We start from the raw sequence: 102,252 nt of genomic DNA on the forward strand, positions 1-102,252 counted from the left end.
GTGATCTATGTTCCTACCCGATCGGAAGTCTCTGGTAATACTACTAAAGTTCATTTCTCACGTAGGGGTAATAGCGTTTATGCTGTTGTCCATAGATCTCCTGTTTCTTTTAATGATATGACCAAACATTGGGCTCGTACTGAAGTATCTACATTAGCGGCGAAATTTATTGTAGAGGGAACGTCGGCTGGTAAATTCGAACCTGGTAAAAATATTACTCGAGCGGATTTCGCGGAGTTTATAGCTCGTGGGCTGGGATTGACGGGTAATCGAGCTGCTGCAAATAAATATGGGGACGTGGGGACTAGAGGAGTTAATACCGCTTATATCGGAGCGGTCAGCCTAGCGGGAATCGTTGAAGGCGGTACAGACGGGAAGTTTCGTCCGAATGCGCCGGTTACCCGCGAGGAGATGGCAACGATGTTGGTCCGGGCGATGAAGTATGCGGGAGTGAGTACGACGGCTTCTAGCACTGCTCTTAACGGATTTAAGGATCGCAATAAAATCGGCAGTTGGGCGAAGGATGGGATGGCCATCTGCGTAACCGCAGGATTCATTAAAGGCTCGCCAACCCAGCAAATCAACCCGCAGAGTAACGCAACACGCGCAGAAGCGGCCATTATGGTCAAACGATTCTTAGAATATGTGGATTTCCTATGAACCATACCGAACTGATTGAACAAGGTTTGGAGTGGATAGGAACAAGCTTGCAGTACCCCTTCGATCCGGATTTACCGGTGCTGTTCGTTGGCAGCAAGATGTTCGCATTACTCGGCAGAACAGGCCCGCATGAGAGCGTGAATCTGAAGGCGGATCCGGAAGAGGTGTGGCTGTTGCGTCAGCAATATCCCGAATCCGTGCTTCCGGGGTACCATATGAATAAGAAGCACTGGAATACGGTCGTGCTTGACGGTAAGGTGCCGGACAGCGAGGTGTTGGTTATGCTGGAGCAATCCTACCAACTCGTATGGAGCAAGTTGACTAAGCAGGAGCGAGTGGGGTTAAAGTAACTTAGTTAGACGATAAGGCGGCGCGCTTTGCCGCCTTTTTATTTTGTGACAACGAACCTATCAAAAAGTTTTCATTTTCGTATATTAATTTTTCATGACATTCTCTCATTTGGTGTAACTTTTCGGCGATAAAAGAGTCTATTAGAATAGGTACATTTGGGAGCTGCGACGCTTCCGCCAAATTCTAATAGACTTACAGGAGAACTATAATGCCAGCACAAACTTCCTACTCTACTCGTAACAAGCCCGTATCGGGTACCGCGAAACCTGTCGTAACCTCTTTCCTAACCCGCAAAGCAAGCCCATTTCGACATAAGCCGTATCGCATTATTTTACCGCTTCTTGCGGGAGTATTGGTATTTACTGCACCTTTGAACGTAGGGGGGTTCAGTCCTGTAGCGCACGCCGCTACCACCAAAGCCGTAGTTACATACAAACTCGTCAAGCAATCCGAGTCCATCGTGACTTCGGGCGCACGTCAAATCAACTACGCATGGGTGCCGTCTGACACGACTAAGCCTACGGAAATGCTTCATATCCTGCAAATCGATCTCAAGAATCCGTACATTCAGTTAAATGCGATGAGCGGTCAGAAGGGCAGCGTGACGACCGGGCAATCCGTTGGGGCGATGGTCAAGGAAACGGGTGCGGTCGCAGGCATTAACGGAGATGTATTCGGAACGAGCAATGAAGGTGCCCCGTTGGGAGCGCAAATTAATTCTGGACAACTTTTCGTTAGCACGGCGCAATTGAAAGGGATGTATGCCTTCGCAGTCACCGCGGACCGACAGCCCATCATCGATGAATTCAGCTTCACAGGTAGTGTGACCGCAGCCGACGGAGTAACAAGCTTTACGCTAACCGGCTTGAATAAATCGGCATATCGGACCGAGCCTAACAGCGGGTTTAGCCATGTTGATGCTCTATATATGTACACGAGCGCATGGACAGCTCCCGAACGGCCGATGGCCAGCAGCTCGACTCCTACCGAAGCGTTAGTCGTAGATGGCATAGTTACTGAGATTTCGGCAGGCAGCGCTATAAAGACTGCAATCCCCGCTAACGGTTATATCCTGCGTGGACATAAAACGGCTGCCGACTTCATCACCAACAGTCTGAAGGTCGGGGATACGATCAACGCGAGTTACTCGCTCCAATCTCTGAAAACAGGCCAAACGTACGATCCGTCATCGTTCCAAATGATGGTGAGCGGGCACACGCTTCTGCTGGACAACGGGGTTGCTGTTCCTTTTACCAGGGATATTAATGGCGTAAGCGGAAGCGCGGATCGTGCCCGAACGGCGGTCGGATACTCTAAGGATGGAGGAACCGCATATCTCCTTACCGTTGAAGAAAACGGCGGGCGTAATGGAGTAACGCTTAAAGAACTGCAACAGATGCTGGTCGAGATTGGCGTGTGGAAAGCGGTAAATCTCGATGGGGGCGGCTCGACGACAATGATTTCCCGTCCATTGGGCGAATTCCAGACGGTGCTTGCTCACCCGACATCTTACGGAACATCACAGCGTCAAGTGGCTAACGGTATTGGCGTCTACACGACAGCCCCTCAAGGAACTCTGAAAGGCATTGCGGCAAGCGGCGAGCGGACGCTGTTCATTGGTCAGCAATCCACCTATTCGTTAAAAGCCTATGACAGCTATTATAATCCGATGGATCCGAATGGCTTGCAACCGATATGGAAGCTGGATAAACCACTTGGATCTCTCTTGGACGGCACATTCCAAGCAGCTAAACCGGGTACGGCGACACTCAGCGTCAAAGCAGGGAGCGCAAGCGATACGATACCGCTTGAGGTCATTGGATCGGCACAGGTATCGCAATTAATTGTAGAGCCCAATACAACCGTGTTAAAGCCGGGCGTTACCATTAATGTTCCGGTCAAAGTCCAGTTGACGGACGGGCGGCAGTTATCGGTACCGGCTTCGTCGGTAACATGGGAATTCCGCGGGTTTACGGCGAGCGTCAGCAATGGAAAGATCACCGTGGATCAAGTTCAGAACAATATCGCTGCAGGGTACGCAATTGCCAGGTATGATGGTTTCGGAGGGGTAGCGGTATTGGCGCCGGGCACGGAGCAGACGCTGGAAAACTTCGAGAACGTTACCTATAACGTTGGATTTACCGCGACGCCGGCGGAGACCGTGGGAACATCGTCGATCGTGACGGGTACTCCGGGTCGCGAAACCTCGAAAGTACTGTTAATGGATTATGATTTTACGAATGGATCAGGTAAGCGTTACGCGAATGCCGTTCTCAATGATGGCAAAGGAATCGGGATCGCCGGCTCCCCTAGTTCACTTACTCTCGACGTCCTCGGCGACCAGAGCATGAACTGGTTGAGGGCGGAGCTAACTGACGTGAATGGTAAAACAGTATATATTACGATGGCTAATCAAATTGATTGGTCCGGCTGGAAAAACATTCGCGTAGATTTAGCGGCAGCAGGGCTGAAGGGCCCAGCTAAGCTGACCAAACTGTATATCGTGAACCAGGAGGAGGGCCAAGACGAGCGTGCTTTGCAGGGGCAGTTGGGTTTCGATAACCTTAACTTGCAATATCCGCCTTCGCAGATTAACGTCAATCATCCGACAATCGTAATGACGGTTGGCAAAACCCAAGGAACTGTCGATGGAGTGAAGGTGAAGCTCCCGGGAGCTCCGTTCGTTCAGAAAGAGACCAGCACCAACTACCTGCCGCTGAAGTTTGTGGCGGATACGCTCGGAGCCCAGGTTATATGGGACAACATCGCGAAGCGAGTTACGGTGCTTCGGGGAGACAAAATGCTAGAGTTGTGGGTTGGAAATGAGAGTATGACGGTAAACGGCGTTCGGCTGCAGACAGCCGTTGCTCCAGTCGTTATTAAAGGCAGCATCTACGTGCCGGTTCGAGTCATATCGGAGCAATTGGGTCAAAAGGTAGAATGGGAAGGGAAAGCAAAAACGATTACAATTCATTAATTTTATATCAAAAGTCCTAATCGCCGCTCTTAGAATCTAAGAATTATGTTATGATGGAAACATTGCTAGAAACCGCCGTGCGGCCTTTCGTTAATGGGATTACGAAGAATCAAGCGGGCGTCAACAAGCGTAAAGGAGACGGCACGATGGAATACCATGTGGAGCAAATAGATCGTGTCATCCAGAATGCCATCTCCGTTATGGAGGACAGCAAAGTTCAAGTTTTTGAGATTTGCGAAGCCGCCCGCCGTGAGCTTCATACTCTGACTAGTGAACTGGAAAAGGTGTTGCAAGAAACCTCCGACACGATTGATAAAGTTGATCGACTGGAACGCGATTACAGGCTTGCGAGAATTCGGCTGACGGAAGTAAGCCGGGATTTCGTTCGTTTCACCGAGAAGGACATCAAGTCTGCCTATGAGAAAGCAACGCAGCTGCAATTGGATCTGATGGTCTATCGGGAAAAGGAAAACTATCTCAAAGCCCGTCGGGACGAGTTGCAGATGCGCGTGAAGAGTGTTGAGCTCTCCATTGAACGTGCGGACACGATTAACCTGCAGATGAGCGTTGTGCTCGATTACCTGTCGGGCGATCTGAATCAAGTGACGCGCATTCTCGAGTCGGCGAAAAATCGGCAGATGATCGGCCTCAAGATCATTTTAGCTCAAGAAGACGAGCGTAAGCGGATTGCCCGCGAGATTCATGATGGACCCGCTCAGTCATTGGCTAACCTGGTGCTGCGGACGGAAATCGCGGAGAGGCTGTTGGATACGAACGATTTGGAGCTTATTCGAAACGAACTAGTCGATTTGAAATCGCAAATCCGTATGGGCTTAGAAGAGATTCGCAAAATTATTTTTAACCTCCGCCCGATGGCGTTGGATGATTTAGGACTAGTCCCGACCCTTCGTAAGTTTGTTCAGGATTTCGAGGAGAAAACCCGCATTCGTGCTATTTTTGACACGTCGGGTAAGGAAAAACGTTTACCGAATGCTATGGAAGCGGCAATGTTCAGGCTCGTTCAAGAAGGCTATAATAACGCGCTGAAACATGCTCAGCCGACTTTCGTATCATTAGAAATGATATTTTTAGATGAAACCGTGCAGCTAATTATTGAAGACAACGGTGTTGGCTTTCATACGGACGTTGTGGAATCTCGGGCTAGGACCCATTCGCAGTTCGGTCTGATCGGGATGAAAGAACGCGTCGAGTTGCTGCAAGGGAAGATGGACATAGAATCAACGGTGGGACATGGAACTAGAATTAAGATCAACGTCCCCATTAAAGCGGAGCCAGGAAAGGAGTTAATCGCACATGGAGAGTAAAACGGCAGTACGCAAAATTAAAGTACTCCTTGCCGACGATCATCAGCTTTTTCGCGAGGGTCTGAAGCGAATCCTTAACATGGAGAACGATTTGGAAGTCATCGGCGAGTGCGGTGATGGCATACAGGTGCTCGAGTTCTGCAACCGCGAGAAACCGGACGTCGTACTGTTGGACATTAACATGCCGACAGAGAACGGCGTGGTGGCTACGGAGCGGCTGCGCGATATTTTTCCGGACATCAAGGTCATCATTCTATCGATTCACGACGACGAGAGTTACGTGTTCGAAACCCTACGCAAGGGCGCGACGGGTTATCTTCTTAAAGACATGGAAGCGGAATCTCTCATCAACGCCATCCGCACGGTAGCCGAGGGACATGCCTACATACACCCCAAGGTTACAGGTAAACTAATCAATCAGCTTCGTCGGATGACCTATCTGGACGAGATCGGCGCGACTTCAGGCGCGGCAGCCAGCCGGGAGACGGTTACGAAATTCATTCCGCGCGGCAACAACCCGTTGACCCGTCGGGAAGCCGAAGTGCTTCGTTTAATGGCTGAAGGAAAGAGCAACAAGAGCATCGGCGAGAACTTATTCATCAGCGAGAAAACGGTCAAAAACCACGTCAGCAGCATTCTGCAGAAGATGGAAGTCGACGACCGCACGCAAGCCGTAATCAACTCTATCAAATATGGTTGGGTAACCCTCTAGCCTACACGGCGGGATAACACGGCAAATCTCAGAACTAACTACTAACTCTACGCATTAATTACATAAGCTTCACTTACTTCGTTCGCGGCTCCATGGTCTCTCACCGACCAAGGCAGCCGCGAATTTTGCTGTTTGCTGGTATTTTCGCCAACCGTAATTCAGTACCTGAACCCCCGCATACATGTACTCAGCACCATCGTAACCCAGTACCCGCACCCGCACCCGCACTTAGCTAACCACCCGTAACGGTCCTTTTGACCGTTACAAACTAATAAAAGTGGTTTGATTGTCTTGAAACGGCGCTTTTGAACGTTACAGACATGGAATTGGCTATATTAGCGGAAAAACGGTGCTGTAACGGTGTAACTGACCGCTACAGACGAACAAATCTAACTTCACCTACACTAAACGGTCATTTTGACCGCTTCAGTTATAATCCTAATAAGTCAATATTCACAGTGGGGCTCAACCGATAATATTTGATTCTTTTTGTATGTTCGTTTGGTGGAAGAAGAAGTTCATTGTCTAGAAGGTTATGGAGCAACTTGCGAGCTTTCTTATCACCAATTTCAAGGTGGAGGCATACTTCAGCGACATTCAATTTACTAGATCGACGAAGCGCCAACCGCAAGATGTCGCGTTCTTCGGCTGACAACTGGGAAATTTGATCAGACTTTTTGCTGTTCACCCACCTGCCCATGAATTGCAGAAGGATTTGTTGGCACATACGAGGGCGGTCCATCACATCGTCGTGGGAAAAACGTAGAACTTTCCATCCATCGAGCACGAGATGATTTTGTCTCATCAGATTATCGGAGAACTTAGTGCGATTGATATCCTTGGCATGAGAATGGAAGCCGTCGAATTCAATATTCAACATGACGTAATCTTGAAGGAAGGCATAGTCCAGAAAGCGGTTCCCATCCTTGAAGTCACTTACTTCGTACTCCGGATACAAGTTGTCAAAATTCTGGAAAGCGGGCCACCAGACTTTTTCGAGCAATAATTTTTCACCATGGCCATGTCCTTTTATTAACCTTTTTAAGCTTTCCCCGCGTCTTCCTTTCTTGTATTTCTCAATAAACAATACGTAGGCGGTTTCAAAATCCATTGCTGGAACACTCCCTGAAAATAAAATAGCCGCCCTCCCATTCAGCTTGAGCTGATGAGAAAGCGGCGTGTGCTTCACGACCGAATTGTTATGATACTTGAGCCTATTGTAGAGCAATGAATTAAATTCTGTCAACAACTTCCTGCGGGAACTCCGGGCTTGCTTGCGGCATATATTGTTGAACGAGTTGACAGATCGCTAGGGATGCCTGCATTTCGTGCAATCGTCACTCACCTTCAAGCAAAGGAGGTGGCCGCCGTGATTCCCGATTTATTGTGGATAATCGGCTTTTACGCTGCGGCTGCGGTATTCGCTCACTGGATGATTCGGAGAGGAACAAGCGAAAATCGTCGTCATTATGTGCTAGTCGCAGGCAACCACCAAATGCAGATTGAATGGTACATTAGAGCGTTGCAGCAATTTTCTAGACGGACGGGTACGGAAATCGGAATTACGGTTGTTCTGGATCAGTCCTCGGACGAGACGGGGAAGATCATGGAACGTTTTGCGCGGGGAGATACCGGAATTGATTGGGTGAGAAATGACGCCGGCAATAAAATATCGGATACAGCGGGACGGCTGGAACTTGAGCAGTTACGTATTGGAGAAGAAAGTACGAAGGCAGCGAGGCAAGAGGTAGTGTGGGTAGTGTTGGCGCGGACGGACGATGTGGCTAGATTGCCGCTTTAAGGGATGGGCCGTTTAAGGAGCTGAAAAATAATTTGCCGCCAAATCGTTTTTATCATACAATGAGTGCCATAAGGCATAAATTGAAATCCGGGTGAAGCACACTCTTGGATCGTCGTGAGCGGCGATTGAGGGTGTGTTTTTTGCTGTGGGGCGATAGTGGCATGGGGTATTTCCGGTAATTCTTGCATGTGAAAATGGTTGGGGAGAGGGTGGAGAACAATGAAGGTGGTCCTATATGCGGTAAAAAGTGGGGCAAGCCAGCGGGCGTTATTATCGATTGCTTTAGAGGTGGATAAGGTGTTCTGGAGTGGAAAAGCAGATCGGATGATCCGCTTGAGTGAACTATTGCCGCTTGGGATCGCGGAAGAAGCTTGCAATCGGTTAACTGAACAATGGTCCAAAGAGAACGAAGAGAAGGGTGGGAGAGAGGCACGGCAAGATTGGATGGAGGATGTGAAGCGGGTTGTTCGATTATTGGTGGGGGAAGGGAAGGAGCCTGCATGTCCAACGCTTTGGGTTGAAGAGGTCGCTATTGGATCGGAATGTTCGTATGATGGGGATGAGGAGTATCTGGCTGATAGAGCTACACATCGGCATCATGAGGAGAGTCTCGTTAAGGCGGCTCGGCTTGCAGGTATCCTATTAGCGGGGCGCTCCTTGCTTAGAGAAGAGGCGGTTCAGCTGCTTGGCGATGTTATGCTGGCGGAGCATTCCGCCGACTATCTCGCCGCGCTGCAATTCGCGGCGCTTACCGGTGCCCTGCAGCTCACCGCTGCCGTGGCACCCAAGCCATCCGCTCCGCCGCTGCACGGCTTTCGCGCCTTGGCCGAGCGGCTGCGCCCCGCTCAGCTATTGGGGCTTGCGGCTGCGCCTCGCCGCCCCGATAACCTTGCGCTTTACTGCCGACGTTGCGGCAGCGGCCATGACAAGATGCGGCGCACACCTTGCGCCGCTTGCGGGCAAGCCTGCGCATATTGCGAGGCTTGCTTAACGATGGGACGCAGCCGCCAGTGCGGGCTGCTCGTCATCGGCGTGCCGCAAACAGGCGCGACCTCTTTCTTCACCAACTCTCAAACTCTCATCTCTACACTCGCTCCCAGTCACGCCCAAACTCCCAGCCCAACACTCGTTCCCGCACATGCTTCAGCTCTCAGCCCTGCACACACTCCCGGTCACGCCCCAACTTCCAGCCCAACACACGCTCCCGCCCCAACCCCGGAGAACTTATCCGAGCGCTGGGGGCTCAGCCCAGCGCAATGCCAAGCCACCATAACAGCGCTACAATATTTAAACAATCCGCATAGAAATACCTCAAAGCCATCCAAACACAGCAGCACATTTCTCTTATGGGCCGTCACGGGCGCAGGCAAAACAGAAATGATTTTTCCGCTACTGGAAGCTGTTTTAACCCGAGGAGGCCGTGCGCTGTTGGCGACTCCGCGCCGAGACGTGGTGCTCGAGTTGGCACCGAGGCTAGCCAAAGCATTGCCCAACTATTCAAGAACTGTCTTATACGGCGGCAGCACCGATCGGTGGGAGAATGGCGCCCTGACTCTCGCAACCACCCATCAGCTACTTCGGTTTCAGGAAGCGTTCGACCTTGTGCTAATCGATGAGCTCGACGCTTTCCCTTACCATAATGACCCGATGCTGCATTACGCGGCGAACAAATGCCGGAAAAAATCAGGCTTCACCGTCCTGCTAAGTGCAACGCCTCCCCTGCAATTACAGCGGGCGGTCGCAAGGCGACGGCTTCCCTGTGCACGCGTGCCTGTCCGGTATCACCGTCATCCGCTGCCTGTGCCGCAGCGACTTGCGTTTCCCGCACTCAATCAATGGCTTCGCAAACAGAAATTACCGAACAAGCTGCTCAAGCCACTTCAACGTTCAATCAAGCGAGGTGCACAGGTTTTCCTATTCGTGCCGTATGTCCGTCAAGTAGAGCCGCTCGTTAAGCTGCTCCGACGTTATGCTTCAATTCTAAACATCGCACCGCATGCCATAGACGGCACTTCATCCAAGGATGCCGAGCGAAACGACAAAGTTACTTTTTTTCGTGATCATTCCTTATCCTTGCTAGTCACGACCACCATATTAGAACGCGGAGTTACGATTCCTAAGAGCGATGTGTTCATCCTGGATGCCGGAAATCCCTTGTTCGACGCGGCTTCGCTAGTTCAGATGGCCGGAAGAGCGGGGCGTTCATCGGCGGATCCGTTCGGACTTGTTTACTTTGGAGCACCGGTGTGGACAACGTCACAACGCAGCTCGATCCAACAAATCCGAAGCATGAATTCCCTAGCCAAGCAACAAGGCTATTTACAGTAGTGGCTACCCACTTTTAAGCAAACCATTCACCTCACCTAACTATCCGCGATCATAACAATACTCATCTCACTTTGCTTTTTATTCATACTCATTTCAATTTGCTTATTACTCATACTCATCTCACCTTGCTTTTTACTCATACTCATCATATTTTGCTTTTGCTCATTCTCATTTCATCTCACTTAGCTATAACGCTACCCAATCAAAACTTCCACCCAACCATTTTCGTCTAATAGGAGCCTACTCCAATGCCTTTAAATATCAGCTCATGGTTTTCCCCGACCACAAAAGCTTGCCCGATTTGCGGAAGAGCTGGAGCCCCTGCTGCCAGCCCAATAGCGATACCGATCCGCCATCCAGAGCCTCGTAAAATCCTTAGCTCTCTGTGTGCCCCATGCCGGAAAGCGATCCCTTGGATTTCTAACCCTGTTTGCCGGATTTGCGGCCGGGCGGAACGATGCGAGGACTGCACTAGGCGGCAGCAAAGGAACTATACCGTTAGCCGTTGCGCTGTCCGTTACGACTATTTGATGAAGGATTGGTTAGCGCTTTACAAATACCGAGGAAACGAGGGGCTTGAGTCTATACTAGCTGCAATGCTAGCATTTGCTTACGAGCGACTTTGCGAGTATTCGCCCCAGTCCCACTCATTCGCCGCCATTACTTCTGTTCCGCTAGCACCCGAAAGATTGCAGGATAGAGGCTTTAACCAAGCGGAAAGATTAGCGCTCCAGTTATCCCGATGGTACGGGCTAAGCTACAGACCGATGCTGCTGCGACTGCGCCATACCGAGAAACAAAGCCTCAAAACCCGCCGCAGCCGAGTGGTCGACATGAGAGGCAACTTTTCAGCCGTTTCATCAGAACTATTTTCCCACAGTTCAACATTACCTCTATCACCAGCGGCGCCCACGGCAGCTTCAACTACACCCAGAATCATTCTCGTCGATGATATTTATACGACCGGAAGCACCTTGGAAGAATGCGCGAGGGTATTGAGACAGTCGGCCATCCCGGAAGCACTGCCTGAGATTTACGGTCTATTATGGGCGCGTTCCTAGTAAACTCACCGATACATGATCATCGAACTCGTGCTTTTCGACGTGTTTCGCCTATGCTATGATAGCGATAGATTTGTTTACCAATAATCAAGGTGAATCTCCAGGGGGAGGCGTCATGGAACGTCGCGCTAAATTACTAGAATTAGATCTTTTCCGGGCCATATGCATCCTTAGCGTTATACTCATTCATGCCACTTCCTTCGCAACTGTCAAAATGACCGAAAACAATTTGTACGGCGTCTATAATTTCCTGAATATTTTCAGCAAATTCGGTGTAACCTCGTTCATCTTCCTGAGCGGATTCGTATTTTTCTATAATTATTATCCGCAGCCTTTGACTGCCGCTAAGTTTAAGACCTTTTATCGCAATAGATTGCTATACATACTTGTTCCGTACTTCCTGTTCTCGGCGTTCTATTTTCTTCTCAGATGGTATCAAAATAAGAAGCCATGGGATTTATCCGACCTGTTGCCGAGCTTCGGCGGCGATCTCCTGACCGGTCAGGCCTACACGCATTTGTATTTCATTTTCATCACGATTCAGTTTTACCTATTGTTTCCGATCGTTCTGCTTCTGTTCCAGCGTTTCAAATGGCTCGCGGCCTCTGCTGTTATACTCGGTATTGTCGTGCAGTGGGCATTCTTCCTGTTGAATAGGGAATATTGGCAAGTACCGATTCGGGGCAGCTGGTCGCTCACTTACTTCGGGCACTACTTCTTAGGCGCTTGGTTGGGCATCCACTACGACCGGATTAAGTCATGGCTGATCATCGCCAAAGAAAATATCACTCGGTCCAAAATCATCCTATGGATTATCATGTGGGGACTTTGCCTATCATCCGGCTTTATCTATGTATCGATGTTCTATCGCGCCAAAATATACGGGACCCGCTTTACAAACTTGCAGTACGATGGCTTATGGGATATTTTCACGTTGCTTTTCCCGTTCCTTTTGCTTCAAGTGTGTTTCTTATTAGGCAAGCGCATCCAAACGACTTGGTGGGTGGGAAGGCTTAATCATCTCGGCGTCGTTTCGTTCGGAGTATTCTTAATCCATCCGCTCGTGCTGCTCGTCTATCGCAAGTTCCCGGTCAACGGAGGCAGTCCATGGATCCATCATCTGTGGTATGCGGGCGGGTTTTTCTGCGCTTTGTTTATTTCTTGGATTATCGTAACCGTAATGAGCCGCATGAGTTGGTCGTGGTTGCTGTTCGGTAACGTGAGCTCGCAATTGAAAGGCCCAACGCAGCCGCAACGTACGGTGGAAGCTCCGCCATCTACACCTTCATCTTCGGCATAATTAAAGTCATAATGACATCAACTTGAAAAAGATTACAGCAATTTTATGTAAAAATAGTATAATGAATTTAACGAGGTTTAATATTGTCGGTATTGGAGGAGGACGCATGAATTTAGTTTACTGTCCCCGTTGTAATAAACTCTACGCCAAGACTATACGTGAAATGTGCAACAATTGTTACAATGAGTTGGAAAAGGATTACGAGAGGTGCGTCCAATATTTAAGAGAAAATAAAGGCTTGAATATTCAGCAACTCTCGGACGATACCGAGATCAGTATTAAACAGATTACCCGGTGGATCCGCGAAGGCCGGATATCCTTGCTCAATGCTCCGAATTTATCGTATCCTTGCGAAACATGCGGTACCCTTATCCGTGACGGCCACATGTGCGATTCCTGCAAGGCTCGTCTGCAACGGGACGTGAGGAACGCAAACTCGACCGGCCTGCAGCAGCATAATCCCGACGAGAATAAGCATTCAGGCGCTTATCAGATCGGTAATCGTCTTAAAGACAGGCAATAAAGTGGTTACTATTAATAATTTTATAAACGGAACCGATAATAGTGTTAACATTATCGGTTCTTTTCTTATGAGGTGAATGAGATGAAAATTAACGAGTCGCAACGTATCGCCAACCTTCAGAAATCATATGGAAAATACAAGGGTGCGGGAGAAGGCGCCGAATCCCTCAGGAAGAAGGATCAAGTATCCATTTCCTCGGAGGCACAGGAGTTGCTTCAGTCCCAACAAGCGACGGATGCCGAAAGAATCCAGAAAATCGAAGAGTTGAAAAACTCCGTTTCCGCGGGTACTTATTACGTCGACGCAGGCAAGATTGCAGAAAAGCTGTTGCCTTTCATTAGGTAACTTTGGATCAAGGAGCGACCAGGATGAATGAAGCGGTTCAGGGGATTCTCGACCCGATTAGAACGTTAACAGCATTGTACCGTCAACTCATAGCCCTCGGTCAGGAGAAGCAAGAGGCTATACTGGCGAATCATACGGATGTCATTATGCAGGTGACGAATCGGGAGAGCAAACTCCTGAAGGACATCGCCTCGCAAGAGACTCTTCGAATCGCGTCCGTTAAGCGGTTTGCTGCAGAGCTGGGCATAGCCAGCAACTCTACCATCCGGATCGAACAGCTGATCCAATTGGTGCATAAAGCAGCTTTGAAGCAGGCTCTGATCGAAGCGGCCGAAGATTTGTCGGAAGCGATCTTGCGGCTTCATGAGATTAACGATAGGAATCAACAGATGATTAAATTGCATTTAGAATATATTAATTACTCCATTGATGTGATCGCCGGACCGAGCGAGGAAGAAGCTACCTACCACCGATCCTTGCAGGAACAGGGTTTTATACGGATGAGTCAGTTCGACACGAAAGCATAAGAAAGGGGGCGTGCTTATATGAGATCTACTTTTCACGGGTTGGAAACTGCCAAGCGGTCCTTATTTACGCAGCAAGCGGCACTCTACACGACAGGGCATAACATTGCTAATGCCAACACAGCTGGATTTTCCCGCCAGGTCGTGAATATGACGGCTTCTAAATCACTTGAGCCTTATGGCATGTCCCGCTCGACGATACCAGGTCAATTGGGTACGGGCGTAGAGTTTACTTCGATTACGCGGATACGCGAGAAATTCCTGGACGATCAGTTCCGTAACGAAAATAAATCGTTAGGCAATTACTCCATTCAACAAGACACGCTCGAGAAGCTAGAGAAAATCATTAGCGAACCGAGCGATAGCGGACTGCGGACCGTTATTGCCGATTTCTTCAATGCTTGGTCCGAGATGAGCAAAGCTCCCGAGAATGCAGATGGCCGCAAGATCGTTAGGGAACAGGCGTTGGCCATGACCGATGCCTTTAACCATATGGCAACCCAATTGAACGATTTGAAAGGCGATCTAACCGAAAATATCGAGATACGCATTAAAGAGGTCAATTCCAGATTGGGCAGCATCGGTCAACTTAATAACGAGATCGTACGAATCGAAGGACTCGGCGATAACGCCAACGATCTTCGTGACCAAAGGGATTTATTGACCGATGAGCTTTCCAAGATGATTAATATCAAGGTTGAAGAACTGCCTGACGGCTACCGGATTGAGTCCGGCGGCACTGAATTGCTCTCGGGTTTTACTCCGACGACGATCGTAGACACCGCCTTCGTGAATGCTGGATTTACTGCCGGGACTCTGAACAGCGGTGAGATTTTCGGAATGATTACTTCTAGAGATAAATTTGTCCAAGGTTATTTAAACGATTTGGACAAGCTGGCGAATACGGTTGCCAATGGCGATGTGGAAGTCACGCTGCCCAAAGGCTCGGTTATTCCTTCGGGTACTATGCTTGGAACAACATTGTTCACGGGTACCGTTGCCGACCGGACGCTTGGATCGGATCTTACCGTTACGATCAAGGGCTTGAATGCTCTTCATCAACTGGGATATAACTTTTCTTCTGCTCCGGTCGGTTTACCGTTCTTCACGAACACGGACGGCACTTCTGCAGTAATTACGGCAGCCTCCTTTACATTAAATAAAGAAATCGCGGACAACCCGACTAAGATTTCGGCTTCCATGAGAGTGATTGATGACGGCACCGGCACGGAGTCGGTTGTGCAGGGGAATAACTCTCTTGCCGTGCTGTTCTCCCAATCTCGTGATTTCAGGTTTAACTTCGGAACCGCTACGGATGTCAACTTGAATACGGTCGATGCTTACTTCCGTTCGATCGCAGGACAGCTTGGCGTTCAATCGGCTGAGTCCATTCGCCAGCAAAACAATTCCAAAGTCTTAGTCGATCAGATCGACGGCCGGAGACAATCAGTCAGCGGTGTATCGCTCGATGAAGAAATGTCTAACATGATTAAATTTCAGCATGCTTACAATGCCGCTGCCCGGAATATGACTGTAATCGATGAATTGCTAGACAAAGTCATTAATGGAATGGGCACAGGCGGCCGTTAATCTAAGTGAGGTGAGCTATAATGGCAATCCGCGTTACTCAAACTATGATGAATACGCAATTGTTGCGTAATATTTCCGGTAATCTTGGTCGCATGAATACCCTCCAGAACCAATTGGCTACCGGCAGGCGTATTAACGCTCCATCCGACGATCCGGTCGGATTGACGTTCGCCATGCGCTATCGCAGCGAAATTTCCGCTAATGATCAATATATTAAGAACGTTGATTCTGCTTCCTCCATGCTCGATTATTCGGATATGGCAATGGGGCAGGCTGGAGATGTCCTGCAGCGACTGCGGGAGTTAGCTGTGCAAGGTGGGAGCAGTTCGCTGCCACAAGAAGCTTACGACTCCATTAACTTGGAAGTTAAAGAACTTTACAAGCAAATGGTCGAAATCGGCAACAGCAAATTTAATGGCAAGTATGTTTTCAATGGTGAATTAACGGAAACGCCTCCATATCCGAAACAGGGACTAGGTGAACCGGGCAGTCCTACCGCCTATGAGGTTTCTACGGATACAGGCCAGATTAAGTACGAGCTCGCACCGGGTGTGACGTTAGCGGCCAACATTATCGGGAATGATGTATTTGGCGGAGCAATAGGCGATGACTCCAGCGACAACGTGTTCCATGTCATCCGTAGAATTAGCGAAGCTTTGGCAGCTGGCAACAGCAACAAGGTTTCCGATTTGATTGGCAAGGTTGATACACGGTTAAACACATTGCTGGAGAAGAGAGCAGAGGTCGGTGCGCGTACGAACCGACTTTCATTGGTGCAGGATCGGTTATCATCGATCAGCGTCAACCTGACGAGTATCCAATCCAAGACGGAAGATGCGGATATGTCCGAAGTCATTACGAACCTTAAGATGGACGAGAATGTATACCAAGCTTCTCTATCCGCAGGTGCGAAGTTGATTTCTCCAAGCTTGGTAGATTTTCTCCGCTAATGGAGGGTTAATATGACGTTTCCTATACCCCAGCTCAAGATCCGGCAGGATTACGCTCAGCTTGGAATCGATGCGGATATCGGTACGCAGCACATGGAACAGCCTCGTCCTACCTTCGAGATGGAGCAAATTCGGCCTCAACTGCACATTAGGCAGCCGCTAGGGCGATTCGAGATTGACCAGGACGCTGCCTGGGATGCGCTGGCCCTTGGCAATAATTTGCAGACCATGAGTCGGATCTATTCGATGGCTCCCCAGATTGCGCTTCAAGGGATACAGAGACGAGTCGAGGAAGGCAATCGGATGGCAGATCTTACGAATCCTAATAATCCTTTTGCAGAGTTCGCCGAGGGCTGGAGGAGAACGTTCTCCGAATATTCCGTCATAGCTGGCGATGCATCCTATGATAATGTGGATGTCGAGTATATACGCGGGGATTTTTCGATTGATGTCGAACCCGGCAGAGTAGAATTAAACACAAGGGTCAATCGCCCTATTCACGAATATGAACGCGGCAAGCTAGACATTAGCATGTTGAAGTATAACAGAGTTGAATTTACTCCTCCTCCAATGCTCAATGTGGAGGTATAGAAGAGAAATTGTCGAACTATACTATAGACCATTCGTGCATCTGTTAGAGGTGCACAGGGTCTATAGTTTTTATTTTAATCTTACCGAGATTGGGGCCTGCATAGATGATCGTAAATTCGGTTGTATTAGGCGATATAGAGGTAGACGACAATCAAGTTATTCGATTCGAAAATGGAATGCCGGGCTTTGAACAGTTAAAGGCCTTTGTCCTAGTACAACTCGAGCCAGAACTTCCGTTCTCTTACTTGCAATCGGTAGAAGAAGCCGAAGTAGCTTTCTTGCTAACAGATCCGTTTACTTTCTATCCAGGATACGATATCCAATTATCTGAGCAAGTCATAGAAGACCTTCGTATCGGCGATGAAAAGGATGTCCAAGTATGGTCAGTTGTGACGATGAAAGAAGACATTCACTCGGCTACGATGAACCTGCTTGCACCAGTCATCATTAATACGAAGGAAGTTAACGGCCGTCAAGTCATTCTTCAGAACACGAAGTATGTGACCAAGCATCCGCTTGTTGCGGGACAGAGTGAACTACAGTCAAGTCAGACTGCCGCAAGCAAGGAATCCTCGGGTGTTACCACGACTGACGGGGATGGGGAGTGATCGGTATGCTCGTACTGGCTCGTAAGAAAGGCGAATCAATTATCATAGGAGACAATATTGAATTGATCGTACTAAGTGTGGAAGGTGACACGGTCAGGTTGGGAATAAATGCTCCGAAAAGCGTCGAGATCTATCGCAAAGAAATCTATGATTCCATTCAAGAATCCAATAAAGAGGCTATACAGACTAAGGTAGCAACCGCAGATCTGCATAAATTGTTGAAAAAGGATGAAAGTTAGAAAAAACTTTCAAATACCTCTAAACATCTCTCTCTCCAGATACGATATATATACTTAGAAGCAATTTAATATGGCGGCCGACCTATTAAATAGCAGAACCCACATGGATGTGGGAACACGAACCTTCAAGGAGGAAGAATTTAATGCGTATTAATCACAACATTGCTGCTCTGAACACTCACCGTCAATTGACGGGCAACACGGCTTCCGCTAACAAATCCCTCGAGAAATTGTCTTCTGGTCTTCGCATCAACCGTGCTGGTGACGATGCTGCCGGTCTAGCAATCTCCGAGAAAATGCGTGCGCAAGTACGTGGTCTTGACATGGCTTCCAAGAATGCTCAAGATGGTATCTCCCTGATCCAAACGGCTGAGGGTGCTCTTAACGAAACTCACTCCATCCTGCAACGTATCCGTGAATTGGCTGACCAATCCGCGAATGGTACGAACACTAAGGATGACCGTGCTGCTCTTCAAGAAGAAGTAAAACAACTGAAAGACGAGATCGACCGTATCGGTAACACAACTGAGTTTAACACGCAAAAGTTGCTTAATGGTGCTCTTAAATCTGCTGGAGGCGCAGGTACTACAGCTAACGGAACTACAGGTGCTGCCGTGGCGAAATTCACGACTGCAAAATTTTCCGGTAGTGCTACACTGGCTTCCGGTTCCGCACTTTTGGTAGCAGCTGACTTTTCTTCCAAAGAAACGCTTACAATCGATGGTTCAAATATCGATGTTCACTGGGAACTGCTATCAAGCGCTGAACAAGACATCTTGAGAGGCGTTACAACGGCTTCGACAACTCAGAATGCTGCAAAAGACATTATCGTAAACACTATCAATGCAGCAATTGACGCTTCCGGTAAAAATGTTGCGCACATTACTGGATACATCTCAACCCCGGGTACAAATGGCCTACTAGTCCTTGAGAGTGGCAAAAAAGGCGAGGGTGGATCTATTGCTTCCGGCTCAACCGGTATTCTTGGAAAGATCAGCTCAGGTTTATCAACAAACGGAACAACATTGTATAACGGAACGACAGTCGCTGCTGGCGCTGCCGCTGACCTGTATGTAAACGGAGTGCTGCTGAGATACAGTGGCGCCAATGGTTCCAACCTCGCAATCACGGGTGGCACTACGCAGATGTCTTCCGGTGCAGCTACTCTTCAAAGTGGTATCAATGCCGCAATTAACGCATACAACACTTCCACAACGAAAGTATCTGGTGATGTAGGCTACATCTACAATGTTAAAGTAACTGCGAGCGATGATGGTCGTTTCGTTATCTCAAGTGAGAGCGGCCCAGTTGAATTGAAGGATTTGGCGGGCAACACTGTTGTTTCTGATTTGGGCCTCAGCGCGGCACAGACTGAATCAGCTGGTGGTGGCGGTGTAACATTCCAAATTGGCGCAAACCGTGGTCAAACGATCTCGTTCGGTATCGGCGACATGCGCACAGCTGCTCTTGGACTGACTTCGGTTGATATTTCAAGTTCTACTTCTGCGTCTCAAGCATTGACGTCTTTGGATAGTGCAATAACCAGTGTATCGTCGCAGCGTTCTAAAATGGGTGCTGTACAGAACCGTTTGGAACACACGATCAACAACCTGCAAACAGCTTCTGAGAACCTGACGGCTGCTGAATCCCGTATTCGTGATGTAGACATGGCTAAAGAAATGATGGATTTCACGAAATCCAACATTCTGTCCCAAGCTGCTCAAGCGATGCTGGCTCAAGCAAACCAACAACCTCAAGGCGTTCTGCAACTTCTTCGTTAATTTCAAACCAAAGAAGCCTCTCCTACAAAGGAGGGCTTCTTTTTTTTCATTATTAAACGCTAATGAATCTACTGTAATCATCCGATATTAATACTACATTCTTCAATTTAGAGAGGGTTCTATGATGAGACTGGAAGTATTAAATGAGGTACAAGAATTTACGAACAATGATCAGGGACTGCAGGAAATGCTTTATTATATGGAAAAGCGAATATCGGCAGCGAATCTTAGAATCAGCCATCTTCATGTGGATGGTATCGACATCTATGATCCATTTCTATCTTCATTAACGGCTCGGATTGATACGATTCGAAATATTCAGGTGGTATCTTGTACGTTGGAGGAACTTATCACTCATACATTAACAGACGGTCTAGATTTCATTGTACAACTCCAACAATTGGCAACCGAAATATCGGTTCAATTTTATGCCGGGAGTCAAACGGTTGATTGGGATAAGTTCAATAATATAGTAAATCGAATGGAGTTATTGGCTAATCTTCTTCGTTCAATCGGCCAATTGGACGTGGTTCTCTTGAAGCATGGGAAGCATTTCCCGGTGTTATTGGAGCGCTTGAATATAATACTTGCAGCGGTTGGGGATGGTCTTTCAGTCCAGGACATGACATTGGTCGGGGATTTGATTCAATACGAGATCTCTTCTTTGTTGAATGAGGTACATCATGCATTCGCAAGCAACTTGACTGGTGGGGAATTATGAAGATGCTTGCACAAAACTATCGACTGCTAGAACGTAAATTCCCCATTTTGGTCAAAGCTATGCAGGAAGTAGAGGAACAGTGTGTAGCGAAACCAGTTCATGTTGTTCCTTCTAAGAGCGGAGTTCCTACATTGTATTTGGAAGGTATTGAACGACCTATTTATATCCATAGTCAGTATGACCCTATTAGAGAAGCCGAAGGCTTAGTGTCCCAACATGAGGATGTTGAGGATTATGATTATATACTCTTTTATGGAGTAGGTTTGGGATATCATGTAGAAGCTTTTATGTCTAAATATCCCAATAAGACGGTCATACTTTACGAAACAAACATCCCCTTTTTTTACCATTTGCTAAATTCACGGACTCTTGAACAACTGGATCTCAAAAATATCCAAAACATTTACTTGGAAGCCGACCCCAATGATATTGACCACCATATGCTGTCTTTCATTGAGAATTTAAATGGAAAATTATTAGTCATTACCTTGCCGGTCTATGAGCGACTGTTCTCGGATCGGACAAAATTCTTCTTAAGTCGATTGAAAGTTATTATCAGCCATCACACGAATACCCTGCAAACAAATGAGGTATATGAGAAGTTATGGACCTATAACGGAGGAGCGAACTTCCAAAGCGTTCTGGAATCTCCATCTATTCTTCGTGATTTAAAGAACGTATTTGTCGGCAAGCCGGTTATCTTGGTATCAGCAGGGCCTTCATTGAGCGAAGAACTGGATAATTTGGTTCAAATAAAGCGCGACAAAACGGCGTATATATTTGCTGTTGGATCGGCGAACAAAGCACTGATTTCATACGGAATTTATCCTGATGCCGTATGTTCTTATGATCCCATTACTTACAATCATGTCGTGTTTGAAGATATCATCCAACAACAAATTCAATCTATTCCCTTGATATATGGCAGTAGTGTTGGATACGAAACGATACGTCAATATCCCGGTCCTAAGATTCATGTTGTCACAGGTCAGGATACAGCTGCCTTTCACTATTTAAATGGAAAACAGCTCCTTGATGATGGGGAACTTGTGGGAGATCAGCCCTCGATTGCGGTAATTATGGCGGAAGTGCTTTGTAGGCTGGGAATTGGTGAATTAATTTTGGTTGGACAGAACTTGGCGCTTCGGAATAAACAATATTATAGTAAAGGAATCCACTATGAAGCGCGTCCCAATCAATTAACAGAAGAAGATAATTTACGGGCTATCGAGACAGACTGTGTAGATGGCGGCAAGGTACTTACATTTCCCGAACTCAGCCTAATGAGAAGGGCATTAGAAAATATCTTTAATCATCACCCGAACATAAAGGTTATCAACACGACCATGGGTGGGGCGGCTATTGCCGGAACTCAATTTATCCCGTTGCAACATTTAATGCAGCAAAAATTGCTCAATCAAATTGTTAAGCCCAAATGGTATCAAATTGAATACGATGGCTACGACCTACAGTATGCCAATGATCGTCAGGTTAACATGGGGAAAGAGCATTTGAAGCTCACTAAAGATCTGCAAGCCATCATTCGGAAAATGAGACAAATGGAAGCTCTGATGAAAGTCAATAACAGGATTCGTTTACTAAAGATGTTTCCCGAATTTGATAAGTTGTTTAATCGCATCTTTCACAATACATTCTACAAAGTTTATATTCAACCGATGGCTCGGATTTATTATGACGGGTTTAACCGTTCCGCTGGGGAGATCAAAGAGATTCACGATCCAATTATCAAAACGAAAAAAGTACTGGATGTGTTCGGTCGGTATATGTATCAATGCCACACATTACTAAGTCTAGCTGAAGAAGTTATGAATAACGTTCACCAAGCTATTGATACTATGATGCTTCGTAAGGAGATTGCGGAATGAAAACAAGTCAAATGGATTTTTGGAATGGTGAATTTGGAGCGGCTTATACCGATCGTAATTCTTTGACATTTGATGAAATGGAAGACTATTATAAATCAAATTTCGAAGTAACTCGGACGGAAATGAATCGAGAATTTTTAAGTAATGTGCAGCTGAATTCGGCTTTAGAAGTCGGTTGCAACGTGGGATGTCAGCTTGAAGTGTTGCAAAGAATGGGTTATGAGAATTTATATGGAATCGAGTTACAGTGGTATGCAGTTGAAAAAACAAAAGAAAAACTTAAACGTGTGAATGTGGTTCAAGGGTCGGCGTTCCAAATGCCGTTCAAGGATGGATGTTTCGATTTAGTGTTTACTAACGGTGTTTTGATTCATATTGCCCCTGATGATATTGGGATGGCTCTTGATGAAATATATCGGGTATCAGATCAATACATTTGGGGTTGTGAATACTTCTCGGAAAATTATCAAGAACTGAACTATCATGGCGTGGGAGAAAAAATGTGGAAAACAAACTTCATGAAGCTCTACTTGGATCGTTTTCCAGATTTAAGTGTAGTTAGAGAAAAGAAATATACCTATACTTCCAGTCAAAATCAGGATCAGATGTTTCTCTTAAAGAAGAATAAATAAATTGTACTGGGGTGACGATCTATGAACGAGATGTACCGAAACAAAAAAATACTGATCATCGGCGGAACCGGTACAATCGGGCAGCATTTACTTAAACATTTGTTAGAAAAAGAACCGGCTGTTATAAGAATTTTTAGCCGAGATGAGCATAAGCAGTTCGAGCTACAACAAAAATATTCCAATCATGATAATATCCGATTTTTAATCGGAGATATCAGAGATTATGATAGATTGGTCAGGGCGATGGAAGGAGTGGATTTTGTCTTTCATACAGCGGCTATGAAACATGTGCCTTCATGTGAATATAATCCATTCGAAGCTGTACAAACCAATATTATCGGAACCCAGAATGTTATTCAGGCAGCACTTTATTGTGGTGTTTCCAAGGTATTGTTCACGAGCACGGACAAAGCCATTGCTCCAACCAATACATATGGTGCAAGTAAGTTGACAGCAGAGCGGCTTATTTCTTCGGCTCAGTATCATAAAGGTGAAAAACCTACCATCCTCTTTTCAGTCAGATTTGGAAATGTAATGGGATCAAGAGGTTCCGTAATTCCACTCTTTAAATCCCAAATTCGAGAGAAGAAAGATTTATCCATCACAGATCCTGAGATGGTCAGGTATATGATGACGCCTAGTCAAGCCATTTCATTGATGCTTGAGGCAATGGCAATTGCTCAGGGTGGAGAAGTGTTCGTGCTTAAGATGCCTGTTATCAAGCTTTCAGATTTGGCCGAAGTCATCATAGAAGAAACAAGTAAAAGTGAAACTATATCCCACACTGTATCTATGCGCACTGTAGGATTAAGGCCAGGAGAAAAAATGTATGAGGAGTTAATGACATCCGACGAGTCAAGAAATGCATTTGAACTGGATGCGATGTATATCATCCCTCCGGCCTTTGCTCAAAAACCATATGATGAAAAAGGTTATTCTCGATTAAAGGATATTCAGTTTCAAATGGGTAAACCGATAGGGAAAGAAATATTAAGAGATTGGTTGATAACAGAGGGGCTGGTATGATGGGAAAGAAAATCGTAGCCATTGTCCAAGCAAGGATGGGATCTACTCGATTGCCTGGAAAAGTAATGCTTGAATTAGCCGGGAGAACGACAATTTCTCATGTTATTGAAAGATGCAAAGCGATTCCTTCAGTCCATGAGGTTATGATTGCTACCTCAGACTCACCAGCAGATGGTATTCTCGTCGAGGAGGCTCGGAGGTTAGGTGTCAGATTTTTTCAAGGGAGTGAAACAGATCTACTCTCAAGATATTATGAAGCTGCGAAATATAGCCAAGCAGACGTTATTGTTAGAATAACCTCTGATTGTCCTTTGATTGATCCGGAAATATCGGAAAAGACAATTCAATACTTTATGAATGCACCAGATGCCGACTATTGTAGTAATGTAGAGCAAAGAACACTGCCGCGAGGCTTGGATACTGAGGTGTTTTCCTATAAGGCTTTAGAGAGAACCCACTTAGAAGCAAAGAAAGATTATCATAGAGAACACGTGGGCGATTATATGTTTGAAAATCCAAATCAATTTAGAATATACAGTGACACTAACGATTATGGTGACTTCTCGCAATATCGCTGGACTTTAGATACTCCGGAAGACTATGAATTGATACAAAAAATATATGGCTTTCTATATATTCCTGGAGCAATTTTTACCTGGAAAGAAGCGGTTAGCCTAATGCAATTGAATCCAGAACTGGCTCTTATTAATGCGGATGTGGAACAAAAGAAGTATGTTTAACAATCAATCAACGGGGATACTGTTTCGTTGCGATGCATCCTGGGAAATTGGTTCCGGTCATGTCATGAGGTGCATTTCTCTAGCCAGAGAGCTTAAGGCAACTGGTTTCAGGGTTGTGTTTCTCACTAATTCCGGAGGCGCAGAAGTCCTTCGTGGTTTTGTGGAGTTTACTATTGAGGTAGAGAGTATACATGAAAAATCGAAAGAAACATTGCAAATACTTGAATCTATAAATAAATATGAAATTAAATATTTAATATGGGATTCGTACCAATTGAATCAGGAAAACTTGACAGCCGTATCTACTCGTGTTTTGACGATGGTGGTGGATGATATCTACTTACTTTCAGTATATGAATGTGATGCTATTCTGAACCCCAACATTTACGCGAGCAGGGAGAAATACTCGACTACCAAACAGACTAATATGTTGTTAGGCTTGAATTATTTGATGCTACGTCCTTCATTTTCCAACCTTAAAGGACAGTATTTGATCGAGAATCGAGTAAATCGTATTTTACTAACCTTTGGTGGTTCGGATGAATACAATCTTACCCGGCATTTTTGTGAATGGCTTAACGAATTTGAAACATTTAATTTGAAAATATCGCTTGTTCTCGGGTCTCACTATCAATTCAAACAAGAGTTGTTCGAATATTTGGATAAACCGTCGTTGCACGAATATAAAGTGTATCACAATGTTAAGGCCATGGCGGATTTGTTAATCCAACAGGATATAGTTATATGCGCAGGCGGATCTACTATGTATGAGCTTGCTTGCCTGGGGATCCCAGCATGTCCAGTCATTACAGCAGAGAATCAAAGGGAATTGGTTGAGACATTCGGACGGTATGGAGCATGTGAAGCTCTTGGTGATGTTCAAAGTCTTTCTAAACCACTTTTTCAGCAATCCTTTCACAAATTGGTATCATCAAATGAGATAAGACTAAAGATGAGCCGACTAGGTAGCGCGCTAGTAGATGGTAGGGGAGCATCGCGGGTCGCCGAATACATTCAAAAAAGGCTAACGGGGGTTTAGATTAATGGGTAAGGAAGTTGTCATTGGCGGTCGTACTCTTGGAAATGGCAAGCAACCGTTCATTGTAGCAGAGGCGGGAATCAATCATAATGGGAGCCTGGATCTTGCATTTCAAATGATTGTGGCTGCTAAGGATGCTGGAGTTGACGCCGTTAAATTCCAAACGTTCAAAGCCGAAGAATTTATTGCGGATGAACATCAAACCTATACCTACATGTCCCAAGGGAAAACGATTACGGAATCCATGTTTCAAATGTTTAAGCGTTGCGAATTTTCACGTGATGAATGGTTCGCCATTAAACAGAAATGTGATGAGGAAGGGATATTATTTCTCTCTACTCCTCAGAACCGTTCAGATCTCGATCTCTTATTGGAACTTGGGGTTCCTGCCATTAAAGTAGGATCGGATGATTTCACGAACCTTCCCCTTCTGAAAAGCTATGCCAAGACGAAACTTCCGATGATTGTTTCGTGTGGCATGTCTGATCTGGGAGAGGTTTATACAGCACTTCAATCGTTAGGTTCTTTGAATGGTTATCCTACTATTTTGCTGCTTTGCACTTCTCAATATCCAACACCGCCTGAGGATGTCAATTTGCTCAAGCTGAGATCGTTGGCTGGTGCTTTCCCCGATTTATGTCTCGGTTTTTCTGATCATTCCCAAGGATACTATGCCTCTACGGTCGCAGTGGCATTCGGTGCTTGTTTCTTCGAAAAACATTTTACATTGGACAGGGGGCTGCCAGGGCCTGATCATTGGTTCTCGGAAAATCCAGACAGTTTAAGAGAATGGGCACTAGCAATTCGAACGGGATACAAAATGCTAGGCAACTCTCTTGTAAGGCCGACGGAGCAGGAAGAAGAAATGAGGGTTTTGGCGCGAAGAAGCATCGTTGCGGTGAAAGATATCTACGAGGGCGAGCAGTTAACCTCTGAGAATGTTGGTCTTCGAAGACCCGGTAATGGCTTGCCTCCTCATTTATTCGAAGAAGTCTTAAGCAAAAAGACACCACGATTTATTGCGAAGGGAACTTTGCTTCAGTGGGGTGATTTCTTATCATGAATAGGGAAGAATACCAACGATATTTCGTTGAAATGACTCATTTCCAAGATAATCCTTTTCATCCTATGGTATGGATTAACGGCGAACCGGAAATTGGAGAAGAAGTTTATATTGGAGCCTTATCTGAAATTAATGCTAAGGGTGCAAAAGTACTTATCGGCTCTCATTGTGATATTGCATCATTTGTTTCGATCAATTGTGCGGATTCTCATCGCAAATGCATTGGCTTGTCTGAAGAAATAGAGCGCAAAGATATAATAATTGGTGAGCATGTCTTCATCGGTTCCCATAGCTTTATCAAAGGCGGGGCTGTGGTTGGGCACCATTCGGTCATTGCTGCGGGAACGATTGTTGAAGGAGTGGAGATACCTCCGTATTCACTTGTTATTGGCAATCCTATGAAGGTCAAGGAAGGATATTATCTTACCAAGGATAAAGGGTGATGAAAATTGATCTTAACGGCTCATCAACCTGCCTATCTTCCTTGGTTAGGTTATTTTGATAAAATCAATCGAAGCGATCTTTATATATTTTTGGATTCAGTCCAATACGAGACTCGAAGTTATATTAATAGAAATAAAATTAAAACACCAAATGGCGAAATGTGGTTGTCTATACCCGTGAAGTCAAAAGGCCATCGGGACATTCCTTTGCTTGAAGTGGAGATAGACTCAGCCGTAGACTGGAAAAAAAGCCACTTAAAATCTATGTTTCTGAATTATAAAAAAGCACCTCGCTTCGAGGAGTGTTTCCCCCAACTGGAAAAATTATATGAACCAGATTTTCAATTCTTGAGTGAGCTTTGTTTGCATCAACTGCATTTCTGGTTTAGGCAATTAGGAATTCAAACTCCTATCGTCCGCTTAAGTGATTTACAAATGGAAAGTAAAAAATCCGATCTCATATTTGATTTGTGTGTAAAGTTTGGTGCTACGGATTACATCTCAGGTGCTCTCGGAAAAGACTACCTAGAGGAACAGAAGTTTGAGGGGCGCGAAATCAAGATTGAATATCAAAACTACGTTCACCCCGTATATCCACAGCTATGGGGGGAGTTTTTGCCTTATATAAGCATAGTTGATTTTTGGATGAACACAACGGATAACAATAAGATATGGGGGTAAGAAAAATGGGATTTTCTAATGAGTGGGAACAATTGTATGCTGAGCAAGCACATATTAGCGTTTGGCCATGGAGTGATCTTGTTTCATATGTAATGCGTTATGCTGAACCAGTAAATCAAGAAACTAAGGTTTTGGAACTTGGTTGTGGGGCGGGCGCTAATATTCCGTTCTTTAAGTCTCTTCAAGTACAATATTATGCCATTGAAGGCAGTTCTACTATGGTCAGGAAGTTGAATGAACGCTTTCATGATGACAGCAATTTGACGATTATCGAGGGCGATTTCACAAAAGATATCCCATTTGATATCAAATTTGATTTGATTATTGACAGATGCTCCTTGTCCGCCAATTCTACAGAAAGCATCCAAAATACAATTCGATTGTGTGAAGATAGATTAACTCCGTCTGGTAAGTTTATCGGAATCGACTGGTACTCTACTGAACATTCCGACTACCATCAGGGGGATATAGTTGATGCTTTTACAAAGACCAATATACCCACGGGTCATTTGGCTAATTCAGGACGAGTGCACTTTTCTGATAAAGATCATATTGAGGATCTATTCAAGCAATTTAATTTCCTAAAACTCGAACATAAAGTTATTAGAGAAGAAGTCCCTCAAAAAAATTTTACTTTTGCTTCGTGGAATATATGTGTTGAATTGAAAAAATAATATTGATCAGGAAGTGTGGGGAGCACTATGACAAGAAATAAGGTTCTTGTAATCGCTGCACATCCGGATGATGAGATTCTGGGCTGTGGCGCAACTATGGCTAAACATAAGCATGATGGCGATGAAGTGAGTGTAGTCATTCTTGCGGAAGGCTTAACAAGTCGTGATGAATATAGAGACCGTTCTACGCGTTCCAAAGACTTATCAGAGCTCGGGGCTGCGGCTTATAAAGCGAATGAAATTCTGGGGGTGGACAGTGTAACCTTAGAGGAGTTTGCGGATAATCGGATGGATAGCGTTGACAGGTTGGAAATTATTAAAAAAGTAGAATTTCTTCTAGATAAATATCGTCCGGATGTAGTCTACACACATCACATTGGAGACGTTAATATTGACCATAGGCGTATTCATGAAGCTGTCTTGACAGCATGTAGACCAATACCGGGCAACCATAGAGTAAATCATTTGCTTTACTTTGAAGTGCCGTCCAGCACAGAGTGGATGACGCCAGGATCGGCTCCACATTTTGCTCCGAATTGGTTTGTAGACGTTTCGGATACTTTAGAATTAAAGCTTAAAGCATTGGAAGCTTATCACACTGAAATGCGTGAATGGCCACATACCCGCTCCATCAAGGCAGTGGATCATCTAGCAAGATGGCGCGGAGCGACAATTAGCAGAGATGCAGCTGAAGCATTTGTTCTAGGAAGAACGATGCTGTAGTAGGGAGGAATTAGGTATGAATATATTAGTGACTGGCGGGGCAGGTTTTATCGGACGATGGGTAGTAGATAAGCTTCTGAAAGATGGGCATCAACTATGGGTTCTTGATGATTTATCTAATGGAAGCAAAGCTAATATACAAGAATTTATTAATCATTCTGGATTAATAGATTTAATTGTGGGCGATATCAAAAATGAACTATTATTAGCTGAATTATTTACGAAAAACAAATTCGATATTTGCTATCATTTAGGCGCGTCCATTAACGTTCAGGATTCTATTGACGACCCGCACACAACTTTTTTTAATGATACAGTCGGTACGTTTTATATTATGGAACAATGCAAGAAACACAAAGTAAAAGTGGTATTCATGAGTACTTGTATGGTTTATGACCGCTGTACTGAAGAAACAGGGATTACCGAATTGCATCAGATTAAGCCAGCATCACCTTATGCTGGGGCCAAGATTGCTGCGGAGAATATGGTGCTGTCTTATTACTTTTCCTACGATTTACCTGTGGTTGTCATTCGCCCCTTTAATACTTATGGCCCTTACCAGAAAACAGGTGGTGAGGGCGGAGTAGTGGCTATCTTCATCCGCAATAAATTGACGGGTCTCGATCTGAATATATATGGAGAAGGTACTCAAACCCGTGATTTATTGTATGTAGAGGATTGTGCGCGGTTCGTCGTGGAATCAGGGTATTCAGAAGCGGTTAATGGTCAAATCGTAAATGCTGGTTTAGGCAAAGACATTTCGATCAACGATTTGGCTCAGCTTGTTGTCGGGGACGAATCGCGTATCCGCCATGTACCACACATTCACCCTCAAAGTGAAATCCAGAAGTTGTTGTGCAATTATGAGAAAGCACAAGAGTTACTCGGATGGAAACCGGAAGTAACGTTGGAAGAAGGCATAATTCGCACGGAAGAATGGATCAAATCAGGAGGTCTGGGAATATGAGTTTCAGTTCTTTGGACCATGACATTCCAGCTTTGCATGGGGGCCGGCCGATGCGTAAGACTATGCTTGCTTACGGTCAGCAATGGCTTGATGAAGCTGATATCGAATCTGTTGTCCAAGTGCTGCGCGGAGATTTCATTACCCAAGGTCCGAAGATTTCTGAATTCGAAGGGAAAGTAGCCGCATATGCGGGTGTCAGATTTGCTGTTGCTTTCTCCAGTGGAACAGGTGCTTTGCATGGGGCTTGCTTCGCTGCGGGAATTGGTAGTGGGGACGAGGTTATTACTACACCTATGACGTTTCTCGCTAGTAGCAATTGCATTCTATACCAAGGCGGCACGCCGATATTTGCGGATATTAAACCGGATACTTACAACATCGATCCAGAGGAGATCGAAAGGTTGCTAACTTCCAGAACTAAGGCTATTATTCCGGTTGATTTTACAGGACAACCAGTTGAGATAGACAGCATTATGGATCTTGCGAATCGTCATAACCTAACGGTGATTCATGATGCAGCCCATTCATTTGGAGCAGAGTATAAAGGGAAAAAAATCGGCACTTGGGCACATATGACGATGTTTAGTTTTCATCCAGTTAAGCATGTAACTACTGGCGAAGGTGGAGTCATTGTTACGGACGACGAGACCTTTTATCGAAAACTTCTGTTATTTCGCAATCACGGTATAACCAAAGACCCTGAAGTCCTTTGGAAAAATGATGGGCCATGGTATTACGAAATGCAAGAACTAGGTTATCATTATCGAATTACGGATATGCAAGCAGCGCTTGGCGTATCTCAGATGGACAAACTGGATGATTTCGTGCAACGTAGACGGGATATCGCTCACTACTATTCAGAGACGTTGAGAGGGATAGATGGGATTAGTGTTCCGGAACAGCATCCGGATGCTCTTTCGAGTTGGCATCTTTACGTAATTCGACTCGATTTGGACAAATTTAGTGTTTCAAGAAAAGAATTATTCGAAGCATTAAGAGCGGAAAATATTGGCGTCCATGTTCATTATATCCCAGTTCATCTTCAACCTTATTATCAAAAGCTTGGTTATACGAAGGGGATTTGTCCAATAGCCGAAGATATGTATCAGAGAATCTTAACGCTTCCGTTGTTCCCAAGAATGACGGACAACGATATTCGAGATGTTGTAGCGGCTGTTCATAAGGTTCTAAGATATTATTTAATCTCCTCTACCAATTAATTCTAAAATTATATGCTCTACCTTCCGATAATAAAGTATATGACTATTGGAGGGGTTTATCTTGGAAGCAGGATTACCTAATATCGGCAATAATTCGACGGCAGATTGGACACAGGCGCTTCAACCAGCAAGCATTCCTGAAAGAAATGTATCATCTGCTACGGAGACCCCGTTGGCTGTTACGGAGTTTCCCAGTCTGACTACGTTGAAACAAACAGAACATCTGGGAGGCCAAATCACGATCAGTGATCAACAGGTGTTACGCGCGATAGAGAAAGCTATTAAGGCTATTGAAGGTGCGACGACGTCTTTGCAATTTACTATTCACGAAAGAACAAAGCATATATCGGTTAAAGTTCTCAATTCAGAAACGGGGGAAATCATTCGTGAAATTCCTCCTGAGAAAAACCTGGATTTTTTAGCAAACCTGTGGGAGAAGGCTGGAATTTTGGTAGACGAACGTAGATAAAGCATCACGAATACTATGGAGGTGAAGGATTATGGTTTCTAGCTCACAGAGAATATCAGGACTCGCATCGGGTATGGACATCGATACGATGGTTAAGAACTTGATGAAGGCTAACAGGGCTCCCCTCAATAAGCTAAATGCTTCCAAAACCGTGTTAGAATGGCAACGTGATGCTTATCGGAGCGTGAATACTAAGGTTCTTGAATTCCGTAACCAAGTATTTAATATGAAGCTTGATTCTAACTTTAGCAATAAGAAAGCTATCTCATCCAATGACAGCTCTATTTCTGTATCGGGAACTGCGACTGCGGCGGAAGGGATCTATCAGATTGAAGTGATTGGATTAGCAGAGGGGGCTAAGCTGAACTCCACTGGACCTATTGGAGCGAAAGCGAAACAAGGATTAAGTACTAAGCTTAGCGATATTGGTTCCTTTAGCGGCCTTACGACTTTAACTGTTGCCGGTGAGAAGGGCACGACTACTATTGAGGTCAAGGGTGCGGACACCTTAGATTCTCTTGTTAAATCGATTAATGACAAGTCAGGTGCTACTGGCGTGAAGCTTAATTATGATGCGAACCTAGATCATCTGTTCTTCACGTCTTCCAACACGGGACTCGCTGCCAAAGTTAGTTTGCAATCGCAAGACAGCGGGCTGCTTCAGAACGTTTTAAATCTTGGGAACCCTGGAGCGGTGGTTCCAGGTTCTCTCTTGACCGGAGCAACAACGTTCGCAGATCGAGAGAATGCCGTGATTAACAGTTCGTTAACTGCTGATCAGACGATTAGTGTTTCTTATGGCGGCGCTGTGTCTGAATTTACGATTTCCAAGACGACAACTTTAGGTACTTTGATTAAGCAGATTAATAGTTCAGAAGTAGGGAAGAAAGGTATGTCTGCGATAATAGACTCTACCAATCACCTTGCGTTTACGAATCCAACTGACCAAACAGATCCTGATCCCACGAAAAAGATCGTCATCACGGACATTACAGCAGATTCTACGGATGCCCTGATTAAGCTTGGTATTCATGATGCTGGCGGTTTGGATAGTCTCGTGGTTACATCGAGAGATTATTTTCAAGTGTCGGATGCGGGATTGGATGCATCAATTAAATTTAATGGTGTTCTTGGAACCTACTCGACCAACTCATTCAATATTAATGGTTTAGACTTTACGGCAAAGGCTGTAGGGGGTATGCAGACGATTACGGTAACTCAAGATACGGATGCCGTATATGATAAAATCAAAACATTCGTTGATAAATACAACGAGCTTATTGATTCCGTTAATAAGACATTGGATGAAAAGAAATACAGAGACTTTCCTCCGCTTACCGATGAGCAAAAAGCAGATATGAAGGAAGACGACATCAAAAAATGGAACGAAAAAGCACAAAGCGGTATGCTTCGCAGTGATCAAATGATCTCGAGCGCTCTTGCTGGTTTCCGTACGTCCATAAGCTCCGTAATCACAGGGTTGCCCAGTGGGGATCTGAAACAACTGAGCCAGCTTGGAATCGTAACTGGATCTTATGCGGAGAAAGGCAAACTGTACATCGAGAGCCCTACGCAGCTCAAAAAAATGATCGCCGAGAAACCTGATGAGGTCGCGGCTTTATTCACCGCAAAAGACAGCGATCCTTCAAGTAATACTGCTGATGGCATTGCTACGAGACTTGTCGAGCAAGCGGATGCTCTAATGGCTAAGATTAAGAAAAAAGCGGGTACCATTTCAAGTGTTGATACTACGTTCACAATTGGTAAACAAACTCGTGATTATGATAAACGGATTTATGATATGGGTGTGCGTTTGGATGCTCTTGAAACCAAATACTACAACCAATTCACGGCCATGGAAAAGTATATCAATCAAATGAATACTCAGAGTGCGTACTTAGCTCAGCAATTTGGCGGGGGAAAATAGATAACAACTCAGAACAGTCACGAGCACACATCCTTAGGAGGAACATGGATGATACAGGCCCAACGAAATAAGTACCTGGAGACTTCTGTTCAAACCGCTGCGCCGGCTACATTGCTCATTATGTTAGTTGACGGCGCGATACGTTTCTGCAGATCAGGTATTGAGAACATTCGACAAAGTAATTACGAAGAAGCCAACACCCAACTTGTCAAAGCCCAAAGCATCGTTAGCGAATTCGCGATTACGTTAGATCGCAATTCACCGATTGCTGAAAGCTTATTGTCGCTCTATGAATATTTTAACTATCGGCTAACGCAGGCAAACATCAAGAAATCTACCGAACCAGCCGAAGAAGTGCTGCAGCATCTGATCGAATTAAAAGAAACGTGGATCCAGGCTTCTAAGCTGGCTGTTTCCGCTCAAACGGAAATGAGCCATGGATGAGCTCTTCGCTTCATTGGTAAGCATTACTGAAGCTGCAGCCCTTCGCTCGGACAGTATGGAGGATGAGCAGTGGGCTGAATTTATGGAAGAACGCGTTAAGCTGCTCATTCAAATCAGACGGCTCGATGCAGAGCTTCCTGATAATGCGCCTGAACGACTTCGCTATCAGGAAGCTGCTAAACGGTTGGCCGACTGGGATGCAGTCATCATGAGCAGGATGGAAGAGCTTAAAGCAGAAGCTGCAGAACACTTGGGCAAGATTACAGATTTCCGCAAGCAGAAGGACGCGTATGACGGAGCGGACACTGCGATAGATAGCTACTTTGTAGATAAGAAGTGGTAGGCGCGGAGCACCCGCGCTTTTCTTTTTCCTCTTAAATAAAACGCTTACAAAAAACCATTGACACCAATCTTTACCTGATGTTATATTCGAAATGTGGGCCGGGCCGAAATGCCTATGTCTAACGTCATTTGAATATGAAGGGAATGTTTAACACATGCAAGGTAAAGTTAAATGGTTCAACGCAGAAAAAGGTTACGGCTTCATCGAGACAGAGCAAGGTGGCGACGTGTTCGTTCACTTCTCCGCTATTCAAATGGACGGCTACAAAGCTCTTGAAGAAGGTCAAACCGTAGAGTTCGACATCGTTCAAGGTGCCAGAGGTCCTCAAGCAGCTAACGTTACTAGAGTGTAATCATAACGGCGCAATCGCGTCGAACAATCATACAAGATGTGGGCTACATGTGTTAATGTATCTGCCACGCCACCCTGGAGAAATCCAGGGTTTTTTTAATTTAAATTTTAAATTTGCAGCATATGAGCCAAGTTATCTAAAAATTCAAATTTATTATCGGAATGTTTTGAAACGGCTCCCTCGGGTGTGTTATCATAGAGTCATGCAAAGGAGGAATGCCCATGAAATACATCATTCGTGGTCAGCGTATGGAAGTGACAGATGCTCTTCGAGATTATGTGGAGAAGAAGCTAAGTCGTCTTGAGCGGTATTTTGAAGCACCTCCCCAATCAGATGTAACCGTAACCTTAAGCGTCACCAAAGGCCAGCAAGCCATTGAGGTTACGATCCCTCTCCCTGGAGCGCTCTTGCGCGCAGAGGAGAAAAGAGAGGATATGTACGCATCGATTGACTTTGTAGTGGACAAACTGGAACGCCAAATTCGTAAACACAAAACGAAAATCAATCGTAATTTCCGAGAAGCAGGTTCTGCTAGAGCACTTTTTAAGGAAGATGCCGGCAATGGTCAGGGTGTAACGACACTTTCTAGGGATGAAGAGGACGATCTGGAGCTAGTACGAACGAAACGATTTAACTTGAAGCCGATGGATGTGGAAGAAGCGATTCTTCAAATGAACCTAGTAGGGCACAATTTCTACGTATTCGCTAACACAGCCTCTAAGGAAATAAGTGTCGTATATCGTCGGAATGACGGCAAGTATGGGTTAATCGAATCTGCTGAATAACATTTGATAAGTAAGCCTCGGCTAATATAGCTGGGGCTTTTTTGCGCTTGTACAAAAATTTAGAGTGTTGCCGAAAATGACCGGGTTGCCCGTAATTTTACAACTCCCCGCCCCCTTCCTTGCCCCATTTTCGCCAAACTGCTAAAATGAGAAGATGTTGTTAGACCCGCGAGAGAGAGGGGTACTTCCTATATGCTCGGACTTGTCAAAAAAATATTCGGAGATGCCAATGAACGTGAAGTGAAACGGCTCCTTAAGACCGTTGATCAGATCAATGGACTGGAGTCCTCCATTACATCATTAAGCGATGAACAGCTTCGCGCCAAGACAGATGAATTCCGCAACCGTCTAGCCAAAGGAGAGTCTTTGGAAGACATTCTTCCGGAGGCGTTCGCGGTCGTGCGGGAAGCGTCCAAACGCACGCTCAACATGCGTCACTTTGACGTGCAGTTAATCGGCGGTATGGTTCTGCATAACGGTAAGATTGCCGAGATGAGAACCGGAGAAGGTAAAACGCTAGTCGGTACTCTGTCCGTCTATTTGAACGCGCTTCTTGGCGAAGGCGTGCACGTTGTTACCGTCAACGATTACTTGGCTCAACGCGATAGCGCACTTATGGGCCAAATTTATTCTTTCCTCGGCATGACCGTCGGTTGCAACTTACACGGCCTTACCCACGAGGAGAAGCAAGAGGCTTACGCCTGCGACATCACTTACGGAACGAACAATGAATTCGGGTTCGATTATTTGCGCGACAACATGGTCCTGTACAAGGAACAGATGGTTCAGCGCCCGCTTCACTATGCCATCATCGATGAAGTGGATTCCATTCTCGTCGACGAAGCGCGGACACCGCTGATCATCTCGGGGCAAGCCCAGAAATCGACGGAGCTGTATTATGCGGCCGATCGTCTGGTTAGCAGGCTTACGGATGTAGAAGACTTTACCGTCGATATCAAAATGCGCAGCGTAGCCCTGACTGAGCAAGGGGTTACGAAGGTGGAGCGCGCTTTTAATATCGAGAACCTATTCGCTCACGACAACGTGACGCTCAACCACCACGTCAATCAAGCGCTCCGCGCAAGATATATTATGAAACGCGATGTCGATTATGTCGTTCAAGAAGATGAAGTCATTATCGTCGACGAGTTTACAGGACGTCTTATGGCCGGCCGTCGTTACAGCGAGGGTCTTCATCAAGCGATCGAGGCGAAAGAGCAGCTTACGGTTCAGAACGAGAGCATGACGTTGGCGACCATTACGTTCCAGAACTACTTCCGGATGTATCGCAAACTTGCCGGCATGACCGGTACTGCCAAGACAGAGGAAGAAGAGTTCAAACGGATTTACGGCTTGGATGTAATCCAAGTGCCGACGAACCGTCCGATGATTCGTACGGATATTCCGGACGTCGTCTACAAATCGGAGAACGGCAAGTATCGTGCCGTCGTCGAGGAAATCGTACGCCGTCATGCAACGGGACAACCTGTATTGGTCGGTACCGTGTCGATCGAGAACTCCGAACGCATTGCCGACATGCTTAAGAAGAAAGGTGTTCCTCACCAAGTTCTCAACGCCAAGTACCATGCCGAGGAGGCCGCTATTATTTCCAATGCCGGCCAGCATGGTACCGTTACGATAGCGACGAATATGGCGGGCCGCGGAACGGACATTTTGCTTGGTTCCGGCGTAGCGGATATTGGCGGACTTCATATTATGGGCACCGAGCGCCACGAATCCCGCCGTATCGATAATCAGCTTCGCGGACGCGCAGGCCGCCAAGGCGACCCGGGTTCGTCGCAATTTTACCTGTCCATGCAGGATGAGTTGATGCGCCGGTTCGGCGCGGACAATATTATGGGCATGATGGAGCGACTGGGCTTCGACGAGGATTCTCCGATCGAGAGCCGTCTAATCTCGCGCGCGATCGAGTCCGCTCAGAAACGCGTCGAGGGCAGCAACTTCGATACTCGGCGCATCGTTCTCCAATACGATGACGTCATTAACTTGCAGCGGGAGAAAATTTACGGAGATCGCCGTCAAATTCTCAATTCCGATAATATACGCGATGTCATTGCGGAAATGGTTCGTTCCGTCATTACCCGCGCGGTCGAAAGCCATTGCTCGGATAACGATGTTCCGGAAGATTGGGATATGGACAGCCTCGTTACTTACGCTCATACGCATTTCTTGCCGGAAGACCGGTTAAGCAAGGACGATCTATGGGGCAAGGAAAAAGAGGAAATGATCGACATGCTCGTAGAGCGCGTCGAGCAATTATATGATGAGCGCGAAGAGTCCATCGGTCTCGATACGATGCGCGAATTCGAGAAAGTGGTCGTTCTCCGCGCCGTTGACAGCAAATGGATGGACCACATCGATGCTATGGACCATTTGCGCCAAGGTATTCACTTGCGTGCTTACGGCGGTAACGATCCGCTTCGCGAATATCAATTCGAAGGACATAACATGTTCCTCTCCATGATCGAGCGGATCGAAGAAGAGATCACGATGTACATCATGAGGGCGCAAGTTGAAACGGCTCCGAAGCGCGAGGCGGTAGCGGAAGGCCAAGCCGTCGACGCGAAAGCGGAAGAGGGTCCGAAAAAGCCTAAAACCCGCAGCGCCAACGCGGTTGGACGCAACGATCCATGCCCATGCGGCAGCGGAAAGAAATACAAATTGTGTCACGGTCGCATAGACTAAACTTAGCTTGCTAACGATTTGTTCGCTGAATGAGGCAAGCACAAGATTCGATGAGGTGATTTCAACATGTTCGAGCTAGACGTAACGGTTAAGCAAGACCTTCGTGGAAATGCGAAGCGACTCCAGCAACTCAGGGGGTCCCTTTGACTTAGATCTGAAGAAGGAACAAATCGAGAACTACGAAGTCAAGATGAGCGATCCTAATTTCTGGGACGACAACGAGAAAGCGCAAGCCGTTATCGCCGAGATGAATGCGATTAAGTCCGTAGTTGACCAGTTCGAGGGCTTGGCGAACGAGCAGCAAGATCTAGAAGATATGCTGGAGATTCTTGAAGAAGAATTGGATGAATCCATGGCTGTCGAATGGACGCAGAGCGTTAACGCTTTTACCGCCAAAGTCGACTCTTTCGAGCTTCAATTGCTGCTCAACCAGCCTTACGATAAACTAGATGCCATCCTGGAGCTTCATCCGGGCGCAGGCGGAACCGAATCGCAGGATTGGGCCCAAATGCTGTACAGGATGTATACGAGATGGGCGGAGAAACGCGGCTTCAAGGTCGAACTTCTCGACTATCTTCCGGGAGACGAAGCGGGGATTAAAAGCGTTACGATCCAAATAAGGGGCCATAACGCGTATGGTTATCTGAAGGCGGAGAAAGGCGTCCATCGGCTTGTGCGGATTTCTCCGTTCGATGCCTCGGGCAGACGGCATACTTCTTTCGTTTCCTGCGATGTTGTGCCGGAGATCAATGATGAAATCCATATTGAGATCCGTCCCGAGGATTTGAGGGTCGACACTTACCGTGCCAGCGGAGCCGGGGGTCAGCACATCAATAAGACGGATTCGGCGATTCGACTCACCCACATACCAACGGGGGTAGTCGTTGCTTGCCAGACGCAGCGCTCTCAGATTCAGAACCGAGAGAAAGCCATGAAGATGCTGCAGTCCAAGCTCTACGAGCTGAGAATCCAAGAGCAGCAGAAAGAGCTGGCCGAAGTGCGCGGAGAGCATATGGACATTGCTTGGGGCAGCCAGATACGCTCTTATGTTTTCCATCCTTACAGCATGGTTAAGGATCACCGTACATCGGTGGAAACGGGGAACGTGGGCGCGGTCATGGACGGCGATCTGGATGCTTTCATCGACGGTTTCTTACGAAGCCAGATCAGGCAGGAAGCTCAATAAACGCAACAAAGCCACAGGGCAACTTATCCTGTGGCTTATATTTTTGAATTGAACTCTTCTTTTGTAGCATGCAGCTGTTTCAGAACCAGAGCAAACAACATAGGCGAGTATTGTTTGCTATCTTATGATCCTTTGTGTTGGACATTAATGAACTCCATGATCGTAAGAGGGGTATTGTGCATCATTACTTTAATGACATACGGGAAATGTTTTCTCCTGTTTGGAGAATTGAAATAGAGCGTGAACTGTTCTTGCAAATATTCATAAGAATATTCAATTAATTCTTTCACTAAATTTTCTAATACTCCAGCTTCGGTTGCGCCAGTTGCAATAAGATCATCAATCTCGGCGAAAGAGGCGATATAACCCCCTTCATCATCTTGCTCGATAAAAGCGTTGAGTTTAAGATCTTGAATGAGTACGGAGAGATGATCAAAGTTCATCATCATCAGATGATCTCTCCGGCGATTAATCACTTTGGGTGTGGTGCGAATAACAGAATCAATGACTTCGCTGAAAAATTATTAGGATTATTATCTCCGCCTAATTGCATGCTTAAACAATCAATTGGAAATGGGTGGTACAATATGCATAACCATGTCATCAACTCCCTACACTTAATTCATGCAGTAAAGATCCATCCAAGGAAGAGGAATATTCATGACCGATCCGCGCAATAAAGTCTCGCCTATGCAGGCAAAGGTAAATAAACGCGCAGCTCGCCGTTTTCCGCCGGGAGTTCGCACCCTATTCAGCTACACAGCTATGTTGATCGGTTCTTTTTTCATAGCAGCTAGCTTTAACATGTTTCTGTTGCCTAACCGGATTGCTTCGGGCGGGGTGTCGGGTATATCCGTTATATTGAACACGCTGTACCAAATACCGCCGGCGTACACTCAGTGGGCGCTTAATATTCCATTGTTCATTGTGGGTATTCTGGTGCTTGGCAAATATTTTGGCGTGAAAACGGCCGTAGGTTCCATTGTATTGCCTCTGTTCGTTTTGCTAACCGCGCACTTGACGCCTCCAACCCACGATCCCCTGCTGGCCTCCTTATACGGCGGTCTTGGAGTTGGCATTGGCCTAGGCCTCGTGTTCCGAGGCAGAGGCTCGACAGGGGGACTGGATCTCGCCGCGCAAATCGTTCACCGCGTGGTAGGTTTAAGACTGGGGTTAGCGGTAGCCTTTCTCGACGGTCTCGTCATTCTCTCCGCAGGAATATTCATTTCATTGGAAAATGCGCTATACGCTCTGATCGGCTTATTCGCAACGAGCAAAACAATCGATATCATACAGACTGGATTTCAAACCTCCAAGGCGGCTTTTATTATATCCAAGCATCCTGAACTCGTTTCGAAGGCTATCCTGCATGAATTGGATCGGGGTTTGACGAAGCTTCAAGGGGTCGGAGGTTATACGGGAGACGACCGTCCCGTTCTGTTGGCTGTTGTCGGACAGAATGAAGTATTAAGACTAAAGCTGCTTGTTCGCGATGCGGATCCGGATGCCTTCGTAATCATCACCAATGCTTCCGAAGTGCTCGGTGAAGGCTTTCACGATGGAAGTCGGTTATTATAATTGTTGAAATCTCGGCAATTGAACCGTTGAATAAATAATACTTTCGATGTATAATAATACATAATTCTTCAATCGAACGATGTATTCCGATCCTATGGGATTTGATCGCGGCCCGGCTGCATTCTCGGCTTTCATTCAAGCACGTTATCCGGTACAATGAGGATGGTTTGGCCAAAAGACCGATTGTACTTTTTTTATAGGCATGGGGGAGTCCACTATGACAACTACTCAAATCCGCGCTGCCATCGTCGGTTCTACCGGCTACGGCGGCGTCGAACTCATCCGATTGCTTCAATCTCATCCTAACGTTACGGTCACGTCGGTTATTTCCTCGTCTAATGCGGGAACGCCGATTGCCGAAGGTTATCCGCATTTAACGGAAATCCGTACGGACTTGCTTGACGGCATCGACGTCGAAAACATTCGCTCGAAAGCCGATGTCGTTTTCCTGGCGACTCCTCATGGGATCAGCATGAAGCTGGCTCCCGAGTTTCTGGAGGCTGGCCTTAAGGTTATCGATCTCTCCGGCGACTTCCGGCTGAAATCCGGCGATGTGTATCGGGAGTGGTATAAACATGAGCCGGCCGAGCAAACGCTCGTAGACCGCGCGATATATGGCCTTGCCGAAGTGTATGGATCGCAAGTTGCGGGTGCGGATTTCATCTCCAATCCCGGCTGTTTCACGACATCGGCGCTGCTAGGATTGTATCCGGCGGTGAAGGCGGGGTGGATTAACCCCGACAGCATTATTATCGATGCCAAGTCCGGTGTGTCTGGGGCGGGACGGGGCTTGAACCTAAGCTCGCATTACTCGGAAATCAACGAAAACTTCAAAGCTTATAAAATAAATAAACACCAGCATACCCCGGAAATTGAGCAAGTGCTCTCCGAAGCGGCTGGGCGTCCGGTCATTACGACTTTCACGACGCATTTGGTGCCGATGACAAGAGGCATTATGAGCACGATGTACGCCACGCTGACCGACAAAAGAACGAGCGCAGATTTCGTGGAACTCTATCGGCAATTCTATGAAGGTCGGAAGTTCGTCCGCGTGCGCCAAGTGGGAAATTGGCCGGCGACGAAAGAAGTATGGGGCACGAACTATTGCGACATCGGCTTCTCGGTCGACGAAAGAACGGGTCGCATCACTTTCATTTCGGTTATCGATAATTTGGTCAAAGGCGCGGCCGGCCAAGCGATACAGAATTTGAACCTGCTCATGAACTGGGACGAGACGCTCGGACTGCAGTTCACGCCGGTGTACCCTTAATACGAGAACGAGAGGAACGAAGCGGCTATCATGGGAGATAAGCGTTATTCGATCGTGCAAGACGGGGGCGTCACGACGCCCAAAGGCTTTAAAGCCGGAGGCTTGCACTGCGGTTTGAAAAAAACGGATCGTCACGATCTTGGCGTCATTGTGTGCGATGTTCCAGCGGCTGCGGCTGCGGTTTATACGACGAATTTGTTTCAGGCGGCACCGCTTCAGGTGACGCGCGAGGCTTTGGGCCAAGGCGGCGTATTGCGCGCCGTTATCGTCAACAGCGGCAACGCCAACGCTTGCACGGGGGAGCAAGGCGAAGCCGATGCACGCACGATGCAAGCGAATATGGCGGAAGCGCTCGGCGTGGGTAAGGAACATGTGGCTGTAGCCTCCACCGGCGTCATCGGCGAATTGTTGAAAATGGATCGCGTAACTTCCGGAATCGAGAAATTGCCCGCGAGGCTGCGAGGCGACGTTCAAGGATCAGACGACTTCTGCCAGGCTATACTGACGACCGACTTGGTCAAGAAGGTAAGCTGCGTTACTCTCACGGTTGATGGACAACAAGTCACGATCGCGGGAGCGGCCAAAGGCTCGGGGATGATTCATCCGAATATGGCGACAATGCTTGGATTCGTAACGACAGACGCCCGTATTGGGGCACCGCTGCTGCAAGAGGTTTTGCGTGAAGTAACGAACGTCAGCTTTAACATGATAACCGTTGATGGGGATACAAGCACGAACGATATGTTAGTGGCTATGGCTAGCGGATTGGCGGAAAATAGTGAATTAACGCGAAGCCATCCTGACTTCGCAGCATTCGTGGACGGTTTGCGCCATGTATGCGCGGAGTTGGCCAAAGCGATCGCGCGCGACGGCGAAGGCGCAACGAAGCTGATCGAGACGACGGTTACCGGCGCGGCAAGCGACGAAGCGGCGCAAGCGATCGCGAAGACGATCATCGGCTCAAGCCTAGTGAAATCCGCCGTATTCGGCGCAGACGCCAACTGGGGACGAATCATCGCCGCGGTCGGTCGGGCGGGTCAACCGATTAACGTGGGCACGGTAGATATCCGTCTTGGGGATATTCTCGTGCTCGATCAATCGCGGCCGATTCCTTTCGACGAAGAGATTGCGTTAGAGTACTTAAAGGGCGATACCGTTGGCATCAACGTTAACCTGAACATGGGAAGCGGGCAAGCGACGGCATGGGGCTGCGATCTTACGTACGATTACGTACGCATCAACGCCGCTTATCGGACGTAAGGGGATCGGACATTCATGAGTAATCAAAGGTTTGTGATGAAATGCGGCGGCAGCACGCTCGCGGCGCTTCCAGACGCGTTCTTCGAAGATATATGCGAGATGCAGGAGAAGGGTGTTCAGCCGATTATCGTACACGGCGGCGGCCCTGCCATTAACGAGACGCTCGGTAAGCTGGGCATCGAGAGTAGGTTCGTGGGCGGACTTCGCGTTACGGATGAAGCGACTCTTGATGTTGTTGAGATGGTGCTGGCTGGTCGGATCAACAAAGAGATCGTACGCAAGCTGCAGAAGAACGGCGCTAAGTCGATCGGTCTTTCCGGCACCGATGGCAACCTTCTAGTAGCATCGCCTATCGCCAACGCTCAAGAAATGGGCTTTGTCGGCGATATTACCGGAGTGAATGCTCCCTTAATCGAAGGTATAATCGGGCTCGGTTACCTGCCCGTTATTGCCCCAATCGGCATAGATGAAGCCGGCCAACGATATAACATCAACGCGGACACCGCGGCGGGTGCGGTCGCTTCCCATCTTGGCGTAGATACGATGATCGTCGTTACGGACGTTCCCGGCATTATGCGCACGGTGAATGGGGAGAAGGTCGTACTTTCGCAGGTTACTTTTGCAGACATAGAAGAAATGATTCTAAGTGGAGAAATATACGGCGGCATGATTCCGAAAGTACGCGCAGCAATGAATTGTTTGTACGGCAACGTTAAGGAAGTGCTCATCGTCGATGGCGCCATGCCTCGGGTGCTGAGCCGAGCGGTAACGGAAGGCCATATCGGAACCCGGATCGTAAGGGATTAGAAAGTCGAAAAGGAGAGATCGGGATGAGTGACAGCGCGTTGTTTCCGACGTACGCCAGGTACCCAATCACGTTAGTGAAGGGGAAGGGAAGCCGACTTTGGGACGACCAAGGGAAAGAGTATTTGGATTTCATGAGCGGATTGGCCGTAACGAACCTTGGCCACGTGCCGGATGCCGTTAAGGATGCCCTCGTGCAGCAGCTCGACCAGCTATGGCACGTATCCAACCTGTTCAGCAACCCGAACCAGGAGAAGGCCGCGAAGCTGCTCGTCGATAATAGCTGCGCGGACGCCGTGTTCTTCTGCAACAGCGGCGCGGAGGCGAATGAAGCGGCAATTAAGATAGCCCGTCGTTACCATCAGAAGGTGAAGGGCAACAATCGGTATGAGATCATCACCTTTAACCAATCGTTCCACGGACGGACTTTAGCGACGCTGACCGCGACCGGTCAAGACAAAGTGAAAGAAGGCTTCTTGCCGTTGCCGGAAGGCTTCCGTCATGTTCCGCTGCACGACATTGCCGCTCTTGAAGCGGCCGTGAACGAGAATACGGCTGCTATCATGTTGGAGCTCGTGCAAGCTGAAGGCGGCGTTATCCCCGTCGATCAGGGTTTCCTTAAGGAAGTGCGTGCCTTGTGCGACCGTCACGGGATATTGCTTATTTTGGATGAGATTCAAACCGGCATGGGACGCACGGGCAAGCTGTTCGCCTATGAGCATTATGACGTTGAACCGGATGTGTTCACTTTGGCCAAAGGAATCGGAAGCGGGTTCCCGGTTGGCGCAATGCTGGCTAAAGCGCACGTTCGACCGGCTTTCGTACCCGGCGCACACGCCTCGACCTTCGGCGGGACGCCGATCGCGATGGCTGCCGTTGCGGCCACGATCGAAACGCTGTTGAAAGAAAAAGCGGTAGAGCGCGGAGCGGAAGCATCGGCCTATCTGATTGGGCTATTGCATGAGAAGCTGGATGGTCTCCCGAATGTTGTTGATATCCGCGGCAAAGGACTATTGATTGGTATTGTCTGCAACGGTCCGGTTGCTGAGCTTATCGCGGAGCTGCATAGCCGAGGACTACTCGTTGTGTCGGCAGGGCCGAACGTTATTCGTTTGCTGCCGAACTTGCTCGTTACGCATGAAGATATTAACGAAGCGGTGAAACTGATCGCTGCCGTACTTACGGAACAAACAGCGGCGAAATCCGTTAGCTCTTAAGGAAATTGGAGGGATTGCCATGCCAACCGCAGCAAACCTTGAAGAAATCGCTTTGCAACTGAAAGGCCGGGATTTTCTCGGACTTGTCGATTATTCGCCTGAAGAAATCCGCTACTTATTGGATTTAGCCATAGAGCTCAAACGCAAGCAGAAGTCCGGAGAAGTGTATCAGCCGTTGAAGGGCAAGTCGCTGGGCATGATTTTCGAGAAATCGTCCACTCGCACGCGGGTTTCCTTTGAAGTCGGCATGTTCCAACTGGGCGGCCAAGCGCTGTTTCTTAGCCGCAACGACATTCAGATGGGCCGCGGGGAAACGATTCGCGATACCGCCCAGACGATGTCCCGATATCTCGACGGAATTATTTTACGGACATTCGGTCACCGAAATGTGGTGGAATTGGCTCGCGGAGCGACGATACCCGTCATTAATGCATTATCCGACCAATCGCATCCGTGCCAGGCGCTCGCCGATTATCAGACGGTGCTCGAACATAAAGGCAAGCTAGAAGGACTCAAGGTCGCTTACATCGGCGACGGCAACAACGTGCTTCATTCGCTTATGATGGGAGCGGCTAAGCTGGGCATGCATTTCGCCAGCGCCTCCCCTGAAGGCTACGATCCGAGCGAAAGCTCCGTTAAATCCTCCAGGGAAGCGGCTGCCGAGACCGGTGCGCGCATCGATGTTCTAAGAGATGCCAGAGAAGCCGTCGAAGGCGCGGATATTATCTACACCGACGTATGGGCGAGCATGGGTTTCGAGGAAGAGCAGAAGGAACGCGAGAAAGCGTTCAAAAACTATCAAGTCAACGAGCAACTCGTTAAAAATGCCAAAGCAGACTATCTGTTCATGCACTGCTTGCCAGCACATCGGGGCGAAGAGGTAACCGAAGGCGTGATCGACGGCAAGCACTCCGTGATTTTCGACGAAGCCGAGAATCGCCTGCACGCGCAGAAAGCGGTCATGGCTGCGATTATGTAGGTTAACCGATCGGCTGCGGCTCTTCATGCTAATTCTCCCTGAACGTAAGGGATAGCTGTACTATTTTATCTAAAGGAGCTCTAAATCTCATGGCAAAAAATAAAATCGTCCTGGCCTACTCGGGAGGCCTTGACACCTCCGTCATCCTGACGTGGCTCAAAGAAACGTACGACGCCGAGATCATCACCTTTACCGCCGACATTGGCCAGAAGGACGAACTGGACGGCCTCGAGGAAAAAGCGCTCAAAACAGGCGCCTCCAAAGTATACATCGACGACCTCCGCGCCGAGTTCGCTAAAGATTTCATCTACCCGATGTTTCAAGCCGGCGCGCTATATGAAGGACAGTACTTGCTCGGTACCAGCATCGCTCGCCCGCTGATCGCGAAGCGTATGGTGGAGATCGCCATCGCCGAAGGCGCAACTGCTATCGCTCATGGGGCTACCGGCAAAGGGAACGACCAAGTTCGTTTCGAGCTTACGGCTGCTGCGCTTACTCCGAACATCGAAGTGATCGCGCCTTGGCGTGACGAAGCGTTCCGGGAAGCATTCCCGGGCCGTGCGGAAATGATCGCCTACGCCGAGAAACACGGCATTCCCGTTCAAGCATCGGCTTCCAAGCCTTATTCTACGGACCGCAACCTGCTGCATATCAGTTTCGAGAGCGGGATGCTGGAGGATCCTTGGTTCGATTCCAGCGCGGCCGATGTTGAGGATATGTACGTACTCAGCGTTTCTCCGGAGAAAGCGCCGGATCAAGCCGAATATATCGAACTTGACTTCGAAGGCGGTAATTGTGTCGCCATTAACGGCGAAAGCTTGAGTCCGCTGGCGGTCATGGAGAAACTCAACGAGATTGGCGGCAAACATGGCGTCGGTCGAGTAGATATGGTGGAAAACCGTTTCGTTGGCATGAAGAGCCGCGGCGTGTATGAAACCCCGGGCGGCAGCATTCTTTTTACCGCTCACCGCAAGATTGAATCCTTGACCATGGACCGCGAAGTTATGCATCTGCGCGACTCCTTGATCTCGAAATATAGCTCTCTCGTATACAACGGCTTCTGGTTCGCGCCCGAGCGTCTTGCTATTCAAGCTCTCGTGAACGAAAGCCAGAAGAACGTGACGGGTACCGTCCGTCTGAAGCTTTACAAAGGCAACATCATGGCAGCGGGGCTGAAAAGTCCGGTTAGTCTCTACAATCCGCACATCGCGACGATGGAAGCGGACCCTACGAAAGCGTACGATCAAGGCGATGCTACCGGTTTTATCCGCCTGAACGCGCTGCGCCTGAAGGTTTCTTCGGGTGTCACCGGCGCTTCCGGCATTAACTGATAAAGACAAAAGGGAGAACCGGGCGCGAAGCCTGCCGAACCATCCCCCGCCAGGCGGGGCAATGCGGGAGGCACCTTCGTTAGCCGGCGCTCCCCTTTTGCCGTTTTAATGAACTGAGAGGGGTATACCGAGAATGAGCAAGTTATGGGGCGGCCGTTTTACGAAGAAAACGGACCAACTGGTGGAAGAATATACGGCGTCGATCACGTTCGACAAAGAGCTGGCAGAGGAAGATATCCAAGGCAGCTTGGCGCATGTAACGATGCTGGGGCAATGCGGGATTCTCCCGGCCGAGGATGTCGAGAAAATCAAAGACGGTTTGATGAAGGTCCGCCAACGGATAGTTAAAGGTGAACAAGAATTTCTTATTGCCGACGAAGATATTCATATGAACATCGAGAAGGCGTTGATCGACGAGATTGGGCCGGTCGGCGGCAAGCTTCACACAGGCCGCAGCCGCAACGACCAAGTGGCGACGGACATGCACTTGTACTTGCGCAAGCGCGTCGTTGAATTCGTTGATCAGCTGCACAAGCTGCAAGCCGCGCTTATCGGACAAGCCAAGCAGAACCTGGACACCATCGTTCCCGGCTATACTCACCTGCAACGTGCGCAGCCGATTTTGTTCGCCCATCATTTGATGGCGTACGTGTCCATGTTCGGCCGCGACATCGAACGTTTGCAGGACAGCTACAAGCGCATCGATACGTTGCCTTTAGGCGCTGGAGCGCTTGCGGGAACGACCTTCGCGATCGATCGTCAATTCACGGCGAAGCAGCTTAACTTCGGCCGCGTGTATGAGAATAGCCTGGATGCCGTCAGCGACCGCGATTTTATCGTGGAATTTCTGAGCGGCGCATCGTTGATCATGATGCATTTGTCGCGCCTGAGCGAGGAGCTTATTCTCTGGTCCAGCACGGAATTCCAGTTCGTGGAACTGGATGACGCATTCTGTACAGGCTCCAGCATTATGCCGCAAAAGAAAAACCCTGACGTACCGGAGCTCGTTCGCGGCAAAACAGGTCGTGTATACGGTAATCTAGTGGGCCTTCTGACCGTCCTCAAGTCGCTCCCGTTAGCCTACAACAAGGATATGCAGGAAGACAAGGAAGGCATGTTCGACACGGTGAAGACGCTGCAGGGCGCGCTTCAGCTGTTCGCCTCGATGATCGAGACGATGAAGGTGCGCAAGGAGAAGATGCGCCGTGCCGTCGATCAAGATTTCTCGAACGCGACGGACATCGCCGATTTCCTCGTTGGCAAAGGCTTGCCTTTCCGCCAGGCGCATGAAGTCATCGGCAAGACGGTGCTGTATTGCATCCAACAGAACAAGTTCCTGCTTGACCTGACGTTGGATGAGTTCAAGCAGTTCTCCGGGCTGTTCGACGACCGGATCTACGCCGTGCTGCAGCCGGAAGCGGTCGTAAACGCCCGCAACGTATATGGCGGGACGGCGACGCCGCAAGTCGAGGCAGCTATTGCGCGGGCAGAAGCCGAGCTAGTCCGCACGGCGGAATGGATCTCGGAGTATGAGGCGAAGAGCCTGTAGTGAATATAAAAACAAAGGCGCAACTCCTAGGAACTGCGCCTTTGTTTTATCCATTAACTCGTCCTCAACCATCATGCACTCCTGACATCTATAGCCTCACACAGGTTCGACGGGCCCCTCGTCGCCAGGGGCTGGTGAAGGACTTGGCGTTGGCGAAATGCCCTCCGGATTCAGCCTAGGGTCGTTCGGGTTAACGGCGATCAAGGAATCTTGCGAGCGATAAGTATCCTTGGACAGTTTCTTGCGTTCCGCGACCTCGCCGTTAACGAGCTTGATCCGGTAGGATTCGATTACATAGCCGGACTCGCCCTTCTGCAGAGTGTCTTGCTTGCCTAACGCCAGTTTGTTATCGGCCACATAGACGGTTTTCGGAGGATTCTCCTTTACTTCCACGGTTTCCGTGCGATAGGAGATATTATCCGGCATTGTTCCAAACAGCTTCACCGTAAGCGTCTTATCCTTCACAACCGTACGAATTAATAATTGCTTGCCCGTCGAGTTGCGGAACTTGAAGTTAACGTAGCCGTCCGCGAACGTCGCGTCTAGTCCCTTCGGCAAATAGTGAACGACAAGCGAGTGATTGCGCCGCTCGACGATTTCCAGTCCGGATAATAGAGCCGCATTGTACAGCGTGCTTGAAACTTGGCAAATGCCTCCGCCTACTCCGGGCGTTAATTTGCCTTTAACGATGACGGGAGCTTCTTTATAGCCGTACTCCTTATCCGCCTTATCAACGATTTTCCCATATTCGAAAATTTCGTCCGGCATCAGCAGCGTTTCATTCAAGGCTTTAGCGGCTACGGTGACGTTATGGGTGCGTCCTTGTCCGCTTGTGCTGAAGGAGGTCGTGAACTCGACGATTTTACGTTCGATGCCCTCTTCCTGCAACTTGGCTAACGTTACTTCCGGCGTTGTTTGCGTAACCGGCAGTTCTATGGAATGTTTGGTATCCGAACCGCTCGACAAAGAAGATAAGCTCTTTGGTTCAAAGGCTTTCACCTTCGCCAGCAAAGCCGGAGTATCGAGCTCCGTACCGATAACCTCGGGCGTATAGACAACCTCATCCTGCTCATTAATGGTTCGGGTTGCCGCTTTTGGCACCGATCCGGCTGCTGAACTCCAAGAGGAAGCGGCTTCCTTGCGGAATTGATCCTCATCCCAGGTGATTTGCATCCCGTAGTCGGTTTTGATTTTTTTCTGATAACGAAATCTTGCCCGATCCCACCAGGAGACATCGCGAAATTTCTCGATCGCCTTAACGGCATCGCTTATATCTACATTCATACCCAACTGCTTAAGCGTCCGAGTCGCATCTGAAAATGAACGGCCCGTCATGCCATTAACAGTCGGAGGCGTAACCGTAATCTCAACCTTTTCCAATTCGTCGAGCCGAATTTGAATTTGTTTCAACGCCGAATCAGCCGTCTGACCCCCGACCGTCAAACCGCCAACATTGAACCCTTCCGGCAATTTATCATCGCTTCCGTAACTAATCGCTCCGCCAACCCCGGCTCCGATAACGACAAGCGTAAGCAAACTGGCAATTAGCCATCCTTTTTTCATGTCAGACCCCATCTCCGCTTCATGCTATATCTTTTACGAATGTTACTAACTATATATACATTAAATTACGCAGTTCGTTTTCCCTAACATTAAAAAATTCTCAAAAATTACCTAAAGCCCATGCCCAACACAGGATAAACCGGTAATTCTCGACATAATTCTCTAGATAAAGATCGACAAAGAGAGGAAATTCAGGCATGATGTCGAAGTAACTAAGGTCTGAATCTTAACAGGAAGTGATAACGTGATTGAAATGCAGGACATCTGGAAGACCTATCCCGATGGAACAACGGCCCTTCAGGGGGTAAACGTTGTCATTGACCGCAATGAGTTCGTATACATAGTTGGACCGTCCGGCGCAGGGAAATCAACGTTCATGAAGCTGATCTACCGGGAAGAAGTGCCAACCAAAGGGCAAATTTCCGTTAATGGTTTCAATATAGGCAAGCTGAAGCATCGCAAAATTCCGTACGTTCGCCGCAACATAGGCGTTATTTTCCAAGATTACAAGCTGTTGCCTAAGTTGTCCGCATTCGAGAACGTAGCATTCGCCATGGAGGTCATTGAAACTCCGCGCCGCACGATTCGTCGACGCACGATGGAAGTACTGGAGCTTGTCGGATTAAAACATAAGGCAAACAGCTTGCCTGCCCAGCTTTCGGGGGGAGAACAGCAGAGGGTCGCGATTGCCCGCGCAATCGTGAATAGTCCCGCCGTCATCGTTGCCGATGAGCCGACGGGAAACTTGGATCCCGAGACGTCTTGGGGCATTATGAATTTGCTTGAAGAGATTAATTTCCGCGGAACGACGATCGTTATGGCCACCCATAACAAAGAAATCGTAAATACGCTGCGTAAACGCGTTATCGCAATCGAGCGGGGCAGCATCGTTCGCGATCAGTTGAGAGGGGATTACGGTTATGAAATTTAGTACCGTTGCCCGTCACATTCGCGAAGGGTTTAAGAACGTAGGACGTAATGGTTGGATGACGTTCGCTTCCGTAAGCTCCATCGCCGTATCGTTGTTTATTCTCGGCATCTTCATGTTGTTAGCGCTTAACGTGAACAAGCTTGCGGATCAATTGGACAGCCAAGTTCAAATTAATGTCTATTTACAGCTAGATACCGTGAAAGCGAAGAGCGACGCAATCGAACGCTCGATCAAGCGTATCCCCGAAGTGAAATCGGTCACTTTCGTATCTAAAGACGAAGGACTGAAACGGTTTCGCGAAAGCATGGGAGCTGACGGCAAGGATGCGCTGGACGGATATGAGAAAGAGAATAACCCGTTGCCGGACTCCTTCGAAGTCGAAGCGTTTGATCCGCAGAAAGTCTCTTTCATCGCTAAACAGATCGAAGCGCTTAACTTAACCGACCCGGCCAAATCCATTACTAAGGTCAAATACGGCAAAGAGACGATTGAGAAGCTGTTCAGCATCACGAATGCCGTCCGCAATATTGGCATTTTTATCGTGTTGGGACTTGCGGTTATGGCGATGTTCCTTATCTCAACCACGATCAAGATGACCATAATCGCACGCCGTCGCGAAATATCGATCATGAAGCTGGTGGGCGCGACCAACAGTTTTATCCGCTGGCCGTTTTTTATTGAGGGCGCGATTATCGGCTTCGGAGGATCGTTCATAAGTTCGGCTATTCTGATGTACGGATACTCCCAGCTGGTTCGGACGACAAGCGCGGACGTAGGCTTATATATGATTGAATTTGCAACAGTAAACGAAGTCCGCTTCTTGGTAGGCGGAACGATTGTTGTGTTGGGTACATTACTCGGAATTTGGGGCAGTACAATCTCGGTTCGCAGATATTTGAAAGTGTAACATTTATTTATTAACCGATATTTGGATGCGGTAAACCCGCTTCCGAAGGAGGACTTTTGTGAAAAGGAAATTAGTGCTGCTTCTGGCCATGCTTCTGGTTACCGCACTTATCGTAAAGCCTTATGATGGACAAGCTCTCTCCGAAATCCAGAAGATAGACCGGGATTTGAAACAGCTTAAAGAAGATATGGCACGCGCGGCCCACAATCAGAAAAATGCGGAAAATAACGTGAAAGCCCTCACAGGCAAGAAAGAAGCGACCAAGGGAGATATCGAAGCACTGCTTGGCCGTATCGATCAAGTCCAGAAAAAGCTGGAAACGACCCAATCCAAAATAGCCGTCGCCGAAGAAAAGCTGTACGTGACGGGTGAAGAGCTTCAAGATGCGATTAAGCAGCTCAATAACCGTAGAGAGTTGATGGATTCTAGAGTTCGGCTCGCTTATACGACGGGTGCGGTATCCTATCTGGACGTTCTGCTTAGCTCGACAAGCTTTACCGATTTTCTGGATCGCTTCGATGCGGTAGAATCAATCGTGACTCAAGATCGCAACATTGCCGATGAGAAAAAAGCTTACTCGGATGAAGTTACCGCGAAGAAAGCGCAAATCGAGCAAGAGCTTAAAGACGTTAAAGCGCTCTATGCCGAAATGGAAGACCATAAGGCGGAGCTGGAGCAGAACGAGAAGGATAAAGAAGTGATGATGTCCAAGATTGCCAAGCAGATCGAGGACATGGAAGAGATCAGCGAGGAATCCGAGAAGCAGCTTACGGAGCTCGCCAAGAAAGCTTCCGCATTGGAAGCGAAGAAAAACCGGATCAAGAACTACTACAAGGGCGGCAAACTGGGCATGCCTTTGAAATCGGAATGGCATCTGTCGTCGCCTTTCGGGTATCGTATCCATCCGATTTCGGGCAAGAAGAAATTGCACTCCGGCATGGATATGGCGGCTCCCAAAGGAACGCCGGTATACGCTGCAGAGACTGGCGTCGTTATCGTCGCCCAATCCTGGAGCGGATACGGTAACTGTATCATCATCGACCATGGCGGCGGCTTGTGGACGCTCTACGGCCACTTGATGAACGGCGGAGTTCTTGTGGAGAAGGGTGAGACCGTCAAAAGAGGGGAAAAAATCGGTATGGTCGGTTCGACCGGTCAATCCACGGGTAATCATTTGCACTTCGAAGTCCGCAAAAATTCCGAACCGGTCAATCCCGCTCCTTATTTGAAGTAGCATCAAGAGGGACAGCCGCTCCCCCGACGCGATTGTCGGGTGACGGCTGTTTTTGGTCGTCAAGCTAAATCATAAATAAAGGATATCCGGAATGGGCTTGTCATAATCTTACAATATGCCGTATTTCAAGGAGTGGGGTCCACGTGTGGTTTCGAGGTCGCACCGTTGTGGCCATGATAGTGCTGACGGCTATTGCTGCCGGTATGGTGACTTATATTTTCCTGGAGCTCCCTAGCTGGGGTTATTTGACGCCCAATACGCAACGAGGCGTAGCGTCTCCTAATTCTTCGGATGGGTTGCAGCAGGGCGAGTTGGATAAAATGAATAAAGCGCTAAGTTTAATCGAACAGCGGTACCTATTGTCGACGGATCGATCCCGGTTGCTTGACGGTGCCATTCAGGGAATGGTGGAATCGCTGCATGATCCGTACTCCGTATATAAGTCCGAAGAGGAAGCGGAGAAATTCAACGATACGCTTCAAGGCGCTTTTACCGGAATCGGAGCCAACTTAAGAGTAGATCATGGGGCTATCGTCGTGGAGGAGCCGATTCGAGGGTCTCCGGCGGAAAAAGCGGGATTGAAGCCTATGGATATTTTGTTGTCCGTGAATGGAGAAAGCCTGCAGGGATTGACTTTAAGCGAAGCCGTATCCAAGATTCGAGGGCCTAAAGGGACGAAGGCCAAGTTAAGGATTCAACGCAGCGGCTCATCAGAACCTTTAGATCTAGAACTCGTTCGAGATCGAATCGATCTGGAAACGGTCCATGCCGAAGTGGATTCCGATGGCATTGGGCATCTGCGGATCAACCAATTTAATGAGGATACCTCCGTCCAAGTTGCGAACGCGCTTAGAACAATGGAGATCAGTGGCTTGAAGGCGCTCGTTATCGATGTTCGCGACAACCCGGGGGGACTGCTAAAGTCGGTTGTTGAAATAGCGGATCAGCTGTTGGAGAAAGGGAAGCCGATCGTACAGTCCGAGTCCAGGGACGGAAATCGCAAGGTCGATTATGCCAATAATGGAGCGAAAGCCGATATGCGATTTCCGATCGTCGTGCTCATGAACAAAGGTAGCGCCAGCTCCGCCGAAATTCTTGCTGGGGCATTGAAGCAATCGGCCAATGCGGTGCTCGTTGGTGAAACAACCTATGGGAAGGGTACGGTCCAAGTCCCTTTTAACGATATTCTGGGTGATGGCAGCATCGTTAAGCTGACGGTTAACAAATGGCTTCTGCCTGACGGGACTTGGGTTCATGAGAAGGGAATCGCGCCGGACGTCGCGGTTGCTCAACCGGAGTATTTCTTGGCGTCGCGATTGCCGCGGGATCTTATACTCAAATATGATTCCACGGGCGAAGCGGTTAAAAATCTCCAGAACATACTTGCTGGCGTCGGATTTCCTGCGGATCGCAACGATGGATACTTCAGCCAAGCGACGAAGACTGCACTCGAGGCCTTTCAAACACGCGAGTCGTTGCCCATTACGGGAGAAGTAGATGCGGCTACGGCTCAACGGCTGGAAGAGGTGCTGTACGTGAATTTGCAAAATCCGGATAACGATAAGCAGTGGCAAGTCGCTTTAGACAAAGCCAAGGAATTGCTTGCCAGTGAATTGCTAGCCAGGGAATAGCCGGTTTATTTGTACGATCAGAAAGCTTGTGGACATCTACTCATCTGGGAAGAATAGGGAAAAACGGTACCTAATTTCCGCGCCATTTCGGAGAAATGGTACCATTATCCCCTTGCCTCAGAAGTGTGTTGCCCATCAGCGGATATTCGAACGCCATGATTTGAGAGGGAGTTGCCCATCAGCGGATATTCGAACGCCATGATTTGAGAGGGAGTTGCCCATCAGCGGATATTCGAATGCCATGATTTGAGAGGGGGTTGCCAATCAGCGGATATTCGAATGCCATGATTTGAGAGGGAGTTGCCAATCAGCGGATATTTGAATGCCATGACGGAGTATGTTGCCAATGAACGGATATTCGAATGCTGATTCGAGTGGGAGTTGCAATCAACGAATTCCCGGATACCACGCACAAATTTGCCGTTTAGTGAATTGGAATGGAACGGATTATCGGCAACTTAAAAAGCAGTCATCCCAAGCATCAAGCATTCCATAGGGTGAGATATTTTCCTTTCCACTTCGCTTTGCTTCCCCAGACCACCCAGGGAACGGTGAGAACCGATTTGCTGCGGGTCAGATCTTTGTAAGTTAAGGTTGGCGTCACGGCGCACCAATGGAGCAGTTGGCTGAAGACCGGGGCATGGCGGAGTTTTAAGTTCAATCGGAAACAAAACTCGTCTAAATAAGCCTGCAAATGTTTGGCCCCGATGCCATTAAACGTATTGTTCAGCCACGCGGTCACCTTCCACTTGATGGGGTTCAAAGCAGGGTGAAGTTTGCCGCGCGAAACCGTCACGGCCTCTCCATCCGTATGATCGTTTACGAACGCTTGGACACCAGGTTTTTCAATCCACCTCAACGCGTTATTCACATGGCTGGGATCCGGTTGTTTAATTTTTACCTGCTCAGGCTCGTCTCGCTCATTGAGGGATCCGCCGATCAACAGCGGCTGCTGGGCCTCGCTATAATACGTATAACCGTAAGAGATAGGGTCAACTCGCACAACACCCGTGAGCGGATCGCCTTCATCGGCTTGTTGCAGGGCATGGCGGATTTTTCTTGCGATGAGCCATGCGGTCTTATAGGTGACCTGAATCACTTGGGATAGGCGAGAGGCGCTGATGCCGGAAGGCCGGGAGAGTAGAAACATCGCTTGGAACCAGCGGGTCAATAAAGTGGGGCTGCCTTCCATGATGGTGCCGGCGATGACAGACGTCTGATGGCGACAGGAGCGGCATTCGTAGAGAGGCAGTCTGCGCGTACGGATGAGATAAAAGTGAGGATGACGACAGGTCGGGCAACGGAAGCTGTCCGGCCATCTGGCTTCGAACAGCGCCTCGGCGCAAGCCTGCTCGGAGTTGAACTGCTGGCAAAATGCCTCGAAGGTCAGATGATCCAGAAACATAGACGGCCTCCTCAAATAGAACATTTGTTCTTATTTTCATCATACCAAACATACGTTCTATTTTCAAGAGATATCGGGTAAAATTTCAGCGTTCTGGGTTTATTTTCAACTGTATGAACCAAGTGTTTTCCCTCTGACCGGATGGGATAAAGGTGCATTTCGCGGAAAGGAGGGGGGGGGGGAACCTGCGATGGTCCTATTTTCCTACTGATCGGATGGGATAATGGTACGTTTTCGCGGAAAGGAGGTAGGGGAGGCTGCGGTGGTCCTGTTTTCCTCCTGATGCGAGGGGATAATGATACGTTTTCGCGAACAGCGCAGGCATGAACTGGAGTGTCGGACCGGTCGACCCCCAGAGTTACAAGGGAGTTCACGGGTACGATTGCTTTATTACGGATATCCGCCAAAAGTAAAAAGGCCGAAGGCAAAGCCAGGCAAAGCCTCCGGTTTTTCTAAGACGGGAAGGATTTCACTCGCTGTTGTCGAATACTTTAGGAGGTTGACCATAGGTCAACTTCCTTTTTTACGAAAGGGGAGGGGCAAGTGGATCCTCTGCTGAATGTATTGCGGGAGGCGGGACAAGCCGCGATCGGATTGTTCACGCTGCCGTATTTCTATATTGCGGTTGCGCTCGTATGGTGGCACGCTCGGCTCGGGGTTACGTTGCAGCGTAAGCTGTTTCACGTTAGATTGTACGGGGCTCTGAACTTGACGTTAACGAGAGTAGCGGCGGGTGCTGCTGTCGGTGCCGTGTTATCCATAGCGGAGTTGGGAGCCGGAGCCGATTTTACTTCCGAAACGATTCTTTTCCTATGGGTTGCCATGGGAGTACTAGCCTTATTCCGGCTGCGGTATATTTGCCTTGCTTATGCGGCAGGAGCGTTGGGCTTGCTGCAGTCCATTTCACAATGGACCGGCATGGACAAGACACAAGGGATGTTCGCCGACACTTTGCATACGCTTTCCTCGATCGATGTGCCGGGGTTGCTTTTCATGGCGGGAATTCTGCATGTTGCGGAAGGTTTTCTCGTACGGCTGCAGGGCTCTAAGCTGGCAATTCCTTTGTTCCTCCAAGGGAAAAGGGGCAAGCCTATGGGGGCTTATGCGCTATCCGGCGTATGGCCCATTCCTCTGATATGCCTTATTCCGGCGGGAAGCGGAGGCGGATTCGAATTGCCGTGGACGCCTTTATTCGGAATCGGGGGCGACACGGTAAGTTGGGGTTTGCTCGCATTTCCCGTGTTGATCGGGTTCAGCGATCGTACGACCGCTTATTGGCCGGAGGAAAAGGCGCGTGTTTCGGGTAACGCGCTTATGATATACGGGGTAGTTATCGCAGCGTTGGCGGCCGGATCCGAGTTCTGGTCCCCGCTTGGCGTAGTCGCGGCTATCGCGGCGTTCGTGTTGCACGAAGGACTTCTAGTGCTTAGCCGAATGCGGGAAAAGGGCCAGAACCCGCGTTACTCTCAAGACGGTACAGGAGTGAAAGTGTTAGCGGTATTGCCGGACACGCCAGCTGCCGAGTTGGGCTTTCAGTCCGGCGAAGTGATTAAGAAGGTTAACGGTATGACCGTTCGCACCAAAGAAGAGCTGCATGCGGCTCTCCAGCGGCAATCGGCGTTCTGTAAACTAGAGGTCGTTAACCGAGAAGGACATATTAAATTCCTTCAGCGTGCGAGGTATGCGGGAGAACATTATCAGCTCGGCCTCATTCTAGCACCGGACGAACAGGTGGAATATGTTGCCGCGCCTCGTTCCGCGTCTATTTGGCAAGGGCTGCGTGAAGCAGGCGCACGGAGGCTCGGCAACTCTCCGACAATGATTGCCAAGAGAGAAGCTCAGCAAGCGGCAGCGGAGCAAGCGGCGGCTGAGTTATCGGCATTGGTGGTCGAGCCGGAGGAACCGATAGAAGACCCCGGCCTTCCGCCTCGAAGTACGCTTTATCGTAAAAACCCTTGACTTAACACGTTATGTGAAGTATTTTGGAATGACATCATCAGGAAATAGGCTCTCTAGGGTTCCACGGCGCATACGTTTGTGCCGGTTCGGTCCGAGAGGGGGCGCGTCTTCCCGTAAGTTAATCGTAGGGGGAAGATGAACACGGCGGGATAAAAACCCGGGAGTATCGATGAGGCACGAAGTAACGCTAGACGTTACGGGGAGTCCGCGATGCTTCGGGTTTTTTGTTTTGCCGTTTTAAGGAATCTGTTTGGCTTGCCTGGACAAAATACAAGAAAATACAAGACGGAGGTGTGCGGCATGAATCGTTATTGGGTACTGCTTTGGCTGGCTGGACTATGCGAGATTGGTTGGGTATCCGGTTTGAAGCACGCGTCAAATGCGGGTGAATGGATTTTGACCGCTGTCGGAATTTTACTCAGCTTCTTCGGATTAATATACGCTACGCGCGTTCTACCCGTCGGTACGGCTTACGCAGTTTTTACGGGGATTGGCGCGGCGGGGACGGTGCTGGCGGAATCTATTTTCTTTAATATTCATTTGGACGCGGGCAAACTGGCTTTGGTTATCGTGATGGTCATCGGAATAGCCGGGCTTAAAATGTCGACGACAACAGAGAAGCGGGAGGTGGAGAAGTAATGGCTTGGATCGCATTGGTATTCGCCGGATTGTTCGAGGTCGTAGGCGTAATGGGCATGAATCGGTTAAAAGAGCGACGCGACAAACAGAGCATGCTCTTGCTTACCGCGGGATTCGCTTGCAGTTTCACTCTATTGTCCATAGCCATGAAGTCGATATCGATGGGCACGGCGTATGCGATATGGACGGCAATAGGAACAGTAGGCGGGACTCTCGTCGGAATGCTGTTCTATGGAGAGTCCCGCCAAATACGCCGAATATTTTTCCTCAGTCTCGTCGTTGGCGCGGTTATAGGTTTGAAGATTCTAGGTCACTAGTTTACTTCTTATTTATCCAGTTAGCGATATCTTGAATGACCTGAGAATCGACATTGCCTGGGTGCTGATATTCTTCTGTCGTATTTTTACCCTTGCCATCATAGTTCACAAAGAAGTGATTGAGGCCCAGATAGAGCTTGAAGGCGGCATTCGGGTTTCCTTTAAGCTGGTCTTGCCATAGAAGATAATCTTTATTTGCATAAACTTGGAAATCGTCCTGGCCTTGCAGGACAAATATGGGTTTGGCCAATTTGCTAATGATATCCTTGGTGTTATGGCTGTCCATTTCTTTGAAGTAATAAGCGGGTATTCCGAAAAATAGCTGGGCCATTGCTTCCGAATCCGACAGGCTGCGGATGTTCTGGGCTTTAAGCAGCTCGGAGGCGAGCCACGCCTCGTTCGTCTTTTTCGCGGGATCCTTATCGTCCATTGCCTGGATGAAATCTTTATTCTGATCAGCGCTGATTTCCCATAACGAACGGGTGGAACCCGCCATAATAACTAAGCCGGCGAAGTTGCCGCCTTCGGCATCGATTCTCGGAGCAAGCATGCCTCCTAAGCTGTGACCGGCAATGTATACTCGGGCAGCATCGATTCGCTTGTCGCCGTTAAGCAGTTTGGAGGCGGCGATCGCATCGTCGATCGTTTCCTCCTTAACAGTAAACTTGGCTATCATGTCCGGAGTAAAGCTCTTCCCGTATACGAATGTCCTTTTATCGTAACGAAGAACGGCGATACCTTGCTGTGCCAGTCCCCATGCCAAATCTCGGAACGGTTTGTAACCGCCTGCCGACTCATCGCGGTCGCTCGGACCGGATCCTTGAACAAGCACGACTGCCGGAAGCGGTCCGCTTGCATTTCTTGGGAGCGTCAAAGTCCCATGCAAAGGGTAGGCCGTTCCAGCTCCAACGACCACTTCTTCTTCCGCGAGGCTTGCGGGAAGAGTCCCGGCGGGCTGAACGAGGTTTAACCGCATGCCGATTACCTTGTTACTATCGTTAAGGTTGACGATAAGAGATACGTTTGTTTTCGAGAACTCGATTAGGACGTTGATTTCTTTGCTGTCCGTAATCTTGGGATTTTGTTGAATCGTTTGAATGCCGACATAATTGCCCGCTGCCGAAGCGACTTGTTCCCAACCTGCTTGCAGAGCTTTTACGGGAATCGCCTGTTTCACGGTATCGTCGAAGTAGTCGTCCGACAACTGCTGATAAGCGCCGGAAGATAGCTGTTTTACGAGGGTAGAGATGATTTCATCATTACTTTTAAGCGTGCTGATGATAGCTTCCGCACGGACGCTATTAAAGGAGGTCTTAAAACCGAGTGCTTCCGTAAAGAAGGACAAAGGTACGTATAACCGATTCTGTCTGGCTGCCGGAGGAGCCTTGAACGTCACGGTCTTGCTTGCGCCGCTAACCGCTTGGCTGCTTCCGAGCTTGAAGGAAACTTTTACGGTCGACTTAGTGAGTTGTACTTCTTTGGTGTTCTTGTTGAAGCTTACCTTTATGCCTAAAGATTGTGCGGCATAGTTAAGGGGAATCATCACATCTTTCGAGCCCTTGTAAGGTTGGGCGTCGGGCATAACGAGCGTTTTGTTATCAACGATCAGCTTGAATTTGATTCCTGTTGCCGCTGCCGTCATTGGAATTGTCGTCAGCAGTAATGCTAAAGCAATCGCGAGTGGGAATATTCGATTCATGTTATTTCCTCCTGGATAAAATATAGGAATAAACGGTCGGTATCAGTGAGCTTGCCAATGCGCAGGTAAGCAATACTCCTACGGTCCAAGGAGAGGGAACGAACCAAGCGCTTGCAAACATGAGCAGACCGGCGATAAACCAAAGCCGAGCGGCCAGGCGATGGGTTAAACGCCAATTGTTCTCGTCGGACAAAGCCCAGGGCGTCTTGATTCCGACAAAGAAGTTGCTGCGCACTTGGCCCATTCGGTTGCCGATGATCATCCATAGGAGGCCAATGCCGCCGACGACCAGTTGAATGGCTGGCAGCTTGTAACCGATGTTATCCAAAATGACTAGCAAGATTACGGCATGGATGAATAGGCTGATTGCCCAGCGCATCAGTTGATAGTAACCTTCGAAACGGGAGTAGTTATTTTTGCGGGGATCGATATAACGCATCGCGGACAAGAAGGTCGGCAAGGCCAAGCCGATCCCTGCATACATGAGCCAGAAGCTCCACTTCGCCATGGTGCCGTCTTGTTCGCCGTGAATGTTGTAGTGAGAAGCCATGTTAGCGGGAAGTCGATTATCGAAGATTATGAAAAAGATAACGAACAGCAGCGCATTCGTTCCTAGCATGATCCAGTCGTTTTTAGACCATTTAACTTGTTGGTTTTCATTCGTGTTTGTCATCGGATGGTTCTCCTTTTGTTCCGATCATGCCGAGAAACCAGCCCATGGCTTCCTGCATGACGGTGAGATTGATGGAGTAAATGATGTTCTGGCCTTGTCTCTCATCTTGGACAAGCCGGGCTTGCTTAAGGATGTTCAGATGGTGGGAGATGCTCGGCTTGGAGATGTTGAATTGATCGGCGATGTCTCCCGCGGTAAGATCCTTCTCCTTCAAAAGCTGAAGAATTTTTCTTCGCGTCGGATCGGACAGCGCTTTGAAGGTATCGTTCATCCGGTATGGCGTCCTTCCTCCACATGGGGTTATTTCGGTATTTAGACAATTATCTAAATCTTATATTTAGATGATAAGCTAAATATTAAATCATGTCAACTTGCGGGCATAAAAAAGGGACGACCCAAGCGAGAAGCCAGGTCATCCCCAAATCATGATCATGAGTTCTATCGCTCACCGCTCATCGCTCACTGCTGGTTCATGTTCATAAATAAAAGCACGATGGCGCCAACGATTCCTATACACAACAGCGTGAATAATGTAATTTTGGTTGCGCTGCGAGGGACGTGACCGGAAACCGTTCCGGTCTGCCCATTGACCATATAATAATAAGGACGCGATTTGTAAGTGTAGTTAGCGTTCCATACAGGAAGCAATAAGTGCTTATAAGTAATATCGTTATAAGAGGTTCTAATGTTCAGGTTGCGAATTTCGTCGCCGCCGATTTCTTCTTTGATCTCCGACTCCAACCGATTATCCGCATACTCCTGTGCTTCTTCCCAGCCTTGCTCGCGGTTTACCGAATATCGTTCCGAAATATATCCGCTTAAATATTCGGGTTTGTAAGCATGAAGCTCGCTAAGATTAAAGTCGCCAAGCTTCTCTAACAATTCCGTGTCATAATGTCCGGAAGCGGGAATCAGAATATCGTCGAACGCCCGATCATAATCGCCTTGCGTTGAATGCCAAACCGTATACCTTTCCGTATCCTGATAGGTCTCCGTTTTACCGTTAACGACCCTGGTCCGGGTGACGGTGCGATAATGATAAATTCCTACTTCCGCCGAGTAAACCGAGTAGGTGTCGGTATCGTAGGTCCAATAGGGAATATAGATGCTATTGAGCTGGGAATCGACGTTCCGCTTCTTGAACTCGGACGGGAGAAACCATCGCTTTCGCTTCCATGCGGCGAAGGAGGATAAAGCCTTATCCCGCGAGATTTGAAAAGGAATGACGGACTCCGGGCGAATGCTGCTGACGTTATCCTGAGGCAATACTTTCGGCGATCCGCAGAAGACGCATACCGTTGTCGTCTGTCCGGCCGGGATCAGCGTCTCCCCGCCGCAGCTTTCGCAGTGAATCGCCTGCTGCTCGGTGCCCCAATCATGAAGCTCCGCCAAATCCTCGTCCTCGACGTTGAAGGGATGCTCCTTCGGCTGTTCCATGACGTTGTCGATGGTTTGCTCCGCGCCGCAATATTGGCATTTCAAATTTTGGCTTTCGGTATCGAATACCATCGGCCCCGCGCAGCCGCCGCAAGGGAACCGGATTGCCGTAGTCTGGGTGCTCATAGCCGCCTCCGCTAAGTTTTGCTTCCGCAATCGGAGCAGAATTTCGCATTTTCAGTAAGCTTGCTTCCGCATTCCGAACAAAACTTCTTGCCGCTGGATTGTTGCTGTTGAGGCTCCGCGGATTGTTGCGGCTGCTGTTGCTGTTGCGGCGCAGCTGCCTGTTGCGGCTCGGCGGGTTTGTTCAACATCTGGCTCATCATTTGACCCATTGCCATCCCCGCGCCAAGTCCGGCCCCAGCGCCGGCAATGCCGCCGCTCTCATTGTTGGCCGCTTCGCGTATCGCTTCCGCGGTTTGATATTTCATGTAATTGTCCAGGTTGCCCGCGATATTCATCGACGACTTGCGGTCGATCATTTTCTCGACTTCTTCCGGCAGCGACACGTTCTCGATCGTAATGCTTGTGAGTGTCAAACCGATCGCCGAGAACGGCGGTTGCAGCTTCGTTGAGGCTAGCTGTCCCAACTCATCATAGGAGCTGGCCAAATCCGCGACGGGAATTTTCGACTCTCCGAGCAAATCGCTGATCCCCGAGACGATAATCGTCTTGAGAAATCCGGTAATGCCGGCGGTCGTGAATTCTTGGCCCGTTCCGAATATTTCTTTAAGGAACACGGCGGGATCGCTGATCTTGATCGAATAATTGCCGAATCCGCGCATACGAATAATTCCGAACTCCGGATCGCGCATAATGACAGGGTTCGTCGTACCCCATTTTAAATCGGTGAAATTAGTCGTATTCAGGAAAAAGACATCCGCTTTGAAAGGCGAGTTAAAAGCGTATTTCCACGATCTTAACGCGGTTAATACGGGAAGATTCTGCGTGCTTAACGTGTGGGTGCCCGGTCCGAATACGTCGGCGATTTGACCTTCGTTCATGAAGATCGCGGCCTGGGACTCCCGAACGACGAGCTTTGCTCCCATCTTAATGGCGTTATCGTAAGCGGGGAAACGGTATACGAGAACTCCCTTGTCGTCCAGCCATTCGATGACTTCGATAAACTGTCCCTTGATGAAATCAAACAATCCCATGCTTCAGTCTCCCTGTCTGCGGCGAAGCCGTTTTACTTATATCCTATCATAAAGTCGGTTAATTCTGCCGCAAAACGAGAATTTCCACGCGACGATTTTTCTGCCGGTCAGCTTCTTTGTCGTTAGGGGCGATCGGGCGGGTATCCGCATATCCGGCAACTTCGAATTTCTTTTCATCCAGTTCCTTCACATCGACGAAGTAACGAAGCACGGATAGCGCGCGACCGGTGGAAAGTCCCCAGTTATCCTGGAACGCCGCACCCGGCTGTATAGGCAAGTCGTCGGTATGGCCTTGGATCGAGATGGTCGTCGACAGCTTGTCGAATAAGCTGGATAATCGATTTAACACAGGCAACGAATCCCGTTTCAAATCCGCGCGGCCTAGATCGAACAGAAAACGGTCCGACAATCGGATGGATATTCCTTGAGGCGTATCGACAACGAACACTTCATTTTCCAAGTGATTGTCTTTGACGTATTTCTGGATGACCTTGAGCAGATCCTGAAGCTCCTGTTCCTGTTTCTTAACCTCTCTCTGAGGTTTATTGGATGGAGTAGGCTCGGGAGTTTCCGAAGGTGCGGGAGTTTTATACTTGGCGGGGTCCATGTTCCCTTCCATAATGCCTGAGCCCTTCTCAAGCAAACTGTCCGCTTTGCGGAATTGCATTTGCAACGATTGCGAGAGCATATCGTATTTCTTAAGGTCCAGCCGACTCATCGCGTAAAGAATAACGAAGAAGATCAAGAGGAGCGTTATTAAATCCGCATAGGTGATCAGCCAGCGTTCGTGATTGTTAGGAGCGCCGCGATCGCGCCGTTGCCGCGTGCTACTCTTGCGCATCGGCGGCCACCTTCTTCGCGGCAATTAAATCGGGCGAATCTCCCAGCAGTAGGAACGAGGTCAGCTTCTTGCGAATGAGGTTCGGGTTCTCTCCGGCTTGAATGGCTAGAATGCCTTCGAGCATGAGCTCGAGCACGTGGATTTGTTCCGCGCAGCGGGAACGAATTTTGGAGGCGAGGGGCAGATAGATAATGTTAGCGGATGCGACTCCGTATAGAGTAGCGGTAAAAGCAACGGCAATGGATGGACCTAAAGTAGACGGGTCCGAGAGGTTGCCGAGCACGTGAATAAGTCCCATGACCGTGCCGATGATTCCCATCGTGGGAGCGTATCCGCCGGCGGAGTCGAATATTTTGGCTTGCTGCTCCAGACGCTGTTCCGCCGCATCGATCTCGACCTCGAGAATCTGGCGGTTCAAGTCGGCGTCCGTGCCGTCCACGACCATCTGGATGCCATCGCGAAGAAACCGATTGACGTGTTCGGAGGCATGGCTTTCCAAAGATAATACGCCTTCGCGCCTTGCGATGGTGGCAAATTCCACGATGTCATCGATAAGACGCTGCGGGTCTTCCTCTTGAGGCCGGAAAACAAGCTTCAAAGCTTCGGGTATTCGCTTAAGCCTCGACCAAGGATAACTGACGGCCGTTGCGGCGAAAGTGCCGCCGAAGACGATCAATATCGCGGTTTTCTCGATTAAGCCTTGCCACTGGCCGCCTTCCCAGAGAAATCCTCCGATGAGTGCGATTAGTCCGGCCAATATGCCGATGGACGTTGTTTTATCAAGACGTTTCAAACGTGTTCTCTCCTTTTGACGCTGCCGATGGAAACCGATATAATAGATGGGAACACACATTCTATAATTGAACGCATCGTTAATTATATCGGTATTTCTGGGAGTGAATCCCATAGGACTTAAGTCATGCGAATCGAGCGGGGGGAAATCGGTTATGACAGTATTGGAAATAGAAAACAAGCCTTTCAAATTGGTATCCGAGTATTCGCCGGACGGGGACCAACCGGGTGCGATCAAGCAGCTGGTGGAAGGCGTTCTGGCGGGGGAGAAGCATCAAACCTTGCTCGGAGCGACTGGCACGGGGAAAACGTTCACGATCGCGCAAACGATCGCAAAGGTAAATAAGCCGACGCTCGTTATCGCGCACAATAAGACGTTGGCCATGCAGCTATGCAGCGAGTTTAAGGAATTTTTCCCGGAAAATGCGGTGGAATACTTCGTCAGCTACTACGACTACTATCAGCCGGAAGCCTATATTCCGTCTACCGATACTTACATCGAGAAGGATTCGAGCATCAACGACGAGATCGATAAGATGCGCCACTCCTCGACGGCCTCGTTGTTCGAAAGACGGGACGTCATTATCGTAGCCAGCGTATCTTGCATTTATGGTCTCGGTTCGCCGGAGGAGTATCGGGATTTGCGGCTTAGTCTGCGCGTCGGGATGGAGAAATCGCGAAACGCGATTCTTCACAAGCTGATCGATATTCAATATGAGCGCAACGACATGAATTTCGTACGGGGGACATTCCGCGTGCGCGGGGACGTCATTGAGATATTCCCCGTATCGCGGGGAGATTCGGCTATTCGGGTCGAGATGTTCGGGGACGAGATCGAACGCATAACGGAGATAGACGTTCTGACTGGCGAAATAACCGGTCAGCGGGAGCATGTCATCATCTTCCCGGGTTCTCACTTCGTGACGGGCGAAGAGAAGATGAAGCGGGCGCTCGTCAATATCGAAAGGGAGCTGGAGGAGCGGCTCGTCGAGCTGCGCGACGCTGGCAAGCTGCTTGAAGCGCAGCGGCTGGAACAACGAACCCGCTACGATCTCGAGATGATGGCCGAGATGGGCTTCTGCTCCGGGATCGAGAACTATTCCGGGCCGATGACGTTCAGGGAGCGCGGGGCGACGCCGTATACGCTTATGGACTTCTTCCCGGACGATTACTTGATCGTTATCGATGAGTCGCATGTAACGCTTCCGCAATTGCGCGCCATGTACAACGGTGACCAGGCCCGTAAATCGGTTCTAGTAGATCACGGCTTCCGCTTGCCGTCGGCGAAGGACAACCGGCCTTTGAGATTCGAGGAATTCGAGGAAAAGGCCACGCAGCTCGTCTTTGTATCCGCAACCCCGGGTCCCTACGAGTTGGAACATTGCCCGACGATGATCGAGCAGATTATCCGGCCAACGGGGCTCGTCGATCCGATTATCGAGATCCGTCCGACGAAGGGACAGATCGACGATCTCCTCGGGGAAATCCGCGATCGGATCGCCAAAGACGAGAGGGTGCTTGTCACGACCTTGACGAAGAAGATGTCGGAGGATTTGACCGATTACATGAAGGAAGTCGGCATTAAGGTGCGATACCTCCACTCGGATATCAAGACGCTTGAACGGATGGCAATTTTGCGCGATTTGCGGCTTGGCGTGTTCGATGTGCTCATTGGGATCAACCTGCTCAGAGAAGGTCTCGACTTGCCGGAGGTGTCGCTGGTCACTATATTGGATGCGGACAAGGAAGGGTTCCTTCGTTCGGAGCGTTCATTGATTCAGACGATCGGACGCGCGGCGAGGAATTCCGGAGGGCGCGTCATCATGTACGGGGATAAGATCACGGATTCTATGGCGAAGGCGATTGGAGAAACCGATCGGCGCCGGACGATTCAGCTCGCGTATAACGAGAGACACGGAATTACCCCGCAGACGATTATCAAGAAGGTTCGCGATCTTATAGAAGCAACGAAGGTCGCCGAGGAGAAGAGCACTTACCTCACCGGCGCCGAAGATCTTAGCAAGTTGTCGAAGAAGGACCGGGCGTCTATCATCGAGCGGCTGGAATTCGAGATGAAAGAAGCGGCGAAGAGCTTGCAATTCGAACGTGCCGCAGAGCTTAGAGACGCGTTGCTTGAGCTGAAGGCTAGCATGTAGTTGGACAGTAAGGGGGACACGAGCATTCGTGTTCTCCTTTTTTTGTCAATAATACATGGACAAATATGCATAAAGTTTGTTATTTTTTCACAAAAAATGCTTTTATGAGTCCGTTTAATCATGTAAAATAGTTGAAGTGTTGTTTTTTCAAAAATCTTACGGAACTTAGACAGAGAGGATATTGAACTTATGAGCATTTTACTTCAGGAAACATTAAATCCTTTTGAAATCGTGCACAAGCAAATCGATGTAGCAGCCTCTTATTTACGATTGCCTGAACATGTAACGGATATTTTGAAAAAGCCTAAACGGGTTTTGTCGGTTAACTTCTCGGTGCGGATGGATGATGGGACTGTACGGGTGTTCGAAGGCTATCGTTCGCAGCATAATGACGCAATCGGACCTGCCAAGGGCGGAATCCGGTTCCACCCGGATGTGACGTTGGATGAAGTCAAAGCGTTGTCCATGTGGATGTCCTTTAAATGCGGAGTCGTCGGACTTCCTTACGGCGGAGGCAAAGGGGGAGTCATCTGCGATCCCCATGAGCATAGCAAGGGAGAGCTCGAGCGGATCAGCCGCGGGTATATGGAAGCCATTGCCGATTTTATCGGACCGGAGAAAGATATCCCGGCTCCCGATGTGTACACGACTCCGCAGATCATGGGTTGGATGATGGATACTTACAGCCGTTTGAAGGGAGTTCATTCCCCAGGGGTCATTACCGGAAAACCGCTAATTCTAGGGGGATCCAAAGGCCGGAACGAAGCGACTGCCCAAGGCTGCGTTTATACGATTCTCTCTGCGCTTAGAGATATCGGTCTTTCGCCGGACAATGCGACGGTTGCGGTTCAAGGATTCGGCAACGCCGGACGGATCGCGGCAAGACTGCTTGCCGAAGTCGGCTGCAAAATCGTTGCCGTTAGCGATTCGCGGGGCGGCTTGTTCGCACCGGAAGGGCTGGACTTGGATCGGGTATGCGAGTTGAAGGACAAAGGATCGCTTGCGGAATACGGAAATGAATATCACATATCCAACGAGGCTCTGCTTGAGCTCCATGTCGATATTCTTGTGCCTGCAGCGCTGGAGAATGTCATAACAGGTCGCAACGCGGCTAACATTCACGCCAAGATCGTCGCGGAAGCCGCGAATGGGCCGACAACGCCCGAAGCGGATAAAGTGTTGAAGAAGAAAGGCGTCCTTGTGATTCCCGATATTTTGGCGAATGCCGGCGGGGTTACGGTTTCTTATTTCGAATGGGTGCAAAATGGGATGCATTTCTATTGGTCGGAAGAAGAAGTTTTGGAGAAGCTGGAGAAGAAGATGAATGCTTCATACGATGCCGTTCGCGCGCTCTCGCTGGAGCACGACATCGATCTTCGTACGGCTGCTTATATGATTTCCATGAAACGTATCGCCGAGGCCATGGAAGCTCGCGGTTGGATCTAACTACAACGATCATCTAGAAGAAAATCAGGAGGCACACAAAAGTGAGTAAAGTGATCTCGGTAGGTATTGTAGGTTATGGCAATTTGGGACGGGGTGTCGAGGCGGCTATTCGCCAAAATCCCGATATGAAGCTCGAAGCGATCTTCACGCGGCGCAACCCGGAGTCGATCGATGCTGGAACGCCGATGGTTTCCATTTCGGATATCGAACAATATAAAGGCAAGATCGACGTGATGATCTTATGCGGGGGCTCGGCAAAGGATTTGCCGGACCAAGGTCCTTACTTGGCGCAGCATTTCCACACCGTCGATAGCTTCGATACGCATGCCCTCATTCCAGAATATTTCCAGAAAGTCGACGACGCGGCCCAATCGAGCGGACACGTGAGCGTTATTTCCACGGGTTGGGATCCTGGCTTGTTCTCGTTGAATCGATTGTTGGCGGAAGCCGTCCTTCCCGAAGGCAAGGAGTATACGTTCTGGGGCAAAGGGGTTAGCCAAGGGCATTCCGATGCCATTCGTCGCGTAGAAGGGGTCCGTAATGGCATTCAATATACCATTCCCCATGAAGCGGCGGTTGAGCGCGTTCGCAGCGGAAGCAATCCGGAGCTGACGACCCGGGAAAAGCATTTGCGCGAATGTTATGTCGTGCTTGAGGATGGAGCGGACAGCGAGGCGGTCGCGGACGAAATCCGGAATATGCCGAACTATTTCGCCGATTACGAGACGATCGTTCACTTCGTGACCGAGGAAGTTCTTCGTGCAGAGCATTCGAAGATGCCGCACGGCGGCAATGTCATCCGCAGCGGTCAAACCGGCCAAGACAACGCCAGCACCCAATTGATCGAATTCAGTCTTAAGCTGGACAGCAATCCGGAATTTACGGCGAGCGTTCTTGTCGCCTATGCCCGAGCCGGCTACCGCTTGGCGCAAGCCGGACAGAAAGGCGCGAAAACCGTTTTCGACGTACCGTTCGGTCTATTGTCGCCAAAGTCGCCGGAGCAGCTTCGCAAAGAGCTATTGTAAAATAATAGTGTGATATGCGTTATATAAAATCATTTGCATGACCAGCCGCAGTTCTGTATAATGAACGGGAACACACATTCCTATTCGTGTGCGACTGCGGCTGGCATAATGAAAGCCCCCGCGATGTCGCGAAAGGGGCTTTTTCGTTTGGCCATCGAGAACATAATCATCAAGGGCGCTCGCGCCCATAATTTGAAAAATATCGACGTAACGATACCCCGCGACAAGTTTGTCGTCTTAACGGGGCTTTCCGGTTCAGGGAAATCGTCGCTCGCCTTCGATACGATTTATGCCGAAGGTCAGCGCCGTTACGTAGAATCGTTATCCGCGTATGCGCGTCAGTTCCTCGGTCAGATGGACAAACCCGACGTGGATTCGATCGAAGGGCTGTCGCCAGCCATTTCCATCGACCAGAAGACAACAAGCCGTAATCCGCGTTCAACGGTAGGTACCGTGACGGAGATTTACGATTATTTGCGTTTGATGTTCGCGCGGGTAGGTCGGCCTCATTGCCCGGACCATGGGCTTGAGATCACTTCGCAGACGGTGGAACAGATGGTTGACCGGATTATGGAATATCCGGAACGGACTCGCCTTCAAATTCTAGCCCCGGTCGTATCCGGACGCAAAGGCGAACATTCCAAGCTGCTAACCGACATCCAGAAGCAAGGCTTCGTGCGTGTGCGCGTTAACGGCGAGCTCCGCGATCTGTCCGACAAGATCGAGCTGGAGAAAAATAAGAAGCATTCGATCGAAGTCGTCGTTGACCGCATCGTCGTTAAAGATGATGTGGCTTCCAGGCTGGCAGACTCATTGGAAACCGGATTGAAGTTGTCAGGCGGACAAATCATCGTAGATATTATGGATAAAGAAGAGCTGATGTTTAACTCCAATTTGGCTTGTCCGGAGTGCGGCTTCTCTATCGATGAACTAGCGCCGCGCATGTTCTCGTTTAACTCTCCCTATGGAGCTTGCCCGGAGTGCGATGGACTTGGCGTGAAGATGGTCGTCGATCCCGATCTGCTGATCCCGGATCGCAGTAAGAGCATTGATGAGGGAGCATTCGAAGCTTGGGCGGGCAGCACATCTAACTATTACCCGCAATTTCTCGCTGCCGTATGTACCCACTTTGGAATTGCTACGGATGTTCCGATCACCGAGCTGAATGACAAGCAAATGCAGATCATTTTATACGGTACGGGCGGAGAGAAGATCCGCTTCCGTTACGAGAACGAGTTCGGGCATACGCGCGATGCTCAGGTTCCCTTCGAAGGGGTCGTTCACAACCTGGAACGCCGTTATCGGGAAACCGGCTCGGAAGGCATACGCGAGTTCATTGAAGCTTATATGAGCGCGAAGCCTTGCGGCAAATGCCAAGGGAAACGCCTGAAGAAGGAATCGCTTGCCGTTACGATCGGCAAAGAGAATATCGCTCATGTGACCTCGTTATCTATTGGGGAAGCGCAGAAGTTTTTCTCTGGACTTGTGCTTAACGAGAAGGAGCAGGCGATCGCCAACCTTATCTTGAAGGAAATCAACAATCGCCTAGGCTTCCTCGTGAACGTCGGCTTGGACTATTTATCCTTATCCCGTGCTGCGGGTACTTTGTCAGGCGGAGAGGCTCAGCGTATACGGTTGGCGACTCAGATTGGATCGAGTCTCATGGGAGTTCTTTATATTCTCGATGAACCGAGTATTGGTCTGCATCAACGGGATAACGACCGCCTCATCCATACGCTGAACCATATGCGCGATCTCGGTAATACGCTTATCGTTGTCGAGCATGATGAAGATACGATGATGGCCGCGGATTGGATTATCGATATCGGTCCGGGTGCGGGAATTCATGGCGGGACGGTCATCTCGCAAGGTACGCCGGAACAAGTGATGAACGATGAGAAGTCGCTCACCGGCGCTTATTTAAGCGGACGCAAGTTTATCCCCGTCCCTCAGGAACGGCGCAAGCCGAACGGGAAGTGGATTGAGATTAAAGGCGCCAAGGAAAACAACCTGAAGAACCTTAATGCTAAATTCCCGTTAGGCGTATTTACCGCGGTTACGGGTGTTTCGGGCTCAGGCAAATCAACGTTAGTTAATGAAATCCTATATAAGACGCTCGCACGGGATTTGAATAAGGCGAAGACCAGGCCCGGCGCGTATAAAGAGATCAACGGACTCGAAAATTTGGAGAAAGTCATCGATATAGACCAATCCCCGATCGGTCGGACGCCGCGCTCCAACCCGGCTACTTACACCGGCGTATTCGATGATATCCGTGACGTGTATGCGATGACTAACGAGTCTAAAGTACGCGGATATAAGAAAGGCCGCTTCAGCTTTAACGTCAAGGGTGGCCGATGCGAAGCTTGCAAAGGCGACGGAATTATCAAGATCGAGATGCACTTCTTGCCGGATGTATACGTCCCTTGCGAGATTTGCAAAGGCAAACGTTACAATCGCGAAACGTTAGAAGTAAAATACAAAGGCAAGAGCATTGCAGAAGTTCTGGCCATGACGATTGAGGATGCGACGGAGTTTTTCGTTAACATTCCGCGAATCCATCGTAAGATGCAGACGCTAATGGATGTTGGCCTTGGTTACATGGACCTTGGCCAGCCAGCGACTACGCTTTCGGGCGGAGAAGCCCAACGCGTTAAGCTCGCGGCTGAATTGTACCGACGGAGCACGGGTAAGATGCTCTATATACTAGATGAACCGACTACCGGACTTCATGTCGATGACATTGATCGCCTTCTGCAAGTGCTCCATCGTCTAGTCGATTCCGGGGAAAGCGTGCTGGTCATCGAGCATAACCTGGACGTAATTAAGACAGCGGATTATCTCGTCGATTTGGGACCGGAAGGCGGCAACGGAGGCGGGACGATCGTCGCCACCGGTACGCCGGAAGATGTGGCCAAAGTTGCGCTTTCCTACACAGGCAAGTACCTTGCCCCCGTGCTGGAAAGAGATCGCGCAAGAACGGAAGCGGCGCTAGCTAAGGCATAAATGAAGTAACTTAAGGGGCTGTTTCCATTTGGTCATTACTGACCTTAAGGGAACAGCCCTAAATCTTGCATGCAAACTTTCAACTCCACGCCTGCATCTCCAAGACAATTTCGATTGTATGAGTCAGCATGGCAGAAAATTAATAACTGTATAAGTCCCGTTAATTAGATTCAATTTGAGAAGGTTGATCCCTTTTACTGTAAAAGTCCAGTTAATTTCCCCCATTCATCTACCTCCCCCCCCATTACCTCTGGAATAAATGGACAAATGCCGTTATTTCCTCATTCATACGTAGCAGCCACTACTTTACCTGTATAAATCCCTTTATTTCTACTTTTTCATGCAAAGGTTGAGATTCGAGTAAGTAGAGCATAGGCTTATGGAGGTGGAAAGGAAGCGGAAATCGTCGCGGATTCTGTACATTAGCGAAAAAAAGATAGGATGCATAGCGACGGGAGAGCGATTTAAAGCATTGGGGTGGGAGAAATGGTTGTAAAAGCTAGTAACAGGCTTAACCGATGGATGCTTGTTTTATGTTGGATATACACGGTCATCTACGGCTTCGCCGCGATCTATCTGTTTTATCGGCAATCCCGTCTTATTCTTGCCTTTCGGCGTGATCGTTCCGGTGCTTATCGCGAGTATGAGGGTTAAGCTATTTCCTATTCCGCGCAAAAAAGGCGATAATCCCCTAAAGGATTTCGCCTTTACTTATTACGCATTTACTTCTCGGAAAGGATATGCGATTCATGCGCGGGGTTGATCAGGATAAGCAGCTGCTTCTGCAGCTTCACCAAGCCTTGTTGCTTCTCGACGATTTGCAGTTTCTGTTGGATAATCGTTTGCATATCGCTCTTCGCGGAGCTCCATTGCTTGCTCTCGGCATGCGCTTGGAAGCTCTGCCAAGTATCGTGCTTCTGGTCGCGCAGAGCATGAATATCATCCCGGGAAGCTCTCATCTTCTCAATGATCATCTTAGCCGGTTTCTTAAGCGTATGGCGTTGGTCCGACGTAAGCGTTTTGCGAGCCGATTTAATTTGCTCTTGCTGGGACTTCATCGTTTCAAACAAGCCCTTTTGCTCAGACCGTATTTTATCTAGCTGGACCTTCAACGCCTGGATGTCCGCAGGATACGATTTCCAATCTACGGTTGGCTTCTGGTCGGAGTGATGGTGCTCTCCCGGTGCTGCCGCCGGTGCGGCCGCGATAAGCGATGGGGCTGCGATCATTAACACGGCAAGGGTAAGGAGTGTTAGAAGTCGGTTTTTCATAGAATGTCCTCCCAGATGTTGGATTCCTCATCTAGTATGAACAAAATTTGGTTTTCCATTCTTTGGGTAGCCGCCTTAATCTGGAGCTCCATTTGCAACTTCCGCTTGATAAGCGATCAATGCGATGGACTGACCGGTTTTCTTAGATAATCGCTGCTCGATTTCCCGGATTTCTTCCACCTCATCGGGCTTTAACATAGCCAGTGAGTACAAATCCTCATTCATGAACGATTCCTCCTCCTAATAATTTTTACAATAGTATGGGACAAAGAGCTGGGTTTAACCCTAAATGGCTATAATTCGATCAAAAAAAGACTCCCCGGCGTACAGGGAGCCTGTCTTCATGATCTAACGGCTTAAGAAGCAACCGCCAGAATTTCGGTAAGCTTCGCTTGCATGGTTTCAATACCTACACGCTCGATGAATTGGTGGAACGATTCGCCGGATTGGCGGGTATCCTTGTAGAAGTTAATGATTTGCGCCAATACATTGTTAACGTTATCGCTTTTGACTCGGCCTTTCAAAGCCGTGTTGAACTTAGCGCCGGGTCCGAGCGTTCCGCCGACCGCGATATCGTAAGCGTCGACCATGCCCTCGGGCGTTTTGACGAGAGAGCCTTGTAGTCCGATATCGGCAATGTGCTTCTGGCCGCAGCTGTTCGGGCAACCGATGAAGTGAATGCGCACAGGCTCGTCTAACTGAATATGCTCATCCAAGTATAAGGCTACGCGGCGAGCGAATTCTTTGGTCTCAACGATCGCCAGGTTGCAGAACTCGTTCCCCGTGCACGAGACCGTCCGGCTCATGAAGCGGTTAGGATTCGGGTTCAGCCGCTGCAGCAAAGGCTGTTCGAGCAGTGCTTCGACCTTATCGTCCGATACGCCGGTTAAGATCAAGTTCTGCGACACGGTTGTACGAATCGTTCCGTCACCGTAATGATCGGCCAAATCGGCCAGTTGGTCCAACTCGTCGCTGCTTGTCCGACCAACGGGTACGTTAAGGCCGACATAGTTGAGGCCTGGCGTGTTTTGCGGATGTGCGCCGTCGAAGTAGGAAGCGTTCCAACCGACGATCCGGTCATCGCCGAGTGAAGGCATTTCGCCGATCAGTTTAATGAGCTCTTCCTGGAACTTCTCAATGCCCCATTCCGCTACGAGATATTTCAAGCGGGCGTAGTGGCGTTTTTCCCGATAACCGTGATCGCGGAATAAAGTCGTTACGCCGATAGCAACTTTAAGCATTTCTTCCGGTATGACGAACATATCCAATCGGCGCGCCAAGTGCGGCTTAGCGGATAATCCGCCGCCCACCATGACATGGAAGCCGAGAACTTCTTCTCCGTCGATGACTTTCGATGCCGGAGTGAACGCCAAACATTGAATTTCTGCATGTCCGCTGTTATAGATATTGGAGGAAATGGACATTTTATATTTCCGAGGCAGGTTTGAGAAGTCTCGGTTGCCGAGGAAAAAGCGCTCAAGCTCGTCTACCCAAGGCGTCGTATCGAACAACTCGTTAGGGTCGATGCCGGCAAGCGGATTGCCAACGATCGTACGAGGGCAGTCGCCGCAGGCTTCGAAGGCAGACATGCCGACCGATTCCAATCTATTGAAGATGTCGGGCATTTGCTCGATTTCGAGCCAATGGTATTGAATGGCTTGACGCGTCGTTACGTCGATTAAGCCTCTTCCGTAATCGCGTCCGATCGCAGCGAGCTCTCTAGCTTGCTTGGAGGTAAGGATACCGCCTGGAATACGAATTCGCATCATGAAGTGGCCGGTATTCGGCTTTTGTTGGTAAACGCCCGCCCATTTGAAAAGGTTGAAATCATCCTGCGGAATCGAGGCAAAGCCCTCTTTCGAGTACTTCTCTACAATATCGCGGATGATGTCCAAGCCGTCTTTTTCCATTTTGTAAAATTCGAATTTATTTAACTTGGACGGGTCGCGATCCATCCATACCGCCTGATAAGACATTTAATGCGACTCCCTTCGCCGGAATAGCAATGAATTCCGATACCTTTTGTTTGAAATAGTGTTTAAATCGTACCATAGATTACCCCTATGCGACAATGTGGATAAATGAATACCATTCATAAAAATTACTGATACTACTTGCAATCCTTCCTTATAATAGGTCATAGAATCATCAAGCCGTTCGGTAAGTGTGTGACAAAGTTGTTACGGCATCAACTTCGGGCTTGCAAGCCGGGCGTTCAGAAGCTAACATAGATAAAGATGGGTTTATTAGGTCAGATAAAGGAGGTCCCCCTTATGTTTCTAGCGGAGCAAGCAACTGAGGCAGTGAGTACTTACGAACACTTCGATATTTTCATGGTCATATTCACGATCCTTATCGCCGCAGGGCTAGTGCGCCTTTTATTGCAGCGGCCTCGCAAAAACGTGTTCGCGATCGGATTCGGAACCGTGGCGCTTCTTGTATTCATAGCAGCGGATGTGAAGATGGTCAGCGGCTGGTAATCCAGTGAATGAATAGGATACATAAACGAGCTTGGAAGCGAAGGCTTCTCGGCTCGTTTTTTCTTTTTAAAAAGGGAAATTTACCCTATATTTTCATTCTCAGGCTAGCGCATTTATGGTAGAGTTATTCTGTTTACTAGAAGAAGTTGGGAGAGGGAAAGTTTGATTAGAACTAAACATCGCAAAGCGATGGTTGCCGTCATCCTAACAGCCGTTTTGACGATGGCCGGGACGGTTGGAGCAGCTACAACTACTGGGAATAACGTGGCATTGGATGCCAAAGTCATCAATGGCGACGTATACGTGAAGGCCTCGTCGCTTGTTTCTCAAATAGGAGGGACGGGCTCCTATAATTCTTCGACCAAGAAATATACCTACTCGCCGAATTCTATCATACCCGACGTTATTAAGAAGGTATCCCCATCAGTCGTAGCCATCATAGGCAAACCCGTTGACGAGAATTCCAGCAGCCGTTTCTCGCTCGCGCATGGTACCGGCGTTATCGTGAAGAGCGATGGCTGGATCGTGACCAATGCGCACGTAGTTAAGGATATGGAGAGAATTGTTGTCGTGACGGCTGACGGCAAGGAATACGCGGGTACTCGCAAGCAAATCGATGTGACGAGCGACCTGGCTTTAGTGAAAATCAATGCGACAGGTTTGAAAATAGCAACGATCGCACCATCGCCTCTGAAGGTGCAAGTCGGAGAAACGGTCATTGCCATCGGCACGCCGGTTTCCTTTTCTCTGCGGAATACGGCAACGGTCGGTATCATTAGCGGGATGAACCGTTCGGTATCGTCAGACTATAACTTATTGCAGACGGATGCGGCGATAAACCCAGGCAATAGCGGAGGCCCGCTCGTTAACTTGAAGGGCGAGGTTGTTGGCATTAACTCCATGAAGTTCGTCGATGTCGATATCGACAGCATGGGATTCGCCATTCCGGCGGATACCGTTCAATACGTGTTGAACCATTTCTACAAGTACGGCAAAGTAAACCGGCCTGCCCTTGGAATAGAACTGGAGGAAAGCTGGTCGGCGGTCGTTGGACTTCCAACCGAAGAACCGATGACGGTTACCGCCGTTTCTCCCGGCAATGCGGTTAAAGCGGGAATTAACGTCGGCGATCAATTGTATTCCATTAACGGAAAGCAAGTTTCTTCAGTGGTAGAACTCAACGAGCTGCTGAAAGCTTATTTGCCGGGTCAAAGCATCACATTGACACTGCTATCCGATGGAGATTTGGTTAATCGGAAGCTGGTATTATCCGAAAGTTTAGCGAACTAAATACTTAATGTCATTATTGATTTTCCGAGGGGAGCACTTACACATGTTTTCTGTTGTCCATTCCAAGAGATGGCTGGCTTTCATGCTGGCTGCCGTATTGTTTTTCATTAGTGTGTTATCCGTATCAGCTGCGGATAACGGCGGCAAAGTAGAAATCCGTATCAAGGTTGGCAGCAACCAGATGAAGATCAACGGGGCAGCCACGAAAATTCAACCTCCGTTCCAATCCGCCGGCAATGTAATGGTGCCGCTAAGCGTCTTTACGAACCCTAAAGGTTTCGGCGCGAACGTAAAATTGAAGGACAATAAAATCATCACCTTAACTTATCTGAAACACGTCATTGTCCTTACCCAAGGCAGCAAGTCGGCTATCATTGACGGGAAGAAAGCGGCTCTGGCGGTTGCCCCGGTTATCAAACAAGGCGTGACGATGGTTCCGCTTACGATTATCGCAAAAACCTTCGGAGCGACCCAAGCGATTGACGCTGCGACTAAGGAGATTGTTATTAAGGCGACTGCTGCTTCCAGCGGTTCCGGCAGCACAGGGACCGGCATAGACAGCGACTCCGGCAAATCGCAAATCGGCGACAGCTATTACAAGTGGTCGATGAATTATCCGACAGGCCTCGTCCAACAGAGTCAATGGTCAAACGGCAACTGGATATCTTTCAGCGATGTTAAAGGAGAATACTTTTTGGCCCTATCCATCGAAGAAGCAGAGGATACGTTGGAAACGGATGATAAACGGGATTTAATGACCCAGAATACCGAAGACGATGAAACGGTAGTAGACGTCAAGACGATCACTCGCCCATCGGGAACATTCGAGCGTATGATCACGAAGCATCAGGACGGTTTTTATTACGAATATCGCGGGATCCAAGCCAACGGATATTTCTACATTCTGATCTTTGGAAAGAAAGCCAAATCCGCTTCCGATCTGGACGCAAATACTGGATTGCTGGATAGCTTTAAACCCGTATATAATGCCGCTAACAAGTCGCTCAAGGATTTAGCGCGAATTAAAGACGGTAAAATTTCTTTCGAGAATGAAGATTATGGGCTGAAACTTCAACTGCCTAAGGAATGGAGCGAAAGCACGGAAGGATCCAGTCCTTTTTTCAACGGGCCGGACGAGTCTTATTTGTTATTGAACGTATTCTCCATTAATCAGGATGATACTTTGGACAAATGGGTTGAGCGCAAGATCCAGTCATTCAAGGATAATAAAGCTGAGGCTTACCGTAAAACGCCGGAGACGAGCTCTATTACTTGGAATGGCATTCCTGCGACATTGGTGAAGCTTTCTTATTCAACGGATACCAAAAAATGGTGGAACGAGTATGAGATTTATGCGGTTAATGGAAAGTATAAGTACTATGTCGACTTTACTTTCAAGCAAGAGCACAAAGACGATGTAGGAGATGTCTTAAGTCAACTTCTCGATGGCATGAAGATTGACTTCCAGCAGGTGGAAGAATCATTCGGCCAAGTTCCGGATCCCGATGATTCTGTAGATGTCACTGCCACCGTAACAAAAACAAGTAAAACATACGGTTACAGCTTGAAGCTGCCGAAGCTATGGGCTAAAGGAATTTCGGACATGGAAAAAGATAGCCTTCACCTCACTGGCGTTGGTACAGATCTTTTAGTTGGAATCGATGAAGGCACCAGCTTGGAAGGGTATCCGGAATTGCTTGAAAAGTCGTACACCGATGGCGGCGCTCTGAGTATCGACTCTAAGACTAACGTGACTTTTGCAGGCGTTAATGCTATAAAATATGCGCTCTCAAGCACCAAAATAGCGGCAATCGGCGCCCACTCGACGTTATATCTTTTTGAGAACAAAGGAAAGATTTACTTGATTCAAGGAATACTTAACGATACCTTCGCAACCGAGTTGAACCGTAAATTGCTTGAAGACGCAATGAATTCATTCCAATTCACTAAGTGATGCTTAGACGATAATTGACCGCCTGCTTGAGAGGGACCGTTCCTCTTAGCCGGCGGTTTTCGCTTTCCTTGGCCCCGTCCCGCGGATTTTGGTATACTATCAGGAGATGAATGCCGCATATGGACGCGGTTTGGAGGGTTTACGAGAATGATGGACAAGACCGCCTTAAGGCGTGAAGATATTGAATTGTTGGCACCGGCAGGAGATTGGGAATGCATGCGGGCAGCGGTGGCGAACGGAGCGAACGCCGTATTCTTCGGCGTGGAGAAATTTAACGCTCGGGCCCGGGCGCATAATTTCCAGTCGAACGAGCTTCCCGAGATCATGGCATTTTTGCACAAATACGGAGTGAAGGGGTTCCTAACCTTTAACATACTCGTGTTTGAGGATGAGCTGCTGGAAGCGCGCAAGCTTATCGAGGCTTGCATCGATGCGGGCGTGGATGCGGTTATCGTGCAAGATTTGGGCCTGGTGAAGATGATCCGCGAGATTTCCCCGGACTTTCCGATCCACGGTTCGACGCAGATGACGATCACTTCTCCGGAGGCGGTCGAATTCATCAAACCGTTCGCGTTGGAGCGGGTCGTACTGGGTCGTGAAAATAACCTAAAGCAAATCCGGAAAATCGGCGAACAAGCGAAACTGCCGATGGAAGTGTTCGTGCATGGCGCGCTTTGCGTTTCCTACTCCGGACAATGCTTGACTTCCGAAGTGTGGGGAGGCCGTTCCGCCAATCGCGGGGAATGCGCGCAAGCTTGCCGTTTGCCTTACGATCTGATGGTCGACGGCGTTCAACAGCCGATGGGGGATATCGCTTATTTGCTCTCGCCCAAAGATTTGGCGGCAATCGATATCGTACCGGAATTAATCGAAGCTGGAGTCACGTCCTTTAAGATCGAAGGGCGTTTGAAGAGCCCTGAATATGTCGCGAACGTTGTTAGCAAATATGGCAAAGAAATCGATAAGTATTTCGGTGGGGATGAATCGGAGCCTTCGAAGGAAGAGGTTCGGGAGCTGCAACAAAGCTTTTCCCGGGGGTTCACGCATGGTTTCTTGGATGGGACTAACAATAAGCAGCTCGTCGAAGGGACTTTTCCTAAGAGCCGCGGCGTATACTTGGGAACGGTCGAGAAAATTCTCCGCGATGCGGTTATTTGCCGGCTTGAAGCTCCGCTTAAACGGGGAGACGGCATCGTGTTCGACGCGGGGGATCCGACTAAGAAAGAAGAGGGCGGACGCGTCTATGATGTTCGCAGCTCGGGTTTGAAGCTGGAAGGAGAAGCTCCGGAAGGCGACCTGATTGAGATCGTACCGGGACGAAACGACGTAGACTTAAACCGGGTGCATGAGGGAGACCGAATTTGGAAAACAAGCGATCCTGCCTTGGACAGACGGTTGCGGAGCACATTCGAGACGGAGAAGCCTTATCGTACTTTTCCGCTCGCCGTGTCGGTATTCGGGCAAGAAGGTACTCCGATGCGTACGATCTGGACCGACATCGGCAAAGGGACGACAGTAGCCGTCGAATCGGAGATTCCGCTTGAACGCGCGGAGAAGAGACCTTTAGGCCATGAAGTGCTGCAGGAGCAGCTCGGCCGCTTGGGAGGTACTCTTTATTATTTGGATCAATTAGAGGTTGGGCTTAAGGGCGAAGTTATCGTGCCGATGCGCGAATTAAACCGGATGCGCCGGGAAGCGGCGGAGCAACTGGAGATTCTTCGGGAGCAACCGCCGAAATATATTAAGCACCAGGTGGACGAGTACGGAGATTCCTTCGCGGGAGCTGTTGACTCTTCCGTACAACCGGGCGAGGTCGAGTTGACGGCGCTTTGCCGGACGCTGGAGCAGGTCAAGGCTGTCGTAGAGACGGATGTTTCGCTTATCTACGCCGATTTCGAGTTCATCAAGCAATTCCCCGATGCGATTGCCGTTTGCCGCGAAGCCGGTAAACGGATCGCTCTGGTCACTCCGCGGATTCATATGCCGGGAGAAAATGGATACCATCGCAACATCCTGAATTTGAAGCCTGACGCCGTGCTTGTCCGCAATACAGGTGCGCTGTACTACTACCTGAAGGAACGGATGGAGAAGCCGGATGCTGCGCATCCGCTTATCATTGGGGATTTCTCGCTAAATGTGGCTAACCATAAGACCGTTAATCTTTTCCGCGAAGCGGGCGTTGATTGGGTTACGCCTTCCTATGACCTGAATATCCAGCAGATGGTCGACATGCTCCGCCGTTCCGATACGTCGCGTTTGGAAATGGTCATCCATCAGCACATGCCGATGTTCCATACCGAGCATTGCGTCTATTGCACCTTCATGAGCGAAGGAACGGATTACACGAACTGCGGCCGACCTTGCGAGGAGAAGCGGGCTTCGCTGCAGGATCGTATCGGCATGTCCCATCCGGTCCGGGTCGATGAAGGCTGCCGCAATACGGTATATAACGCGATCGAGCAGTCCGGGGCGGAATATCTGAGCACCTTCATGGAACTAGGCGTACGCTCTTTCCGGGTAGAGTTCCTTGAGGAGAACGCCGAGAAAGTTCGGGAAGTGCTTTCCCTTCACCGCTCGGCGATCAATGGCAACATTTCGGGCACCGAAGTTTGGCGCAGGCTTAAAGCGACTAATCAGTTAGGCGTTACTAAGGGGCAGTTGGTGAAGTAGTAGAAGTATTAATAAATGGAAATCCGTTTCTCTACGCAAGTAGGAAACGGATTTTTTTTGTCGAAATAGATCGTATGACAAAAAAAACAATAAAGCTATTTTCTACTAATACAAACGAACAACTTGCATATATAGTTTTAACATCATTCTTATGGATTGGAGCAGTATGCGCAGGCTACTTTTTTGAAGTAGCTTTTTTGCTGTTGGATGCGGGCTTGTTTTTGGTTTTGGCCGTTTATTTATGGCGGGGACGGTACACACCTTTGCAAATGAATTTATGGCTTGGGTCGTTAACCGCATTTATAGGTCTCTATTGGTTATCCTGTTTTTATGCGGTAGATTCGGAAGCCGCAGTCCTCGAAGCGGCAAGATTTTCGAGTTTGCTTCCTTTAGCAATATTTGCTTCATCTCTTACCGCTGCGAAATATGATTCTTATCTTCGTCAGTCGGCTTGGGCGGGAGCCTTTTTGACGGTTTTAGGCTGGGGGCTCGAGTTGTTCCGGGACGGTCGCTTGGAGTCATCGATAGGTTATGCGAATACACTGGCTATTTTACTTGTTATAGGTGTGTTGATTGCTTGGAAGGCGTATAGCGAAAATCATGGAAAAATTTATTTAGGATTGCTTCTCATTCAATTGGTGGGGCTTGTACAAACAGGGTCTAGGACAGTTCTGGTTTTGTTTGCTGGTGCATGTATCGTGGAAATGTTCCGTCTTAGGGGCAAGGCATTACAGACAGGGGTAGGCATTGTTTCTTTAGCTGTGGCAACTGCTGCAGCTACTGCCTATTTCTTTCAGGTTAAAGTCATGCTTCGTTTCATGGATATAAGCTGGAATGCACCTGAATTTCAATTAAGGAAACAGTACTGGTCTGATGGAATGGCCCTTCTCAAGGAGCATTGGATCGTGGGATTGGGTGGAGGGGGATGGGCGGTCGAGCATTCTTCCTGGTACTACGTAAAATACTTACACCAATTTTATTTACAGTTGGTTTTGGAGATTGGTATTGGTGGGCTTCTAACTTTCGGAATGTTTGTTCTTATCCCCTTATTTAAGACAAGACAAATGTTGAAGATCACGGGATCTACATGGATAATGATCGCTTTGCTTCTTTTCCACATTGCTTTGGATATTGATTTTGAATACCCGATTTGCTTTGGTTTATTTATTATTTTACTAAGTGGATTAGAAAGTATAAATCCTCTTAAGCGAGTAGCAGTAACTAGCAGTCATCTCCGCTCGACTATCATTGTATTCTGTATTGTTATTACAATCGCAATGGTTATGTTGTTAGGTTTTGAAAAGGAACAATTCCTTACTACTGAGAAGACAAATATACCAAATATTTCTTGTGCATAAGAGAAATCCCCTTTATGATAATAAGGTGAAATTAGGAATTTTAGGGGGATTTATGAGTTGAAAAGTCGGGTCATGTCTAAGATTAGCGTAGTTTTACTAGCAAGCATGCTGCTAAGTATGAGTCTTCCTGTACTTGCGTACGCTGCAAGCTACATAAAGATTGTATACGATTCGAGTAGTGGGAAAATCAGCGGTATTATTTATACGGATAAGTCAACAGTTACATTAAGTACATATAGTAATAATCAGTGGACGGATATTACGTCTCAAACAGTTGGCCCGATTCAAGAGTATCTTCCACCGAGATCTTACGACCCTGTTTATTATTATTTGATCAATGGAACGTTAGAAACTGGGCTTTCTTTGGATAAAATCAAGGTCAAAGAAGCTTCGTGGATGACGAAAGTTACAGAAGTGATTTCGTCTGTCTCTGATTCAGTCTATTCATTTGAAAACACTGCTCCTGACGTGGGGTATGGAGGGTTTTCTTATCACTTTGATGATAATAACTCAACTGCCACGATCGGGATTGGTTGGCAGGCAGTCCAAAAACCCGGTGTAAAGGGTTATAGAGTTTATCTCGATGGAAATTTTATAGACCAGACAAGGGATACCTTTTTTCAGCTTTCGGATTTACCATATCAAAGTAAACATCAATTTGCTGTTTCCACCGTATCTTCCGATGGCGTTGAATCATCGCTTAGCTACTACAGTCCAATGAGAGTTCCGAGTAAGTTACAAACAGCAACCGTGAATATCAACGGTAAGCCGAACGGCTATAAGCTTCAACATTCAGACTTGATCCTGTCTTTTACTTCGGCCTTAAACAATCCTAACGACTATCCTTTAAACGCGAAAAAGACACATCTGCAATTGACACTCGGAGATGGAAACAAGGTCGATTTCGATGGTAGCGAACATCGTGTTCCTTATCAAATTCAATCTAGCGAACTGGATAAGAGCGATTTTGAATTGGTTGATGAGGGTGGAATAAGTATTCCTATTGAAACGTTTTCTTATGAATACAGTCATGGTGCAATTTTAAAATTTACACTCTCGCAAGTACTACAGAACGATAAAGTCTACACGCTAAGAATGTCTCGTTCAAGTTCCGGGACCGAAATTAGTCTTCCGAATATCAATACGAATAGAGGAAACCTATACTTGTATATCTATGATACAATTGAATCTCCTATGAATAGCTTTTCAATGAATAACCTGGTGATTGGAGATGGCAATCCACCTGCGAAACCTGAAAATCTCACCTTTGTTGAAAAAGACAGTCAGGTAGATATCAATTGGAAGGCTAATTCAGAAGATGATTTGCAAGGCTATCTAGTGTATTTGGATGGGAATTTGCTGACGCCAACACCAATTACAGCGACCCAATACTCGATTTCGGGCTTGACGAACGGGAAAAAGTACCATGTAAACGTAGCGGCAGTTGATTATGCGGGGAACCGATCACTTCAAGCCTATGCTTTTCCAACTCCACAAGGAAGTACCGTTGATCCAGGACCAGGACCAGGCCCAGGGCCAGTTCCAGGCGGTGCTCCGGTACCACCTGCGAAAGTAGAACCAGGGGTTAAAGTAATCAAACCCGAAGATCTGAAGGCTGACAACGGCAAGCTCCCTATCAAACTCGCTGAGGGAGAAACGCAGGTTAAGTTGCCTGCAGGTGATGGAGCCATAACGAAAGATAGCGTAATAGAATTAAATAGCGATAAATTGACGGTAGAAGTTCCGGGGTCCCTTCTGGGGCAATTGCAGAAACTTGTCTCCGCCGAAGAATTGAAAGACGCCCAAATATCTGTCTCCTTTGACAAGCTTTCCAACGAGAGCGCACAAGAGGCTTTGAAAAACACGGAAGGTAAATTGACAAACACTACCGTTAAATCGGCAGGGGATGTTTATGAATTTTCCTTAACGATTAAAACCAAAGATGGTAAAGAACAAAAGCTTACAGTATTTGATACTCCGATCAAGTTGAAATTGAAAATCGCTGACGGGGCGGATTCAAAGTTGCTTGGTGTATATTACATTGGCGACAATGGTCAACTGGAATATGTAGGCGGGAAAATAGAGAACGGCTTTATGGTTGCAGATGTTAGCCATTTTAGCAAATATGCTGTGCTGGAATTTAACAAGAAGTTTGATGATGTGGCAACAGGGCACTGGGCGTTTAATGCAATAACCGCAATGGTAGCTAAACATGTAATAACAGGGGTAAGTGAAACATCCTTTGCTCCCGGGCAGAAAGTGACACGAGCCGAATTTGCTGCCTTACTTGCGAGAAAGCTCAATCTTAAGGCGAAAGGCCAAAATCAATATTCAGATGTAATTTCGAAAAAATGGTACTCAGATGACATTACGGCTGCTGTTGAGGCAGGAATTGTTAAAGGACGCACGAAAACGAAGTTTGGCCCTGAAGAAGTTCTAACACGTCAAGAAATGACGGTTATGATTATCAAGGCTTATGAAATCGTAAGTGGAAATGCTGTCTCAAATAAAGAACCATCCGCCTTTGCTGATGAAGAAAAGATAGCCGGGTGGGCGGTTGCAGCTGTAAGTGCGGCTAGTAAACTTGGTTTCGTTCAGGGGCAGGGAAATAGCTTGTTCGATCCTCTAGGAACTGCAACTAGGGCAGAAGCGGCACAAATTATTTCCAAGTTAGAGTAGTCCATTAACTTAAACACTCTTTTGATTTGGAGAACCCATTACCTAAGCTATCCAGCAAAGGTAATGGGTTCTTTTTGGCGTATCTGTATCTGTTGGGAATCAACCGCATAATTTACGTCCCACTAACACAAACATGGAAGTTTGTTTTCATTCCGGTGCTACAATCGGAACAAAGCAAATTTACAGGATATCATAGGCATCTCTATAGAGGAGGGCGCAGACCATGAAAATGGCAGTCGTAGGAGCAGGGATTGTTGGGCTGGCAACAGGTGCAGGGTTTGCGGATCTTGGGCATACGGTGCATTGCGTGGATATCGATACGGGGAAAATCGCTCAATTATCACGCGGAATCATCCCGTATCATGAACCGGGACTGGAAGCGTTGGTCATGCGGAATACGTCTGCAGGTAGGCTCAGCTTCGGCCACGATCCCGCTAATCTGCTACAGGAAGCGGAGCTCGTATTTTTAACGGTTGGTACACCCTCGGGAGACACGGGCGAAATGTCATTAGCCGCTCTCTGGGCCGTAATCGGTCGATTGGAGGCATGGTCGGCTTCCGATACTAGACGGATTATCGTTATCAAAAGCACCGTTCCCGTCGGTACGGCTGAACGAGCGGAAGCGAGATTAAGAAGCCGTCTGCCTGATCATTGTCTGGTAGACGTCGTTTCCATACCGGAATTCATGCGGGAAGGAAGCGCTGTTCGGGACTTTTTCGAGCCTTCGCGCATCGTGATCGGAACGTCCTCGGAGGAAACGGCAGAGCGGCTCACGCAGCTTCATCAAAGGCTTCCAGGTCCCATCATGACGACAGATCGCCGTAGCGCGGAACTAGCTAAGCTAGCTGCTAATGCATGCCTTGCCGTAAAAATATCTTTCGCGAACGAGATTGCCGCATTGGCGGAACAGACGGGTGCGGATTATCCCTCCGTGGCTCATTCATTAGGGTTGGATCCGCGAATCGGTCCGCATTTTCTTGCGGCTGGCCTTGGTTTTGGCGGCTCCTGCTTGCCGAAGGATGCACGGGCGCTTGTGAGGATGGCGGATGAGGCAGGGGCGCCTCAAACGCTCGTAGAAGCTGCTGTTCGCGCCAATGCGATGCTTCCATTACGAATGGTTCGCAAGCTTGAAGCAGCTCTTTCCGATCCTAGCCGTCGCAAAGTTGCGCTGCTCGGTCTTGCTTTCAAGCCGGGTACCGATGATATGCGCGAAGCTCCTTCATTGCGCTTGATCGCCGAACTGAACCGTCGTCATCCGGGCATAACGTTAACCGCATATGACCCTGAGGCCAATCATGTTGCGCGCAAAATGCTACCTTCTTCCATAACGATATGTGATTCGGCCGAAGAAGCGCTGAGGGGCGCGGATGCGGCGATAATCGTAACCGAGTGGCGTGAATTTCGTCAGATCAAAACGGATGACTTTAAAAATTGGATGAATCGCCCTATAATTATGGATGGAAGAAATGCACTGGACGCTGCGGCTCTTAATGCGCAGGGTATCGTATGCATTGGTGTCGGACGATTACCGGTCATTCCGAAAGAGTTGTTGCGGAAGGCAGGCGAACTTGTACCGAAAGTCTAGAGAGGATGCCTGTTCATGAGGATTCGCAAGGCCATCATACCTGCAGCGGGAATGGGAACCCGGTTCCTTCCGGCCACGAAAGCGATGCCTAAGGAAATGCTTCCTATTATCGACAAACCCGGAATTCAATATATCGTCGAAGAAGCGGTCGCATCCGGCATTGAAGATATTCTTATCGTAACGGGAAAAGGTAAACGCGCCATAGAGGATCATTTTGACAGCTCGTACGAGCTTGAGCAAAGCTTGCTGATGAAGGGGAAGCTGGACTTGCTTTCCGAAGTTCAGAAGCCGTCCGACCTGATCGACATTCACTATATCCGCCAGAAGGAGCCGAGAGGACTCGGTCACGCTATCTGGTGCGCGCGTAAATTTATTGGCAACGAGCCCTTTGCGGTTCTGCTCGGAGACGATATTGTCCAGTCCGACGTCCCTTGTCTACAGCAGATGATGGACGTTTACGATGAAGTTCAGAGCTCCGTGCTCGCCGTGAAAAAAGTGCCGTATGATGAGGTGTCCCGCTACGGTATCGTAGACCCGGATTCAGTGGGCGGCGATGGTGATCGGATTATTAAAGTACGCGGTGTCGTGGAGAAGCCTTTGCCTGATTGCGCTCCCTCTGATATCGCCATTATCGGACGGTATATTTTGACGCCCGCCATCTTCGATATATTGGAGACGCAAGACGTTGGCGCCGGCGGAGAAATTCAATTAACCGATGCTATCTTCCGCTTGATGCAGGAACAATCCGTCTATGCGTATAACTTTCAAGGCAAGCGTTACGATACCGGCGAGAAGCTCGGCTATCTCAAGACGATCATCGATTTCGCATTGGAGCGTCCGGACCTGAAGGATGACATTCGGCAATATCTGAAAGAGAAGCTGGGGTGTTAAACACCTCCAACCAGGCCGACTTGGCAGAACGAGTCTATGGACCTCCCAGACCGACTTGGCGACCAACCATCTCTCTCGACAAATATCCACTTTTTTGGTAATGTAAAAATCAAATACAAAGCGTGAAGCACACGCCGTTTGCATCCATTATCGGAGCAAGCGGCGTTTTTATTTTGAGGAGGGATGGAGTTGTTCGAGAAACAGTTCGCGGATTATTTTAACGAGCAAAAAAGTATGGCCAACGGTAGAAGACTAGAGATGTTAAAGAAAGATTTGACGGGTGAGATTAGGCTGCTTAAGGATGTTGTGTTTCCGGTACTAGGCACGTTTAATGGTCTAACAATGGAGTATGAGATGGTTAGTTCATCAGGGATACGCATTTTCGGCGATTTGTTCTTTAAGCCAATTGAGTCCATCATCGAGACCGAGGGTTTTGTCAGCCACGCCGAGTTGATTACCCGGGACAGATTCGATTTCGAGAAAATGAGAATAAGAACCTTCGCAGAGTACGGGTATCCATTCATACCGTTCAGTTGGGATGATATTGTCAAAAGACCCGAAGTGTGCAGGCGGTCATTGTATGTCATTTTGGGTAAGTACGGAAGCACCGGCAATCAAACGGAGTATCATCTTACCGTCTACGAGCGTGAGATTATTCGATACGCTCTACGCCTAAATCGCCCTTTCGGGCTTGAAGATGTTTGCTTTTGTTTACAGTTAGGGAGAACCACATGTATTCAATTACTTAAAATATTGTTGGAGAAAGGTTTGATTAGACCAGTAAAAGAGGGTAAACTTCGAGTTCATGCGTATGAGTTGGGAGACAAAGCCAGATTGTTAATTATGTGAAATATTAATCACCAACACCCGGAGTACCAATAGGTTCAGAATCTGGACTTACTGAGTCGCACGGAGCACCAAAACCACCAATAGGTTCATAATCTGGACTTACTGAGCCGCGCGGAGCACCAAAACCACCAATAGGTTCATAATCTGGACTTACTGAGCCGCGCGGAGTACCAAAACCACAAATAGGTTCAGAATCTGGACTTACTCAGTCGCACCAAAAACACCATCCCACACCCAAACCCCACCGCTCACCGCCCCTCCACATCATTCCATCTTGGAAGAACCGCCGAATTCCTGTAGACTAGAAGAAAACCCTAGTTCTACTATATGGAGGCTAAATGCTCCCTTCCTTTTACAGCAGTTGGAGACATGTTTTCAAGCTTGACCCCGAACGCCCAATAGATGATGCGACGTTGGATGCCATTTGCACATCCGGAACGGATGCGATTCTAGTCGGCGGCTCCAGTGGGGTGACTTTCGATAATACAGTCGATTTGATGTCGCGGATTCGCAGGTACGAGGTGCCATGCGCATTCGAATTATCCGATCCGGCTTGCGGTGTGCCGGGTTTTGACGGTTATTTCATACCGAGCGTGCTTAATACGAAGCGATCCGAATGGCTCATCGGCCATCACGTCAAGGCATTACGCGATTACAGCCACCTGCTCCCATGGGAGTCGATCGCGGGCGAAGCGTACTTGGTCCTCAACCCGGATTCGACGGTCGCTCGTTTAACCGGAGCAGAGGCGAACATCGGCAGCAACGAGGCGATCGCGTACAGCCAGGTGGCGGACAGGCTTTGGAACATCCCCGTACTTTACGTGGAATATAGCGGGACTTTTGGCGATATGGAACTCTTAAAGCGCATCAGCAACAGCTTAAAGCAGGCGCAATTGTTCTACGGCGGCGGAATCGATAACCCCGAGCGTGCGGCGCAAGCGGCGAAAGCCGCAGATACGGTCGTCGTGGGCAACATCATATACGAGAATCTAGGTGCTGCACTGAGTACCGTAGGTGCGGTTAACCTTTCGATGAAGGAGCAAGGTCATGTTTTTTGAACGCGATAATACGAATTCCGTAGATATTGAGGCATCCATTAATAAACTTAATCCCAAGCAACGCGAAGCATCCGTGGCGACCGAAGGGCCGCTGCTCATCATGGCTGGAGCGGGAAGCGGCAAGACGCGGGTTCTGACGCATCGGATCGCGTACTTAATTTCCAAACGGCTTGCCGCGCCATGGAGCATTCTGGCCATCACCTTTACCAACAAAGCCGCCCGGGAGATGCAAGAACGCGTATCCAAGCTCGTCGGACCTTCGGGCAAAGACATTTGGGTCAGCACCTTCCACTCGATGTGCGTGCGCATTCTTCGCAGAGATATCGAACGCATCGGCTTCGGATCCAACTTTAGCATTCTCGATTCTACCGACCAGTTGTCCGTCATTCGCAACGTCATGAAAGACAATAACATCGATACGAAGAAAATCGAGCCCAAAGCCGTCCAAGCCTCCATCAGCGCTGCTAAGAACGAATTGTTGACGCCCGCTCAATTCGAACAACGTCAAGGTGATTACTTCGATACCATCGTTGCCAAAGTATATGCTCAGTATCAACGCAGACTGAAAAGCAACAATTCGCTCGACTTCGACGATCTTATTTTGCTGACCATCCAATTGTTCAAGGACGTACCCGAAGTGCTGGATTTCTACCAGAACAAATTCAAATATATTCACGTCGACGAGTATCAGGATACGAACAAAGCGCAATACAGCCTCTGTAAAATGTTAGCGCAAAAGCATCACAACATCTGCGTAGTCGGCGACAGCGATCAATCGATTTACCGTTGGCGCGGCGCGGACATTACGAATATTCTTAACTTCGAGGCGGATTACCCGGAAGCTCGCACGATCCTCTTGGAGCAAAACTACCGTTCGACCTCCAACATTCTGGATGCGGCTAACGCCGTTATCAAGAACAACATGGGACGCAAAGCGAAGAACTTGTGGACCGACAAGGACGGCGGGGAAAAAATCACGGTGTACCAGGGCGACTCCGAGCATGAAGAGGGTTATTTTATCGCCGGGGAAATTCGCAAGAATCGTCAGAACGCCCGCAATTATAGCGATCATGCCATACTTTACAGAACGAACGCCCAGTCCCGGGTCGTCGAGGAAATTCTCATCAAATCGGAAATCCCTTACCAGATCGTAGGAGGCATCAAGTTCTACGACCGCAAAGAAATCAAGGATATCCTTGCTTACTTGCGTTTAATATCCAACCCGGACGATGATATTAGCCTTAATCGGATTGTTAATGTGCCAAAGCGGGGACTAGGCGATACGACGATGGCGAAAGTGCAGGAGGAAGCGGCTCGCAAAGGAGTATCGATGTACCGGCTGCTGAACGAAGGGGACGGGCTGCTCGGCGATGGATTGTACCATTTAGACATCCAGAATCGCGCCAAAGCCACGTTAACCGAATTCCGGGATATGATCGCGAACCTCAGTGCGATGGTAGAATATTTATCCGTGACGGAATTGACGGAGAAGCTGCTTGAGATGACTCAGTATCGATTGGAGCTGCAGCAAGAGAAAACGATAGAATCCCAATCCCGGCTGGAAAATATCGAAGAGTTCTTGTCCGTTACCCAAGAGTTCGAGAAACGCAACGAGGAGAAATCCTTGATCGCGTTCTTGACCGATTTGGCGCTAATTGCAGACATCGACTCCATGGATGACGAAGAGGATGACGGCGATGCCGTCGTGCTCATGACGATGCACAGTGCCAAAGGGCTCGAATTCCCCGTCGTATTTATCGTTGGGATGGAGGAAGGCTTGTTCCCAAGCAGCAGGGCATTCATGGACAACGCGGAGATGGAAGAGGAGCGTCGGCTTGCCTATGTCGGTATCACGAGAGCGGAGAAGAAGCTGTACTTGACCTGCGCGCGCATGAGATTGCTCTACGGCCGGACGAATACGAATGCACCGTCGCGGTTCCTGGAAGAAATTCCAAACGAGCTGAAGGAAGCCGTAGAAACGGCAGGAGGCGGGCGACTCGGTTCCTACGGCGGATATGCTTCCCGTTTAGGCGGCGGTGGAAGTGGCAGTGGCGGCGGGTTCGGATCGCGTAGTAATTCCCCGAGCTTCGGCGGCAATAGCAACGCACCTGCCGGTTTCGGAGCGCGGCCAACGGTAGCTGGCGCTTCGACCGGAAGTTCGGTTACCCGTCCCGCAACGCCATCGGCCGCTCGCCCCGCGGGTGAAGGATTGGCTGTCGTTGCCGGCGACAAAGTCGAGCATGCTAAGTGGGGAGTCGGCACCGTCGTTGCCGTTAAAGGCACGGGTAACGACGTGGAGCTGCAAATCGCGTTTCCGGCGCCTGTCGGCGTGAAGAGACTGCTGGCCGCTTTCGCTCCGGTGACCAAAATATAAAGAGACTGCCGAGAATATCCGGCAGTCTGCTGCGGGCTCTCGGGAGCCCGTTTTATTTTCCGTAAGTGGAATCGTTGCTTCACCTTTGGCCGTATCCTTGATGATGATAGTCGGGCGTACGCAGTTCTTGCAAAATATCCATATACTCGATATGGCGTTTCGTTTCTATCGTGCCAATCTTGTAAATGTAGCGGTAAACCTCGACCATGCTATCGTTAAACCGTTTCGTTGCTCTGTCATGGTCTGCGGATTTATACGGAATGTGTGCCCTTAAGTAGGTTAGATCGTTGTTTTTTTGTTCCTTGTTCAACAATCCGACCAAATGGTTTCGTTCGTCTTCCGTTGCCAGAACGGTAAGCTGGTCCGTCAGGGATGGTTCCGCGCCCACCATGTTAGCAGAGACGGAAACATAATAACGTTGCTTGTCCATCTCCCCACCTCCTTTATGTGATAATAAATATTTACACCGCAGGACGGCTTTATGAAACAGAACAACGATTGAAGGCGGAGAATTCAACTCCTTATTTGACAGCTTTTCGGCACTGAAATAGACTAGGGGAAACCCCTAATAATCTCTAAATAAAGCGAGGTAAAGCAAGCATGGCGCAAACCGGAATTCTGGAGCGAATGCAAGAGCTCGTTAATGAACTTAACAGACACAGTCATCGTTACTATACGGAAGACAATCCTACGATAAGCGATAAAGAATACGATGTGCTTTATGATGAATTAACCCGTTTGGAGCTTGAAAATGGAACGGTTTTGCCGGATTCTCCGACGCGCAGGGTTGGAGGGGATATACTCAAGGGTTTCGTGCCGCACCGCCATCTGTCGAGGCTGTGGAGCTTGGATAAAGCGCAGAATATCGACGATCTGTCCGCTTGGGCTGCCAGAGCGAATCGTCTTATTGCCGATTTCAACTCGAAAAATCCCGATCAGCCGCTTCCGGCCCCGGAATATGTCGTGGAGCTGAAATTCGACGGTTTGTCTTTGAACCTAACCTATTCGGACGGGCAGCTTGTTCAGTCGGCTACGAGGGGCAACGGCGAGGTTGGGGAGGGGATATTGGCTCAGGTTCGCACGATTCGTACCGTTCCTCTGACGATCGGATTCGACGAGGGGACGATCGAAGTGCAGGGCGAAGGCTTCATGCGGTTGTCGGTGCTCGAGGAATATAACAAAACGGCGTCCGAGCCGCTCAAGAATGCCCGCAACGGAGCGGCCGGAGCGCTGCGTAACCTCGATCCGCGGATTACGGCGTCCCGTAGGCTGGATGCTTTCGTTTACAACGTGGGATATTCGGAGGGGGTAGCCTTCTCTAATCATCAAGAAATGATGGCTTTCCTGCGGGAAAATCGGTTTCCGGTTAATCCATACATAACGTATTTTTCTACAATAGAAGAAGTGATTACGGAATTGGAAAACGTCGTCGAACGTCGTGGACAACTTGATTACCTAATCGATGGAGCGGTCGTGAAGTTGACTGACTTGAGGACGCGGGAGGCTCTTGGTTATACGGATAAGTTCCCTCGGTGGGCGGTCGCGTTCAAGTTCGAAGCCGAAGAAACGACGACGGTGCTGGAGTCGGTGTCTTGGGAGCTCGGAAGAACGGGCAAAGTGACGCCTCTCGCCCGTGTCGAAGCGGTTGAACTGGCAGGCGTAACGGTCCAGAACTGTACGCTCAATAACGTCGGGGATATTGAACGCAAGAACTTATCGCACGCGCTCGGGACGCGCGTCTTCATCCGCCGTTCTAACGACGTAATCCCCGAAATATTAGGCAAAGCGGACGACGAAGAGGGAGGAACGATCGAAGTTCCGACTGAATGTCCGGGCTGCGGTTCACCTCTGGAGATGCGCGGAGCCCATCTGTTCTGCAACAACCGTCTCGGCTGCAAGCCGCAGATCATTGGGCGGATTACCCACTTCGCCTCGCGGGATTGCATGGACATCGAGACGTTTAGCGGCAAGACGGCGGAGCAACTGTTCGAAGAATTGAATGTTCGCGAGCCGGCCGACTTGTACAGCCTTAGCTTTGACGATTTGGTAAAGCTGCAGCGCTTTGGCGAGAAGAAAGCGACGAACTTGATTGCTGCCTTGGAGAAGTCCAAGTCGCGGGAGCTGGCGCCGTTTCTGAATGCGCTGGGCATTCCGAACACGGGCAAAGCAACGACCAAGATGCTGGCAGACCATTTCGGAGATATTGACCGTTTAATGGCGGCGGAAGCGGAAGAGCTAGTTGGATTGCCGGACGTAGGCGGCATTGTTGCAGAGAGCATATACGGTTTTTTCCACGACCCCCTCGTACAAGATAGCATTGCGCGGATGCGTGCGCTCGGCGTCAAGGCGGAAGCCGCCAAGCCGGCAGCCGCACTAGCGGATGCAAGCCACCCGCTGTTCGGGAAAACCGTCGTGCTGACAGGCACGTTGTCCGTCATGACGCGTGATGAAGCTGCACAAAAGCTGGAAGCGCTCGGAGCCAAAGTGTCAGGCAGCGTGTCGAAAAAAACCGATCTCGTCATCGCAGGGGAAAGCGCTGGAAGCAAGCTTGCCAAAGCGCGCGAGCTCGGTGTTCCGGTGTTGGAGGATGAAGAAGAATTAGTAAGACTGTTGGGCGGATTATAGAGGACTCCCATGCATACCAAGAGCACCCTTCGGGGTGTTCTTTTTTTCTGTCTTGTAACTACTGGCATTATTCCTTATAGTGGAAAGATAGATGGTCATTTATTTTGTCTAGCGAGGATGAATCCGATGCCTTTGACTGCCCCTCAACAGAGACGAATGCAAGATTCGAATAAAAAGAACCCGAGCGCCGAAGAAGAAACGGAAACGGCGGGGCAGGAAAGCGAAGAAACTCCTGACAAGTCAGCGGTCATGAAGAGGCTGCTGGCGCAAGGGGCTGTTAGCGTATTTCCTTTTTCCCGTCCTAGTGCTTCGGATTCTCCCGCGGCTGCCCCGACTCCCGAGGTCGCTCCGCCAACTGAACAATCAGTGGTAAGGGAACGGAGCGATGCGCCATTAACGGTGCCGTCTACGCCGACTGCATCAATGGAATCAGCAGAATCTGAATCAGCAGAATCTGAATCGTCGGGTTCGGAATCACAGGAGGCTTTCCATCGTCGCGTTGAACAACAAACCGAGAAAGCCAACAATCCGTCATGGTACAATCTACCTCAGCACATAGAGAATGCAAGACATGGCAAATGGGATCTATCCCAAAGCCGTTCTCGCCGAAGCGCATTGACCCCCGAGGAAGCCAGTAAACATAGGGAGGATATTTTAACTTCCCAGAATGAAAAGCGTTTGGCTCCATCGACGTTCGATGTCGGCCAGAAAGCCAAAAACGCGATCAACGATGTAGTCAGCAATCCCGGGCAGACCGCTGCAGGGATGATTCCGCTTGTGGGCACCGCAATTAAAGCGAAAATGAAAGAGAAATACGATGTGAAGGAACGGGACGTGCTCAAAGGTATTTCCGCGACCACAACCGACGATTCCGTCAAACAAAGCTCAAGCGCTCAGGCGGCGGCCGTAAGCACGCAAATCAATAACAACCGTTTTAAGGCCGCGGTGGGTACGGTTACCGGAGCGGCTAGCAACTTCGTTCCGGGCGGCGGCGCGGTTTCGACCGCGGCAACGACGGTTGCGGGTGCGATTGGCGACCAGGTCAATAAGAAAGAGTTGGCATCGGTTACTTCTTCCCGAGCTAGGGAGCAAGCCAGAAAGAAAATGGGCCGCTCCGAATTCGCCGAATATGAGAACGTAGATCAATTTATGAATATGGAAGACCAAAGGCATGCGCTCGTTGCGGCGGGTAAAGCCGGTCCAGGTGCTGGAGGTGCAGGGCCAGCTGCGCCTTCCCTTAACTCCCAGGATGAAGTCAGGCGGATGGTTGCCCATACGCGTGGAGATACCCCCTTTCATGCGGAATATAAAAAACGAGCCAAAGAGGTTCAACAGGAAAGAGCGGCCGCGGCAGCGCCTCCGGGGCAAAGCGCCGGCTTTATGTCCAAGGTGAAAAACTTTTTCTCGCGCTCCTGATTCACAATAACAATCCGGACACCATCGGAGGTTGCTTTACAGCAATGTACAACAATGATCGGGAATACCTGAAAGATCAATGGGAATGGCTGGACTCCTGTATTGCACTGCGACTGCATCTGCAAGAGCGTTTCGAGCAACATGCTCTTACCGTTTCCGGGTCGACAGGGGAGTTGCTCTCCGAATTTGAACTATTCGAAAGTATTCGTACTTTGGCTTCGGTCCAAGAAAACGATGCGGTTACGGTACGATTGCTTAAACATGTGGAGTTGATTGAACGGCGTATAGAAGACAGGCTTAAATTGAGCGAGGAAGCGAATGTATTTCTGGCGCTTCCTTATTTGTCTCGGATATTCGGGCTTTCCGCTTATGAAGTGAAAGGGATCATCGTATGTTTAGCCGTAGAAGTGGATCGCAAGTATGAGTCCTCTTATGAGCTGATGCAGAGGGATAAAGCTGCCAAGCTTCCGACGCCCGACTTGATTTCGCAACTGGTGAGTCGCTCCGAAGAGGATCTTCTACTTATTCGAGCGGCATTCGATGAAGAAGGTCCATTAAAGAAGTATTTTCTACGGCAGGAAGTAAGTACGAATAGAATGGGCACGCTGCTGAACAGGCAAACTAAGCTTGATGAGAGAATCGTTCGTTTTCTGCTGCATTCCGGAGACGTTCCTCCTTCGATGGATCCATACGTGACCTTTATTCATGCGGAAAATAAGCATTCGCCGCTAATTGGCAACATGGACATACAAAATAAGCTGAGGCAGTGGATAACGAATCGGATCCTCGAATCGGAGAAACCAAGCCATCCGCTTATCATCTCGTTGTGGGGCAAACCCGGCTCCGGCAAAAAAACGCAGGCGTTCCATCTGTGCCAATATTTTAACCAGTCGGTGTTGTGCGTTGATTTAGATAAGTGGCCGGCTTCGAATAAAGACGATATACGTGAACGGATGAACAATCTTTTTCGGGAAGCGACGATTCAGCAGGCGGTGCTTGTGTTTTGTCACTTTGAAGCTTGGGTGGACAAGGCAGAGCGGGTTTTGTCTCCCGAAGCGACCTATCTGCTTCATGAATTATGGGAGATGTCCGGCATTGTATTCCTGCTTTCCGAAGAGCCATGCCAACCTCTAGACCAACACCGTCTCATTGACCTTGAGGTCGAGCTGCCAGCGTTGTCGGATGCAGACCGTTCGCAAGCATGGAGTCAATTGACCGCTTCTTACGCTGTTGATTCAACTATCGACTGGGAGGCTTTGTCTGCAAGGTTCCTTTTTAACGTAGGTCAGATGAAGGACGCCTTAAAGGCGGCAAAGACGTTGTCCGAATGGAATCGCGGCGAAGCGGAAGCCGCCGTTATTGGATGGCGCGACATGATTCAAGCGAGTTATAAGCAGCTTAATCATAGTCTGGGCAACAAATCGAAGCGATTAAGCCCGAAGAATAGTTGGGGAGATTTGATTTTACCCGCCGTTCAGAAGGAGAAGCTGCAGCATGCCTGCAACCATATTCAGTACAAGCATACCGTATACGGTCGATGGGGCTTCGACAAGAAGCTGTCTTACGGAACGGGAATCAGCCTTCTGTTCTCAGGGCCGCCCGGCACCGGCAAAACAATGGCGTCCGAAATCGTCGCCAAAGAGCTGGACATGGAAATCTACAAGATCGACCTGTCGCAAATCATCAGCAAATATATAGGCGAGACGGAGAAGAACTTGCGGGAGATTTTCGACGAGGCGCAGGCGAGTTATGCCGTCCTGTTTTTCGATGAAGCCGACGCGCTATTCGGCAAGCGTTCCGAAGTCAAGGACTCGCACGACAAGAACGCCAATACGGAGGTTGCTTTTCTTCTCCAGAAGATGGAGGAGTACCGGGGGATCTCGATTCTGGCAACCAACTATTTGCAAAATATGGACGAAGCCTTCTTGAGGCGGATCAACTACGTGATTCGGTTCCCTTTTCCGGATGAAAAACAGCGCGAGACGATCTGGCAGCACATCTTCCCGGTGCAAACGCCATTGGAGAAGGATATCGATTTCAACTTTCTGGCCCGGAAGCTTCAGATGGCTGGGGGCAGCATCAAGAACATCGCGTTGACAGCAGCTTTCTTGGCAAGCGGGAAAGACGAGAAGGTCGGCATGAGGCACATTTTCAAAGCTTACCAATATGAATTGGACAAAACGAACAGGGCGTTAACAAGGGATGACTTAGGGGAGTATGCTTACCTCTACGATGAACTCACTAGCGTTTAATCGACGGAAAAGGCCTATGCTCTATGCACAGGCCTTTTTGCTGAAGATATAATAAACACATTAATATATGTTTATATAATTTTATATTCCTAAGCGGTCCATCCCATTAGCGGTATTCCGTTTCAATTAGTTTCTTCTAATCCCTCTTCCGGCTCGGATCTGTTTGATCCAGAAGTAGACCGTACATCCGATGCAATAGCCCAGTAGAGCGACGCTTGCGGCAATAAGGATCATAGAAGCGAATACATACGCTGCGATTTGCCAATCCAAAGCGAAGGAAATCAGAGATGCGGTCAGAAAAAGAACGGCCAGCGTATTATTGAACTTTTGAAGTTCCGCTGCTTGCGTCTCCTCGCCTTTACCCCTAAGAACTTGCTTGGCTATGATTACGAACAGATTTAATCGGCCTTCTGATAATAATCCCGTTAATTGAACAACCCACAGTGCCGCCAATATCCAAGGCTGCTGGAAGAGGAAGGAGAGAAGTACCGTTATTACGATTCCTGTCTGATTGGCTTTAACGTAACGCATAGGAACTTCACGCATGCATGATCACCCCTAAAGTCGATAAGTTTACTTGCGATAAATGTAATCGATTGTGATAGGGATAGCAATAGCAATAGGTGTTTCATGTCTTATTAATAGGGGGATATAAGAGTATATCAGACTGTATGAAATTTCCAGTATAAAAAGGGTTGCAATCGTATTTGAGTCTATGATATATTACTTAAGCCGCTTCAAGAGGGCACACGTTAAACAAGAAAAACGAAACGAAATAAGCAACACAAATTGTTCTTTGAAAACTGAACATTGAGCGTAAGAAAACGAACAAAACGTCTGAAGATGACTTCGGTTGTCGGATGGCAAACCAGCAGTACAGATTGAGCCTCAAAGGCTCTTTAATAAGAAGCTTCGGCTTCAACTATTATGGAGAGTTTGATCCTGGCTCAGGACGAACGCTGGCGGCGTGCCTAATACATGCAAGTCGAACGAATCTTGTT

The 102,252-nt window shown here is 48.7% G+C and carries 88 protein-coding genes, 1 rRNA gene and 1 riboswitch (1 of these 90 cut by a window edge); of the genes, 73 read left to right on the top strand and 16 right to left on the bottom strand.

The features are described from left to right. From K7P76_RS10735 to K7P76_RS10755, 5 genes are all read left to right on the top strand, one after another. On the top strand, positions 1–660 hold the 3' end of the coding sequence (locus K7P76_RS10735; RefSeq protein ID WP_232185291.1) for an Ig-like domain-containing protein. 3,381 nt of this gene lie to the left of the window's left edge; the window shows 660 of its 4,041 coding nt (coding positions 3,382–4,041); its start codon lies off the left edge, out of view; it ends in the stop codon at positions 658–660. Continuing rightward, the gene (locus K7P76_RS10740) at positions 657–1,010 is read left to right on the top strand and encodes an MmcQ/YjbR family DNA-binding protein (RefSeq protein WP_232185292.1); all 354 of its coding nucleotides are present in this window, start codon (positions 657–659) and stop codon (positions 1,008–1,010) included. The genes K7P76_RS10735 and K7P76_RS10740 overlap by 4 nt, the downstream gene beginning before the upstream one ends. A gap of 209 nt (positions 1,011–1,219) precedes the next feature. Then, complete coding sequence (locus K7P76_RS10745) at positions 1,220–3,988, top strand: stalk domain-containing protein (protein ID WP_232185293.1); 2,769 nt, start codon at positions 1,220–1,222, stop codon at positions 3,986–3,988. 146 nt (positions 3,989–4,134) lie between these two features. After that, a complete protein-coding gene (locus K7P76_RS10750) occupies positions 4,135–5,313 on the top strand; it encodes a sensor histidine kinase (RefSeq protein WP_232185382.1) in 1,179 nt (392 codons plus the stop codon). After that, positions 5,303–6,025: a response regulator gene (locus K7P76_RS10755; RefSeq protein ID WP_232185294.1), complete on the top strand. Its 723-nt coding sequence runs from the start codon at positions 5,303–5,305 to the stop codon at positions 6,023–6,025. Before K7P76_RS10750 ends, K7P76_RS10755 begins: the two co-directional genes overlap by 11 nt. A gap of 430 nt (positions 6,026–6,455) precedes the next feature. Here the strand turns inward: K7P76_RS10755 and K7P76_RS10760 are convergent, their stop codons facing one another. Then, entirely contained in the window at positions 6,456–7,274 is an 819-nt protein-coding gene (locus K7P76_RS10760) for a putative endonuclease domain-containing protein (protein ID WP_232185295.1), read from the bottom strand. Between the two features lie 120 nt (positions 7,275–7,394). Here K7P76_RS10760 and K7P76_RS10765 point away from each other — a divergent pair, with 120 nt between their 5' ends. The 34 genes from K7P76_RS10765 (at position 7,395) to prfB (ending at position 39,693) form a co-directional block, all read left to right on the top strand. Continuing rightward, entirely contained in the window at positions 7,395–7,826 is a 432-nt protein-coding gene (locus K7P76_RS10765; protein ID WP_232185296.1) for a hypothetical protein, read from the top strand. Positions 7,827–8,045: 219 nt separating this feature from the next. Beyond that, on the top strand, positions 8,046–10,154 hold the full coding sequence (locus K7P76_RS10770; RefSeq protein ID WP_232185297.1) for a helicase-related protein: 2,109 nt from the start codon (positions 8,046–8,048) through the stop codon (positions 10,152–10,154). Positions 10,155–10,402: 248 nt separating this feature from the next. Further along, a complete protein-coding gene (locus K7P76_RS10775) occupies positions 10,403–11,215 on the top strand; it encodes a ComFC family protein (RefSeq protein ID WP_232185298.1) in 813 nt (270 codons plus the stop codon). A gap of 115 nt (positions 11,216–11,330) precedes the next feature. After that, positions 11,331–12,515, top strand: coding sequence for an acyltransferase (locus tag K7P76_RS10780; protein ID WP_232185299.1), 1,185 nt, complete (start codon positions 11,331–11,333; stop codon positions 12,513–12,515). 106 nt (positions 12,516–12,621) lie between these two features. After that, positions 12,622–13,038, top strand: a complete 417-nt coding sequence (locus tag K7P76_RS10785) for a flagellar protein (protein ID WP_232185300.1) — start codon at positions 12,622–12,624, stop codon at positions 13,036–13,038. Between the two features lie 81 nt (positions 13,039–13,119). Further along, complete coding sequence (flgM, locus tag K7P76_RS10790; RefSeq protein ID WP_232185301.1) at positions 13,120–13,383, top strand: flagellar biosynthesis anti-sigma factor FlgM; 264 nt, start codon at positions 13,120–13,122, stop codon at positions 13,381–13,383. Positions 13,384–13,406: 23 nt separating this feature from the next. Next, a complete protein-coding gene (locus K7P76_RS10795) occupies positions 13,407–13,910 on the top strand; it encodes a flagellar protein FlgN (protein WP_232185302.1) in 504 nt (167 codons plus the stop codon). An 18-nt stretch (positions 13,911–13,928) separates the two neighbouring features. Further along, complete coding sequence (flgK, locus tag K7P76_RS10800; protein ID WP_232185303.1) at positions 13,929–15,497, top strand: flagellar hook-associated protein FlgK; 1,569 nt, start codon at positions 13,929–13,931, stop codon at positions 15,495–15,497. A gap of 20 nt (positions 15,498–15,517) precedes the next feature. Then, entirely contained in the window at positions 15,518–16,447 is a 930-nt protein-coding gene (gene flgL, locus K7P76_RS10805; RefSeq protein WP_232185304.1) for a flagellar hook-associated protein FlgL, read from the top strand. A 12-nt stretch (positions 16,448–16,459) separates the two neighbouring features. Then, the gene (locus K7P76_RS10810) at positions 16,460–17,038 is read left to right on the top strand and encodes a DUF6470 family protein (protein ID WP_232185305.1); all 579 of its coding nucleotides are present in this window, start codon (positions 16,460–16,462) and stop codon (positions 17,036–17,038) included. A 104-nt stretch (positions 17,039–17,142) separates the two neighbouring features. Continuing rightward, the gene (fliW, locus tag K7P76_RS10815; RefSeq protein ID WP_232185306.1) at positions 17,143–17,646 is read left to right on the top strand and encodes a flagellar assembly protein FliW; all 504 of its coding nucleotides are present in this window, start codon (positions 17,143–17,145) and stop codon (positions 17,644–17,646) included. Positions 17,647–17,651: 5 nt separating this feature from the next. Next, a complete protein-coding gene (gene csrA / locus K7P76_RS10820; RefSeq protein WP_232185307.1) occupies positions 17,652–17,885 on the top strand; it encodes a carbon storage regulator CsrA in 234 nt (77 codons plus the stop codon). A 143-nt stretch (positions 17,886–18,028) separates the two neighbouring features. Further along, entirely contained in the window at positions 18,029–19,666 is a 1,638-nt protein-coding gene (locus tag K7P76_RS33355; protein WP_304518397.1) for a flagellin N-terminal helical domain-containing protein, read from the top strand. Positions 19,667–19,787: 121 nt separating this feature from the next. Further along, entirely contained in the window at positions 19,788–20,387 is a 600-nt protein-coding gene (locus tag K7P76_RS10835) for a DUF8042 domain-containing protein (protein ID WP_232185308.1), read from the top strand. After that, positions 20,384–22,273, top strand: coding sequence for a motility associated factor glycosyltransferase family protein (locus K7P76_RS10840; RefSeq protein WP_232185309.1), 1,890 nt, complete (start codon positions 20,384–20,386; stop codon positions 22,271–22,273). The genes K7P76_RS10835 and K7P76_RS10840 overlap by 4 nt, the downstream gene beginning before the upstream one ends. Further along, complete coding sequence (locus K7P76_RS10845) at positions 22,270–22,905, top strand: pseudaminic acid biosynthesis-associated methylase (RefSeq protein ID WP_232185310.1); 636 nt, start codon at positions 22,270–22,272, stop codon at positions 22,903–22,905. Before K7P76_RS10840 ends, K7P76_RS10845 begins: the two co-directional genes overlap by 4 nt. Positions 22,906–22,926: 21 nt before the next feature. Then, positions 22,927–23,931 carry an SDR family NAD(P)-dependent oxidoreductase gene (locus tag K7P76_RS10850; RefSeq protein WP_232185311.1) on the top strand — a complete coding sequence of 335 codons (1,005 nt, stop codon included), beginning with the start codon at positions 22,927–22,929 and terminating at the stop codon, positions 23,929–23,931. Beyond that, entirely contained in the window at positions 23,928–24,671 is a 744-nt protein-coding gene (locus K7P76_RS10855; RefSeq protein WP_232185312.1) for a cytidylyltransferase domain-containing protein, read from the top strand. The genes K7P76_RS10850 and K7P76_RS10855 overlap by 4 nt, the downstream gene beginning before the upstream one ends. Then, positions 24,664–25,710 (top strand): UDP-2,4-diacetamido-2,4,6-trideoxy-beta-L-altropyranose hydrolase, encoded by a 1,047-nt coding sequence (gene pseG / locus K7P76_RS10860; protein ID WP_232185313.1) that lies wholly within the window; start codon positions 24,664–24,666, stop codon positions 25,708–25,710. The genes K7P76_RS10855 and pseG overlap by 8 nt, the downstream gene beginning before the upstream one ends. Positions 25,711–25,714: 4 nt before the next feature. After that, positions 25,715–26,773 (top strand): N-acetylneuraminate synthase family protein, encoded by a 1,059-nt coding sequence (locus K7P76_RS10865; RefSeq protein ID WP_232185314.1) that lies wholly within the window; start codon positions 25,715–25,717, stop codon positions 26,771–26,773. Next, positions 26,770–27,216: an acyltransferase gene (locus K7P76_RS10870; RefSeq protein WP_232185315.1), complete on the top strand. Its 447-nt coding sequence runs from the start codon at positions 26,770–26,772 to the stop codon at positions 27,214–27,216. The genes K7P76_RS10865 and K7P76_RS10870 overlap by 4 nt, the downstream gene beginning before the upstream one ends. A gap of 6 nt (positions 27,217–27,222) precedes the next feature. Beyond that, positions 27,223–27,897: a WbqC family protein gene (locus tag K7P76_RS10875; protein ID WP_232185316.1), complete on the top strand. Its 675-nt coding sequence runs from the start codon at positions 27,223–27,225 to the stop codon at positions 27,895–27,897. Between the two features lie 5 nt (positions 27,898–27,902). Continuing rightward, positions 27,903–28,571 carry a class I SAM-dependent methyltransferase gene (locus K7P76_RS10880; RefSeq protein WP_232185317.1) on the top strand — a complete coding sequence of 223 codons (669 nt, stop codon included), beginning with the start codon at positions 27,903–27,905 and terminating at the stop codon, positions 28,569–28,571. Between the two features lie 27 nt (positions 28,572–28,598). Further along, the gene (locus K7P76_RS10885; RefSeq protein ID WP_232185318.1) at positions 28,599–29,294 is read left to right on the top strand and encodes a PIG-L deacetylase family protein; all 696 of its coding nucleotides are present in this window, start codon (positions 28,599–28,601) and stop codon (positions 29,292–29,294) included. Between the two features lie 16 nt (positions 29,295–29,310). Next, on the top strand, positions 29,311–30,261 hold the full coding sequence (locus K7P76_RS10890; protein ID WP_232185319.1) for a dTDP-glucose 4,6-dehydratase: 951 nt from the start codon (positions 29,311–29,313) through the stop codon (positions 30,259–30,261). Between the two features lie 11 nt (positions 30,262–30,272). Beyond that, positions 30,273–31,481 (top strand): UDP-4-amino-4,6-dideoxy-N-acetyl-beta-L-altrosamine transaminase, encoded by a 1,209-nt coding sequence (gene pseC, locus K7P76_RS10895; RefSeq protein WP_232185383.1) that lies wholly within the window; start codon positions 30,273–30,275, stop codon positions 31,479–31,481. A gap of 61 nt (positions 31,482–31,542) precedes the next feature. Then, complete coding sequence (locus tag K7P76_RS10900) at positions 31,543–31,950, top strand: flagellar protein FlaG (protein ID WP_232185320.1); 408 nt, start codon at positions 31,543–31,545, stop codon at positions 31,948–31,950. A 31-nt stretch (positions 31,951–31,981) separates the two neighbouring features. Next, positions 31,982–33,877, top strand: coding sequence for a flagellar filament capping protein FliD (fliD, locus tag K7P76_RS10905; RefSeq protein ID WP_232185321.1), 1,896 nt, complete (start codon positions 31,982–31,984; stop codon positions 33,875–33,877). 48 nt (positions 33,878–33,925) lie between these two features. Next, positions 33,926–34,321 (top strand): flagellar export chaperone FliS, encoded by a 396-nt coding sequence (fliS, locus tag K7P76_RS10910; protein ID WP_232185322.1) that lies wholly within the window; start codon positions 33,926–33,928, stop codon positions 34,319–34,321. Beyond that, on the top strand, positions 34,314–34,664 hold the full coding sequence (locus tag K7P76_RS10915) for a flagellar protein FliT (RefSeq protein WP_232185323.1): 351 nt from the start codon (positions 34,314–34,316) through the stop codon (positions 34,662–34,664). Before fliS ends, K7P76_RS10915 begins: the two co-directional genes overlap by 8 nt. Before the next feature lie 154 nt (positions 34,665–34,818). Further along, positions 34,819–35,016: a cold shock domain-containing protein gene (locus K7P76_RS10920; RefSeq protein ID WP_115993872.1), complete on the top strand. Its 198-nt coding sequence runs from the start codon at positions 34,819–34,821 to the stop codon at positions 35,014–35,016. 221 nt (positions 35,017–35,237) lie between these two features. Further along, positions 35,238–35,801, top strand: coding sequence for a ribosome hibernation-promoting factor, HPF/YfiA family (gene hpf / locus K7P76_RS10925; RefSeq protein WP_232185324.1), 564 nt, complete (start codon positions 35,238–35,240; stop codon positions 35,799–35,801). A 192-nt stretch (positions 35,802–35,993) separates the two neighbouring features. After that, entirely contained in the window at positions 35,994–38,507 is a 2,514-nt protein-coding gene (gene secA, locus K7P76_RS10930; RefSeq protein ID WP_232185325.1) for a preprotein translocase subunit SecA, read from the top strand. 66 nt (positions 38,508–38,573) lie between these two features. Further along, positions 38,574–39,693, top strand: a protein-coding gene (gene prfB / locus K7P76_RS10935; protein WP_232185326.1) for a peptide chain release factor 2 whose coding sequence is annotated in 2 segments (ribosomal slippage) — positions 38,574–38,651 and positions 38,653–39,693 — 1,119 coding nt in all. Because the reading frame shifts where the segments join, the coding sequence is not laid out codon by codon here. Positions 39,694–39,815: 122 nt separating this feature from the next. Here the strand turns inward: prfB and K7P76_RS10940 are convergent. Continuing rightward, positions 39,816–40,199, bottom strand: a complete 384-nt coding sequence (locus K7P76_RS10940; RefSeq protein ID WP_309244753.1) for a RelB antitoxin-like protein — start codon at positions 40,197–40,199, stop codon at positions 39,816–39,818. 154 nt (positions 40,200–40,353) lie between these two features. Here K7P76_RS10940 and K7P76_RS10945 point away from each other — a divergent pair, with 154 nt between their 5' ends. From K7P76_RS10945 to argH, 8 genes are all read left to right on the top strand, one after another. Then, positions 40,354–41,271, top strand: a complete 918-nt coding sequence (locus tag K7P76_RS10945; RefSeq protein ID WP_309244750.1) for a YitT family protein — start codon at positions 40,354–40,356, stop codon at positions 41,269–41,271. A 217-nt stretch (positions 41,272–41,488) separates the two neighbouring features. After that, a complete protein-coding gene (gene argC, locus K7P76_RS10950) occupies positions 41,489–42,541 on the top strand; it encodes an N-acetyl-gamma-glutamyl-phosphate reductase (RefSeq protein ID WP_232185328.1) in 1,053 nt (350 codons plus the stop codon). A 30-nt stretch (positions 42,542–42,571) separates the two neighbouring features. Beyond that, a complete protein-coding gene (argJ, locus tag K7P76_RS10955) occupies positions 42,572–43,801 on the top strand; it encodes a bifunctional glutamate N-acetyltransferase/amino-acid acetyltransferase ArgJ (protein WP_232185329.1) in 1,230 nt (409 codons plus the stop codon). A 15-nt stretch (positions 43,802–43,816) separates the two neighbouring features. Continuing rightward, the gene (argB, locus tag K7P76_RS10960) at positions 43,817–44,608 is read left to right on the top strand and encodes an acetylglutamate kinase (RefSeq protein WP_232185330.1); all 792 of its coding nucleotides are present in this window, start codon (positions 43,817–43,819) and stop codon (positions 44,606–44,608) included. 23 nt (positions 44,609–44,631) lie between these two features. Further along, positions 44,632–45,822, top strand: coding sequence for an acetylornithine transaminase (gene argD, locus K7P76_RS10965; protein WP_232185331.1), 1,191 nt, complete (start codon positions 44,632–44,634; stop codon positions 45,820–45,822). A gap of 19 nt (positions 45,823–45,841) precedes the next feature. After that, entirely contained in the window at positions 45,842–46,801 is a 960-nt protein-coding gene (gene argF / locus K7P76_RS10970; RefSeq protein WP_232185332.1) for an ornithine carbamoyltransferase, read from the top strand. Positions 46,802–46,890: 89 nt separating this feature from the next. Further along, the gene (locus tag K7P76_RS10975) at positions 46,891–48,132 is read left to right on the top strand and encodes an argininosuccinate synthase (protein WP_232185333.1); all 1,242 of its coding nucleotides are present in this window, start codon (positions 46,891–46,893) and stop codon (positions 48,130–48,132) included. 133 nt (positions 48,133–48,265) lie between these two features. Further along, entirely contained in the window at positions 48,266–49,681 is a 1,416-nt protein-coding gene (argH, locus tag K7P76_RS10980; RefSeq protein WP_232185334.1) for an argininosuccinate lyase, read from the top strand. Between the two features lie 96 nt (positions 49,682–49,777). On the opposite strand, the gene K7P76_RS10985 is transcribed toward argH, so the two are convergent. Beyond that, a complete protein-coding gene (locus tag K7P76_RS10985; RefSeq protein ID WP_232185335.1) occupies positions 49,778–51,244 on the bottom strand; it encodes a VanW family protein in 1,467 nt (488 codons plus the stop codon). Between the two features lie 244 nt (positions 51,245–51,488). On the opposite strand from K7P76_RS10985, the gene ftsE reads away from it, so the two are divergent. The 4 genes from ftsE (at position 51,489) to K7P76_RS11005 (ending at position 55,947) form a co-directional block, all read left to right on the top strand. Then, entirely contained in the window at positions 51,489–52,175 is a 687-nt protein-coding gene (gene ftsE, locus K7P76_RS10990; protein WP_232185336.1) for a cell division ATP-binding protein FtsE, read from the top strand. Further along, entirely contained in the window at positions 52,165–53,082 is a 918-nt protein-coding gene (ftsX, locus tag K7P76_RS10995) for a permease-like cell division protein FtsX (RefSeq protein WP_232185337.1), read from the top strand. Before ftsE ends, ftsX begins: the two co-directional genes overlap by 11 nt. A 58-nt stretch (positions 53,083–53,140) precedes the next feature. Beyond that, entirely contained in the window at positions 53,141–54,316 is a 1,176-nt protein-coding gene (locus K7P76_RS11000; RefSeq protein WP_232185338.1) for a murein hydrolase activator EnvC family protein, read from the top strand. A 143-nt stretch (positions 54,317–54,459) separates the two neighbouring features. Beyond that, complete coding sequence (locus K7P76_RS11005) at positions 54,460–55,947, top strand: S41 family peptidase (RefSeq protein WP_232185339.1); 1,488 nt, start codon at positions 54,460–54,462, stop codon at positions 55,945–55,947. A gap of 481 nt (positions 55,948–56,428) precedes the next feature. On the opposite strand, the gene K7P76_RS11010 is transcribed toward K7P76_RS11005, so the two are convergent. Beyond that, complete coding sequence (locus K7P76_RS11010) at positions 56,429–57,352, bottom strand: transposase (RefSeq protein ID WP_232185340.1); 924 nt, start codon at positions 57,350–57,352, stop codon at positions 56,429–56,431. 543 nt (positions 57,353–57,895) lie between these two features. Here K7P76_RS11010 and K7P76_RS11015 point away from each other — a divergent pair. The 3 genes from K7P76_RS11015 (at position 57,896) to K7P76_RS11025 (ending at position 60,267) form a co-directional block, all read left to right on the top strand. Next, positions 57,896–59,311, top strand: a complete 1,416-nt coding sequence (locus K7P76_RS11015; RefSeq protein WP_232185341.1) for a PDZ domain-containing protein — start codon at positions 57,896–57,898, stop codon at positions 59,309–59,311. 42 nt (positions 59,312–59,353) lie between these two features. Further along, positions 59,354–59,477, top strand: a riboswitch (guanidine-I (ykkC/yxkD leader). Positions 59,478–59,611: 134 nt separating this feature from the next. Further along, on the top strand, positions 59,612–59,950 hold the full coding sequence (locus K7P76_RS11020) for a DMT family transporter (RefSeq protein WP_232185342.1): 339 nt from the start codon (positions 59,612–59,614) through the stop codon (positions 59,948–59,950). Beyond that, complete coding sequence (locus K7P76_RS11025) at positions 59,950–60,267, top strand: DMT family transporter (RefSeq protein WP_232185343.1); 318 nt, start codon at positions 59,950–59,952, stop codon at positions 60,265–60,267. Before K7P76_RS11020 ends, K7P76_RS11025 begins: the two co-directional genes overlap by 1 nt. 1 nt (position 60,268) lies before the next feature. Here K7P76_RS11025 and K7P76_RS11030 read toward each other — a convergent pair whose 3' ends face one another. The 7 genes from K7P76_RS11030 to K7P76_RS11060 all read right to left on the bottom strand — a co-directional run bounded on the left by K7P76_RS11030 (position 60,269) and on the right by K7P76_RS11060 (position 66,867). Then, complete coding sequence (locus K7P76_RS11030) at positions 60,269–61,966, bottom strand: alpha/beta fold hydrolase (protein ID WP_232185344.1); 1,698 nt, start codon at positions 61,964–61,966, stop codon at positions 60,269–60,271. Position 61,967: 1 nt separating this feature from the next. Beyond that, positions 61,968–62,639, bottom strand: coding sequence for an SdpI family protein (locus K7P76_RS11035; protein WP_232185345.1), 672 nt, complete (start codon positions 62,637–62,639; stop codon positions 61,968–61,970). Then, complete coding sequence (locus tag K7P76_RS11040; protein WP_232185346.1) at positions 62,623–62,910, bottom strand: autorepressor SdpR family transcription factor; 288 nt, start codon at positions 62,908–62,910, stop codon at positions 62,623–62,625. The genes K7P76_RS11035 and K7P76_RS11040 overlap by 17 nt, the downstream gene beginning before the upstream one ends. Positions 62,911–63,098: 188 nt before the next feature. Beyond that, a complete protein-coding gene (locus K7P76_RS11045) occupies positions 63,099–64,202 on the bottom strand; it encodes a TFIIB-type zinc ribbon-containing protein (protein ID WP_232185347.1) in 1,104 nt (367 codons plus the stop codon). A gap of 11 nt (positions 64,203–64,213) precedes the next feature. Continuing rightward, positions 64,214–65,233 carry an SPFH domain-containing protein gene (locus K7P76_RS11050; RefSeq protein WP_232185348.1) on the bottom strand — a complete coding sequence of 340 codons (1,020 nt, stop codon included), beginning with the start codon at positions 65,231–65,233 and terminating at the stop codon, positions 64,214–64,216. A gap of 58 nt (positions 65,234–65,291) precedes the next feature. Continuing rightward, a complete protein-coding gene (locus K7P76_RS11055) occupies positions 65,292–66,074 on the bottom strand; it encodes an OmpA/MotB family protein (protein ID WP_232185349.1) in 783 nt (260 codons plus the stop codon). Next, positions 66,061–66,867 (bottom strand): flagellar motor protein, encoded by an 807-nt coding sequence (locus K7P76_RS11060; RefSeq protein ID WP_232185350.1) that lies wholly within the window; start codon positions 66,865–66,867, stop codon positions 66,061–66,063. Before K7P76_RS11060 ends, K7P76_RS11055 begins: the two co-directional genes overlap by 14 nt. Before the next feature lie 154 nt (positions 66,868–67,021). On the opposite strand from K7P76_RS11060, the gene uvrB reads away from it, so the two are divergent. The 4 genes from uvrB (at position 67,022) to uvrA (ending at position 74,499) form a co-directional block, all read left to right on the top strand. Beyond that, on the top strand, positions 67,022–69,022 hold the full coding sequence (gene uvrB / locus K7P76_RS11065) for an excinuclease ABC subunit UvrB (RefSeq protein WP_232185351.1): 2,001 nt from the start codon (positions 67,022–67,024) through the stop codon (positions 69,020–69,022). A 189-nt stretch (positions 69,023–69,211) separates the two neighbouring features. Further along, positions 69,212–70,468, top strand: a complete 1,257-nt coding sequence (locus K7P76_RS11070; RefSeq protein WP_232185352.1) for a Glu/Leu/Phe/Val family dehydrogenase — start codon at positions 69,212–69,214, stop codon at positions 70,466–70,468. Positions 70,469–70,509: 41 nt separating this feature from the next. Beyond that, complete coding sequence (locus tag K7P76_RS11075) at positions 70,510–71,493, top strand: diaminopimelate dehydrogenase (protein WP_232185353.1); 984 nt, start codon at positions 70,510–70,512, stop codon at positions 71,491–71,493. 147 nt (positions 71,494–71,640) lie between these two features. Then, the gene (uvrA, locus tag K7P76_RS11080) at positions 71,641–74,499 is read left to right on the top strand and encodes an excinuclease ABC subunit UvrA (RefSeq protein WP_232185354.1); all 2,859 of its coding nucleotides are present in this window, start codon (positions 71,641–71,643) and stop codon (positions 74,497–74,499) included. A gap of 722 nt (positions 74,500–75,221) precedes the next feature. On the opposite strand, the gene K7P76_RS11085 is transcribed toward uvrA, so the two are convergent. The 3 genes from K7P76_RS11085 to K7P76_RS11095 all read right to left on the bottom strand — a co-directional run bounded on the left by K7P76_RS11085 (position 75,222) and on the right by K7P76_RS11095 (position 77,746). Beyond that, positions 75,222–75,770 carry a hypothetical protein gene (locus tag K7P76_RS11085; protein ID WP_232185355.1) on the bottom strand — a complete coding sequence of 183 codons (549 nt, stop codon included), beginning with the start codon at positions 75,768–75,770 and terminating at the stop codon, positions 75,222–75,224. Positions 75,771–75,845: 75 nt separating this feature from the next. Then, positions 75,846–75,995, bottom strand: a complete 150-nt coding sequence (locus tag K7P76_RS11090) for a hypothetical protein (RefSeq protein ID WP_232185356.1) — start codon at positions 75,993–75,995, stop codon at positions 75,846–75,848. A gap of 131 nt (positions 75,996–76,126) precedes the next feature. Next, positions 76,127–77,746, bottom strand: a complete 1,620-nt coding sequence (locus K7P76_RS11095) for a nitrite/sulfite reductase (RefSeq protein ID WP_232185357.1) — start codon at positions 77,744–77,746, stop codon at positions 76,127–76,129. Positions 77,747–78,043: 297 nt separating this feature from the next. On the opposite strand from K7P76_RS11095, the gene K7P76_RS11100 reads away from it, so the two are divergent. The 11 genes from K7P76_RS11100 (at position 78,044) to pcrA (ending at position 94,958) form a co-directional block, all read left to right on the top strand. Further along, positions 78,044–78,250 carry a hypothetical protein gene (locus K7P76_RS11100; protein ID WP_232185358.1) on the top strand — a complete coding sequence of 69 codons (207 nt, stop codon included), beginning with the start codon at positions 78,044–78,046 and terminating at the stop codon, positions 78,248–78,250. 162 nt (positions 78,251–78,412) lie between these two features. Continuing rightward, on the top strand, positions 78,413–79,540 hold the full coding sequence (locus tag K7P76_RS11105; RefSeq protein WP_232185359.1) for a S1C family serine protease: 1,128 nt from the start codon (positions 78,413–78,415) through the stop codon (positions 79,538–79,540). Positions 79,541–79,583: 43 nt separating this feature from the next. Then, positions 79,584–81,494 (top strand): stalk domain-containing protein, encoded by a 1,911-nt coding sequence (locus K7P76_RS11110; protein ID WP_232185360.1) that lies wholly within the window; start codon positions 79,584–79,586, stop codon positions 81,492–81,494. 150 nt (positions 81,495–81,644) lie between these two features. Continuing rightward, positions 81,645–84,164, top strand: coding sequence for a U32 family peptidase (locus K7P76_RS11115; protein ID WP_232185385.1), 2,520 nt, complete (start codon positions 81,645–81,647; stop codon positions 84,162–84,164). Between the two features lie 74 nt (positions 84,165–84,238). Further along, the gene (locus tag K7P76_RS11120) at positions 84,239–85,522 is read left to right on the top strand and encodes an O-antigen ligase family protein (RefSeq protein ID WP_232185361.1); all 1,284 of its coding nucleotides are present in this window, start codon (positions 84,239–84,241) and stop codon (positions 85,520–85,522) included. A gap of 57 nt (positions 85,523–85,579) precedes the next feature. Then, a complete protein-coding gene (locus tag K7P76_RS11125; protein WP_232185362.1) occupies positions 85,580–88,201 on the top strand; it encodes an S-layer homology domain-containing protein in 2,622 nt (873 codons plus the stop codon). Positions 88,202–88,424: 223 nt separating this feature from the next. Then, complete coding sequence (locus K7P76_RS11130; protein WP_232185363.1) at positions 88,425–89,786, top strand: UDP-glucose dehydrogenase family protein; 1,362 nt, start codon at positions 88,425–88,427, stop codon at positions 89,784–89,786. Between the two features lie 15 nt (positions 89,787–89,801). Further along, positions 89,802–90,677: a UTP--glucose-1-phosphate uridylyltransferase GalU gene (galU, locus tag K7P76_RS11135; protein ID WP_232185364.1), complete on the top strand. Its 876-nt coding sequence runs from the start codon at positions 89,802–89,804 to the stop codon at positions 90,675–90,677. A 189-nt stretch (positions 90,678–90,866) separates the two neighbouring features. After that, positions 90,867–91,526, top strand: a complete 660-nt coding sequence (locus K7P76_RS11140; protein WP_232185365.1) for a helix-turn-helix domain-containing protein — start codon at positions 90,867–90,869, stop codon at positions 91,524–91,526. A 338-nt stretch (positions 91,527–91,864) separates the two neighbouring features. Continuing rightward, positions 91,865–92,584: a heptaprenylglyceryl phosphate synthase gene (pcrB, locus tag K7P76_RS11145; RefSeq protein WP_232185366.1), complete on the top strand. Its 720-nt coding sequence runs from the start codon at positions 91,865–91,867 to the stop codon at positions 92,582–92,584. Next, positions 92,574–94,958 carry a DNA helicase PcrA gene (pcrA, locus tag K7P76_RS11150; protein WP_232185367.1) on the top strand — a complete coding sequence of 795 codons (2,385 nt, stop codon included), beginning with the start codon at positions 92,574–92,576 and terminating at the stop codon, positions 94,956–94,958. Before pcrB ends, pcrA begins: the two co-directional genes overlap by 11 nt. A 79-nt stretch (positions 94,959–95,037) precedes the next feature. Here pcrA and K7P76_RS11155 read toward each other — a convergent pair whose 3' ends face one another. Continuing rightward, the gene (locus K7P76_RS11155; protein ID WP_232185368.1) at positions 95,038–95,388 is read right to left on the bottom strand and encodes a hypothetical protein; all 351 of its coding nucleotides are present in this window, start codon (positions 95,386–95,388) and stop codon (positions 95,038–95,040) included. Positions 95,389–95,558: 170 nt separating this feature from the next. Between K7P76_RS11155 and ligA the strand changes: the two genes are divergently transcribed. The 3 genes from ligA (at position 95,559) to K7P76_RS11170 (ending at position 101,251) form a co-directional block, all read left to right on the top strand. Then, entirely contained in the window at positions 95,559–97,583 is a 2,025-nt protein-coding gene (gene ligA, locus K7P76_RS11160) for an NAD-dependent DNA ligase LigA (RefSeq protein WP_232185369.1), read from the top strand. A gap of 126 nt (positions 97,584–97,709) precedes the next feature. Then, a complete protein-coding gene (locus K7P76_RS11165; protein WP_232185370.1) occupies positions 97,710–98,999 on the top strand; it encodes a hypothetical protein in 1,290 nt (429 codons plus the stop codon). Positions 99,000–99,043: 44 nt separating this feature from the next. Further along, a complete protein-coding gene (locus K7P76_RS11170) occupies positions 99,044–101,251 on the top strand; it encodes an ATP-binding protein (protein WP_232185371.1) in 2,208 nt (735 codons plus the stop codon). 126 nt (positions 101,252–101,377) lie between these two features. Here the strand turns inward: K7P76_RS11170 and K7P76_RS11175 are convergent, their stop codons facing one another. Then, entirely contained in the window at positions 101,378–101,797 is a 420-nt protein-coding gene (locus K7P76_RS11175) for a DUF4395 domain-containing protein (RefSeq protein ID WP_232185372.1), read from the bottom strand. A gap of 378 nt (positions 101,798–102,175) precedes the next feature. On the opposite strand from K7P76_RS11175, the gene K7P76_RS11180 reads away from it, so the two are divergent. Continuing rightward, positions 102,176–102,252, top strand: a 16S ribosomal RNA gene (locus K7P76_RS11180); the annotation flags it as partial.

The sequence above is a fragment of the Cohnella silvisoli genome, from assembly GCF_021190915.1.
Taxonomy (GTDB): Bacteria; Bacillota; Bacilli; order Paenibacillales; family Paenibacillaceae; genus Cohnella; species Cohnella silvisoli.

Excerpts from the sequence above, each read along its gene's own strand:
- K7P76_RS10740 (WP_232185292.1), top strand. The coding sequence starts at position 657 with ATGAACCATACCGAACTGATTGAACAAGGTTTGGAGTGGATAGGAACA.
- K7P76_RS10745 (WP_232185293.1), top strand. The coding sequence starts at position 1,220 with ATGCCAGCACAAACTTCCTACTCTACTCGTAACAAGCCCGTATCGGGT.
- K7P76_RS10750 (WP_232185382.1), top strand. The coding sequence starts at position 4,135 with ATGGAATACCATGTGGAGCAAATAGATCGTGTCATCCAGAATGCCATC.
- K7P76_RS10755 (WP_232185294.1), top strand. The coding sequence starts at position 5,303 with ATGGAGAGTAAAACGGCAGTACGCAAAATTAAAGTACTCCTTGCCGAC.
- K7P76_RS10770 (WP_232185297.1), top strand. The coding sequence starts at position 8,046 with ATGAAGGTGGTCCTATATGCGGTAAAAAGTGGGGCAAGCCAGCGGGCG.
- K7P76_RS10775 (WP_232185298.1), top strand. The coding sequence starts at position 10,403 with ATGCCTTTAAATATCAGCTCATGGTTTTCCCCGACCACAAAAGCTTGC.
- K7P76_RS10780 (WP_232185299.1), top strand. The coding sequence starts at position 11,331 with ATGGAACGTCGCGCTAAATTACTAGAATTAGATCTTTTCCGGGCCATA.
- K7P76_RS10785 (WP_232185300.1), top strand. The coding sequence starts at position 12,622 with ATGAATTTAGTTTACTGTCCCCGTTGTAATAAACTCTACGCCAAGACT.
- flgM (WP_232185301.1), top strand. The coding sequence starts at position 13,120 with ATGAAAATTAACGAGTCGCAACGTATCGCCAACCTTCAGAAATCATAT.
- K7P76_RS10795 (WP_232185302.1), top strand. The coding sequence starts at position 13,407 with ATGAATGAAGCGGTTCAGGGGATTCTCGACCCGATTAGAACGTTAACA.
- flgK (WP_232185303.1), top strand. The coding sequence starts at position 13,929 with ATGAGATCTACTTTTCACGGGTTGGAAACTGCCAAGCGGTCCTTATTT.
- flgL (WP_232185304.1), top strand. The coding sequence starts at position 15,518 with ATGGCAATCCGCGTTACTCAAACTATGATGAATACGCAATTGTTGCGT.
- K7P76_RS10810 (WP_232185305.1), top strand. The coding sequence starts at position 16,460 with ATGACGTTTCCTATACCCCAGCTCAAGATCCGGCAGGATTACGCTCAG.
- fliW (WP_232185306.1), top strand. The coding sequence starts at position 17,143 with ATGATCGTAAATTCGGTTGTATTAGGCGATATAGAGGTAGACGACAAT.
- csrA (WP_232185307.1), top strand. The coding sequence starts at position 17,652 with ATGCTCGTACTGGCTCGTAAGAAAGGCGAATCAATTATCATAGGAGAC.
- K7P76_RS33355 (WP_304518397.1), top strand. The coding sequence starts at position 18,029 with ATGCGTATTAATCACAACATTGCTGCTCTGAACACTCACCGTCAATTG.
- K7P76_RS10835 (WP_232185308.1), top strand. The coding sequence starts at position 19,788 with ATGATGAGACTGGAAGTATTAAATGAGGTACAAGAATTTACGAACAAT.
- K7P76_RS10840 (WP_232185309.1), top strand. The coding sequence starts at position 20,384 with ATGAAGATGCTTGCACAAAACTATCGACTGCTAGAACGTAAATTCCCC.
- K7P76_RS10845 (WP_232185310.1), top strand. The coding sequence starts at position 22,270 with ATGAAAACAAGTCAAATGGATTTTTGGAATGGTGAATTTGGAGCGGCT.
- K7P76_RS10850 (WP_232185311.1), top strand. The coding sequence starts at position 22,927 with ATGAACGAGATGTACCGAAACAAAAAAATACTGATCATCGGCGGAACC.
- K7P76_RS10855 (WP_232185312.1), top strand. The coding sequence starts at position 23,928 with ATGATGGGAAAGAAAATCGTAGCCATTGTCCAAGCAAGGATGGGATCT.
- pseG (WP_232185313.1), top strand. The coding sequence starts at position 24,664 with ATGTTTAACAATCAATCAACGGGGATACTGTTTCGTTGCGATGCATCC.
- K7P76_RS10865 (WP_232185314.1), top strand. The coding sequence starts at position 25,715 with ATGGGTAAGGAAGTTGTCATTGGCGGTCGTACTCTTGGAAATGGCAAG.
- K7P76_RS10870 (WP_232185315.1), top strand. The coding sequence starts at position 26,770 with ATGAATAGGGAAGAATACCAACGATATTTCGTTGAAATGACTCATTTC.
- K7P76_RS10880 (WP_232185317.1), top strand. The coding sequence starts at position 27,903 with ATGGGATTTTCTAATGAGTGGGAACAATTGTATGCTGAGCAAGCACAT.
- K7P76_RS10885 (WP_232185318.1), top strand. The coding sequence starts at position 28,599 with ATGACAAGAAATAAGGTTCTTGTAATCGCTGCACATCCGGATGATGAG.
- K7P76_RS10890 (WP_232185319.1), top strand. The coding sequence starts at position 29,311 with ATGAATATATTAGTGACTGGCGGGGCAGGTTTTATCGGACGATGGGTA.
- fliD (WP_232185321.1), top strand. The coding sequence starts at position 31,982 with ATGGTTTCTAGCTCACAGAGAATATCAGGACTCGCATCGGGTATGGAC.
- fliS (WP_232185322.1), top strand. The coding sequence starts at position 33,926 with ATGATACAGGCCCAACGAAATAAGTACCTGGAGACTTCTGTTCAAACC.
- K7P76_RS10915 (WP_232185323.1), top strand. The coding sequence starts at position 34,314 with ATGGATGAGCTCTTCGCTTCATTGGTAAGCATTACTGAAGCTGCAGCC.
- K7P76_RS10920 (WP_115993872.1), top strand. The coding sequence starts at position 34,819 with ATGCAAGGTAAAGTTAAATGGTTCAACGCAGAAAAAGGTTACGGCTTC.
- hpf (WP_232185324.1), top strand. The coding sequence starts at position 35,238 with ATGAAATACATCATTCGTGGTCAGCGTATGGAAGTGACAGATGCTCTT.
- secA (WP_232185325.1), top strand. The coding sequence starts at position 35,994 with ATGCTCGGACTTGTCAAAAAAATATTCGGAGATGCCAATGAACGTGAA.
- K7P76_RS10945 (WP_309244750.1), top strand. The coding sequence starts at position 40,354 with ATGACCGATCCGCGCAATAAAGTCTCGCCTATGCAGGCAAAGGTAAAT.
- argC (WP_232185328.1), top strand. The coding sequence starts at position 41,489 with ATGACAACTACTCAAATCCGCGCTGCCATCGTCGGTTCTACCGGCTAC.
- argJ (WP_232185329.1), top strand. The coding sequence starts at position 42,572 with ATGGGAGATAAGCGTTATTCGATCGTGCAAGACGGGGGCGTCACGACG.
- argB (WP_232185330.1), top strand. The coding sequence starts at position 43,817 with ATGAGTAATCAAAGGTTTGTGATGAAATGCGGCGGCAGCACGCTCGCG.
- argD (WP_232185331.1), top strand. The coding sequence starts at position 44,632 with ATGAGTGACAGCGCGTTGTTTCCGACGTACGCCAGGTACCCAATCACG.
- argF (WP_232185332.1), top strand. The coding sequence starts at position 45,842 with ATGCCAACCGCAGCAAACCTTGAAGAAATCGCTTTGCAACTGAAAGGC.
- K7P76_RS10975 (WP_232185333.1), top strand. The coding sequence starts at position 46,891 with ATGGCAAAAAATAAAATCGTCCTGGCCTACTCGGGAGGCCTTGACACC.
- argH (WP_232185334.1), top strand. The coding sequence starts at position 48,266 with ATGAGCAAGTTATGGGGCGGCCGTTTTACGAAGAAAACGGACCAACTG.
- K7P76_RS10985 (WP_232185335.1), bottom strand. The coding sequence starts at position 51,244 with ATGAAAAAAGGATGGCTAATTGCCAGTTTGCTTACGCTTGTCGTTATC.
- ftsX (WP_232185337.1), top strand. The coding sequence starts at position 52,165 with ATGAAATTTAGTACCGTTGCCCGTCACATTCGCGAAGGGTTTAAGAAC.
- K7P76_RS11010 (WP_232185340.1), bottom strand. The coding sequence starts at position 57,352 with ATGTTTCTGGATCATCTGACCTTCGAGGCATTTTGCCAGCAGTTCAAC.
- K7P76_RS11020 (WP_232185342.1), top strand. The coding sequence starts at position 59,612 with ATGAATCGTTATTGGGTACTGCTTTGGCTGGCTGGACTATGCGAGATT.
- K7P76_RS11025 (WP_232185343.1), top strand. The coding sequence starts at position 59,950 with ATGGCTTGGATCGCATTGGTATTCGCCGGATTGTTCGAGGTCGTAGGC.
- K7P76_RS11030 (WP_232185344.1), bottom strand. The coding sequence starts at position 61,966 with ATGAATCGAATATTCCCACTCGCGATTGCTTTAGCATTACTGCTGACG.
- K7P76_RS11035 (WP_232185345.1), bottom strand. The coding sequence starts at position 62,639 with ATGACAAACACGAATGAAAACCAACAAGTTAAATGGTCTAAAAACGAC.
- K7P76_RS11040 (WP_232185346.1), bottom strand. The coding sequence starts at position 62,910 with ATGAACGATACCTTCAAAGCGCTGTCCGATCCGACGCGAAGAAAAATT.
- K7P76_RS11045 (WP_232185347.1), bottom strand. The coding sequence starts at position 64,202 with ATGAGCACCCAGACTACGGCAATCCGGTTCCCTTGCGGCGGCTGCGCG.
- K7P76_RS11050 (WP_232185348.1), bottom strand. The coding sequence starts at position 65,233 with ATGGGATTGTTTGATTTCATCAAGGGACAGTTTATCGAAGTCATCGAA.
- K7P76_RS11055 (WP_232185349.1), bottom strand. The coding sequence starts at position 66,074 with ATGCGCAAGAGTAGCACGCGGCAACGGCGCGATCGCGGCGCTCCTAAC.
- uvrB (WP_232185351.1), top strand. The coding sequence starts at position 67,022 with ATGACAGTATTGGAAATAGAAAACAAGCCTTTCAAATTGGTATCCGAG.
- K7P76_RS11070 (WP_232185352.1), top strand. The coding sequence starts at position 69,212 with ATGAGCATTTTACTTCAGGAAACATTAAATCCTTTTGAAATCGTGCAC.
- K7P76_RS11085 (WP_232185355.1), bottom strand. The coding sequence starts at position 75,770 with ATGAAAAACCGACTTCTAACACTCCTTACCCTTGCCGTGTTAATGATC.
- K7P76_RS11090 (WP_232185356.1), bottom strand. The coding sequence starts at position 75,995 with ATGAATGAGGATTTGTACTCACTGGCTATGTTAAAGCCCGATGAGGTG.
- K7P76_RS11095 (WP_232185357.1), bottom strand. The coding sequence starts at position 77,746 with ATGTCTTATCAGGCGGTATGGATGGATCGCGACCCGTCCAAGTTAAAT.
- K7P76_RS11100 (WP_232185358.1), top strand. The coding sequence starts at position 78,044 with ATGTTTCTAGCGGAGCAAGCAACTGAGGCAGTGAGTACTTACGAACAC.
- K7P76_RS11110 (WP_232185360.1), top strand. The coding sequence starts at position 79,584 with ATGTTTTCTGTTGTCCATTCCAAGAGATGGCTGGCTTTCATGCTGGCT.
- K7P76_RS11115 (WP_232185385.1), top strand. The coding sequence starts at position 81,645 with ATGGACAAGACCGCCTTAAGGCGTGAAGATATTGAATTGTTGGCACCG.
- K7P76_RS11120 (WP_232185361.1), top strand. The coding sequence starts at position 84,239 with ATGACAAAAAAAACAATAAAGCTATTTTCTACTAATACAAACGAACAA.
- K7P76_RS11130 (WP_232185363.1), top strand. The coding sequence starts at position 88,425 with ATGAAAATGGCAGTCGTAGGAGCAGGGATTGTTGGGCTGGCAACAGGT.
- galU (WP_232185364.1), top strand. The coding sequence starts at position 89,802 with ATGAGGATTCGCAAGGCCATCATACCTGCAGCGGGAATGGGAACCCGG.
- pcrB (WP_232185366.1), top strand. The coding sequence starts at position 91,865 with ATGCTCCCTTCCTTTTACAGCAGTTGGAGACATGTTTTCAAGCTTGAC.
- pcrA (WP_232185367.1), top strand. The coding sequence starts at position 92,574 with ATGTTTTTTGAACGCGATAATACGAATTCCGTAGATATTGAGGCATCC.
- K7P76_RS11155 (WP_232185368.1), bottom strand. The coding sequence starts at position 95,388 with ATGGACAAGCAACGTTATTATGTTTCCGTCTCTGCTAACATGGTGGGC.
- ligA (WP_232185369.1), top strand. The coding sequence starts at position 95,559 with ATGGCGCAAACCGGAATTCTGGAGCGAATGCAAGAGCTCGTTAATGAA.
- K7P76_RS11165 (WP_232185370.1), top strand. The coding sequence starts at position 97,710 with ATGCCTTTGACTGCCCCTCAACAGAGACGAATGCAAGATTCGAATAAA.
- K7P76_RS11170 (WP_232185371.1), top strand. The coding sequence starts at position 99,044 with ATGTACAACAATGATCGGGAATACCTGAAAGATCAATGGGAATGGCTG.
- K7P76_RS11175 (WP_232185372.1), bottom strand. The coding sequence starts at position 101,797 with ATGCGTGAAGTTCCTATGCGTTACGTTAAAGCCAATCAGACAGGAATC.